Source organism: Paraburkholderia dipogonis (assembly GCF_042680985.1).
GTDB lineage: Bacteria > Pseudomonadota > Gammaproteobacteria > Burkholderiales > Burkholderiaceae > Paraburkholderia > Paraburkholderia phytofirmans.
Genome location: NZ_JBHUFR010000032.1, coordinates 1 through 115343, shown reverse-complemented (window position 1 = coordinate 115343; position 115343 = coordinate 1). Strand labels below are relative to the sequence as shown.

The following is a 115343-nucleotide window of genomic DNA, read 5'->3' as shown; positions in this document are numbered from 1 at the left end:
GCCGGTCTCACCGTGCGCTTGTACGACACCAACCCCGCCGCGATCGGCGCCGCGCGCGACTACCTCGCCGAGACTTTCGCCAAATTGACCGCCAAAGGCAAGCTCGATCAGGCCCGCTCGCTTGCGGCACTTGCGAACGTGAGCGGTGCGCAGAACATCGGCGGGTTGGCTGGTTGTGATCTGGTTGTCGAGGCGATCGTCGAGAAACTCGACGTGAAGCAGGCGCTGTTCCGCGAACTCGAGACCGTCGTCAGTGGCCGTTGCGTGCTGGCGTCCAATACGTCGTCGCTATCCATCACGGCGATTGCCGCCGGCTGCAGTGACCCGTCGCGCGTGGTCGGCTATCACTTCTTCAATCCCGTGCCGTTGATGAAGGTCGTCGAAGTGATCGACGGTCTGCGCAGCGACCCCGCGGCAGGCGACGCGCTGATGAATCTCGCGCGCCGCATGGGACACACGCCGGTGCGCGCGAAAGATATGCCCGGCTTCATCGTGAATCACGCGGGCCGCGGCATGAATACCGAAGGCTTGCGCGTGGCCGGTGAAGGCGTGGCGAGCTTCGCCGACATCGACCGCATCATGCGCGAGCAGGCGGGCTTTCGCCTCGGCCCGTTCGAGCTGCTCGATCTAACGGCGCTGGACGTCTCGCATCCGGTGATGGAATCGATCTACCACCAGTTCTATGAAGAGCCGCGCTTCACGCCGTCGCCCATTACCGGCACGCGGCTCGCGGGCGGACTAATCGGCCGCAAGACGGGCGAAGGCTTTTATCGCTACGAAGACGGCAAGCAGCAAGTGCCCGCCGAGGCGCCCGCGCCGACAGGATTGCCGGCCAGCGTGTGGGTCAGCAAGCGTTATCCGCAGGCTCGTGACGCGGTCGTGCAACTCATCGAGAAAGCCGGCGTGAAGCTCGACGACGGCGCCACACCCGCGGCGAACTCGCTGATCGTCGTCACGCCGTTCGGCCACGACGCGACCACGGCCGCAGTCGATGAAGCGCTGGACGCAACCCGCGTCGTCGCAATCGATGCGCTCTTCCCGCTCGTCGGCGCGCAACGCCGCACGCTGATGACAACGCCTGCCACCACGCGCACCGCGCGTGACGAGGCGCATGCGCTCTTCGCGGCCGACGGCGTGCCCGTCACCGTGATCCGCGACTCGACCGGCTTTGTCGCGCAACGCGTGGTGGCGACCATCGTCAACATCGGCTGCGACATCGCGCAAAAACAGATCGCGACACCCGAAGACATCGATCTCGCCGTGACACTCGGCCTCGGCTACCCGCGCGGCCCGCTAGGTCTCGGCGACGCGCTCGGCTCGGCGACTATTCTCACGATCCTGCGCAACATGTTCAGTGTGCTTGGCGATCCGCGCTATCGTCCTTCGCCTTGGCTCGCGCGGCGAGCGCAACTAGGCATGTCGTTGACCCAACGCGATGCTGCCGACCTCGAAACGAAGACTCAGGAGACACAACAATGAGCGCCGAACTGCTGACCTCGCGCCCCACCGAAAGCGAATCGACGCTGGTCCTCACGCTCTCGAACCCCGGCGCACGCAACGCGCTGCATCCTGACATGTACGCCGCCGGCATAGAGGCGCTCGACTCGGTGGAACGCGACGCGTCGATTCGCGCCGTCGTGATCACCGGCGCGGACAACTTCTTCTGCGCGGGCGGCAATCTGAACCGCCTGCTGGAAAATCGCGCGAAAGATCCATCCGTGCAAGCGGAGAGCATCGATCTGCTCGGCGAATGGATCTCCGCGGTGCGTCTTTCGTCGAAGCCGGTGATCGCCGCAGTCGATGGCGCCGCCGCTGGCGCGGGCTTCTCGCTCGCGCTCGCGTGCGACCTGATCGTGGCCGCGGACGAAGCCAAATTCGTGATGTCGTATGCACGCGTCGGCCTGACGCCCGACGGTGGCGGCTCGTGGTTCCTCGCTCAAGCCCTGCCGCGTCAACTGGCCACCGAAGTGTTGATCGAAGGCAAACCGATCGGAGCCACACGTCTGCATGAGCTCGGTGTCGTCAACAAGCTGGCGAAGACCGGCGCCGTGCGCGACGCCGCAGTCGCCTGGGCCGACGAACTCGGCAAGATTTCGCCCAACTCGGTCGCGCGCATCAAGGGGTTGATCAGCGCCGCCGGCACGCAGCCGCTCGCCGATCATCTCGTGGCGGAGCGCGACAGCTTTGTCGCCTCGCTGCATCATCGCGAAGGGTTGGAAGGGATTTCCGCATTCCTCGAAAAACGCGCGCCGGTCTATAAGTGAACGAAGGGACGATGCCCGACTATCAACTGCCCAAGCGCCGCCGCATCTTTCTGATGCGTCACGGCGACGTGACCTATTTCGACGACTCCGGTCGCGCGATCGATCCCGAAACCGTGCCGCTGAATGCTAACGGCCGTGAGCAGGCCAGCGCGGCAGGCCGCGTGTTCGCCGAACAGCAGGTCCGCTTCGACCGGGTCATTGTGAGCGGCTTGCCGCGTACGATCGAAACCGCGCGGCGTGTGTTGGCCGAGACCGGCCAGCAGATCAAATTCGAAATCGAGCCCGCCTGGGAAGAGATTCGCGGCGGCAAGCTCAGCAATATTCCGCTGCAGGATATCGAGGCCGCGTTTCTCGGCGTGTTCGACGGCATCGTGCCGGAAAGCACACGGTTTCTCGACGGCGAGACTATCGGCGCGCTGTTCGATCGCGTCTTGCCCGCAGTCGCTGCGTTGCGCGAGGACACGTCGTGGGACACCGTGCTGCTCGTTCTGCATGGCGGCGTGAACCGGGCGATCCTGTCGCATGCGCTCACGGCCGGTGGCCGCACGTTCTTCGGCCATCTGGCGCAAGCCACCGGCTGCATCAACGCGCTCGACGTGGGCGCAGCGCCGCGCGACTGGGTCCTGCGCACGATCAACTATTCACCACCGTCGCCGCTGCATCGCGACGTCCGCAACACCACGATGGAAATGCTCTACGCACAATTCACCCAATACAAGCGTAGCTGAACCCCGAACTGGAGGAGACAGATGGTGCAAGCCACACAGACCGGCGAACCAGAACATCAACCGGATTATTCGGATTTCGAAGGCACGCGCCCCGTCAGCGAGCGGCAACGCTTCGACGCCGAGGCGCTCGCCGCCTGGCTGACCCAGCATGTCGATGGATTTTCCGGACCGCTCACGTTTGAACAATTCGCCGGCGGCCAGTCCAATCCGACGTTCAAGCTGCTCACGCCGTCCCGCTCGTATGTGATGCGCGCCAAACCGGGGCCGGCGGCGAAACTACTGCCGTCGGCGCACGCCGTCGAACGTGAATACCGCGTGATGCACGCGCTCGCCGACACCGACGTGCCGGTCGCGAAAATGCTCGCTTTGTGCGAGGACGAAAGCGTGATCGGCCGCGCGTTTTATGTCATGGAGTTCGTCGAGGGCCGCGTGCTGTGGGATCAATCGCTGCCCGGCATGACGCCCGCCGAACGCGCCGCCATCTACGACGAAATGAACCGCGTGATCGCGGCGCTGCACAGCGTCGACGTCGCGGCCGTGGGTCTCGCCGACTACGGCAAGCCAGGCAATTACTTCGCGCGCCAGATCGGCCGGTGGAGCAAGCAGTACATCGCCTCCGAGACCGAACCGATCGACGCAATGCAGCACCTGATCGAATGGCTGCCGCAGCACATGCCGGCCGAAACGGGCGAGCGCGCATCGGTCGTGCATGGCGACTATCGGCTCGACAACCTGATCTTTCATCCCGAGGAACCACGCGTACTTGCCGTGCTCGACTGGGAGTTGTCGACGCTCGGCGATCCGCTCGCCGACTTCGCGTATCACTGCATGGCGTGGCACGTCGACCCGGCGCAATTCCGTGGCATCGCAGGCCTCGATTGGGCGACCCTCGGCATTCCGGATGAGCAACAGTATGTCGCGCGTTATTGCCAACGTACCGGTTTCAAGATTCACGGCGACTGGAATTTCTACCTGGCGTACAACATGTTTCGCATCGCTGCGATCCTGCAGGGGATCATGAAACGCGTCGTCGACGGTACGGCAGCCAGCGCTCAGGCGCTCGACGCCGGCCGCCGCGCGAAGCCGATGGCCGAACTCGCCTGGCGCTATGCGCAGAAAGTGCGCTGACTGGTGTCGCGTGCTGAATCACGCGTCCGCTTGTGCGTCCGCTTGCACGTTCTGCCGCGCTTTGAACAAATGTCGTCCGTTACCCGTTATCCGCGAGGTCTTACATGAATTTCGACTACACCCCGAAGGTTCAAGCGTTGCGCGAGAAATTGCTCGCCTTCTTCGACGAGCACATCTATCCGAACGAGCAGGCGTTCTACGCGGAAATCGCACGCAATCGCCATAGCGGCAACGCGTGGCTGCCGACCGAACTGATCGAACAACTCAAACAGAAAGCGCGCGACGCCGGCTTGTGGAACCTGTTCCTGCCCGACTCCGTGCGCGGCGCCGGCCTGACGAATCTCGAATATGCGCCGTTGTGCGAGATCATGGGCCGCGTGCCTTGGGCGCCTGAAGTATTCAACTGCAATGCGCCCGACACCGGCAACATGGAAACAATCGAGCGCTACGGCAGCGACGACAACAAGCGTGCGTGGCTCGAACCGCTGCTGCAAGGTCAGATCCGTTCGGCGTTTCTGATGACGGAGCCTGAAGTGGCGTCGTCGGATGCGACCAATATCCAGACCAGCATCGTGCGCGACGGCGACTACTACGTGGTCAACGGCCACAAGTGGTGGTCGTCCGGCGCGGGCGATCCGCGCTGCAAGATCTATATCGTCATGGGCAAGACCGATCCGGAAGCACCGCGCCACCAGCAGCAGTCGATGATCCTCATTCCCGCCGACGGCACCGGCATCACCGTGCATCGGCCGCTCACCGTGTTCGGTTACGATGACGCGCCGCACGGGCACATGGAAATCACGCTCGAGAATGTGCGCGTGCCGGCCGGCAACATGCTGCTTGGCGAAGGCCGCGGCTTCGAGATCGCGCAGGGCCGGCTCGGGCCGGGACGCATTCATCACTGCATGCGTCTGATCGGTCTTGCTGAACGCGCGCTCGAACTCATGTCGAAACGTTCGCTGCAACGTGTCGCGTTCGGCAAACCGGTCGCCGCGCAAGGCGTCACGCAGGAACGTATCGCCGAAGCGCGCTGCATGATCGAACAGGCGCGTCTTCTCACGCTGAAAACGGCTTACATGATGGACACCGTCGGCAACAAGGGCGCGCGCGGCGAGATCGCGATGATCAAGGTCGTCGCGCCGAACATGGCGTGCCAGGTGATCGACTGGGCGATTCAGGCACACGGCGGCGGCGGTGTGAGCGACGACTTTCCGCTCGCGTATGCCTACGCGTCGGCGCGAACGCTGCGTTTCGCCGACGGTCCCGACGAGGTGCACCGCAACGCGATCGCCAAGCTCGAACTCGCGCGTTATATGGATGCGGGCGCGGCGGCTCGCGTGGAGACGCCGATCACGCGGGTTTGATGCCGAGCTGAGCAAGCCCAGCCCGGAAATTCAGCACGGCGCCGCGTGGTCGCGACCGACTCGCGACGCCGCAAGCAGCATCGCGCGATCTATGCTCTAATTTTCGTCAACAGCGGCGCCCTTCGAGGCGCCGCTTTCACGAGAGAAAGGAACTACGATGATCGATGTCTATAGCTGGGCAACCCCGAACGGCCACAAGATTCACATCATGCTCGAGGAGACGGGCCTCGCGTACAACGTGCACGGTGTGAATATCGGCGCGGGCGACCAGTTCAACCCCGAGTTTCTCGCCATCAGCCCGAACAACAAGATCCCGGCAATCGTCGATTCCGAAGGCCCCAAGGGCGCGGACGGCCGGCCATTCGCCCTGTTCGAATCCGGCGCGATTCTGATTTATCTCGCCGAGAAAACCGGCAAGTTTCTGCCGACCGATCCGGTTGCGCGCTATTCAACGCTGCAATGGCTGATGTTCCAGATGGGCGGCCTGGGTCCGATGCTCGGTCAAACGCACCACTTTCGCAACTACGCGCCGGAGCAGATCGAATACGCGGTCAACCGTTACACGAACGAGACCAAGCGCCTGTACGGCGTGATGGACACGCAACTCGGCAAGACGCAATATCTCGCGGGCAACGACTATACGATCGCGGACATCGCCGCCTTCCCGTGGACACGCTCGTGGCAAAACCAGGGCTTGGAACTCGACGCGTTTCCGAATGTGAAGCGCTGGCATGAAGAGATCGCCGCGCGTCCTGCGGTCGTGCGCGGTGTGGAAGTGCTGGCGTCCGCGCGTCAACCGCTCATGGACGACAAAGCCAAGGAAGTGTTGTTCGGTGCGACGCAATACGCGAAACATTGAATTCGCACTACGGCTGAATCTAAAACTGCTTCTGTAGAAAAGCGCGGGCCGGCATGAATGCCGCTCGCGCTTTATCTGCTACGCCGCGGCTAGAAATAATGCCGCGTGATGAACTCCGCGACACACACCGGCCGCTCACTGCCCTGCCGCTCCAGCTTCACGTTCCACACCACTTGCACGCCGTTGCTATCGACTTCCGTAACGGACTCGATCGCGAATTTAGCGCGCAACTGTGAGCCGACCGGCACCGGCGACGTAAACCTCACGCGATTCAATCCGTAATTGACGCCCATGCGCTGCTCGGGCGCGACCGTCTTACCGAGTAGCGCCGGGATCAACGATAGCGTCAGGAAACCGTGCGCCACGGGACCGCCGAACGGCGACTCGCGCCGCGCCCGCTCCGGATCGACGTGAATCCATTGATGGTCACCGGTCGCTTCGGCGAAACGATCGACGCTCGCCTGATCCACTATCAACCATTCGCTCACGAGCGGCTCGCCGCCCACCAGCGCGCCCAAAGCCGCAGCGCTGCGGAAAGTTGCGGCGGGCGCCGCGCTGCCCGTCATGACGCGGCGCCTGGATTGCGCAGCCCGAAAAGTCCCTTCGAGCGCACCGTGATCACCGTTTCGCCATGCTGATTGATGCCTTCCCACTGCGTCGACACGATGCCGCGATCCGGCTTGCTTTCCGAGATGCGCTTGTCGAGCACGGCGTTCATCATGGTGATCGTGTCGCCGACGCGCACCGGCTTCAACCAGCGGATATCGTCGATACCGGGTGAGCCCATCGACGTGGAACCCGCGAACGCGTTGCGCACCAGCATGCCCATCATGACCGAACAGGTATGCCAGCCACTCGCGACCAACCCGCGAAACGGCGACTCGGCGGCTGCGGCTTCATCGAGATGAAACGGCTGCGGATCGAACTTCTGTGCAAATTCAACGATCTCTTCGCGCGTGAACGTGTGCTTGCCGATTTCAATGCTTGTGCCGACTATCAAGTCTTCGTAACTCAAACCCATCGCCGCACCTCCTTGTATCCGATTCAAATGTCTGATCACGCTTCGGCAGCCACGAAGCCGGGGAGCGCGGCGAACCGCGCGAGATGGTGATCGACATCGCCCAACGTGGTTTCGATGATCGCAAGCCGCTTGAACAGATGCGCCGCGGCCACTTCGTTCGTGACGCCCATGCCGCCATGCAACTGAACCGCCTGCTGGCCAACGAAACGCGCGGCCTGACCGACCCGTGCCTTCGCGGCGGAAACCGCGCGGCGACGTTCGTCCGCATCCATGCTCGTGTAGCGCATCGCGGCCAGATACGTGACCGAGCGCGCCTGCTCGGCGTGGATCAACATCTCGACCATGCGATGCTGCAAGGCCTGAAACCGCGCGATCGGCTGGCCGAACTGCTGACGCGTCTTGGTGTAATCGACGGTGGCGAGGTTCAAGGCGTCGAGCGCGCCGATTGCCTCGGCACACAAGAGCACCGTGCCGTAATCCGCGATATGTTCGAGCGCGGCCGCACCGGCGTGCTTGCCGACAAGCCGGCGCGCGGGCGTGTTGTTGAATTCGAGTGTGGCGGCACGCTGGCCGTCGATCGTGCGGTAGTCCGTAATCTTGATGCCGGCTGCATTGCGCGCCACGACGAAGAGCGCGATCTCGCCGTCCAGCCGGGCCGGGACGACCCAGTGATCCGCTTGCGCGCCGTGCTGCACCACCGACTTCGTGCCTGTCAGCGTCAGTTGCCCGCCCTGACCGCTCGCGCTTGTTTCGACCGCAAACAGATCGTAACGTGCATGCGGCTCGTGAAATGCGACCGCCAGTTTGATCTCGCCCTGAGCAGCGCGTTCAAGCAGCGAAGCGTCTTCGCTTTGGTTGCTACCCGCGAGGCGCAATGCCTCGATGCCGACCGCAGTCGCCCAATAAGGCTCGACAACCAACGCGCGACCGAGTTCCTGCATGACCACCAGCATGTCAATCGGGCCGCCATTGAACCCGCCTTGCGCTTCCGGCACCGGCAACGCTGTCAGACCCAGTTCGGCAAACGCGGCCCAATGCGCGTCCGACACGCCAGTTTCCGATCGCACAATCGCCTGGCGTGCTTCGAATCCGTAGCTCTTGTCCAGATAGCGGCGCAGCGCGTCGGCGAATTGCTGCTGTTCGTCGTTGAAAGTGAAGTCCATGCGCCGCTCCTCAGAGTCCGAGAATCATCTGCGCGATGATGTTCTTTTGAATTTCGTTCGAGCCGCCGTAAATCGACGTCTTGCGGAAGTTGAAGTAATACGCGGCGAGAGGCGCGGCATCGTCGTCGCCGGCGAGGCTGTACTCTCGTTCACCTTCGAGAAACGGAACGTCGAACGGTGCGGCAAGCGGCCCGACTGCTTCGAACATCAGCTCGGTCAGCGCTTGCTGGACCTCCGTTCCCTTGATCTTCAGCATCGACGCTTCCGGTCCCGGTCCGCGTCCGCCTGTCTCATTGGCGACGACGCGTTGCACGGTGACTTCGAGCGCCATCAACTCGATCTCGAGGCTCGCGACTTTCGCGGCGAACACCGGGTCTTGCAGCAGCGGCTTGCCATTCTTTTTCTGATTCAGCGCAAGGCGTTTCAGGAAAACGAGTTCGCGCTTCGACTGGCCGACCCGCGCGATACCGGTGCGCTCGTGACCCAGCAGATATTTTGCGTAAGTCCAACCGCGATTCTCCTCGCCAACCAGATTGTCGACCGGCACCTTCACGTCTTCGAAAAAGACTTCGTTGACTTCGTGGTCTTCGTCGAGCGTAATGATCGGCCGCACGGTGATGCCCGGCGTTTTCATGTCGATCAGCAGAAACGAGATGCCCTCCTGCTTTTTCGCGCCGCTGTCCGTGCGCACCAGGCAGAACATCATGTCGGCGTATTGGCCGAGCGTTGTCCACGTTTTCTGACCGTTGACCACGTAATGGTCGCCGACGCGTTCGGCGCGTGTGCGCAGCGAGGCCAGATCCGAACCTGAACCCGGCTCGGAATAGCCCTGGCACCACCAGTCCGTACCGTCGAGAATGCGCGGCAAGTAGTGGCGCTTCTGCGCCTCGTTGCCATACTTCATCAGCACGGGCGCCACCATGGAAACGCCGAAAGGCAGCACGGACGGCGCACCGATGCGCGCGCACTCTTCGTCCCAGATATGCCGCTGGGTCGCATCCCAGCCCGGGCCGCCATATTCCTTCGGCCACGCGATTACCGACCAGCCACGCGTGCCGAGCAGCTTATGCCAGCCTGCGTAGTCTTCGCGGGCAAGACGCTTGTGATTGAGTACCTTGTCACTCAGTTCGCGTGGCAGATTCGCTTCGAGCCAGGCGCGGATGTCTGCGCGAAACGCGTTATCAGCGGCGGAATAGTCCAGATCCATATGTCGAGCCTCCTGGCCGCCACCACCCGCCGCCAGTGAGCCACTGCGCTATTGCAGCGGTTCCTTCAAGGCAGCCGGGACCGGCAGCGGCATCACTTCGATGCCTTCTTCAACCAAGGCTTTCGCGTCTTCCGGTGTCGTGACACCGCGAATATTGCGTGCGGGCGCTTCATTGTAGTGAATGCGCCGTGCTTCCTCGGCGAAGCGGTCGCCCACGTTCTCGGTCTTTTCCAGCACCTCGCGCAAGGCGCGCATTACACGCGCCTGCATTTCCCCTGCGCCCGCTGGCGCTTTCGTTTCGGTCGCACCCGACAGGTTCAGGCGCGGGGCCGACGGCAAACGGCTCACGTCGTTCGCACCGCAGATCGGACATTCGACGAGCTTGCGGGACTGCTGCGATTCGAAGTCATCAGCCGAAGCGAACCAGCCTTCGAACCGATGGCCATGCGGACACTGTAAATCGAGGACCTTCATGTGGAATCAGGGCTTGCGTGCCAGTTTAGCGCAAAACACAAATTTGTGAACGGTCGTTCGTAAATTTTTACGGACGAAGGTACCAACGCCGGAAGTCGCTGACAATTCGAACGCGGTGGGCGATTTTAACGCTTTGCGCACACGCTTGCCGGAGCTGCTCCGTGAGGCAACCAGGCCTGCCGATCACATACGCTTGCGCCGCTTCGCACGCTGCATGCCGCACCGTTTCTATGCGACAAGACGCTCCAGTTGACGGCCAAGCCGCGGCTCGAGTTCGCGTGCCTCTTTCGCGAGGTTGATCTGCTTGACCGCTCTCGCAATGTCGAACACGTCTGCCTTGATTTCATAGCCGCCGCGCGCAGCGAGCCAGTCAAGGACGTCCGACAGATGCCATACAGACGCACTGCCCTCGTGGACCGGCGGCGGAAAGTCGATCGCGTGACTCAGCATCAGCTTGCGCATGTTTTGCCGCGACACGCCGGCGACTTCGGCGACGTCGGTCAGGCCGACGAAATCGGGGCCGGCCTCGACAAGACGCGCGGATGGCACCACCTGCTTGATGTCCTGCAGAGCGCTGAGCAGCGCCTTGAATGCGGACGAGCCTTCGCGAGTGAAAAACAGCGCGATGCGGCCCGGTTGCCCGATACCGACGGTGGCGTCGTCGCACCCGGCTTCGCCCAGACGCTCGACGATCGCGTCAAGATCGCAGTCTTCAGCCGCGAGCCGGTACTTCAACGTGAACACATATTCCATAAATTACTCCTGCCTTCATTCAGTCCCACGGCTCTCGCCCAAAGAACGGATTTGCTACCGCCGCGCCGTGCAGTTGTCGACGATGCGCCGCAGATGTCTGGCGTGGTTGCCGGGATTCTTCGGCGTGCTCCAGACGCTCGATATGCAGAATTCGCCGCACCGGCATTCCGCGTCTTTATCAGGACAGTACATTTTTCCCCAAGCGTGACCTTTGCCACCGCCCTGAACACGCCAGCCATTTTTCTCGGCGTACGCCAACGCGGCCTCGACCTCTTTCTTAGAATGGGTTCCTCGAACCATCTAATGCCCTCCAATTTAGCGAGTGGCGAATTGGTTGTCAAGTGACAACTCGCTCGACACTCGAAATCAAATGCGCCAACCACAAGTTCGTCATCCGAAATAAAACGAAAAGTGGCAGTCGCTCTCAAAGGTCGATACTAGATGGACAAAGGCCGCGCGGCGAGACTGTCGAATGGCATAAGGCAAACGACGCACTTTTTGAGACGCCGGCCAACATGCCAGCGACTGCCCGATTTCGCACGCCTCGCAATGAGAAAAGCCCCTGCCGGTCTTAGACCAACAGGGGCTTTTCTCAGACTTTCTAAGCGGCACGCAGCGCATGCACCTTCTTCGTTGCCAGCGTTATTCGGGCTCAGCCAGCGGCCACGCGCCCGACAACACTTTCTCGAGCCAGAACGTGCCGATCACCGTCTTGACATCAGTGACCTTGCCGGTGCGCACCCACTCGGACATCTCCGGCACGGTCGCCGTGAACAGTTCGAGAAATTCGCCTTCGTCGAGTCTGCGCTCGCCGGCGGTCAAACCGCGCGCAAGGTAGATATCGATGAATTCGGTCGAGTAGGAAATAATCGGGTGAATGCGCGTCAAATAAACATACTCGCGCGCGGTATAACCCGTCTCTTCCCGCAACTCACGTATTGCGCAAGCCAGCGCGCCTTCGTTCGGATCGAGCTTGCCGGCCGGATACTCGACCATGACCTTGCCCATCGGATAGCGATACTGGCTTTCGAGCAGCACGCGGCCGTCGTCGAATAATGGAATCACCATCACGGCGCCGGAATGCTGAACATATTCGCGCGTGGCGTGCTTACCATCCGGCAGGCGAACGGTATCGCATTTGAGCGTCAGAAACGGTCCCTTGTGGATCGTTTTGCTCTCGATGCAGGTCTCTTTGAGCGCGGCGTCGTGATCGGGAAGTTCAGCCATATGCGGACCTTGGGGACAGGGTGCGCCGACGGCGAGACGCCGTCAGCGGCGTTTGACAAGATACTGGAAGGTGAAGCCAGGGAACGCGAACACCACGAACAGCGCAAACGTGATCGCGTAGAACTGCCAACCCTGTTCGAAGCGGTTACCCGCGCGCGCTTCCAGCAGAAAACCAAGCGCGCCGACCACGAAGTACAGCACGATCAATTCGGCAATCCGGATCCAGGCGCTTTTCTTCGCCGCTTTCAACGGCACGGCGGCGAAGAGGCGCTGATTCAGGAACGGCAGGTTGGCGCCGACCAGCGCCAACAACACGATAAACCAACCTGCAGCGGACATCAGAGCAGCAGCGTGTGCTGGATCGCCTGCAGGCAGGCCTTCAACAACGGATCCGGCACGATACCGAGCACCAGTACGGCCACACCGTTGAACGCGAGCAAGGCACGCGTGCTGGTGTCGGCGAGAATGGGCGACTTGTCTTGCGGATCGTCGAAATACATCAGCTTGACGATACGCAGGTAGTAAAACGCGCCGAACAGCGAGGTGATCACGGCCAGCACCGTCAGCCACGTCAAACCGGCGTTCATGGTGGCCTGCAGCACCGCGAGCTTCGCGTAGAAGCCGACCGCGGGCGGAATGCCGGCGAGCGAGAACATCATGATCATCATCACGAAGGCGAACACCGGGCTGCGCTGATTCAAGCCCTTAAAGTCTTCGAGCGTGTCCGCTTCGAAATCGCGACGCGCCAGCAGCATGATCACGCCGAATGTGCCCATCGTCGTGATCAGGTAGACGATGCTGTAGTACATCGCCGAGCCGTACGCGTTGGCCGCGCCCGTGGTCTTGCTGTCGACCACGCCGGCCAGCAGACCCAGCAGCACGAAGCCCATATTCGAGATCGCCGAATACGCGAGCATGCGCTTGACGTTGCGTTGCACGATACCGGTAATGTTGCCGACGATCAGCGACAGTGCAGCGAGGATCACCAGCATTTGCTGCCACTCCACCGCCAGCGGCAGCAGGCCCATCACCAGGAAACGCAGGCCCCAGGCGAACGCGGCAACCTTCGGACCGCCGCCGACCATCAGCGTCATCGCCGTCGGCGCGCCTTGATAGACGTCGGGCACCCACATGTGGAACGGCACCGCGCCCATCTTGAACGCCACGCCCGCCACGATGAAGATCACGCCGAACAGCAGCACGCTCGGGTCGTAGTGGCTCGTGCCGATCGCCTTGAACACTTCGTTCAGGTCGAGCGAACCGGTCGCGCCGTACAACATGGAAATGCCGTACAACAGAAAGCCGGAAGCCAGTGCGCCGAGCACGTAGTACTTCATGGCCGCTTCGTTCGACGGCGCTGCGTCACGACGCAGGGCGATCGCGCCATACAGCGACAGCGACATCAGTTCCAGGCCGAGATACAGCGTCAGGAAGTTGTTGCCGGAGATCATGACGAGCTGGCCGAGCAGCGAGAACATGCCCAACAGGAAGAACTCGCCGCGGAACAGGCCGCGATCTTCCAGGTAACGTCGCGAATACACGATCGACACCGCATAGCCAAGCGTCACCACCGCTTTCATCACGTTGGCGAACGAATCCACCACGTACATGTGGCCGAAGTAGTAGTGCACTTGCGGATCGAACGCGTTCATCGCGAACCAGACGCCGGCGACCAGCGTCGAGAAGAACGCGATGAAGTACGTGGTACGGCGACCGGCCTGGCCGACGAACGTATCGTTGAGCCACGCGACGACAACGGCGAGCATCACCAGCGCGTCGGGCAACAGAGCAGTCATAGGGGCGTTTTGCATGGTCTTGAATTCCTCGCTCTGCGTTACTGAGGCAACGGCAGCTTTGACTGCGCAACGTGGGCGAGGAGGTTTTCCACGGATACGTGCATCACATCGGTAAAGGGCTTCGGATACAGGCCCATGAACAGCGTCAGTGCGGCAAGCACTGCCAGCATGAAAAATTCGCGACGGTTGATGTCGAGCAGGCCCTTCACGTGATCGTTGGCGATCGCGCCGAAGTACACGCGCTTGTACATCCACAGCGTGTAGGCCGCGCCGAGAATCAGCGTGACTGCCGCGCCGCCCGCGATCCAGAAGTTGTACTGGACAGCAGCCAGAATCACCATGAATTCGCCGACGAAACCGGAGGTGCCCGGCAGGCCGCAATTGGCCATGGAGAACAGCATGACGAACGCCGCGAACTTCGGCATCACGTTGACGACACCGCCGTAATCGGCGATCTGACGCGAATGCATACGGTCGTACAGCACGCCGATGCTCAGGAACATCGCGCCCGACACGAAACCGTGCGAGATCATCTGCACGATCGCGCCTTCCACGCCCAGCTGGTTGAAGATGAAGAAGCCGAGCGTCACGAAACCCATGTGCGCGATCGACGAATACGCGACCAGTTTCTTCATGTCCGTCTGCACCATCGCGACCAGACCGATGTAGATCACCGCGATCAACGAAAGCGTCACGATGACCGGCGCCAGAAAGTGGCTGGCGTCCGGCGCGATGGGGAGCGAGAAGCGCACGAAACCATAGGCGCCCAGCTTCAGCATGATCGCGGCCAGCACGACCGAGCCGCCGGTCGGCGCTTCCACGTGGGCGTCAGGCAACCACGTGTGAACCGGCCACATCGGCACCTTCACGGCGAAGGCCATGAAGAACGCTATGAATATCAGCACCTGTGGCGTCATGGCGATCTGCGCATGCTGCCATGTAGCGAGGTCGAACGTGCCGGTCTGGATGTACAGGTACAGCAACGCGACCAGCATCAACAGCGAGCCCATCAGCGTGTACAGGAAGAACTTGAACGCCGCGTAGACGCGATTCGCCCCACCCCATACGCCGATGATGATGTACATCGGAATCAGCGTCGCTTCGAAGAACACGTAGAACAGCATGCCGTCGGCGGAACTGAACACGCCGACCATGATGCCCGACAGGATCAGGAACGCGGCCAGGTACTGACCCACTTTCTTGGTGATTACTTCCCACGCGGCGATCACGACGATCACCGTGATCAATGCGGTCAACACGACGAACCACATCGAGATGCCATCGACACCCAGGTGGTACGTGATGTTGAAGCGCTCGATCCAGTTCGCCTTTTCGACGAACTGCAGATCGGCGGTGCTCGAATCAAAACCGGTAATCAGCGGGATCGTCACGAGGAAGCTGACGACCGAACCGATCAGCGCAATCCAGCGCGCGGGAGCCGGGTTCTGGTCTGAACCAATGGCCAGGACCAGGAGGCCGACGAGGATCGGCAACCAGATCGCAATACTGAGAATCGGATAAGCGTGCATTAGTGTCCCTCGCCTTATTTGCCGCCGAGCGTTACAAACAGGGTCAGGAGCCCCAGCATGCCGATAATCATGGCGAACGCGTAGTGATAGATGTAGCCGGATTGGAGGAAGCGGATCACGCCGGCGAACCAGCCGATAAAACGTGCGCTGCCGTTGACGATGCCGTCGATCACCACGACGTCGCCTTCCTTCCAGAGACCACGGCCAATTGCCACGGCGCCCCGCGCGAACACGACTTCGTTGATCTTGTCCATGTAGTACTTGTTATCGAGCAGCGTGTAGATCGGACCGAACGCGCGCTTGATGACAGCCGGCAGATCCGGACGAACCAGGTACAGGAACCACGCGACCACCACGCCCGCGAGCGCCAGCCAGACCGGCAGGCCCGCGACCGAGTGCAGGCCCATCGACGCCCAACCCTGGAACTCTTCGGCCATCTCATGCAGCGCCGGATGGTTTTCGCCGATGAAGATCACCTTGTCGAAGGCCACGCCATGCTGGAAGAAGTCGCCGTACAGCATCGGGCCGATGCCGATCGCGCCGATTACCACCGACGGGATTGCCAGCAGCACCAGCGGCAGCCAGACCACCCACGGCGTTTCATGCGGCTCGTGAGCGTGGTCGTCGTGACCGTGGCCATGTGCGTCCTGGCCATGGCCGTGCGAATCGTGACCGTGCGCGTCATGTGCATGCGCCGCGGCTTCGATGCCCATCGGCGATTCCGGATGCTTCGGACCGCGGAAGCGCTCCTCGCCGTGGAACACCAGGAAGTACATACGGAACGAATACAGCGCGGTCACGAAGACGCTCGCCACCACCGCGAAGTACGCGAAGCCCGAACCCGGCAGATGCGACAGCTTCACCCCGTCGATGATCGAGTCTTTCGAGTAGAAGCCCGAGAAGAACGGTGTGCCGATCAGCGCCAGCGAACCGACCAGCGACGTGATCCACGTGATCGGCATGTACTTGCGCAGGCCGCCCATGTTGCGGATGTCCTGATCGTGGTGCATGCCGATGATGACCGAACCCGCGCCGAGGAACAGCAGCGCCTTGAAGAACGCGTGCGTCATCAGGTGGAACACGGCGACCGAATAGGCCGACGCGCCCAGCGCGACCGTCATGTAACCCAGCTGCGACAGCGTGGAATACGCCACCACGCGCTTGATGTCGTTCTGGATGATCCCGAGGAAGCCCATGAACAGCGCGGTAATCGCACCGATGACCATGACGAACGACAGCGCCGTATCCGACAGTTCGAACAGCGGCGACATGCGCGTGACCATGAAGATACCGGCCGTCACCATGGTTGCCGCGTGAATCAGTGCGGAAATCGGCGTCGGGCCTTCCATCGAATCCGGCAGCCAGACGTGCAGCGGAAACTGCGCCGACTTACCCATTGCGCCAATGAAGAGGCAAATACAGGCGACCGTCAGCAGACCCCAGTCCGTACCCGGAAAGCTCAGTGCCGCGAGTTCGGTGCGCTTCGCGAACACGTCGCCGTAGTTCATCGAACCGGCGAACGCGAACAGCAGGCCGATACCCAGCAAAAAGCCGAAGTCGCCGATGCGGTTTACGATGAACGCCTTCATGTTGGCGTAGATCGCCGTGGGACGGGTGAAGTAGAAGCCGATCAGCAGATACGACACCAGACCTACCGCTTCCCAGCCGAAGAACAGCTGCAGGAAGTTGTTGCTCATCACGAGCATCAACATCGAGAACGTGAACAGCGAGATGTACGAGAAGAAGCGCTGGTAGCCGTCTTCGTCGGCCATGTAGCCGATCGTGTAGATGTGCACCATGAGCGACACGAAGGTCACCACGCACATCATCATGGCCGTCAGCGAGTCGACCAGGAAGCCGATCTCGAACTTCGTCTTGCCGATCGACATCCATTCGTAGATGGTCGCGTTGAAACTCGCGCCGTTCAGTACCTGGAAGAAGACGATGGCCGACAGGATGAACGAGATCGCGACGCCGAGGATCGTGACCGAATGCGCACCGGCTCGCCCTACCGCTTTTCCGGCCAGACCGGCAACAAGACAGCCGGCCAGCGGTGCCAGCGGGATCGCCAGCAGCAGGTTTTCATTGAGTATCGTGGACATAACCGCTTTTCCTGAAATTAACCTTTGAGCTGATCGAGATCCTCGACATTGATCGTGTCGAGACTACGGAACAGGGTCACCAGAATCGCGAGGCCGATTGCCGCCTCCGCTGCTGCAACCGTCAGCACGAAGAAGACGAAGATCTGGCCGTGCACGTCGCCGAGGTAATGCGAGAAGGCGACGAAATTGGTGTTCACCGCGAGCAGCATCAGTTCGATCGCCATCAAAATGATGATGACGTTGCGACGGTTCAGGAAAATGCCGACGATGCTGATCGCAAACAGGATCGCGCCGAGGACAAGGTAATGGGCAAGGGTCAACATGATTTCTATCTCCTGTCCGCTCAGCTGTTCTTAGCCGGTGCCGAGTCGGCTGCTGCTGCCGCCGCTGCGGTTGCTGCCGCTGCGGCTTCTTCGGCCGCGACGGTTGCCGCAGTCTTTTCCGATTTCATCTTCACGACGCGCACACGGTCCTGAGCACGCACCTTGACCTGCTCGCTGACGTTCTGGCGCTTGCTGTCTTTCTTGTGGCTCGTGGTCAGCGCGATAGCCGCGATGATCGCCACCAGCAGCACGAGGCCGGCCACTTCGAACGCGAAGATGTAGTCCGTATAGATGACCTTGCCGATCAGGCGCGTGTTGGACCAGTCGCCCATGCCGTTCGCAGCGGCGGTCGTGTCGCGCAGCGCCGTGGCGGTCGCGCCGTAACCGTGCCAGAGAATCAGCGCGGTTTCGATCACGATGATCGCGCCCACCAAAGTGGCCATCGGCACGAAACGCTTGAAGTCTTTGCGCAGCACGTCGATGTTGATGTCCAGCATCATCACCACAAACAGGAACAGCACCATCACCGCGCCGACGTAGACCAGCACCAGCAGAATCGCGAGGAACTCGGCCTGCAGCAGCATCCAGATCGCGGCTGCGTTGAAGAACGCCAGCACCAGAAACAGTGCGGACGACACCGGGTTGCGCGAGGTGATCACCTTCAGCCCTGAAACCACCAGGAGCAGCGCGAAGATGTAGAACAGTACGGTCGTGAATTCCATGATTACCGGTTCATCGTTAGGCCATCGTCAGGCATTGTTCTTTGGCACTTGTGACTGCCGTAAAACTGGCGTATCGCCAGCACAGCCGCACAGGTGCGCCGTGCCGCGGCGTTCAGGCCGCGGCGCCCGGCCTGACAACAGGCCGTGATTGCTGCTTTTACTGCCGCATTGACTAATTTATTAACTGAAGCTTCAACGATACGGTGCGTCGGCTGCCTTGTTCGCCGCGATCTCCGCTTCATAGCGATCGCCCACGGCCAGCAGCATGTCTTTCGTGAAGTACAGGTCGCCGCGCTTCTCGCCGTGATACTCGAGAATGTGCGTTTCGACGATCGAATCGACCGGGCAGCTCTCTTCGCAGAAACCGCAGAAGATGCACTTGGTCAGGTCGATGTCGTAACGCGTGGTGCGGCGGGTGTTGTCCGCGCGCGTTTCCGATTCGATGGTAATGGCGAGCGCTGGGCACACTGCTTCGCACAGCTTGCAGGCGATGCAGCGCTCTTCGCCGTTTTCATAGCGGCGCAGCGCGTGCAGCCCACGGAAACGCGGCGAGATCGGCGTCTTCTCTTCCGGGAACTGCACGGTCACCTTGCGCTGGAACGTGTAACGTCCGGTCAGCGCGAGGCCTTTGAGCAGTTCCGTGAGGAAGAAGGTCTTGAAAAAGTTTTGGATTGCGGTCATAGGTTCATCCGCCCTTTATTTCCAGATGTTCAACGGCGACATGATCCAGAAGCCGACCACCACCAGCCATACCACGCAGACCGGAATGAAGATTTTCCAGCCCAGACGCATGATCTGGTCATAGCGATAGCGCGGGAATGTGGCACGCGCCCAGATGAACACCGACAACAGGAAGAAAACCTTGGCGACGAGCCATACGATGCCCGGAACGAACGACAGGAAGCCGAACGGTGCACTCCAGCCGCCGAGGAACAGTGTTGCAGCCAATGCCGAGATCACGATCATGTTGATGTACTCGGCGAGGAAGAACAGCGCGAACGCCATACCCGAGTAATCGATCATGTGGCCCGCGACGATTTCCGACTCCCCTTCCACCACGTCGAACGGGTGACGGTTCGTTTCGGCGATGCCCGAGATGAAGTACACGACGAACATCGGCAACAGCGGAAGCCAGTTCCACGACAGGAAGTTCAAGCCGTACGATGCAAAGATGCCGTGTTCCTGCGAAGCAACGATGCCCGACAGGTTCAGCGTGCCGGCGGTCATCAGCACGACGACGAGCGCGAAGCCCATCGAGATTTCGTACGAGACCATCTGCGCCGCGGCGCGCATCGCGCCGAGGAACGCGTACTTCGAGTTCGACGCCCAGCCGGCCAGGATCACGCCGTACACGCCGATCGACGAAATTGCCATCGCATACAGCAGACCGGCGTTGATGTCGCCGAGCACCGCGCCTGCCTGAAACGGAATCACCGCCCAGACCGCGAAGGCCGGCACCACCACCATGATCGGCGCGATCAGGTAAATCCAGCGGCTCGCCTGCGCCGGCTGAATCACTTCTTTCAGCAAAAGCTTCAGCACGTCGGCGATCGGCTGCAGCAGACCTGCGGGGCCGACGCGGTTCGGGCCGAGACGCACGTGCATCCAGCCGATCAGCTTACGCTCCCACAGAATCAGGTAAGCCACGCACAGCAGGATCACGACGGCCACCACCAGGATGCGCACCAGTGCCCACACCGTGGGCCATGCCACACCGAGAAGCTGGGTGCCGCCCGAGTTGATCGTATCGAACAAGCTCATTTACGCCTTCTCCACCACCAGTTCACCGAACAGGCTGCCCAGCGCTGCACCGGCAGGCGTAGCCGCCGATACGCGGACGACCATCTCCGCAAGATTCGCGTCGCGCACGGCCGGCAACTGCACCGATTGCTCGCCCTGGCGCACGCGCACTGCGTCGCCTTCGTTCAAACCCAGTTTGTCAAACAGTCCGGCCGGCAAACCGACCGAGTTTGCCGCACGTGCCGCCGCGGTCAGATGCAATGATTCGGCGCGACGCACCAGCGCGTCGGCGTGATAGATCGGCACGTTCGCGAGACGCTCGAACTTGCCTTCCACCGCCTTCACCGCCTTGCCGCGTGCAACCGCGGCACTCGTCCTGTTCGACAGACGCGAGTTCAGTTCACCGTCGCCAAGAGCGACCGTGCGCACTTCTTCCGAAGTGTCGAATTCGAAGCCGGGCAAGCCCAGCAGGCTGCCCAGCACGCGCAACACCTTCCATGCCGGACGCGTGTCGCCAAGCGGACGCACGACGCCGTTGAACGTCTGCACCGTACCTTCGGCGTTGACGAACGTGCCGGCCGTTTCCGTGTACGGAGCGATCGGCAGCAGCACGTCGGCGTATTCCGCGCCGGTCTGGAACGGCGACATCACGACCACCATCTCAGCCTGCTTCAGCGCGGCCAAAGCCTGCGCCGGATTGGCCGTATCGAACTCCGGTTCGACGTTCAGCAGCACATAACCCTTGCGCGGTTGCTCGAACACTTCGCGAGCGTTCAGACCGCCCTCGCCCGGCAACGCGTTCACGAGATGCGCGCCGACCGTGTTGGCCGCTTCCGTCAGGAAGCCCAGCGTCGCGCCGGTAGCGTCCGCAATCCATTGCGCCGCGGCGTGAATGACGGCGAAGTCCGGATGACGAACCGCGCTGTTGCCGAGCAATACGAGGCGGCGTTCGCCGGTAGCGAGAGACTTCGCGACTTTCTTGTTGGCGTCCGTCGGCTGCGTGCCGGCGAAGGCTTCCGGCAGTGCGACGCCGTTCGCTTCCGACACAGCACCCGCGATACCAGCCAGTGCCTCAAGCCATGCCGACGGCGCAGCAACTACACGCTCCGCTTGCGGGATGAGCGCGTCATCGTTGGTGGACTGTACGAGCGTGAGCTTCGCACCGCCCTTGGCGGCCTGACGCAGACGAGCGGCGAACAGCGGATGATCGCGGCGCAGATCCGAACCGATCACCAAGGCGGCGTCGGCGTTCGACAGATCGGCGATCGCGGTGCCGAGCCACGGCGTACCGTTGACCGGCGCCGAGAAATCCGACTGACGCAGACGGAAGTCGACGTTCGGCGTGCCGACCGCTTGCGCCAATTGCTTCAACAGGAACAGTTCTTCGACCGTGCTGTGGGCGCTGCCGAGTGCGGCCAGCGCGTTCGCGCCGTGGTCGCCCTTGATGCCCTTCAGCCCCTTCACCACGTATTCGAGCGCGGTTTGCCAGTCGGTCTCGACCCACTTGCCGCCTTGCTTAAGCATAGGCTGAGTCAGACGCTCGGGGCTGTTCAGGCCTTCATACGAGAAACGGTCCTTGTCCGAAATCCAGCATTCATTGATGGATTCGTTTTCGAACGGCAGAACGCGCATCACGCGATTGTTCTTCACCTGCACCACGAGGTTCGCGCCGACGGAATCGTGCGGGCTCACCGACTTGCGGCGTGACAGCTCCCACGTACGGGCGCTGTAACGGAACGGCTTGCTGGTCAGCGCGCCGACCGGGCACAGATCGATCATGTTGCCCGACAGTTCCGAATCCACCGTCTTGCCGACGAACGACGTGATTTCCGAATGCTCGCCGCGGCCCAGCATGCCGAGTTCCATCACGCCAGCCACTTCCTGGCCGAAACGGACGCAACGCGTGCAGTGAATGCAACGCGACATTTCTTCCATGGAGATCAGCGGGCCGACGTTCTTGTGGAACACCACGCGCTTTTCTTCGCTATAGCGCGAGCCCGACTTGCCGTAGCCCACGGCCAGATCCTGCAACTGACACTCGCCGCCCTGGTCGCAGATCGGGCAATCCAGCGGGTGGTTGATCAGCAGGAATTCCATCACGGCTTGCTGGCCTTTCACCGCCTTGTCCGACTTGGTGCGCACGATCATGCCGGCCGATACCGGCGTGGCGCATGCAGGCACCGCCTTCGGCATCTTTTCGACATCGACCAGACACATCCGGCAGTTGGCCGCAATCGACAGCTTCTTGTGATAGCAGAAGTGAGGAATGTACGTGTCGACCTTATGCGCAGCCTGGATCACCATGCTGCCTTCAGGCACCTCTACTTTCTTGCCGTCTATTTCAAGTTCAACCATGATGGTCAATCTTCCTTAACCTGTTACCGCTCAATCGTTCGCCCGTTCATCGCCCGTTTCAGGCGATGAATCCCGCGATGACGTGTTCTTTTGCGTGCTTATCTGCTTATCGATTCGCAGACTCAAGCCGCTACGGTTTCCTGCGCCGCCGCTGCGCCGGCATGACCGCCGACGAGGCAATGCTTATGGGCGACGTGATATTCGAATTCGTCCCAGTAGTGCTTGAGCATGCCGCGAACCGGCATGGCCGCTGCATCGCCGAGCGCGCAAATCGTGCGGCCCATGATGTTTTCAGCGACCGAGTTCAGCAGATCCAGATCTTCCGGCCGGCCGAGCCCGTGCTCGATACGATGCACGACGCGGTACAGCCAGCCCGTGCCTTCGCGGCAAGGCGTGCATTGACCACACGATTCTTCGTAATAGAAATACGACAGACGCAACAACGAGCGCACCATGCAACGCGTTTCATCCATGACGATGACCGCGCCCGAACCGAGCATCGAGCCGGCTTTGGCGATCGAATCGTAGTCCATGTCGGTCTGCATCATGATGTCGCCCGGAATCACCGGTGCCGACGAGCCGCCAGGAATCACAGCCTTGATCTTCTTGCCGCCGCGCATGCCGCCGGCGAGTTCCATCAGCGTGGAGAACGGCGTGCCGAGCGGAATTTCATAGTTGCCCGGACGTTCGACGTCGCCCGCGACGGAGAAAATCTTCGTGCCGCCGTTGTTCGGCTTGCCGATTTCGAGGTAATTCTGCGGGCCGATCGCGAGCAGGAACGGCACCGCGGCAAACGTCTCGGTGTTGTTGATCGTAGTCGGCTTGCCGTACACGCCGAAGCTCGCCGGGAACGGCGGCTTGAAGCGCGGCTGGCCTTTCTTGCCTTCCAGCGATTCGAGCAACGCGGTTTCTTCGCCGCAGATATAGGCGCCGTAACCATGGTGCGCATGCAGTTCGAACGAGAAGCCCGAACCCATGATGTTTTCGCCGAGGAACCCGGCTCGGCGAGCTTCGTCCAACGCCTGTTCAAAGCGCTTGTAGACTTCCCAGATTTCGCCGTGGATATAGTTGTAGCCGACCGTAATGCCCATCGCATACGCGCCAATCGCCATGCCTTCGATCAGCGAATGCGGGTTGAAACGCAGGATGTCGCGGTCTTTGAACGTGCCCGGCTCGCCTTCGTCCGAATTGCAGACGAGGTACTTCTGGCCGGGGAATTGACGCGGCATGAAGCTCCACTTCAAACCGGTCGGGAAGCCTGCACCGCCACGGCCACGCAGACCCGACGCCTTGACGTCGGCGATCACCTGCTCGGGCGGAATCTTCTCTTCCAGAATACGGCGCAGCTGGGCGTAACCGCCGCGCGCCACATAGTCTTCGAGATGCCAATTGTCGCCGTTCAGGCCGGCAAGAATCAGCGGTTTGATGTGACGATCGTGTAAAGACGTCATTTCGAAAGTTCCTCGAGCAGCTGGTCGATCTTCGCGCGGCTCATGAAGCTGCACATGCGATGGTTGTTCACCAGCATCACCGGCGCGTCGCCGCACGAACCCATGCACTCACCTTCTTTCAGGGTGAACTTGCCGTCGGCCGTGGTCTCGCCGAAGTCGATGCCGAGCTTCTGCTTCAGATATTCAGCAGCGCTGTCCGAGCCGCCGTCCGGGCCGAGCTGGCACGGCAGGTTGGTGCAGAGCGTGATCTTGTATTTGCCGACCGGCGAGGTCTCGTACATCGTGTAGAAGGTCGCCACCTCCTGCACGGCGACTGCCGGCATGCCGAGATAGTCCGCGACGAACTGCATGAGTTCGGGCGTCAGCCAGCCATGCTCTTCCTGAGCGGTGGCCAACGCCGACATCACGGCGGACTGTTTTTGATCGGCGGGATACTTCGCGATCGCGCGATCGATTTCTTTCAGGCCTTCAGCTGAGATCATTTTCAGACACGACTCTTTCAATTCCTACCGAACGAAAACCTGTCGCGCGCTGCATGATGCGACAGACCCGGCGTTCCTTTGCTTGACGCGCGCTTCGGTGCAATCTGAAGGCGCGCTCTGATGAATACGTCCTAGCGATCCACTTCGCCGAACACGATGTCCTGCGTGCCGATGATCGTCACGGCGTCGGCGATCATGTGACCGCGCGCCATTTCATCGAGCGTGGACAGGTGAGCGTAGCCCGGTGCGCGGATCTTCAGGCGATACGGCTTGTTAGCGCCGTCGGAGATCAGATAGATGCCGAACTCGCCCTTCGGATGCTCGACCGCGGCGTATGCCTCGCCTTCCGGAACATGGAAGCCTTCCGTGAAGAGCTTGAAGTGGTGAATCAGCTCTTCCATGTTCGACTTCATGCCCACGCGCGACGGCGGCGCAACCTTGTGATTGTCGATCATCACGGGGCCGGGATTCTTACGCAGCCACTCAACGCACTGTTTCACAATGCGTGTGGACTGGCGCATTTCTTCGACGCGTACCAAATATCGGTCATAACAGTCGCCGTTGACCCCCACCGGGATGTCAAAATCGAGCTTGTCATAGACCTCGTACGGTTGCTTCTTGCGCAGATCCCATTCGATACCCGAACCACGCAGCATCGCGCCGGTCATGCCGAGATTCAGCGCGCGTTCCGGGCTGACCACGCCGATACCGACCAGACGTTGCTTCCAGATCCGGTTGTCGGTCAGCAGCGTTTCGTATTCGTCGACGCACTTCGGGAACCGCGTGAAGAAATCGTCGATGAAGTCGAGGAGCGAACCCTGACGATTCTCGTTCATCTTCGACAACGCCTTGGCATTGCGAATCTTCGACGCTTTATATTGCGGCATTGCGTCAGGCAGATCGCGATAGACACCGCCCGGACGATAGTAAGCAGCGTGCATCCGTGCGCCGGACACCGCTTCATACACGTCCATCAGGTCTTCGCGCTCACGGAACGCGTACAGGAACACCGCCATTGCGCCGACGTCGAGCGCGTGCGCACCGATCCACATCAGGTGGTTCAGCACGCGCGTGACTTCGTCGAACATCACGCGAATGTATTGCGCGCGCACCGGCACTTCGATGCCGAGCAGCTTTTCGATCGCCATCACGTAGCCGTGCTCGTTGACCATCATCGACACGTAGTCGAGACGGTCCATGTACGGCACCGACTGGATAAATGTTTTGGTTTCGGCGAGCTTTTCAGTCGCGCGATGCAGCAGACCGATGTGCGGATCGGCGCGCTGAATGACTTCGCCGTCGAGTTCGAGCACGAGGCGCAGCACACCGTGCGCTGCCGGGTGCTGAGGGCCGAAGTTGAGCGTGTAGTTCTTGATCTCTGCCATGGCGTTCTCTTAGTGTTTCAGACCGCCATAGCGATCTTCGCGGATCACGCGCGGCGTGATTTCTCGCGGCTCGATCGTCACAGGCTGATAGACGACGCGCTTCTCTTCCGGGTCGTAACGCATTTCGACATAACCGGAGACAGGGAAATCTTTGCGGAACGGGTGACCGATGAAACCGTAGTCGGTGAGGATGCGGCGCAGATCCGGATGGCCTTCGAAGACGATGCCGTACAGGTCGAACGCTTCGCGCTCGTACCAGTTGACCGAATTCCAGATATCGACGACGGACGGCAGGATCGGCACTTCGTCGTCCGGCGCGAACACGCGCAGACGCAGACGCCAGTTGTTCTGCACCGACAGCAAATGCAGCACGGCCGCGAAACGCGGACCGTCGTAAGCGCCTTCAGCGTAAGTCTGATAGTCGACGCCGCACAGATCCACGCATTGCTCGAAGCCGAGCGAGCGGTCGTCGCGCAGACGCGTTGCCACGTTGAGGTAGTCGCCAGCCTTCACGACGATCGTCAACTCACCGATTGCTTCGCTGAGGTTCAGCAGGAGGCCGCCAAAGGCCGCCTCGAGGTTCGCTTTCAGGGTCTCGAGTTTGCTTGCCATATTGTGGGGGAGGCGTTGGCCTTATTGACGGGCGATTGTATTGGTGCGGCGAATCTTGGCCTGGAGCTGGATCACGCCGTACACCAGCGCTTCCGCCGTGGGCGGACAACCCGGCACATAGACGTCGACCGGCACGATCCGGTCACAGCCGCGCACCACCGAATACGAGTAGTGGTAATAGCCGCCGCCGTTCGCGCACGAACCCATCGAGATCACCCAGCGCGGCTCGGCCATCTGGTCGTAGACCTTGCGCAGAGCCGGCGCCATCTTGTTGCACAGCGTGCCGGCGACGATCATCACGTCCGACTGACGCGGACTCGGACGAAACACCACGCCGAAACGGTCGAGGTCATAACGGGCAGCGCCCGCATGCATCATCTCGACCGCACAGCACGCAAGACCGAACGTCATCGGCCACAACGAGCCGGTGCGCGTCCAGTTGATCAGTTTGTCAGCCGTGGTGGTGACAAACCCTTCCTTCAAGACCCCTTCGATACTCATTTGCTTTCCACTCCAGACGGGGCGGCAAGCCTTGGCCACCCACGCAAACCGGCGATTAATCCATCATTCCCAGTCGAGGCCGCCTTTCTTCCAGATATAGGCGAAGCCCAACAGGAATTCGAGCAGGAAAATCATCATTGCCAAGAAGCCAGGCCAGCCGATGTCGCGCAGGGCAACGCCCCACGGAAACAGGAACGCGGTTTCAAGATCGAAAATGATGAAAAGAATGGCGACGAGGTAATAGCGCACGTCGAACTTCATGCGCGCATCTTCGAATGCTTCGAAGCCGCACTCGTACGGTGCGTTTTTCTCGGTATCAGGCTTGTTGGGACCGAGGATCTTGCCGATACTGACCAGTGCTACGCCTAAACCGGTGCCCACAACGAGGAACAACAAGACGGGGAAATAGGCTGCGAGGTTCAAGACTATCCTCAATCGGTTGGTTCTGAGTGCCGTCAGGAGCATAGCACTCCTGACGCGAAATCACTTCCGAAACGCACATGCTGCAAGCCCAACGCAAGCCGCACGCCAGAAGTGAAAATGCCAGCCGAAGCGAAGCAAGCGGCTGGCATTTAGATAACATTTTGGTGCCGACGGCGAGACTCGAACTCGCACAGCTTTCGCCACTACCCCCTCAAGATAGCGTGTCTACCAATTTCACCACGTCGGCACTGCATGCAATCCGGGAAAACAACTTATAAAACCCGCGAATCGCTTCAAGACTTAGATTGTAACTGTTCTAATCAGATTGTTCAACGCACAAAAGCACGTTTGAGCGAAAATTTATTTCGGCACGTCGGTTGCCGGAACGGACGCAGCCGAGGCAGGCAAAACAGCCGAGCCAGCTGCCGGTGCGGACGCAGCCGACGCCGCGACCGGTGCAGTGACAGCCGCGCCCAGCACGCCTGCGGAAGGTTTCGCACGATATGCGCCGAGGTAAGTGAGCGTCAGCGTGGTGACAAAAAACACCGCTGCGAGCACAGCCGTTGTACGCGACAAGAAGTTCGCCGAACCGGTCGCGCCGAACAGGCTGCCCGACGCGCCGCTACCAAAAGCCGCGCCCATATCGGCGCCTTTGCCGTGTTGCAGCAAGACGAGGCCGATCACCCCGAGTGCCGACAACAGCTGAACGACGATAATCAATGTTTTCAAATACAGCATCACACTCACCTGAGTCTTTATTTAACCGCGCGACACACTGCGTGTTGCGCGGGATGGGGTCATCCTCGCCAAGGCGCCCTGCTTAACCGGCGACGCTCGTTGCGGCCGCCGCCTTGCAGATCGCCAGGAAATCCTGGTCTTTCAACGACGCGCCGCCGATCAGGCCACCGTCGATATCCGGCTGGCGGAACAATTCTTCCGCGTTCTCCGGCTTCACACTCCCGCCGTACAACAGCGGGACATCCGCCACCGCCACGCCCTTTGCCGCCAGACGCGCACGCAGGAACGCATGGACCGCCTGCGCCTGCTCCGAGCTCGCGCTCTTGCCGGTACCGATCGCCCACACCGGCTCGTACGCGACGACAAGCCGCGCCGCCTCTTGCACCGACAATTTCGCCAGCACTTCGTCCAGTTGCGTGCCGACCACCTGCTCGGTTGAACCGGCTTCGCGCTCTTCAAGCGTTTCGCCGACGCAGACGATAGGCGTCAAGCCTGCTTCCAGCGCGCGCTGCGTTTTCACCGCAACCAGTTCAGCGCTTTCGCGATGATAGGCACGGCGCTCCGAGTGCCCGACGATCGCGAGCGTGGCGCCGAAATCCACCACCATCGGCGCGGCCACTTCACCCGTATAGGCGCCATGCGTGAATGCCGACACGTCCTGCACGCCCCACACCACCCGGCTGCCTTCCAGCAACGATTGAGACTGCGCGAGATACGGACTCGGGACGCAGACGCCGACGCGCACGTCGGCCGGCAATTCGCCCGCGCCTTGCGCCACCGCTTGCAACAGCGTGGCATTTTCGGCGAGGCGCCCGTGCATCTTCCAGTTACCGACTACCAGCTTGGCTCGTTGTTTCGACATCGTCTCGTCTTGTCTTGGCGGCGGACTTTGTTTGCGCTTACAGTCCGCCTTTCGGTTTCATGCGGCGTGCGCAAAACGCGCAATTTTACTGCGTGGGGTGGATCGGGTCAAACAGACCGTGTCAAACCGACCTTGTCAAGCGTCCTGACCCCAAGACAGTACGATCTTGCCGACATGCGTGCTGCTCTCCATCAGCGCATGCGCGTCGGCAGCCTGCGCCGCCGGAAATACGCGATGCACCACTGGCTTGATGCGGCCATCTTCGAGATGTGGCCACACGCGCTCTTTCAACTGCGCGGCAATCTTCGCCTTGAATTCGATCGGCCGCGGACGCAGCGTCGAACCGGTCACCGTCAAACGGCGGCGCAATACTTCGTTCAGATTCAGCTCGGCTTTCGCGCCGCCCAGCAACGCGATCAACACGATGCGCCCACCATCCGCCAACGCCGTCAGCTCACGCGACACATAACTGCCGGCCACCATGTCGAGGACCACGTCGACACCGCGATCGTTGGTGAGCGACTTGATCACTTCGACGAAATCTTCAGTCTTGTAGTTGATCGCGCGTTCGGCGCCCAACGCTTCACACGCGCGGCACTTCTCGTCCGAGCCCGCGGTCGCGAACACGCGAAAACCGAGCGCATGCGCAATCTGGATCGCCGTCACGCCGATGCCGCTCGATCCGCCCTGCACCAGCAGCGTTTCGTTCGGCGCGCCTTCGCCCTTGCCGAGTTGCGCACGGTCGAACACATTGCTCCACACCGTGAAAAACGTTTCGGGCAGCGAAGCAGCTTCGACATCGGACAAACCGGCCGGCACCGGCAGACATTGCAGCAGCGGCGCGACCGCGTATTCCGCGTAGCCGCCGCCGGCCAGCAACGCGCACACGCGATCGCCAACCTTCAGACCGAACGGGTTGTTCTTCTCGTCGATCGACCCTTCGACGATTTCGCCCGCCACTTCCAGTCCGGGCAGATCCGACGCGCCCGGCGGCGGCGCATAGCCGCCTTTGCGCTGGAACACGTCCGGACGATTGATGCCGGATGCGGCCACCTTGATCAGCACCTCGCCTGCTTTAGGCTGCGGCGTGGGCCGCTCAGCCAGCTTCAGGACGTCCGGCGCTCCGAATTCGGTGATTTCGATCGCTTTCATCTGCGTCAACTCCAAGATTGGATTGCGTTGCATGCCGGGGTGAGCAAATAGAGTAACCGTTTCTGCCCACTTGCAACGCAATCCACCCTGCGCCCTTCATAAAAAACGGCCGGAGCGCGTTCACGCTGCCGGCCGTTGTTCTGCTACCGCATTACTGCGGCGTCGGTTCGCCTTGCGGCGCGCCGTTTGTACCTTCGTTCAGCAACGCCTTGGCCGACAAACGCACGCGGCCCTTTTCGTCCGTCTGGATGACCTTGACCTTCACTTGCTGGCCATCCTTCAGGTAGTCGTTGATGTCCTTGATACGCTCGTTGGCGATTTCGGAAATATGCAGCAGACCGTCCTTGCCCGGCAGGATGTTCACGATCGCGCCGAAATCGAGCAGCTTGAGCACGGTACCTTCGTACACCTGGCCCACTTCGACTTCCAGCGTGATGTTCTCGATACGCTTCTTCGCTTCGGCCATGCCTTCGCTGCTCGTGCTTGCGATGGTGACGACGCCGTCGTCCGAAATGTCGATCGTCGTGCCGGTTTCTTCGGTCAGCGCGCGGATCACCGAACCACCCTTGCCGATCACGTCGCGAATCTTTTCCGGATTGATCTTGATGGTGATCATGCGCGGTGCGTAGTCCGACAGCACCGTGTTCGCGCCCGACACCGCCGAGGTCATCTTGCTCAGGATATGCATACGGCCTTCCTTCGCTTGCGCGAGGGCGACCTGCATGATTTCCTTGGTGATGCCCTGGATCTTGATGTCCATCTGCAGCGCGGTCACGCCTTGTTCCGTACCCGCCACCTTGAAGTCCATGTCGCCGAGGTGATCTTCGTCGCCGAGGATGTCGGTCAGGACGGCAAACTTGTTGCCTTCCAGGATCAGGCCCATGGCGATGCCGGCGACGTGCGCCTTCATCGGCACGCCGGCGTCCATCAGCGCGAGGCAGCCGCCGCACACCGAAGCCATGGACGACGAACCGTTCGATTCCGTGATTTCCGACACGACGCGAATCGAGTAGCCGAATTCGTCGGCGCTCGGCAGGCATGCAGCCAGCGCGCGCTTGGCCAGACGGCCGTGACCGATTTCACGGCGCTTCGGCGAACCGACGCGGCCCGTTTCGCCGGTCGCGAACGGAGGCATGTTGTAGTGGAGCATGAAGCGTTCGCGGTACTCGCCTTCGAGCGCGTCGATGTTCTGCTCGTCGCCCTTCGTGCCCAGCGTTGCGACCACCATGGCCTGCGTTTCACCGCGCGTGAACAGTGCCGAGCCGTGCGTACGCGGCAGCACGCCGGTGCGGATTTCGATCGGGCGCACGGTGCGCGTGTCGCGGCCGTCGATACGCGGTTCGCCGTTCAGGATCTGCGTACGGACGATCTTCGCTTCGATGTCGAACAGCACGTTGCCGACGGTTGCCTTGTCGGCTGCCACGGTGCCGCCTGCTGCAGCGTCTTCTTCCAGCTTCTTCGACGTTGCTGCGTAGACTTCCTTCAGCTTGGTCGAACGGGCTTGCTTGTCGCGCAGTTGATATGCGGCGAGCAGATCGGCTTGCGCCAGTTCCGCCACGCGTGCGATCAGCGGCTCGTTCTTTGCCGCCGGTTGCCAATCCCATTCCGGCTTGCCGCCTTCGCGAACCAGTTCATGGATCGCGTCGATCGCGATCTGCATCTGCTCGTGGCCGAACACCACGCCGCCGAGCATGACTTCTTCGCTCAGTTGCTGCGCTTCCGATTCCACCATCAGCACTGCGCGTTCCGTACCGGCGACGATCAGGTCGAGCGCCGATTCCTTCATTTGCGGACGCGTCGGGTTCAACACGTATTCGTTGTTGATGTAGGCCACGCGTGCTGCGCCGACCGGGCCGTTGAACGGCAGACCGGACACGGCGAGCGCCGCCGACGCGCCGATCAGCGCGGGGATGTCAGCGGGAATTTCGGGGTTCAGCGACAGGACGTGGATCACTACCTGGACTTCGTTGTAGAAGCCTTCCGGGAACAGCGGACGCAGCGGACGGTCGATCAGGCGCGAGATCAGCGTTTCGCCTTCCGACGGACGGCCTTCGCGGCGGAAGAAGCCACCCGGGATCTTGCCGGCGGCGTAGGTCTTTTCGAGGTAGTCGACGGTCAGCGGGAAGAAGTCCTGACCCGGCTTGGCCGTCTTGGCGCCGACCACGGTGGCCAGCACCACGGTATCTTCGACGTCGACGATCACGGCACCGCTCGCCTGACGAGCGACTTCGCCGGTTTCGAGGCGAACCTTATGTTGTCCCCACTGAAATTCTTTGACGATCTTATTGAACATAGTCATTGCTTTTCCTCTTCGTAATGCCGCGCGGACCAGAAGCGGCGCGGCAACGCCAGGACCGGCGCCGCATGGGAAGAGTAGTGTTATGCCATTCCAGAGAACCACGCCTTACGATAAGTACGCGCGCGAACCGCTGGAATGACACAAAGCTCCGCCCCTGAAGCCCGGCCATGAATCTCTTCTTTACTGCTTGCTCTACTGCTTGATTACTGCTGCTTGATTTCTACTACCTGCTCCCGCCGCATGAACCGGCACGCCACTGCGGAGAACAGCCGGCGCGCATCACATGAAGCGCACCGTGCAAAAACAAAATGCCTGTATCAGTGGAACTGACACAGGCATCTTGCTGAACGACTGGCCGATTACTTACGCAGACCCAGCTTTTCGATCAGTGCGCGGTAACGATCCGCGTCCTTACCCTTCAGGTAGTCGAGCAGCTTACGACGGCGGCTCACCATGCGCAGCAGACCGCGGCGGCTGTGGTGATCTTTCGTGTGTGCCTTGAAGTGAACGGTCAGTTCGTTAATGCGGGTCGTGAGCAGCGCGACCTGAACTTCGGGGGAGCCGGTGTCGTTAGCTGCGCGTGCGAATTGCGCAACGACTTCGGACTTCTTGCTTGTTTCAACTGCGGACATGTCGATTTCCTTAAGAACTAGACAGGCGGTCACGGAAGAAAGGCCGTGCCGTGGGTTACCCGTGTGCTTTAAATATTGCCGACGCACCTTTGATACCGGTTCGCCTCACAACGGGACGCGTATTGTAGCACAGCCGATTCCGGCCGCGAAGCCCGCTGCACCGGCCGTGACGCGCGCCGCCCGCATCACGGCCGCTTCATCTTGCAGACGGTCGGCAGGACCGTGCGCTCGGGCGGCAGGGCCAGCACCGTGCGAAAACCGTAACCGGAGCCTTCGTTATCGAAATGCACGCCCGGCGTACCGGCCTTGTCCATCTCCATCACGTAAAGGGGCTGAATCAGTTGATGGTCGTCGGCGCGCATCCGCGAGGCGTGGAAGCCGTTGTCGAACCTGATTCCTTCCAGCGCTTTCGCCACCGCCGTCGGGTCGGCGCTGCCGGCGCGGGTCATCGCCGCGGCCAGGGTTTCGATCATCAGCGGCATGCGCAGCACCGGGTAGTCGTCCTGCGCGGCCGGGAAACGGGTCCGGAAGGCGGCGTACCAGGCGTCGGATTGCGCGCCGCCGGCGTTCGGGTGCCAGTCGGCCACCGCGATCACGTGGCCGACGCCGGCGTCGCCCAACGCGGCGGGCGCGCCGAGGCTGTTGCCGTAGAAGGTGTAGAACTTCGTGTCCAGCCCCTGCTCGCGCGCGGCCTTGACGAGCAGCGTCAGGTCGTTGCCCCAGTTGCCCGTGATCACGGCGTCCGCCCCGCTCGCGCGGATCTTCGCGATGTAGGGCGCGAAGTCCTTCACGCGCCCGATCGGATGAAATTCGTCGCCGACCACCGCGATGTCCGGACGCTTCGTCGCCAGCGTCGAACGCGCGAGGCTACTGACGTCGTGGCCGAAGCTGTAGTCCTGGTTCAGCAGATACACTTTCTTCACCGCCTTGTCGCGCTGGATCACGTCGGCCAGCGCATCCATGCGCATGCCCGCGTGCGCGTCGAAGCGGAAATGCCAGAAGCTGCAGTTGGCGTTGGTCAGCGCGGGGTCGTCGGCGGAATAGTTGAGAAATAGTTCACGGTTGCCCGGTTCGCGACTGTTCTGCTTGTCGATCGCGCCGATCAGCGCGGCGGCGACCGCCGAACTGTTGCCCTGCATGATGTAGCCGATATGGCGGTCGGCGGCCGCGCGCAGTTGTGTGAGCGCCTCTTCGGTGCCGCCCTTGCTGTCGAGCACGACCAGCTCGAACGGATGCGCGCCATCGGCGAGCTTCACGCCGCCATGCGCATTCACCTGCTCGACGCCGAAGCGCAAGTTGCGCTCCACCGCCGCGCCCGCGTTCGCGAACGGGCCGGACATGCCTTCGATCAGCGCCAGCTGGATCGGCGCGCCGGTGGGCTTGCTCGCGGGCTTCGCCGCCGCGCTAGCTACCGGGTTGGGCGCCGAGCTAGCTGCGGGGCCGACTGCCGGGCCAGTTGCCGGGCTAGCTGCCGGGCTAGCTGCGGGTCCGGCCACCCGGTTAGTCGCAATCGCACCAGGCTCGCTCGCCGCATACGCCACCGCGGCCACCGCCGCCATCGACATCGCCGCCAGCGCCACTGCCGCGCTCCGTTGCCACTTCGCCATCGTCATCGCCCCGCCTGATAGATGAAAGCGCGGATCATAGGTCGTTCATGGCGGAATAAGCAAGCCGGCGCAAGCGTTACCGTAGTGCCCGGCCGGCTCTTCATGAAGCGCAAATCTTTTGCCACAGCGCGTGTCAAAATAATGCGTCTCGATGATAAAAACCGCTACTCAAACGCCATCGGAGGAATACATGTTCAACCGCCATCACACCACGGCGGCCTCGATCGGAGCGCCGACCGCAGGGCGCCTGCGCCGCGCGGCGCTCGTCTGCCTGAGCGCGCTGGCGCTCGCCGGCTGCGTGCAGCCATGGCAGCAATACCAGCAAGGCGCGGACGAATCGACCATCGTCGCGCGCCTCGGTCCGCCGCGTGAAAGCTACGACCTGCCGAACGGCGGCAAGCGGCTGATGTGGCCGACCCAGCCGATGGGCGAAACCACCACCGCGGCCGACATCGACGCGGCCGGCAAAATCGTCAACGTGCGCCAGGTGCTGCAGCCCAACGAGTTCTATCGTGCGGAAATCGGCAAATGGACCAAGAGCGACGTGCTGGTGAACTTCGGCCGGCCGGTCGAAACGTCGTACTTCCCGCTGATGAAGCGCGAAGTCTGGACCTATCGCTATCTGGAAGACAACGTCTGGTACATGATGTACAGCTTTTATTTCGACGAGCAGGGCATCGTGCGTCTTACGCAAAAAACGCCCGATCCGTTGCACGATCCGGATCGCCGCAGCCTGTTCTGAGCGCCATTCAAGCCGTTTCGCATATATCTACCAAGCCGCCTTCCCAAGCGGCTTTTTTTTATTTATTGCGCATGACGGCGAATTTTATTTCGCGCACAGCGGATTTATTTTTTGATAGAAAGGCTTTCGTAAGAATTGATTCGGTGCTGGCCTCCCATGGGGCCGCACGAGCGTAGCCGTGATTTCGACGCCGAATCAATTCGCCCCACTTACGGAGCCACTATCCATGAATCGTCCCAAACGCCTGCTGGTCGCCAACGTCGCCTGGGCGCATGAAACCGCCGTGCGCAACCCCGAGTTTTTTCGCGATCTGGTGCGAGGCCAGAATCCCCACGTACTGTGGATCGGCTGCTCGGACAGCCGCGTGCCGGCTGAAACCATCACGCATTGCGAGCCGGGCGACCTGTTCGTCCACCGCAACATTGCCAACCTCTTTCAGCCCGACGACGACAATTCGGCGAGCGTCCTCGAATATGCGGTGAAGGTGCTGAAGGTCGGCCATGTGATTGTCTGCGGCCACTACGGCTGCGGCGGCGTGCGCGCCGCGCTGCTGCCGCCCGAGCCGAGCCTGCCGCACGTGAACCGGCGGATCGCACCGCTTTGCACACTCGCCAAAGCGCATCGCGAAGAACTTCAGGGGCACGAGGAAGAGCGTGAGCGCGTCAACCGTCTCGCCGAACTGAACGTGCTCGAACAGGTGCGCGGCTTGCGCGCGCACCCCATCGTGCGGGACGCCGATGCGGCGCCGCTCGTGCACGGCTGGATCTTCGCGCTCGAAGACGGGCGCATCAAAGTCCTCACGTCCGGCTACGACGCCGACGACGCGATGACCTGCGCAACCGCCGCCCACAGCGCCGCCTAGCACGACACAGCGGCGACACTTCGGCGACACTTCGGCGACACCTCATGCGAATCCGATCCGGTTCAGCTTTCGCCGCATTCCAGGCCCCACTCCTCACGGCACCGACACCATGAACCTTCGAGCTTTCTTCTCCACCTTTCAGCGCGACCTGCTTGCGGGCACGGTCGTTTTTCTGGTGGCCCTGCCGCTCTGTCTAGGCATCGCCAACGCATCGGGCGTCGAGCCATTTGCCGGGCTCGTCTCGGGCATCGTCGGCGGGCTGGTGGTGGCCGTGCTGAGCGGCTCACGCTTGAGCGTGAGCGGGCCGGCGGCGGGCCTCGTCGTGATCGTCGTCGACGGGATCGCGCAGCTCGGCAGCTTCTCCGCGTTCCTGCTGGCCGTGCTGCTGTCCGGCGCGATCCAGTTCGGCTTCGGCATGCTCAAGGCGGGCCGTTTTGCCGCCTATGTGCCGTCGCCGGTGATCAAGGGGATGCTCGCGGCTATCGGTGTGCTACTGATCGTCAAACAGTTCCCGCTCGCGCTCGGGTTATCCGGCGTGAATTCGGCGCCGGGCACACAAGGTGTCGCGCAGGCGGCCGGCTCGGTCGCCACGCCGTTCGGTTCGATCTCGCTGGCGGCCTGCGTGATCACCTTGCTGTCGCTAGCAATTCTGATCGGCTGGGAAACCCGCGCATTTCGACGCTTCGCACTGGTGCGCCGCGTACCGGCGCCGCTCGCCGTCGTTCTGCTAGGGATCGGCGCGACGTTGCTGCTCAGCGTGCTGGCGCCGTCGCTCGCGCCGCCCGCCGAACATAGGGTCGCCCTGCCGCCGCTGGAATCGTTCGCCGCGCTGCAACTCGCACTGGAGTGGGCCGACTTCGGGCCGCACTTCGCACAGCTCGTCAATCCCGATGTCTGGCGCGTCGCCATCACGCTGGCCATCGTCGCGAGCCTGGAGACGTTGCTGAGCCTCGAAGCCGTCGAGCAGATCGATCCCGAACGACGCGCCGCGCCGCCGGATCGTGAACTGAAGGCGCAAGGCGTGGGCAATCTGATTGCCGGCGCAATTGGCGGCTTGCCGATCACCTCGGTGATCGTGCGCAGTTCGGCCAACGTGCACGCGGGCGCGCAAAGCCGGCTCTCGGCGATGATTCACGGCGTGCTGCTGCTCGTCAGCGTGTTTGCGCTCACTAGCGTGATCAACCTGATTCCGCTGGCATGTCTCGCGGCGATCCTGATTTTCACGGGACTGAAGCTCGCCAAGCCGTCGCTGTTCGTCGCCGTCGCGAAACAGGGTTTTGCGCCGTTCGCGCCGTTTATGGTCACCCTCGTCGGCGTGCTCGCGACCGACCTGCTGATCGGCATCGTGCTCGGCATTCTGTGCAGCGTGCTGCTCGCGCTGTACGCGAATCTGCGCAGCCCGATCGTGCTCGCGCAGCACGGCGATCACTATCTGCTGTCGTTTCGCAAAGACGTGTCGTTTCTCGGCAAGGTGCCGCTCAAACACTACTTGCAGCAGATTCCCGACGGCTCCACCTTGATCGTCGATGCAACGCGCGCCGATTTCGTCGACCACGACGTGCGCGAACTGCTCGACACGTTCGTGGCCGATGCACCGCGGCGCGATATCGCCGTCGAAGTGCGGCACCAGGTCCAGGCGCAAGCGCGCGCGTCACGTGGCTGGTCGATGCGACGCACGGCAACGGAATAACGCCGCTCGCAATGAACAAAGCCCCGCGCCAATCGAGGCACGGGGCTTTGTTAACTCCTACGACAACGGTGAACGGTGGCCACGCAGCCGCGCCGTCAGCGCGCTGAAACTGCGCCATTTACTCCGAACGTTGCGGATTCAACTTGTCCGCGTTCGAATACAGCTTGTTGAGCGCCGAGATATACGCCTTGGCCGAAGCGGCGACGATATCCGGATCGGTACCCACGCCATTGACGATACGTCCGCTTTTCGACAGACGCACGGTCACTTCGCCTTGCGCCTGCGTACCGGTCGTGATCGCGTTCACCGAATACAGCAGCAACTCCGAGCCGCTGCCCACTTCCGTTTCGATCGCGTTCAGCGTGGCGTCGACGGGGCCGTTGCCGCGCGCTTCGCCGGTTATTTCCTTGCCTTCCACCGAGAACACGATCTTGGCGTGCGGCTGCTCGCCGGTTTCCGAGTGTTGCGACAGCGACAGGAACTTGTAGTGCTCCCTCTCCTGCGCCTCGGCGGATTCTTCCGTGACGATCGCGATAATGTCTTCGTCGAAGATTTCCGACTTGCGGTCGGCCAGTTCCTTGAAGCGCGCGAACGCCGTGTTCAATTCCGCTTCGCTATCCAGCGCGATGCCCAGTTCCTGCAGACGCTGCTTGAACGCGTTACGGCCCGACAGCTTGCCGAGCACGATCTTGTTCGCGCTCCAGCCCACGTCTTCGGCGCGCATGATTTCATAGGTGTCGCGCGCCTTCAGCACGCCGTCCTGGTGAATGCCCGACGCGTGCGCAAAAGCGTTCGCGCCGACCACCGCCTTGTTCGGTTGCACGACGAAACCGGTGATCTGCGACACCAGCTTGGAAGCCGGCACGATCTGCGTGGTATCCAGACCGATATCGAGCCCGAAGTAATCCTTGCGCGTCTTCACGGCCATCACGATTTCTTCGAGCGACGTGTTGCCCGCGCGCTCGCCGAGCCCGTTGATCGTGCACTCCACTTGACGCGCGCCGCCAATCTGCACGCCGGCCAGCGAGTTCGCCACCGCCATGCCGAGGTCGTTATGGCAATGCACCGAGAACACCGCCTTATCCGAGTTCGGAATGCGCTCGCGCAACGTTTTCACGAGTTGGCCGTACAACTCCGGCACGCCATAGCCGACCGTATCCGCGATGTTGATGGTGGTCGCGCCTTCGGCGATCACCGCTTCCAGCACGCGGCACAGGAAATCCATATCCGAGCGGCTGCCATCTTCCGGCGAGAACTCCACGTCGTTGGTGAATTTGCGGGCAAAACGCACGGCCAGCTTCGCCTGCTCGAACACCTGGTCCGGCGTCATGCGCAGCTTCTTTTCCATATGCAACGGCGAGGTTGCAATGAAGGTGTGGATGCGGAAGTGATCGGCCGGTTTGAGCGCCTCGGCTGCGCGCTGAATGTCTTTGTCGTTCGCGCGGGCGAGCGAGCACATCGTGCTGTCCTTGATCAGGCCTGCGATCGTATGGATCGAATCGAAGTCGCCGTTCGAGCTTGCCGCGAAGCCTGCTTCGATCACGTCCACTTTCATCCGTTCGAGTTGCTTGGCGATACGGATTTTCTCTTCCTTAGTCATCGACGCGCCGGGCGATTGTTCGCCGTCTCGCAACGTGGTGTCGAAAATGATCAGTTTGTCGGACATGTCGGGTCTCCTGCGGAGTCGTTCAATTGTGGGGATGGGATATTGGAATCTGGCTGTCTGCGCCACCGCTGGCGACGCTCGATCACGGACGAGGTGGACCGAGGGCAAAAAAGATCAGCGTGGCCAAAAGCGTGACGGTCGGCGCGACGATCCGCGCGGCAGACGCTCCAGCATTGGCGGGCTCAGCGGCGCGCCGCCTGTCGAGACTTGTTGCGCGGCTCGGCAAGGAACGTGCACGCATTGATCCAACGACTATAGCGACATTCGCGCCGCCGTGCAATTAGCGCCGGACCTGCCTGGGACAAGCCGCGGAGCGCCGCTGGGCGGCCTCGCCCAAAGCAAAACGGCGACCCGGAGGCCGCCGTATTTTCATGCCGTGCCCTGTCGCGCACGCAAAGCGATCGCTACCTGTCTACCGACACCGACCTGGCCGGATTCGCCCTGCCCCTGACCGCCTGATAACCCCAGAAAACGTAGCCGGACAGGCCGTACAGCACGAACAGGCCGAACAGCATCAACGGCGGATCGGAGGACACCAGCACGAACGCGACCACCACCAGCAGAATCACGCCGAATGGCACGCGATGCCGCACGTCGAGTGCCTTGCCGCTGTAGAACGGAGCGTTCGACACCATCGTCACGCCGGCGTAAATCGTCAGCACGAAAGCAACCCACGGCAACCACACCAGCTTGAGCGGCACGCGGTTGTCCGTGGCGAGCCACACGAAACCGGCGATCAGTGCCGCCGCGGCCGGGCTCGGCATGCCCTGGAAGAAGCGCTTGTCGACTACGCCGATGTTCGTGTTGAACCGTGCGAGACGCAATGCCGCGCCCGAACAGTAGACGAACGCCGCGAGCCAGCCCCAGCGGCCGAGGTCCTTCAGAATCCACTCGTACATGACCAGCGCCGGCGCCACGCCGAACGACACCATGTCAGACAGGCTGTCGAACTGCTCGCCGAACGCACTTTGCGTATGCGTCATGCGGGCAACGCGGCCGTCCATGCCGTCGAGCACCATGGCCACGAAGATCGCGATGGCCGCGACCTCGAAACGCACATTCATGGCCTGCACCACGGCGAAGAAGCCGCAGAACAAGGCGGCCGTGGTGAAGGCGTTCGGCAGCAGATAAATGCCGCGCTTTCTCAGGAACTGCTGACGCTGCGCACGCCGGCTGTCGACTGCCGCCTCCGTCACCATCGGCTTGTTGCGGCGGAACGGACGCGGAAGCGGTCCGCTATTACGGGGTCGACGCGGTTTGAATGCGGCCATTCGGAAAACCTCCTTGGTGCCGCTTTATAGTTCAGCGAGGATCGTGGACGACGCCGAAACCTTCTCGCCGATCGACACACGCGGACGGCTGCCCACCGGCAGATACACGTCGACGCGCGAACCGAAGCGGATAAATCCGTAACGTTGACCGCGGGTGAGCGGCTCACCTGCCCGTACGTAGCAAAGAATGCGCCGCGCGATCAGACCGGCGATCTGCACCGAAGTCACCGTCTGGCCGCCGGCCATTTCGATCACCACCGCATTGCGCTCGTTTTCGGTGGAAGCCTTGTCCACCGCGGCATTCAGGTACGCACCCGGAAAATACTCGACCTTGGAGATTGCGCCATCCACCGGCGAACGTTGCGAGTGGACGTTGAACACGTTCATGAACACGCTGATTTTCAGCGCTTCACGATTGGCGTACGGATCATGCGCGGTTTCGACCGCGACGATGCGGCCGTCGGCCGGGCACAGCACGGCATTCGCCTGCGTGGGGATCGGGCGCGCGGGATCGCGGAAGAACTGCACGACGAAGATCAGGAGGAGCCAGAACAGCCATGAAAAGCCGAAACCCGCGATGAAGTGAACCAGGAGTGCAACGACGGCCGCGATGGCGATGAACGGCCAGCCTTCTCGCGCGATGATCGGATGAGGGTAATTCATGAATGGCTTCTGTGTTTTTGTAAAACCGTAGGATAGCAAAAGCCGCCCAGGGTTCAGCACCCTTGGGCGGCTTTTTGATCTGTCCGGCTATTACGGCATGACGCCGCACCGGACATCAGCTACAAGCAGCTTAGTTCTTCGACTGGTCGACCAGCTTGTTCGCGGCGATCCACGGCATCATCGAACGCAGCTTTGCACCGACCGTTTCGATCTGGTGTTCAGCCGTCAGACGGCGGCGCGATTGCAGCGTCGGCGCGCCGGCCTTGTTTTCGATGATGAAGCTCTTTGCGTACTCGCCCGTTTGAATGTCGGTCAGCACGGCCTTCATCGCCTTCTTCGTTTCAGCCGTCACGATACGCGGACCCGTCACGTACTCGCCGTATTCGGCGTTGTTCGAGATCGAGTAGTTCATGTTCGCGATGCCGCCTTCGTAGATCAGGTCGACGATCAGCTTCAGTTCGTGCAGGCATTCGAAATACGCCATTTCCGGCGCGTAGCCCGCTTCCACCAGCGTTTCGAAGCCGGCCTTGATCAGGTCGACCGTACCGCCGCACAGCACGGCTTGTTCGCCGAACAGGTCGGTTTCCGTTTCTTCGCGGAAGTTGGTTTCGATAATGCCGGCACGGCCGCCGCCGTTCGCTGCTGCGTACGACAAAGCGATGTCACGTGCCGCGCCCGACTTGTCTTGCGCGACCGCGATCAGGTGCGGCACGCCGCCGCCTTGCGAGTAGGTGCCGCGAACCGTGTGGCCCGGCGCCTTCGGCGCGATCATGATCACGTCGAGGTCGGCACGCGGAATCACTTGACCGTAGTGAACGTTGAAGCCGTGCGCGAAGGCCAGCGCCGCGCCTTGCTTGGCGTTGGCGTGCACTTCTTTCGCATAGACTTCGGCGATCTGCTCGTCCGGCAGCAGCATCATGACCACGTCCGCGCCCTTGACGGCTTCCGCCACTTCCTTGACTTGCAGGCCGGCATTCTCAGCCTTGCTCCACGATGCGCCGCCCTTGCGCAGACCGACCGTGATGTTCACGCCGCTTTCCTTCAGGTTCAGCGCGTGCGCATGGCCTTGCGAGCCATAGCCGATGATCGTGACTTGCTTGCCCTTGATGAGGGAGAGGTCAGCGTCCTTGTCGTAGAAAACTTTCATGTCGGTTCCTTGGCTAAATTCGATGATTCAATGAAATTCAAATACTGCAAATAGTGTGTTGCTTGGCCGGGTTGGTGCAGGCACGGCCCGGCCTGGATCGAGACGGTTGAACGCTCGCGCGTTACACCTTCAGAATGCGCTCGCCGCGACCGATCCCCGAGCCGCCCGTGCGGACCGTTTCGAGAATCGCCGTAGCGTCGAGCCCTTCGATAAAGGCATCGAGCTTGTCGCTCGCGCCCGTCAGTTCGATCGTGTAGGTCTTTTCGGTGACGTCGATGATGCGGCCGCGGAAAATATCCGACATCCGTTTCATCTCCTCACGCTCCTTGCCGACCGCCCTCACCTTGATCAACATCAGCTCGCGCTCGATGTGGGCGCCCTCGGTAAGGTCGACCACTTTCACCACCTCGATCAGGCGGTTCAGATGCTTCGTGATCTGTTCGATCACGTCGTCCGAGCCAATGGAGACGATGGTCATGCGCGACAGCGAACGGTCTTCGGTCGGAGCCACCGTCAAGGTTTCAATGTTGTAGCCGCGTGCCGAGAAGAGACCCACCACGCGTGATAACGCGCCAGGCTCGTTTTCCAGCAGGACGGAAATAATGTGTCTCATGATTCGCTTCTTCCAGATGTTTTGTCGATGTCCGCGAACGGCTTGGCGCCGCTTCGTGTGCTTTCGCCTTTCATGAAGGCGCGCACAACGAAGCCGACGCGGATGCCGTCGTTATAGATCTTCCGAACCCATGAGCATCTCGGTGATGCCCTTGCCGGCCTGAACCATCGGCCAGACGTTTTCGGTCGGATCGGTCTGGAAATCGAGAAACACCGTGCGATCTTTCAGACGCAGCGCTTCCTTGAGCGCCGGCTCGACATCGGCCGTGCGTTCGATACGCATGCCGACGTGGCCGTACGCTTCGGCGAGCTTCACGAAATCCGGCAGCGCATCCATGTACGAATGCGAATAGCGCTTGCTGTATTCGATCTGCTGCCACTGGCGCACCATGCCCAGATAGCGGTTGTTCAGCGAAATGATCTTCACCGGCGTCTCGTACTGCTTGCAGGTGGAGAGCTCCTGAATACACATCTGGATCGAGCCTTCGCCCGTGATGCAGAGCACGTCGTCGTCCGGGTGCGCCATCTTCACGCCCATCGCCGCCGGCAGGCCGAAGCCCATCGTGCCGAGACCACCGGAATTGATCCAGCGGCGCGGCTTGTTGAAGCGATAGAACTGCGCCGCCCACATCTGGTGCTGGCCGACGTCGGAACACACGAAGGCATTGCCGTCGGTCAGTTCCCACGCCTTTTCCACCACGTACTGCGGCTTGATGATGTCGCTCTTGCGGTCGAACTTGAGGCAGTCTTTAGCGCGCCAGGCTTCGATGTCCTTCCACCAGTCGGCGAGCGCCGCGGTGTCCGGGCCATGCTCGGCCGTTTGCAACTGCTCGATCAATTCCTTCAGCACTTCCTTCACGTCGCCGACGATCGGAATGTCGACCTTGACGCGCTTGGAGATGGAGGAAGGATCGATGTCGATATGGATGATCTTGCGCGGACGCGACGAGAAGTGAGCCGGGTCGCCGATCACACGGTCGTCAAAGCGCGCGCCGATCGCGATCAGCACGTCGCAGTGCTGCATCGCCATGTTGGCTTCGTACGTGCCGTGCATGCCGAGCATGCCGAGGAATTTCTTGTCGCTCGCCCGGTAACCGCCCAGACCCATCAACGTGTTGGTGACGGGATAGCCGAGCAGATCGGCGAACTGGTTCAGCTCGCGCGAGGCGTCCGCGAGAATGATGCCGCCGCCGGTGTAGATGTACGGGCGCTTGGCCGACAGCAACAGCGAGACCGCCTTGCGGATCTGGCCGGAGTGGCCCTTCGTGACCGGGTTGTACGAGCGCAGCGAAACGGTCTTGAGCGGTTCGTACTGGCAGGGCGCCTTCGACACGTCTTTCGGAATGTCGATCAGCACCGGGCCGGGACGGCCGGTACGGGCAATGAAGAACGCTTTCTTGACGGTAGCGGCGAGGTCGCGCACGTCCTTCACGAGGAAGTTGTGCTTCACGCAGGGACGCGTGATACCGACGGTGTCGCATTCCTGGAACGCATCCTGGCCGATCGCGGCAGTCGGCACCTGGCCGCTGATCACCACCATGGGAATCGAATCCATGTAGGCGGTGGCGATGCCGGTCACCGCATTGGTGACGCCGGGGCCGGAGGTCACGAGGCACACACCGACCTTGCCGGTGGAACGCGAATAAGCGTCGGCGGCGTGGACCGCGGCCTGCTCGTGGCGCACGAGGATATGCTGGAACTTGTCCTGCTTGTACAGCTCGTCGTAAATGTAGAGTACCGAGCCGCCGGGATAGCCCCACACAAACTCGACGTCTTCGTCGGCCAGTGCCTTCATGAGCACGGTGGCGCCGATAGAGTCAGCTTCGGGATGGGGTGTCGTATCCGACGTGGAGAATTCCGCGCTGGGCATATTCATTAATTCACCTTTCGAAATTTCGGCAAAAATTTGATCGGGTGCTCTCTGCCGGGCTTGTGGCTCGGGTTCAAGCGGCGCGTCCAGTTGACAGGTGAGCTTCTTGGGCCACACCTCAATTGAGACAAGTCACTTATGTTGCGAACCAGCGACGATATCTGCAGACGCCCGCGCGGTCAAGCAAATATTGCCGTGGCGCCATCAGCCGAATCTCAACAATTAGCCAAAAGCGACCGAAACCTTGTTATAGAGATGCAAGGTGCATCACGTTTCGCCCCAGCGGCGCAAAAGTTTGTTAGCATCCGCGAGTTTTACGACATTTTTCGACCGATTACGCGCACGCTCGCTGCGCCGACCCCCAACGGATGGCATCAGACAAGGAACTCGCCGATTTTCTGGCGGGCGTCGAAAGGCGCGCATTCAAGCAGACGGTCTACGCCGTGCGGGACGACGACGCCTCGCTGGATATCGTGCAGGACGCGATGATCAAGCTCGCCGAAAAATACGGCGACCGTCCAGCGGCCGAACTTCCGCTGCTGTTTCAGCGTATTCTGCAGAATGCGATGCACGACTATTTCCGTCGTGCCAAAGTACGCAATACTTGGGTCAGCCTCTTCTCGTCGCTCGGCAACGCCGACGACGAAGATTTCGACCCGCTCGAAACCTTCGAGGCCCAGCAGGGCTCGGCGGGCTCCGAGAGCAACGAACAGAAGCTCGAACGCGAACAGGTCCTGCAGTTAATCGACGACGAGATCCAAAAGTTACCGGCACGTCAACGGGAGGCGTTTCTCATGCGTTATTGGGAAGATATGGATGTCGCCGAGACTGCCGCCGCTATGGGCTGCTCCGAAGGCAGTGTGAAAACGCACTGTTCGCGGGCCACCCACACGCTGGCGCAAGCGCTCAAGGCCAAAGGAATCACGCTATGAGCTCCCTAGAAACTAAAGAACTCGAGTTCGCCCGCCAAGTGCGCCGCGCACTCGACGAAAACGCTGCCAGCATTCCGTCCGCCACCGTCGATCGACTCGCCGCGGCGCGCCGTGCCGCGCTTGCCCGCAAGAAGCCCGAAACCGTGAGCGCGCCGGTGTTCGTGCCGGCCTTCGCCGGCGCGGGCATGGCAGCCGGCATGCCGCCGGTCGAATTGCCGCAGCGCCGCCGTTCGCCGCTGCGCCGTTTCGCGCTTGCGTGGCCGCTGGCCGCGCTGGTCATCAGCCTCGTGGGCATTGCCTACTGGGAAGACCAGCAACGTACCGCTGAACTCGCCGATATCGATGCCGCCATGCTAAGCGACGACCTGCCGCTCAATGCCTATCTCGACCACGGTTTCAACGCGTACCTTTCACGCGCCCACTGAGCGGGAGATTCTTCGGGTGAGTTACAAGCGCGGCCTGGCCGTTGTTTTCGGATGCACGATCGCGGCTCTTGTGTCGTTTGCCGCGACTTATCCGCGCTTTCATCCGAGTCCGTCGCCCGTCAGCGCGCCTGCCGCGGGCGGCAACGTGACCGCCAAGGCGCCCGCGCCGACGCTTGCCGTCGAATTGCCCAGCCTGCCCGGCAGCAACAGCCCGATGGCGTGGTCGCGGCTGACCTCGGCCGAGCATATCGCGCTCGCGCCGTTCGAAGCTCAATGGGATTCCTTCAGCGAGGAACGCAAGCGAAAATGGATCAAGATCGCATCGCGTTACCCGAAGATGTCGGCCGATGCGCAGAAACGCCTGCATGACCGCATGACTGAATGGACCCGCATGACGCCCGACCAGCGGCGCGTCGCGCGTGAAAACTATCAGGTGTCGAAGGAATTGCCGCGCGAAGCCCGTCAGAACGCGTGGAAGGCCTATCAGCAGTTGCCCGAAGAGCAGAAGGAACGGCTCGCCGCCAGCGAACGCAAGCGCCGGCCCAGCGTGGTCAGCGCGCCGCCTTCGGGCCGCAGCGAGATCAAGGGGCTAGATCGTCTCGTCAACGCGCGTGAGCACGGCGCAAGCGGCGCGGCAGCGGCCAGCGCCGCAGCCGCGGCTTCGTTGCCGAGTCCCGCCGTCGCGCCGCCGATTCCCGCCGCCGGCAGCTTCGTGCCCGCTACGCCGCTGCCGGTTTCGCCGGCCGAAGCGCCGTCGATCTTCAATGGCTCCTGAGCCTGACGCCGCCGCCGTGTCCCAACCGCTCGCGTCCCAGGCCATCGCTGCCGATAGCAATAACGGCGACACACCCACCGTCCGGCGGCGCCTTGCGGCGCTGCTCTACGAAGCGCTGATCCTGTTTGGCGTGGTGTTCATCGCCGGCTATCTGTTCAGCACCCTGACGCAGCAGCGCAACGGCCTGACCCATCACAACCTGCTGGCGACATGGATCGGCCTCGTGGTCGGCGTGTACTTTGTCTGGTTCTGGACCCACAGCGGCCAGACCTTGCCGATGAAAACCTGGCGCCTGCGCGTGGTTGCCGCCGACGGCGCGCCGCTCTCCGCCAGCCGCGCAATCGCCCGCTACGTACTCGCGTGGCTATGGTTTTTGCCGCCGCTGGCGCTGCATCCGTTACTCGGACTCAAGCTGCCGCAGACGCTGACAATCGCCGGCATCTGGTTCGTGCTGTGGGCGGCTACCGGCCGCTTCGATCCGCAGCGCCGATTCCTCCACGACCGCCTCGCGGGCACTCGAGTCGTCAGCGTTTCGCGCTGATCTGTCGCGGGCCAGCCGGTCGTTTATTTCGCCCTCCTGCCGAGTAGCCATCGCTTTCCGCAAGCCTCGCCAGACGCTGCCGCACTAACCGCCTGATTATTTCGCGTTGCTGCTGTCGGGCCGCTACCACACGACGCGCCTCACGCGATCCGCGGCCTAGCTGAGCTCTCGGTTACTTCACCCTACCGCCAGTCCGCGAGAGCCATGTCTGTCGCGGGCCAGCTGCGTTTCGAGCTGCGCCTTTCACGCCGACCCGATCCTCTCCCGCCCCCGCAGTAATAAGAACTTCTCATGACTGTCACGGCACAGTCACGCACACTTGGCCCAATACGGGCACCGCAACTCGACGCGTGAGCCATGGACCCCAAAACGTCCGCGACTTCCCTGTTCCGCCAGACCGGCCCGAGCGTCGACCCCGTCGCGTTCCGCCCGGAACCCAACCACAGTCACGGCTTGCCGTTGCCCGTGGCGCCACTGCCACTCGACGCCCAAGCCAGTCATCACGACGACGATCACGCCGAGCCGCACCGCTACCGCACCATCTGGCTGTCCGACATCCATCTCGGCTCGAGCGGCTGCCAGGCGCCCTATCTGCTCGACTTCCTGCGTCACAACGAGTCGGAGTATCTGTACCTCGTGGGCGACATCATCGACGGCTGGCAGTTGAAGAAAGGCTGGTACTGGCCGCAGGCCCACAACGACGTCGTGCAGAAGGTACTGCGCAAGGCGCGCAAAGGCACACAAGTGATCTACGTGCCCGGCAATCACGACGAAGCCGCGCGCCAGTTCTGCGACCTCGCGTTCGGCGACATCCACGTGCGCGGCGAGGCGTTTCACACCACGCTCGCCGGCAAGCGTCTGTGGATCGTGCACGGCGATCTGTTCGACGGCGTGATCCAGCACGCCAAGTGGCTCGCCTATCTCGGCGACACGCTCTACACGATGATCCTGATCCTGAACCGCTGGTTCAACCGGATCCGCAGCCGGCTCGGTTTTCCGTACTGGTCGCTGTCGCAGTACCTGAAGCATCAGGTGAAGAACGCGGTCAATTTCATCTCCTCGTTCGAACGCGTGATGACCGACGAAGCGCGCCGCCGCGGCTGCGACGGCGTGGTCTGCGGGCACATCCATAAAGCCGAGATACGCGATATCGACGGCGTTCTGTATTGCAACGACGGCGACTGGGTCGAAAGCCTGTCGGCCCTCGTCGAGACGTATGAAGGCGAACTCAAGGTGATCTACTGGACCGTGATGTGCTCTCCGGAAGTGGGCGTGCAAAAGGCCCGGGCGACCGCATAGTCCCTGCTTGTCAACTCCTCTATTGGGCCGAAACCGATGAAGATCATGATCGTCACCGACGCGTGGGAACCGCAGGTCAATGGCGTCGTGCGCACGCTGAAAAACACCACGCGCGAACTCAGCGCGCTCGGCCATCACGTCGATCTGCTGACGCCGCTCGAATTCAAGACGATTCCTTGCCCGACTTATCCGGAGATCCGCCTCTCGCTGCTGCCGCGCCGCAAACTGCGCGAGCGTATCGACGCGTTCTCGCCCGACGCATTGCACATCGCCACCGAAGGTCCGCTCGGCATGGCCGCGCGCGCCTATGCGATCCAGCACAAGCTGCCGTTCACCACCGCTTATCACACGCGTTTTCCGGAGTACGTGCAAGCGCGTTTCGGCATTCCGCTCGCCGCGACCTACAAGTTCCTGCACTGGTTTCACAAGCCGTCGCTGGCTGTGATGGCGCCCACGCCGGTCGTCAAGGCCGACCTCGAAAAATTCGGCTTTACCAACGTCGTGCTGTGGACGCGCGGTGTCGACCTGGACATCTTCCATCAGATGGACTCGAAGGTGCTCAATAGCGCGCGGCCGATCTTTCTGTACGTGGGACGTGTGGCGGTCGAGAAAAACGTCGAGGCGTTTCTGAAGCTCGATCTGCCCGGTTCGAAGTGGGTCGCAGGTGAAGGTCCGGCACTCGCCGAACTGAAGTCGCGCTATCCGCAAGCGAATTATTTGGGCGTGCTGACGCAGGCCGAATTGGCGAAGGTCTATGCGGCGGCGGACGTCTTCGTGTTCCCGAGCCGCACCGACACGTTCGGGCTCGTGCTGCTCGAAGCACTCGCCTGCGGCACGCCGGTCGCGGCGTATCCGGTCACCGGCCCGATCGATGTGCTCGGCGACGGCGGCGCGGGCGCGATGCATGAAGATCTGCGCGAAGCCTGCCTCGAAGCGTTGAAGATCGATCGCAACCATGCGCGCGCGTGGGCCGAACGCTTCTCGTGGGCAGCGGCCTCCGAGCAATTCGCCGCGCATCTGAAACCGCTGCCGCGCGCCTCGTATCGTGAGGAAAGCGCCGCCGCGTGATGCGGCGCGCCGAGCCGTCCATGCGAACCAGACCATCCACCGTGGGGCGCGCGCCGAACGGCGCGCTGCGTGCCGTCGATACCAACAACGACAACCACACCGCAAGCATCGAACCGTTCGACGACGTGCATGAGCCAGGCACGCCGAATCATGATCGCGCGCATGGTTTGAACGGCGCAAATGGCGCAAATGGCGCAAACGGAGCGAACATTGCGACCGGCACGCAACAAAACGGCACGCAACACGACACGCAGCACGAACCCCTCAGTCCCGACGACCCGCTCGCGCCGCTGCCTTTCAATCCCTACAAAGGCAATCGCGGCCTCACGCGCGCCTGGCACGCGATGAAAAATTCGCTTGCGGGCTTTCGCGTCGCGATTCGCGAGGAAAGCGCGTTTCGCCAGGAACTCACGCTTGCCGCGATCCTGATTCCCTGCGGCGCGCTGGTGCCGGTCGAGCCGGTGTCGCGCGTGTTGCTGCTCGGTTCGGTGCTGCTCGTGCTGATCGTGGAGTTGCTGAATTCGAGCGTGGAAGCGGCTATCGACCGGATTTCACTCGAACGCCACGAACTCTCGCGCCGCGCGAAGGATCTCGGCAGCGCGGCCGTGATGGTCGCGCTCGGCATGTGCCTGATGACGTGGCTGCTGATCGTCGGGCCGCTCGTCGCGCATTGGGTCGAGGCATGGCTGTGAAGCCGCGCGGCAGGCTGTTTTAGCGCCGTACAAGCGCGTTCGATCGACGCGCGAAAGCGTCGCGAGGAATGAAAACCCTGACTATCGCTTGGTATTAGAACGCTCGGTTTATAATCGTCCGATACACCAACCGCGTCCGGGCGGATCACGCAAAGAGCGGCTCGCCGCCGTGTGCCCCAGCCCGGCGTAACCAGGGCCGGACGACATGGAAGCCAAACCTCCCCGCCGCACGCGCGAACGGATTCTCGAGCTGTCGTTGAAGCTGTTCAACGAAATCGGCGAGCCGAACGTCACGACGACGACGATCGCCGAGGAAATGGAAATCAGTCCAGGCAACCTGTACTACCACTTCCGCAACAAAGACGACATCATCAACAGCATCTTCAGCCAGTTCGAGCAGGAGATCGAAAAGCGTCTGCGTTTCCCCGACGACCATCGCGCAACCATCGACGAAATGTGGTCGTATCTGCAGTACATGGTCGATTTCACGTGGCGTTATCGTTTCCTGTATCGTGATCTGAACGATCTGCTGGCACGCAACCGCACGCTCGAAACGCACTTCAAACAGATCATCAGCCACAAGGTGCGTTTTGCGAGCCAGTTCTGCGAACAACTCGTCGCCGACGGCGAAATGGTCGCCACGCCGGAAGAACTGCACGTGATCGCCACCAACGTCGGCGTGATCGGCACGTACTGGCTCTCCTATCAGTTCGTGATGAACCCGCGCAAATACAACGAGCAGGAAGCGATCCGCGCGGAGCTGCATCAGGTGAGCGTGCAGATCATCTCGCTGATGGCGCCTTATCTGCGCGGCCGCTCACGGCAGATTTTCGACGACCTCGTGTCGGGCAAACTGCCCAAGCGTGAGTTTTACGACTACCTGCCGCCCAAGGAAGGCGCCGCGCCCCGCAACGAACCGAAGGACGTTTGAGCATGAAGTCGGTGTGTGTGTATTGCGGCTCTTCCAACGGAGCCAAACCGTTGTATGCGGAAGCGGCGCGCACCTTCGGCCGCGCGCTGGTGCAAGCCGATCTCGCACTGGTGTACGGCGGCGGCAAGGTCGGCTTGATGGGCGTGATCGCCGACACGGTGATGGCCGAAGGCGGCCGCGCGATCGGCGTGATTCCCGAACTGCTGGTCAACAAGGAAGTCGGCCATAACGGCCTGACCGAATTGCACGTGGTACCCGACATGCATCATCGCAAGAAGATGATGGCCGACCTGTCCGACGCGTTCGTCGCCATGCCGGGCGGCGCGGGCACGCTCGAAGAGCTGTTCGAGGTCTACACGTGGGCGCAACTCGGCTATCACCAGAAAGCAGTGGCACTGCTGAATATCGACGGCTTCTACGATCCGCTGATCAACATGCTTCAGCACACGGTCGACGAAGGTTTCATGCGCCAAACCTATTTCGACATCCTGCAGATCGACGCCGATCCCGCCGGGTTGATCGGCAAGCTGCAACGCTACCAGCCGCCCGTCAGCGACAAGTGGGCGATCAAGCGCGATGCGGTCTGACATTTCCGAACCTGCAGATTGCTGAGGTTGCGATGACGAAAACCGTTCTGATCACCGGTGGCAGCCGCGGCATTGGCCGCGCGACGGCGCGTTTGCTGGGTGCGCGCGGCTGGTTCGTCGGCGTGAATTACGCGCGCAATCTCGCTGCCGCGCAGGATACCGCCGCTGAAGTGGAGCGCGCCGGCGGCCGCGCGTTGACCATCGCCGGCGACGTCGCGAATGAAGCCGACGTGCTCGCCATGTTCGACGCGCTTCAGCAGAAGTTTGGCCGGATAGACGCGCTCGTCAATAACGCCGGGATCGTCGCGCCGTCCAGCCAGCTTGCCGACATGGACCTCGCGCGCCTGAAGCGCATGTTCGACGTCAACGTGCTGGGCGTCTATCTGTGTGCGCGCGAAGCCGCGCGGCGCATGTCGACCGATCGCGGCGGCGCGGGCGGCGTGATCGTCAACGTGTCATCAGCGGCGTCGCGTCTTGGTTCACCGAACGAATACGTCGACTACGCCGGCTCGAAAGGCGCTGTCGATACGATGACGCTCGGCCTCGCCAAGGAGCTCGGCCCGCGAGGCGTGCGCGTGAACGCGGTGCGGCCCGGCTTGATCGATACCGAGATTCACGCGAGCGGCGGCAAGCCCGAGCGCGCCGCGCAACTCGGCGCGACCACGCCGCTGGGCCGCCCCGGCACGGCCGACGAAGTGGCCGAGACCATTGTATGGTTGTTGAGTGATGCCGCCTCGTATGTGACGGGCGCGCTGCTCGACGTGTCCGGCGGACGCTAAGGCGCCGGCTCGCTTCCCACTTTTCCCCTTATAACCGGCTGCATGCATGCACGAGCGGCCGCCTTGCCTTGCGTGGGTGAAGCGAACGAACTGGCGTGATTTGCGTGCTTACGCCACGGGCCGCGAGAGCGGCGATCGACGAAAAGCACGGGCGCCGCGCATCTAAAACGATGAACCGGGTGTACGCAAAAAGGCGATTTCTTCAGCCGTCGAGGTACGCCCGAGCGTCGCATTGCGATGCGGAAAGCGCCCGAAACGCTCGATGATTTCCGCGTGCCGCACCGCGGAGCGGTAATACGATTTGCCGCCTGGCTCCGCTTTTAACTGTTCGAATAGACGCAGCGACTCACGCTGGCTCTCAGGTGTTTCGTCGTGCTCGAACGGCAGATAAGCGAACGCACGATGATGCGCGGTAGGCAACAAGCGGTCCGCCCCGCTCGCAATCATCTGCCGCGCGATATGCAAGGCTTTCTGGTCAGCTGCGAATGCGCGCGCTGTATTGCGATGACAATTGCGCGAGAACTGATCCAGCACGATGACAAGCGCCAGCGCGCCTAGCGGTGTCTGCGTCCAGTTATCGAGCATCGATTCGCGTGCCAGTTCGATCAACGCACCGAAGCGTTCCCGCAACATCGCGTCGAAGGCCGCATTGCGTGAAAACCAGATTTTGCGCTCGGTGTCGTACTCCGGCGTGCCGGGTACACCGAACCAGCAGTCGAGAACCTCGCGCGCTTCCTGCGGCAAATTAGCGTCGTCAGCGGAAAACTGGTCCGAGTCCAACCCGTTAGCCATTCCGGTTGCGCATCCAGTCAGCCGTTTCGAAGAACGAGCCGAGCAGGCGCTCTCTCAGCGGCTCGTCGAGACCGACATCTTCCATTGCCCAAGCCATGCACCTGAGCCACTGATCGCGCTCGCTGGAGGCGATCGCGAACGGCAGATGCCGCGCGCGCAAACGCGGATGACCGAAGCGGCTGATGTAATGATCGGGACCGCCCATCCAGCCGCACAGAAACCAGAAAAACTTGTCGCGCGAACCGTCGAGCGATTCGGGATGCAACGCGCGGATTCCGGCGAAGTCCGCTTCGAGATCCATCAGATCGTAAAAGCGGTCGACCAGTTCGCGCACACGCGCTTCGCCGCCCACCAGTTCGAAGGCCGTCGGCTGCGCCGCGGACACCTCGTCGTTCAAATCACTCATACCTGCTCACCAACCGATAAGAAAATTCACGCGTCCCGCAACGATTGCAACGCGGGCCGCGCCAGCACATGCCGCAGGCTCAGCCAGCCGCCCACACCGGCGCACGCGATGCCGGCGGCAATGCCCGCCGGCAACAACCAGGGATTGAAACTCAGATAGAACTCGAACACACGCGTCGCCAGCACATAGCCGATGGCCTGCGCACCGGCCGCCGCCATCGCGCCCGCCAATGCGCCCACCGCGACGAACTCGGCGACCTGCACCGCCCGCACCTGGCGATGCGATGCGCCCAGCGCGCGCAGCAGCGCGGATTCTCGCATACGCTCATCGCGCGTGCCGGCGAGCGCCGCGTACAGCACGAGCACGCCCGCTGCGAGCGTGAACGCGAACAGGAATTGCACCGCGCCGATCACCTGCTGCAGCACGCGCTGCACCTGCGCGAGAATCGGGCCGGTGTCGATGGCCGTGAGGTTCGGATAGGCGGCGATCAGGCCGTCGATGGTCGACTGTTTTTCCTGCGGCAAATGAAAACTCGTGATGAACGTCGCCGGGAAATCCTGCAGCGCGGCGGGCGGCATCAGCACGAAAAAGTTGACCTTGAACGAACCCCAGTCGAGCTTGCGCACACTCGTGACCGGCGCGTCGATCTGCAAGCCGGTCACGTCGAAACGCAACATGTCGCCGGGCTTCACGTTGATCAGCTTGGCGAGGCCCTGCTCGATCGAAATCTGCGGCGTTTTCGTGTCGCCGTACCAGGTGCCGGCTGCGAGGCGGTTGTCGTCGGGCAGCTCGGTCGTGTACGAGAGATTGAATTCGCGATCCACCAGACGCCTGGCGTCGTCGCCCTTGAAGGAATCGGGGTTGACCGGCTTGCCGTTGATCGCCGTCAGCCGGCCGCGCACCATCGGCGCGAGCACCGTGCCGGGCACGCCGTGCGTACTCAGATACTGCGTGACGGCGTCGCGCTGGTCGGGCTGGATATCGATGATGAATTCGTTCGGCGCATCGGGCGGCGTCGATTTGCGCCAGCCGGCCACGAGGTCGTTGCGCGTCATCGCGATGAGCAACAGGCACATCAGGCCGATGCCGAGCGCGGTGATCTGCAACGCGCTCGCGCTGCTGCGCCGTTCGAGCGACGCCAGCGCATAACGCCAGCCGATGCTCGCATTCACGCGCTCGCTGCGCACGACGCGCGCCGCGCCCCACAGCGCCAGCCGCGCGATGCACGCGAACACCAGCATCCCGCCCGCGAAGCCACCGGCCACGATTCCACCGAGCTTCAACTCGCCCGCCGCGATGATCAGCAGCGCGGCGAACAGCGCGATGCCGAGCGCGTAGGCCGCCCACGCCGTGCGCCCCGCTTCGCCCCATTCGCGGCGCAGCACGCGTACCGGCGGCACGCGCGTGAGCGGCAACAGCGGCGGCAAGGCGAAGCCCAGCAGCAGCACGAGACCGGCCGCGATGCCTTCGAGCGCCGGCCACGCTGTCGGATACGGGAGCACGACATCGATCAGACTGCCGAGCCACGTGAGCAACGCGAGATGCCCCAGAAAACCGAGCGCCACGCCCAGCGCGCCGCCGATCAAACCGAGCCCGACGAATTCGAGCGTGAAGAGCGCACGCAAAGTCGACTGGCTGACGCCGAGGCAACGCATCGCCGCGCAGCCGTCCAGATGCCGGCGCATATACCGATGCGCGGCCATCGCAATCGCCACGGCCGCCAGCAACGCGGTGAGCAGCGAGACGAGCGTGAGGAAGTGGCTCGCGCGATCGAGCGTCTGACGCACTTGCGGCTGGCCGTCCTGCAACGATTCGAGCGCGACGCCGCGCATCTTGCCGCCGTCCACACGCTCATGCGCGAACTGCGCGAAGCGCGCCACCGACTCGTCCGTGCCCGCGACCAGCAAGCGATAGGTCACGCGGCTGCCATAGGTGACGAGGCCGGTGGACGGCACGTCGTCGGCGCGCAGCATCAGGCGCGGCGAGAAGTTGACGAACGAGAAGCCGCGGTCGAGTTCGCGCGTGATCACCGCGCCGATCGTGAAGTCACGACCGCCGACTTTCACGCGATCGCCGACGTGCACCTTCAACGCATCGAGCAGCGCCTGATCGACCCACACGACGCCCGGCGGCGGAATCGACTGCGCCGGGTGGTCCGCCGCGCCCGGTGCCGAAGCAATGCGCAACGCGCCGCGCAACGGATAACCGGGCGACACCGCCTTGATGGCGGCGAGCCGCGAGACCGGCTGCGCGCCGGTCGAATTGATCATGCTGGGAAAGATCGCCGTGCTGGCGGTATTCAGGCCGAGCGCCTTAGCTTGCGCGGCGAATTGCGGATCGACCGGATGATCGGCCCGCACGATGAAGTCGGCGGCGATCATGCGCCGCGCGTCGCGCTCGAGCCCCTGATGCAGACGGTCAGCCAGAAAGCCGACGCTCGACAAAGCCGCCACGGCCAGCACCAGCGCCAGCAGCAGCATCGTCAGCTCGCCCGCGCGCCAGTCGCGTGACGTCATGCGAATGGACTGGCGCAACAGATCCATGCCGCCGAACCGGCGCGTCGTCACCGGTAAAGCTCTGCGCGCCGTGGAACTCCGTACCGTATCGCTCAATCGTGCCTGCTCCTGGCGAAGCGCGACACCATGTGCGTCGCCATGCCGCGAAAACCGCCCTGCACCCCACGCCAAAGCCGTGGCAACGCCCAGCCGGCCAGCATCAGGAAACCGATCATCAACACCAGAAAAACGAGCGGCACGAACAGCGCGAGCAGCATGCCGCCGAACACGAGTCCGTCTTCAGCGGTCGAGGTCACCACATTCGACACCGGTTCCGGCGACAGATTGATCAGCGCGCGGGTGCCCGCTTTCGCGAGGTGCGCCGTGCCCGCCAACGTGCCGCCCGCGAGCGCGGCCACCGTCAGCAGCGCAGGGTCGGCATGGCCTAGCGCGCCGGCGGCCAGCACGGCGCCGGCCGGAATACGGATGAAGGTATGAACCGCGTCCCACAGCGAATCGAACGCGGGAATCTTGTCGGCGAGAAATTCGGTGACAGTCAGCACGCCGGCCACGCCGATGACCCACGGCGAGGACAACGCGGACAGCGTATCGGGAAGATGGACGAGGCCGAGCCGGGCGAACACGCCGGCCAGCAGGACCGTCAGGTAGAGGCGCAGGCCGCTGCCCCATGAGAGGCCCGCCGCGAGCGAAAGTGATTCAAGCATGGCCGCCTCCAGGCGCGCTGTGCGTGCCGGGCGCTACGACGGGCCACGAATGGGGCCGCGCATCGAAGTCGTCAGACCCGCGCCAAGCCGGTCGCGCCAAATGGGCCGCGGACAATTTCAGGTTGGATTCGATCTCATTATAGCCACCTTAATTCGCAGAACGCAGAGCGGCGAATAAATGGGCGGCTTGAATGGAGGCGAGGGCCGGGCGCACGCGGATTGGGTAAAGACGCCCGGCAGCGGGTTGAAATGCGGGGCTCAATGCCCGGAAGACAGCTTCAGGCCGATCAACCCGATCACGATCAGCGCCGCGCTGGCGACTCGCGCGACGGTCAACGCCTCGCCCATCACCACGATTCCGAAGATGAACGCGCCGACCGCGCCGATTCCCGTCCATACCGCGTACGCCGTGCCGAGCGGCAACTGACGCATGGCCATGGCGAGCAGCACGAAGCTGCCGAGCGCCGTCACGATCGTGAACACGGACGGCCACAGGCGAGTAAAACCATCGGAGGTTTTGAGACCGGCGGCCCACGCGATTTCGAGCAAACCGGCAATCAACAGAAGAATCCAGGACATGAGACAGCTCCATGGTCAGATGGGGCCGTCCCCGTTTGTGAAAACCGCAAGGTCGTCCTTACGAAATGTAATCATACCAAAATAGCCCAAGGCCGCCGGTCGGCGCTCGCCGCCGGAACGCGCGTCGCGCGGTGGCAAATTGCCGCCGCATGCTCAAACCGCGCCCACCAGCCGGTATCCGACACCCGTTTCCGTGACGATGTGCTCCGGTTGCGCCGGGTCGCGCTCCAGCTTGCCACGCAGATGCGCCATATAGATGCGCAAATAGTGATGGCTCTCGACATGTGACGGCCCCCACACCTCGCGCAGCAACTGGCGGTGCGTCAGCACGCGGCCGGCGTGGCGCACCAGCGTCGCGAGCAGCCGGTATTCGATCGGCGTCAGATGGACGACCGCGCCCTCGCGGCTCACCTGCCGCAGTGCGAGATCGACGGTCACCGTGCCGAAGCGCACCTGCGGCGTTTCGTTGGCGCCGCCCTGATTGCGCCGCCGCATATGCGCGCGAATCCGCGCCAGCAACTCGGACACGCCGAACGGCTTGGTGAGGTAATCGTCCGCGCCGGCATCGAGCGCGGCGACTTTTTCGCTCTCCTGAGTGCGCGCCGACAGCACGATCACCGGCAGCTCACTCCAGCCGCGCAGTTCGCGGATCACGTCGAGACCGTCGGTATCAGGCAGACCGAGATCGACGATCACCAGATCGGGCTTGCGCGTCGCGGCTTCGACGAGACCCTGCTTGCCGGTCTCGGCGTCGTGCACGACGATGCCCTCGCCTTCCAGCGCCGTTCGCACAAAGCGGCGAATCTGCTTTTCATCTTCGATCAGGACGACGGTGATGCTCGGGTCACTCATGGCTAGGCTTGGAAAGCGGGTTGAGAGTTGAATCGCCGCCGGTATCGGCGTGGGTCAAGGAATCGGCGCCTTCGTTTTCCAGTGCATCCGGCGCGTCGGGCGGCGTCTCCACCGGCAGCGTGAACCAGAAGCGCGCGCCTTCGACACGGCCGTCCGCGGACATGCGATTGAGCGCGCCGATTGTACCGCCGTGCGCTTCCACGATCGCGCGGCAGATCGCCAGTCCCAGGCCAATGCCCGGCTTGGCCGACTCCTTCTCGCCGCGCGTGAATTTCTCGAACACGCGTGCTTCCATGCCGGCGGGCAGACCCGGGCCGCTATCGTCGACGGTCACGCGCACGAACGACTTGCCGTCCGCGTCGAGACGCTGCGCGCCGATGGTCAGCGGCGTGGCCGGCGCGGTGTATTTCGCGGCATTCTCGAACAGGTTGGAGAAGAGGCGCTCCGTCAGCACGGCGTCGAGATGCAGGAGCGGCAGATCGGCGGGCAGTTTTACTTGCACGGGATGATTCGCCAGCACGCGTTTGCAAGCCCGCAGCGCGGCGCCCACCGTCTCTTCGAGCAGCGTCCATTGCTGGTTCAGTTGCAGACTGCCCGCCTGCAGACGCGCCATGTCGAGCAGATTCGTGACGATGCCGGTCATGCGCAGCGCTTCCTCGTGAATCGCTTCGACCAGCTCGCTGTTGGGCTGCGCCTCGGGCGCTTGCGCGAGCATCGACGAGAAGCCGACGATGGTCGTCAACGGCGTGCGCAGATCGTGCGAGATCGCCGACAACAACGAGTTGCGCAGGCGCTCCGACTCCATGTTGACGAGCGCATCGCGCGCGATGTCGACGTAATGCACCCGCTCCAGCGCGAGCGCGATCTGCGCGGCGAACGCGTCGAGCATGCGCTGCTGCTCGGGCACGTCGAGTTCGCCCTCGTCGCGCATCACCACGGCGAGCACGCCGCGCGTGCGCATCGGCGCCTTGAGCGGCAGGTAGAGCGCGGCGGCCGCCGGCAGCGTGTCGGTGCCGTGGCCGGCCGGCTTCTGCTGGTCGTAGACCCATTGGCCGACGTCGCTATCGAGCAATTCGCCTTCGAGCGTGATCGTCGCGTCGGGATCCTCGATCTTCTGCTTCACCTGATCGGCGCTGTCCGGCAACAGAATCGCGACACGCGCGCCGAACACCTCGCTCACATGCCGGCTGCCGATACCGACGATCTGTTCCGTGGTCAGCGCCGCGGCCAGTTCGCGCGCCATGGCGTACATCGCGCCAGTGCGCTGTTCGCGACGGCGCGCCACGCTCGCCTCGCGGCGCAGGCTCGAAGTGAGATGGCTGATCACCAGCGAGGTCAGCAGCATGCCCAGAAAAGTCAGCAGATATTGCGTATCGGAGACCGACAGCGACATGCGCGGCGGTACGAAGAAGAAATCGAACGCGGCCACGCTCATGAACGACAGCACCACGCCGGGTCCGCGCCCCAGCTTCACCGCGGCGAAGATCACGCCGAGCAGATACAGCATGACGAGATTGGTCAGATCGATATGGTCGATCAACTGGCTCGCCAGCAGCGTGATGGCCGCGCAGATCAACAGCGCGAAGCCGTAGGCGCGCGGCGGCGAGCGGCGTTCGCGCGCCGCGCTGAGCGCCTCGCGCCATGCGTTCGCGGTGGTGTTCAACAGGTGCCGATGCTCGCCGCCGTCGCGCTCGGACGACGCGCGAATCAGCGTGAGATCGAGATCGGCCGCCTTCTCGGCGATCCGTTCGCCGAGCGGACGACGCAGCCAGCGCCTCACGCCCGTGCGTGCCGACGCGCCGGCCACCAGCTTCGATACGTTGCGCGCCTGCGCATAGCCGATCAAGGCGACGGCCGCGTCGGCGGCCGCCAGCGTGGCGGTTTCGGCGCCGAGTTCCGCGGCGAGTTTCAGCGCGTTCAACGTGCGTTCGCGGCGCGCGTCGGGCAGACGCTGCAATGCCGGCGTTTCCACATAGACAGCGATCCAGTCGGCCTTCAGGCTGGCGGCGAGGCGCGCCGCCGCGCGCACCAGCATCGGTGCTTCCGGGCCGGGGCCGACGCACACCAGCAAACGCTCGCGCGCCTGCCAGATGCGCTGGATCGAACGGTCCGCCCGGTACTCGTGCATTTGCGCATCGACGCGATCCGCGGTACGGCGCAACGCCAGTTCGCGCAGCGCAATCAGATTGCCTTTGCGAAAGAAGTTGCGCACCGCACGCTCGGCCTGCTGCGGCATGTACACCTTGCCGTCGCGCATGCGGTCGAGCAGTTCCTCGGCGGGCAGGTCGACTAGCGTGACTTCGTCGGCGCGGTCGAACACTCGGTCCGGCACCGTCTCCCAGACGCGAATGCCGGTGATCTGGCCGACCACGTCGTTCAGGCTTTCGAGGTGCTGGACGTTGACCGTCGTATAGACGTCGATGCCCGCGTCGAGCAGTTCATACACGTCCTGCCAGCGCTTCAGATGCCGCGCGCCCTGCACGTTCGAATGCGCGAGTTCGTCGACGAGAATCAGCGTCGGCTTGCGCGCGAGCGCGGCGTCGAGATCGAACTCGCCGAGCTTGCGGCCGCGATACTCGATCTGCGCGAGCGGCAGCACGTCGAGCCCTTCGAGCAGCGCCGCAGTTTCGGTGCGGCCATGCGTTTCGGCGATGCCGACCACCACGTCCGCGCCTTCGTCGTGACGGCGGCGCGCGGCCTGCAACATCGCATAGGTTTTGCCGACGCCCGCCGACGCGCCGAAAAAAATCTTCAGCCTGCCTCGCTGACGTTTTTCTTCGTCGCGTTGCAGCTTGTCGAGCAACTCATCGGGATCGGGGCGGTTCATGCTCAGTGGTTTTCATCGTTGGGCGAGCGTCGGTGTCTGCATGGTGGCACGGCGGCGGGCCGGCCGCAAATGACGGCACTCTTACCTAAATTGCGTCGCGCCGTCAAAAGGCAAAGGCGGAGTCGCGCGGACACCGCCTTTGCGAAGCAAAGCGCTACAGCGTTTCGTCGATCAGCCGTGCTTCATCTCGTCGAGCGCCAGGTTCAGTTGCAGCACGTTCACGCGCGGCTCGCCGAGAATGCCAAACTGACGGCCGCTCGTATAGCGATCCACCAGCGCCTGCACGTCGTTCGCCGCAAGCTTGCGTGCCTTGGCGACGCGCTCGATCTGATAAGCCGCCGCGGCCGGGCTGATCTCCGGATCGAGACCGCTGCCCGACGACGTCACCAGATCCACCGGCACCGGCTTCGACATATCCGTGCCGGCCGTTTTCAATGCATCGATACGGCCTTTGATTTCGTCGAGCAACGCGGGATTAGTCGGGCCGAGATTCGAACCGCCCGAACCCTGCGCGTTGTACGGCATCGGGCTGGTGGCCGACAGGCGGCCCCAGAAGTATTGCGGCGCATCGAACTGCTGGCCGATCAGCTTCGAGCCGACCACCTTGCCGTCCTGTTCGAGCATGCTGCCGTTGGCCTGATCGCTGAAAGCCGCCTGACCGACGGCGGTCATTACTGCGGGATAGGCAAGTCCGGTCACGGCGGTAAGCACCGCGAAAATCACGATCAACGGACGGAACAAATTTTTCATGATGAATATTTCCTCTTGAACCAGCGCTCAAACCCAGCCGAATGCGGCCAGCACCATATCGATCAGCTTGATGCCGATGAACGGCACGATGATCCCGCCCAAACCGTAGACCAGCAGATTGCGACGAAGCAGGATCGCCGCGCCCAGCGCGCGATAACGCACGCCTTTGAGCGCCAGCGGAATCAGCAGCACGATGATCAGCGCGTTGAAGATCACCGCCGACATGATCGCCGAGGCGGGCGTGGCCAGATGCATCACGTTCAGCGCGTTCAGCGCCGGATAGGTCGTGGCGAACGCGGCCGGAATGATCGCGAAGTATTTGGCGACGTCGTTGGCAATCGAGAACGTAGTGAGCGAACCGCGCGTCATCAGCATCTGCTTGCCGATCTCGACGATCTCAATCAGCTTGGTCGGATTCGAATCGAGGTCGACCATGTTGCCCGCTTCTTTCGCGGCCTGCGTGCCGGTGTTCATCGCCACCGCGACGTCGGCCTGCGCGAGCGCCGGGGCGTCGTTGGTGCCGTCGCCGGTCATCGCGACGAGGCGGCCTTCGGCCTGGTGCGCGCGGATCGTGGCGAGCTTCGCTTCCGGTGTGGCTTCGGCGAGGAAGTCGTCGACGCCGGCTTCCGCGGCAATCGCCGCCGCCGTCAGACGGTTGTCGCCCGTCACCATGACGGTCTTGATGCCCATCTTGCGCAGTTCGGCGAAACGTTCCTTGATGCCGCCCTTCACCACGTCCTTCAACTCGATCACGCCAAGCACGCGCGCGCCCTGCTCGCCTTTTTCGGCGACCACTAGCGGCGTGCTGCCGCGCCGGGCGACTTCGGCCACGGCGTTGCTCACTTCATTCGGGAAACGGCCACCGTTGGCCTCGACGTAGTTCTTCACCGCATCGGCCGCACCCTTGCGAATTTCGCGGCCCGGCAGATCGACACCGCTCATGCGCGTTTGCGCGGTGAACGCAAGGAACGTGGCATGCAGCGAGGCCATGTCGCGTTGACGAATGTTGAAGCGCTGCTTCGCCAATACGACGATGCTGCGGCCTTCCGGCGTTTCGTCGGCGAGCGACGAGAGTTGCGCGGCATCCGCAAGTGCTTCTTCCGTCAAACCCGGCGCCGGCACGAATTGCGAAGCCTGGCGATTGCCGAGTGTGATGGTGCCGGTCTTGTCGAGCAACAGCACGTCGACGTCGCCGGCCGCTTCCACCGCGCGGCCCGAGGTGGCGATCACGTTCGCCTGCATCATCCGGCTCATGCCGGCCACGCCGATCGCCGACAACAAGCCGCCGATGGTCGTCGGAATCAGACATACCAGCAGCGCGACCAGCGCGGTAATCGTCACTACGTGGCCCGCCGAATTGGCCAGATGCGCGGCTTCGACCGAGAACATCGAGAACGGCAGCAGCGTGGCGGTGGCGAGCAGCATCACGATCGTCAACGCGACCAGCAAAATGGTCAGCGCGATTTCATTCGGCGTTTTCTGACGCTTCGCGCCTTCCACCATCGCGATCATGCGGTCGAGGAACGCCTCGCCCGGATTTGCCGTAACGCGCACCACGATCCAGTCCGACAGCACGCGCGTACCGCCCGTCACAGACGAAAAGTCGCCGCCCGACTCGCGGATCACCGGCGCGGATTCGCCCGTAATCGCCGATTCGTCGACCGACGCGACACCGTCGACCACTTCACCGTCGGCGGGAATCACGTCGCCGGTTTCGACTAGCACGACGTCGCCCTTGCGCAGATCGGAAGCCGTCAGAATGCGGATCGGCGACTTCGGATGCGGCTCGTTCAACTTCTTGGCCATCACGTCTTTCTTCGCGCTGCGCAGCGACGCGGCCTGGGCCTTCGAACGGCCTTCGGCGAGCGCTTCCGCGAAGTTGGCGAACAGCACCGTGAACCACAGCCACAAGGTGACCGCGAGAATGAAGCCCGCGGGCGCCTCGGCCTGGCCGCCGAGCGCGGCGATCCAGAGAATGGTCGTGAGAATGCTTCCCATATACACGCAGAACATCACCGGATTGCGGAACTGCGTGCGCGGCGTCAGCTTCTTGAAGGAGTCCACAATCGCCGGGCGCAGCAGCGCTGGGTCGAACATGGACCGGGTTGCATTATGTTCAGTCATTGAATCCTCGAATTTCCCGTTTGCGCCTGGTCAGTCATGGGCCGCTTGCGTCATCTCATTGGGCCGCCTCAATGGGCGCCCATCATGATCAGATGTTCGACACCAGGACCGAGCGCGAGCGCGGGCACATAAGTCAGCGCGCCGACCAGCAGCACCGTGCCGAGCAACAGCACGACGAACAGCGGTCCATGCGTGGGCAACGTGCCGCCCGTCACGCCGATGCGCTTTTTCGCGGCGAGCGAACCGGCAATCGCGAGCACCGGAATGATCGTGCCGAAGCGGCCGAACCACATCGCGATCGCGGTGAGCCAGTTGTAGAACGGCGTGCTCACGGTGAGGCCCGCGAACGCGCTGCCGTTGTTATTGGCCGCAGAACTGAACGCGTAGAGGATTTCGGAGAAACCGTGCGCGCCGGGGTTGGCGATGCCCGCCTTGCCAGCGTCGGTGAGCACCGCGATCGACGTGCCGACCAGCACCAGCAGCGGCGTCAGCAAAACCACAATCGACACCATCTTCATCTCGTACGCTTCAATCTTCTTGCCGACGTATTCCGGCGTGCGGCCGATCATCAGCCCCGCCACGAACACGGCCAGCATCGCGAACACGAGCATGCCGTACATGCCGGAACCCACGCCGCCGAAGATCACTTCGCCGAGTTGCATCAGCAGCATCGGATAGAGGCCACCGATCGGCGTCAGCGAGTCGTGCGTGTTCGCAACCGCGCCGCACGAAGCCGCGGTGGTCGCGACCGTGAAGATGCCCGACTGCGCGATGCCGAAGCGCGTTTCCTTGCCTTCCGCGTTGCCGCCCGATTGCAGCGCGTTAGCCGACTGATCGACATGCAAGGCGGCGATGGCCGGATTGCCGCCCTGCTCCGCGCTGATCTCGCCGAACACGCAGACGGCGAACGCGATCGTCATGGCGGCGAGCACGGCCACGCCCTGCCTGCGGTCCGCGATCATGCGGCCGAACACCAGCGCCAGCGCCGCGGGAATGATCAGGATCGAGAAGATCTGCAGGAAGTTGGAGAACGGCGTCGGGTTTTCATACGGATGCGCCGAGTTGCCGTTAAAGAAGCCGCCGCCGTTGGTGCCGAGCATCTTGATCGCTTCCTGCGAGGCGACCGGGCCCATGGCGAGGGTTTGCGTCTTCACGGGCGTATCGACCGTCACCGGATTGCCCTTGGCGTCCTTCACCGGGTTGCCTTGCGCGTCGAGCTTCGGCGCGGCGTACGTGGTGGTTTGCAGCGTCGGCACGTCCTGATAGGCCTTGAAGTTCTGCACCACGCCCTGGCTCATCAACAGCGCCGCGACGATCGCCGCCATCGGCAGCAACACGTACAGCGTGACGCGCGTGAGATCGACCCAGAAGTTGCCGATGGTTTGCGCGGTGTGACGCGCAAAGCCGCGAATCAGCGCGATCACCACCACGATGCCGGTGGCCGCCGAGAAGAAGTTCTGCACCGTGAAGCCGAGCATCTGCGTCAGATAGCCGACCGTCTGCTCAGGCGTGTAATCCTGCCAGTTCGTGTTGGTCACGAAACTGATCGCGGTATTGAACGCGCCATCCACGGTCATTGGGCCGAACTGCTGCGGGTTGCCCGGCAGCCAGCCTTGCACGCGCAACAGCACGTACAGGAACGCCACGCCGAGCACGTTGAACGCGATCGTGGCGATCGCGTAGTGCTTCCAGCTCATTTCCTTCGACGCATCGACACCCGCGATGCGATACAGCAGACGTTCGACGGGACCGCCGAAGCGGACCACGCGCGAACTGCCGTCCATCACGGCGCTAAGATAGCGGGCCATCGGCACCGCGGCTGCCAGCAGCACGACGATGAAAAGGCCCGCTTGCAGGACATTGTTCGAGTTCATTCAATGTCCTCCGCGCGCAACAGCGCATAGACCAGATAGACGAACAGCAGCGCGGTGGCCGCGCCCGATAACCACAGAATCCAGTTCATCAGCGCGCTCCCTGCCCACGACGGAACTGCATCAACTTCTCGCAGCCGGCAATCAAAGCGAAGGTCAGCGCGGCAAACAGCACGAGCCCCCCGACATACAGCACATCCATTTTTGTTCTCCATTACACGGACTTTGGATAGCCGCAACGTTATGCCGAACCGTGTAAAGGCCTGGTCAAAGATGGAGTGGCGAGTATAAAAATCGCGTAAACGGACGAGGCCGTTCCATCCTGCGATGGAACGGCCTCGGGTTGACTGGGCCTCGTTTTGCGGCGTGCGGCGCCGGTTTGACCACGGCTTTGGCGCGTCCTTCGATGAGCTTCGTTTTTATACGGCCTTCGCTCTCGCGCTCAGGTCGTCGCCGTGCGTTACGGCAGGAGCACCGTCGAGCCCGTCGTGCGGCGCCCTTCGAGATCCGCATGCGCACGGCCGACGTCCGACAAAGCGTAGCGCTGATTGATGCTCGTCTTGACCTTGCCCGACACCAGCACGTCGAACAACTCAGTGGACGCCGCCTCGTAGTCGCTGCGTTTGGCGATGTAGGTAAAGAGCGTAGGCCGTGTGAAGAACAGCGACCCACGTCCCGCGAATTCCGACGAATCGATCGGCGGCAGCGGCCCCGACGCGTTGCCGAAGCTCACGAACAGGCCGAGCGGCGCAAGGCAATCGAGCGAGCCCGTAAACGTGTCTTTACCGATCGAGTCGTACACCACCGGTACGCCCGCGCCGTTGGTGATCTCGCGCACGCGTTTGGTGAAGTTCTCGCGCGTGTAGACGATCGCGTGATCGCAACCGTGCGCCGTGGCGATCTCCGCTTTCTCATCCGAGCCGACCGTGCCGATCACCGTCGCGCCGAGCGCCTTCGCCCACTGGCACACCAGCAGACCGACGCCGCCCGCCGCGGCCTGGATCAGGATCGTGTCGCCGGCTTTCACGGGATACGTGCGGCGCAGCAGATAGTGCGCGGTCAGGCCTTGCAGCATCACCGAGGCGGCCTGCTCGTCGCTCAGCGCGTCGGGCACCTTCACGACCTGCGCGGCGGGCAGCACACGTTCCTGCGCATACGCGCCGGGCGGACGTCCCACGTACGCGATCCGATCGCCCACCTTCAGACCGCTCACGCCCGCGCCGAGCGCCGTCACTTCGCCGGCCGCTTCCATGCCGAGGCCGCCGGGCAGCGGCAACGGATAGAGACCGGTGCGGAAGTACACGTCGATATAGTTCAGCCCGACCGCCGTCTGCCTGACGCGGATCTCGCCCGTGCCCGGCTCACCGACTTCGACGTCGACCCACTTCATCACTTCGGGACCGCCGGTTTTATCGAATCGGATTGCTTTGGTCATCACGTCTCCTTGAGGTTGGTTTTGATTCAGGCGTGCCGGGAGCGAAAGCTCAAACCTGTTGCGTGAGCCGCAAGGTCAGCGAGTCGAGCACCATGCGCGCCGTCGAAATATTGGTCGCGCACGGAATGTTGTGCACGTCGCACGCGCGTACCAGCGCGTTGATGTCCGGCTCGTGCGGCTGCGGCGTCATCGGGTCGCGCAGGAAGATCACCATGTCCACGCGCCCTTCCGCGAGTTGCGCGCCGATCTGCAGATCGCCGCCGTGCGGGCCGGACAACATCCGCTCGACCGTGAGGCCGTGAGTGGCGGCAATGCGCCCGCCGGTCGTGCCGGTCGCCACGATGTCGCAGCGCCTGAGCGTGTCGACGTATTCGCCGGCCAGTTTGACGATATCGTCCTTTTTGTGATCGTGCGCGATCAGCGCGATGCGGGTGGTCATGACGTAAGACTCCTGAAACCGTGGTGATTGTCGTTGTTGTGGCGATGCTCGATGATGGGCCGCTCAGAACGTGCCGGGATAGGCGCCGCCGTCGATCAGCCAGTTCTGTCCGGTGATGTAGCCGGCATGCACGCTGCACAGAAACGCGCAGGCGGCGCCGAATTCCTCGCGCGTGCCGAAACGGCCGGCGGGGATCGTCTTCGTGCGCTGCTTGCGCGCCTCGTCGACGGAAATGTTTTGCGCCTTGGCTTGCGCCTGAAAAGTAACGCCGATGCGGTCGGTGTCGAACAGTCCCGGCAGCAGGTTGTTGATGGTCACACCGGTGGGCGCGACCTTGCGCGCGAGTCCCGCGACGAAGCCTGTCAGCCCCGAGCGCGCGCCGTTGGACAAGCCGAGCACGTCGATCGGCGCCTTCACCGCCGAACTCGTGATATTGACGATGCGGCCGTAACCGTTCGCGCTCATTGAGTCGATGGTCGCGCGTATCAGTTCGATCGGCGTGAGCATGTTGCTCTCGAGCGCGCGGATCCAGTCTTCATGCGTGAAGTCGCGGAAGTCGCCCGGCGGCGGGCCGCCCGCGTTGTTGACCAGAATGTCCGGCTGCGGACAAACGGCGAGCGCCGCCGCGCGGCCTTCCGGCGTGGTGATGTCGCAGGCCACCGTCTTCACTTCCACGCCGCTTTGCTTGCGGATCTCCGCGGCGGTCGCTTCCAGCGTCTCGGCGGTGCGCGCGACGATCGTCAGGTTGACGCCTTCGGCGGCGAGCGCTTCCGCGCAGCCGCGCCCCAGGCCCTTGCTGGCCGCGCAGACCAGCGCCGTGCGTCCTGCGATTCCCATGTCCATCAATGTTCTCCTCGTGAAGTTGTGCCGCGTGAAAAACGCCGGGCCGCGGCAAGTTTTCCACGTTCCTCAGAGCTTGGCGCAATACGACAGGTCTGAGGCCGCGTTCTCGGGAAACCGCGGACCGCCTCGAGCGCTCGCCCCTCGGCCTCGACCCCGGCGACAGATCCAGGGCCCTCTCGCGGCAAAAGTTTCCCCGATTCTAGAAGAATCGGTGCCGGACTGTGCCGGGCCTGTGCAATCTCCGGTATCTTCGGGCGGCACTCTTTCGGTAAACTTGCGCCGTGGCGCGTCCGCCAGCCAGCCGGTTCTCCGGCCGCGCGGCGCGCCGAACCGATCCCTCTAGCCGCCCCGTGCGCACCCGCCATGACCCAGGACAGCCGTTTTCCCAATCTCTTCATCCTCGATCACCCGCTGATCCAGCACAAGCTGTCGCATATGCGCGACCGGGATACCTCGACTCGCACGTTCCGCGAACTGCTGCGCGAAATCACGCTGCTGATGGGCTATGAAATCACCCGCAACCTGCCCATGACCACGCGCCGCCTGACCACGCCGCTCGTCGAGATCGACGCGCCGGTGATCGCCGGCAAGAAGCTGGCGATCGTGCCGGTGCTGCGGGCCGGCATCGGCATGTCGGACGGCCTGCTGGAACTCGTGCCGTCGGCGCGGGTGGGCCACATCGGCGTGTATCGCGCCGAGGACCATCGCCCGGTGGAATATCTGGTGCGCCTGCCCGATCTCGAAGACCGCGTGTTCATCCTGTGCGATCCGATGGTCGCGACCGGCTATTCCGCCGTGCACGCGGTCGACGTGCTCAAGCGCCGCAACGTGGCCGGCGAGAACATCATGTTCCTCGCGCTGGTCGCCGCGCCTGAAGGCGTGCAGGTGTTCCAGGACGCCCATCCGGACGTCAAGCTGTATGTCGCCTCGCTCGATTCGCATCTGAACGAGCACGCGTACATCGTGCCGGGTCTCGGCGACGCCGGCGACCGTCTGTTCGGCACGAAAAACTGAACGCGCCCCGAAAAGCGCGCGACGGCGTGCGTCAGCCGCCGTCGCCACGCACTTTTCGCGGCGTTGAGCGCTATCTCGTCCTCTGCCGCCCCCGTGCGGCGTGATAAAATTCGAATCCGCTCAAAGAGCGGCTCAACTCGCATCACCGTTTACCACACCGCCTGGCGCATCGCGCCTTTCGCGGGGCTTGGCAGGCCGGCGCGGCGTTTGCCGCGTGCCAGCCGCACCGCCCCGTCCCAATCGCGCCGCGAACTCGCGGTCCTGCTAGAGCCGGGCCGGCTGGCCGTGATCAGGCGCGAGACGCTCAGCCACGGGCGGTTGGCCACGAACAGTTGAGCTGGGCCGTCAGGCAGCGGGCGGTTTGACAGCGAGGCGCACAACACCGCGAACGCGCGCACGGCGCGCGAACACGAGCAAGCGCCCGACATCGCAACGACAATTGCACAATGCGTGCGCCCCACCGGCGCGCGCGATGGAGAACAGGTATGGCGGGTCATTCGAAATGGGCCAACATCAAGCATAAGAAAGCAGCGGCCGACGCCAAGCGCGGCAAGGTCTGGACGCGGCTCATCAAGGAAATCCAGGTCGCGGCGCGCATGGGCGGCGGCGACATCGACTCGAACCCGCGTCTGCGGCTCGCCGTCGAAAAGGCGTACGACGCCAACATGCCGAAAGATAACGTCAACCGCGCGATCCAGCGTGGCGTGGGCGGCGTGGACGGCGCAAGCTACGAAGAAATCCGCTACGAAGGCTACGGCATCGGCGGCGCGGCGGTGATTGTCGACACCATGACCGACAACCGCACGCGCACGGTGGCGGAAGTGCGTCACGCGTTTTCGAAGAACGGCGGCAACATGGGCACGGACGGCTCAGTGTCGTTCATGTTCGATCATGTCGGCCAGTTCCTGTTCGCGCCCGGCACGGCGGAAGACAAGCTGATGGAAGCCGCGCTCGAAGCCGGCGCCGACGACGTCGTCACGAATGACGACGGCAGCATCGAAGTGCTGTGCCCGCCGAACGATTTCCCGAAGGTGAAGTCGGCGCTGGAAGCCGCCGGATTCAAGGCCGAACTGGCCGAGGTGACGATGAAACCTCAGACGGAAGTCGAGTTCACCGGCGAAGACGCCGTGAAAATGCAGAAGCTGCTCGACGCGCTGGAGAATCTGGACGACGTGCAGGAAGTCTATACAAACGCCGCGATTGCCGACGAATGAGCGCGCCCCGGCGGCGCGTGCTGCGTGGCGCATGCACTTGCATCGCACCGCGCCCGCGCCGCCGGCCCTCGCGTCGTTGCTGATTGGGCGTGCGTGTTGCCTCACGCCGCGCGACCACCCGGGTTCGCACTGTGCCCTGCGCGCCGCCACCGGCTGCTGCGGGCCTCATGCGAACCTTGCTGTCTTTCCACGGCTGAGCGTGCTGCGTCAGCCGTTTATGGTTTCTAAGTCTCGGGGATTCACATGAAGTTACTCGTCGTCGGTTCCGGCGGTCGCGAACATGCACTCGCATGGAAGCTCGCGCAATCGCCGCGGGTTCAGCTCGTCTACGTTGCTCCGGGCAACGGCGGCACCGCCCAGGACGAGCGTCTGCGCAACCTCAACATCACGGATCCGGCTGCGCTCGCCGATTTCGTCGAACAGGAACAGATCGCCTTCACGCTGGTCGGGCCGGAGGCGCCGCTGGCGGCTGGCATCGTCAATCTGTTCCGCTCGCGCGGTCTGAAGATTTTCGGGCCGACCAAAGAAGCCGCTCAGCTGGAAAGCTCGAAAGACTTCGCCAAGGCGTTCATGAAGCGCCACGCGATCCCCACGGCCGAATACGAAACCTTCGCCGACGTCGCCGCCGCGCACGCCTATCTCGACGCCAAGGGCGCGCCGATCGTCATCAAGGCCGACGGCCTCGCCGCCGGCAAGGGCGTGGTGGTTGCGCAAACGCTGGAAGAAGCGCACGCCGCGGTCGACATGATGCTGTCGGACAACAAGCTCGGCGACGCTGGCGCGCGTGTCGTGATCGAGGAATTCCTCGCCGGCGAGGAAGCCAGCTTCATCGTGATGGTCGACGGCAAACATGTGCTGGCGCTCGCGTCGAGCCAGGATCACAAGCGTCTGCTCGACGGCGATCAGGGCCCGAACACGGGCGGCATGGGCGCCTACTCGCCCGCGCCGATCGTCACGCCGCAACTGCACGCCCGCGTGATGCGCGAAATCATCCTGCCCACGGTGCGCGGCATGGAGAAGGAAGGCATCCGCTACACCGGTTTCCTGTACGCCGGTCTGATGATCGACGCGCAAGGCAACCCGAAAACGCTCGAATTCAACTGCCGCATGGGCGACCCCGAAACGCAGCCGATCATGGCGCGTCTGAAGGGCGACTATTCGAAAGTGGTCGAGCAGGCTATCGCCGGCACGCTCGATACGGTGGAACTGGAGTGGGATCGCCGCACCGCGCTCGGCGTCGTGCTCGCCGCGTACAACTATCCGGACACGCCGCGCAAGGGCGACCGCATCAACGACATTCCCGCTGAAACCGCGGATTCGGTCACGTTCCACGCCGGCACTACGCTGGCGGACGGCAAGCTGACCACCTCGGGCGGCCGCGTGCTGTGCGTGGTGGGTCTGGCGGATTCGGTGCGCAGCGCGCAGTCGGTCGCGTATGAAACGATCAACCAGATCTCGTTCGACGGCATGCAGTATCGCCGCGACATCGGCTACCGTGCGTTGAACCGCAAGCACGACGTCAAGACGGACGGCAAGCACTGAGGCACGACCCCGCACGCACGCCCGCAGCGCCAACGGCGCTACACTGCGGGTTTTCGCGAGGGGTTTTGCGTCGCGCTTTGCACCGGTGGCCGCGCCCGCCGCAGAAGACGGCGCGATACAAACCGGCGCGGGCCCAACGTGGCCTGACCAAAGCCCGCCGCGGCGGCAGTTTTTCCGCCCGAAGCGAAAACCGTATGGCCACGCCTTCGCAGGTTTCACCCTGACGCGGGCCCGGCCGTCGCCCTTCACGAAGAACCTGCGGCACGACAAGCGTGCCGCCCTCAGCATCTGCATTCATGACCGATTCGAGCTACGACGCACAGGCCGTGCGCAGCTGGCTGCAAGGCCTGCAAACGCATATCGCGGACACGCTCGGCGCGTTCGACGGCACGCCGTTCGCCACTGACGCATGGCAGCGCGCGCCCGGCGAAAAGCTGCGCGGCGGCGGCTACACGCGGATTCTGGAAGGCGGCAAGTTCTTCGAGCGGGCCGGCATCGGTTTCTCGGACGTCGCGGGCGACGCCTTGCCGGGCTCGGCGAGCGCGGCCCGTCCGCAACTGGCCGGTCGCGGCTTCGAGGCGATGGGCGTGTCGCTCGTGCTGCATCCGCACAATCCGCACTGCCCGACCGTGCATATGAACGTGCGTCTGCTGATCGCGACCAAGGCGGGCGAAGAGCCGGTGTTCTGGTTCGGCGGCGGTATGGATCTGACGCCGTACTACGGCTACGAGGAAGACGCGCAGCATTTCCATCGCACCTGCCGCGACGCGCTGCAGCCTTATGGCGCGGACCTCTACCCGAGTTTCAAGCGCTGGTGCGACGAGTATTTCTTCCTCAAACATCGCAACGAAGCGCGCGGCATCGGCGGAATTTTCTTCGACGATTTTTCGGCGCCAGGCTTCGATCAATCGTTCGCGATGCTCAGAAGCGTCGGCGACGCGTTCCTCAAAGCGTACCTGCCGATCGTCGAAAAGCGCCGCAACATTCCGTACGGTCAAGCCGAGCGCGATTTCCAGGCCTACCGGCGCGGGCGCTACGTCGAGTTCAATCTGGTCTTCGACCGTGGCACACTGTTCGGGCTGCAGAGCGGCGGGCGCACGGAATCGATCCTGATGTCCATGCCGCCTGTGGTGAACTGGCGTTACAACTGGCACCCCGAACCGGGCACGCCGGAAGCGCGTCTTTATAGCGATTTTCTCGTGCCGCGCGAGTGGGTGTGAGGCGCAGGCCCGCACCGCGCATCGTCACGACAAAGGATCTTCACCTGAAGCCGAACGCTCATCCTGTTGCCCTGCCTCGCCGGATCGGACTGCTCGGCGGCACTTTCGATCCGATCCACGACGGCCACCTCGCGCTCGCGCGGCGTTTCGCGCACGTGCTGAAATTGACCGAACTCGTGCTGTTGCCGGCCGGCCAGCCGTGGCAGAAAGCGGACGTCTCGCCGGCCGTGCATCGGCTTGCCATGACGCGCGCGGCGGCTAGCGAACTCGTGTTGCCGGGCGCAACCGTGCATGTCGCGACCGACGAAATCGAGCACGACGGCCCGACTTACACGGTCGACACGCTGCAACGCTGGCGTGAACGCGAAGGCGAGGAGGCCTCGCTTGCGCTCCTGATCGGCGCGGATCAACTGGTGCATCTCGACACATGGCGCGACTGGCGGCGCCTGTTCGACTATGCGCATATTTGCGCGGCCACGCGGCCCGGCTTCGACCTCGCGTCGATTCCGCCCGTGGTCGCAAAAGAAATCGACGCGCGCCGTGCCCGCGCCGACGTTCTGCAAGCCACGCCCTGCGGCCACTTGCTGATCGATACGACGCTTGCGTTCAACGTTTCGGCCACCGACATTCGCGCGCATCTGCGCGAACAGGTGAGCCAGCGGCTCGCCCTCGCAGGCGACGAACAGCAAGACCAGGCGGCGAGCCATGTCCCCACTGCGGTGTGGGACTATATTCTTCAACATCATCTGTACCACCGGTAACCTCAATGGATATTCGCAAACTGCAACGCGTGATCGTCGACGCTCTCGAAGACGTCAAGGCGCAAGACATCAAGGTGTTCAACACCAGCCACCTGACCGCGCTGTTCGATCGCGTGATCGTCGCGAGCGGCACCTCCAATCGCCAGACCAAGGCACTCGCTTCGAGCGTGCGCGAGAGCGTCAAGGAAAACGGCGGCGACATCGTCAGTACCGAGGGCGAGGACGTCGGCGAATGGGTGCTGGTGGATTGCGGCGACGCGATCGTGCACATCCTGCAACCGGCGCTGCGCCAATACTACAACCTCGAAGAAATCTGGGGCGACAAGCCGGTGCGCATCAAGCTGTCCACGCCGGATCCGTTCGGCGGCGCGCGCTCGAGCGAACCCGATGAAGACGAGGACGAAGACGAAGACCAAGCAGCGCCGGCCGTGAAGAAGCCCGCGCGCAAGACGGCCGCACGCCGCAAGTAAGTCAGTCGCCGGCGGGCCGCGGGCGCTTCACAACGCTCTGGTCCGTGATGACATTCGCGTTTTTCGATCCGTCATGAAACTGCATATCCTCGCCGTCGGCCACAAGATGCCGGACTGGATCGCCACCGGCTTCGACGAATACGCGAAGCGCATGCCGCCCGAGTTGCGCATCGAGTTGCGCGAAATCAAACCCGAGCAGCGCTCGTCGGGACGGCAGGCGGACAGCGTGATGGCCGCCGAGCGGCTGAAAATCGAAGCCGCGTTGCCGAAGAACGCGCGCATTGTCGCGCTCGACGAACGCGGCAAGGACTGGACCACCATGCAGCTCGCCGGCGCCCTGCCCGGCTGGCAGCAGGACGGCCGCGACGTGGCGTTCCTGATCGGCGGCGCCGACGGGCTCGATCCTCAGTTGAAAGCGCGCGCCGATATGCTGCTGCGCGTCTCCAGCCTGACCTTGCCGCACGCGATGGTCCGCGTGCTGCTGGCCGAACAGCTTTACCGCGCGTGGACCATCACGCAAAATCACCCCTATCATCGCGTGTGAGCGAACGAGGCGGCGCGGAGAATGCGCGGCGCGCGTGTCGTCCTGGCGTGTCGTAGTAGCGTCTTCTAGTCGCACGCCCTGGTCGCGCTTTGTAGCGCACGTTTGAATCGCGCTTTGTCGCCGCGTTTTTCGGGTTGCATCTGCGACGCCGAGTGACGCGCATGCTGGCATGCACAACGGCGTGCGCGCAGTACGCGTCGTCATGCTCGCACCGATGATTTTCCCACCGCACCGATCGACGCCCGACACCCGTCGCGCCCTCACGCAATCCGCTTCATCGAGACCTGTTCATGTCCACGTCCGCCGCTTCGCTGCATCCATTCGTCTACCTCGCTTCGCAGAGTCCACGCCGCCAGGAGCTGTTGCAACAGCTCGGCGTGCGTTTCGAACTGCTGCTGCCGCGTCCCGATGAAGACGCCGAAGCGCTCGAAGCCGAACTGCCCGGCGAACGCGCGCACGACTATGTGCAGCGGGTGTGCGTCGCCAAGGCGCATGCGGCGCACGCGCGCCTCGTGGCCGGCGGCCATGCCGCGCGGCCGATTCTGGTTGCGGATACAACCGTCACGATCGACGACGCGATTCTCGGCAAGCCCGTCGATGCCGACGACGCCGTCGCAATGCTCAAACGCCTCGCCGGCCGCGACCACGAAGTGCTGACTGCCGTGGCCGTCGTCGATGCCGAGGGCGCGTTGCTGCCCGCCGCGCTATCCGTGTCGAAGGTGCGTTTTGCTGCACTGCACGCAGATGCGATCCGCCGCTATGCGGCGAGCGGCGAGCCGCTCGGCAAGGCGGGCGCATACGGTGTGCAGGGGCGCGCCGCGGAGTTTATCGAACATATCGACGGGTCCTATTCAGGTATCATGGGTTTGCCGCTTTTTGAATGCGCTGCCCTCCTGCGTGCAGCGCGCATCGACTTCTAAAATAACACCATGAATGAAGAAATCCTGATCAATGTCACGCCGCAGGAAACGCGCGTCGCGCTGGTCCAGCAAGGCGCCGTCCAGGAACTTCACGTCGAACGAACGCTGTCGCGTGGCCGCGTCGGCAACGTCTATCTCGGCAAGGTCGTACGCGTGTTGCCGGGCATGCAATCCGCCTTCATCGACATCGGTCTCGAACGCGCCGCGTTCCTTCACGTTGCCGACATCTGGCACCCGCGCATTGCCGGCGAACCGCAGCATCAAACACCGCATCAGCCGATCGAGAAAATCGTCTTCGAAGGCCAGACGCTGATGGTGCAGGTCGTGAAGGATCCGATCGGCACCAAGGGCGCACGGCTATCCACGCAAGTAAGCATTGCCGGGCGCACGCTCGTGTATCTGCCGCAGGAGCCGCATATCGGCATCTCGCAGAAGATCGAGAGCGAAGCTGAGCGCGAAGCCGTGCGTGCGCGTCTGACCGCCGTGCTGCCCGCCGATGAGAAAGGCGGCTACATCGTGCGCACCATCGCGGAAGATGCGACCAGCGAAGAGCTGGCCGGCGACGTCGCGTATCTGCGCAAGACGTGGGCGACGATTCTGTCGCAAGGTCAGCGCATGCCGCCTACCAGTCTGCTGTATCAGGATCTGAATCTCGCGCAACGCGTGCTGCGCGATTTCGTCAACGACGAGTCGTCGCGCATTCAGGTCGACTCGCGCGAGACATATCAGATGCTGGCGGATTTCGCGGCCGAGTTCACGCCGGCGGTGTCGTCCAAGCTGCACCACTACACCGGCGAGCGGCCGCTCTTCGATCTATACAACATCGAGGCGGAAATTCAGCGCGCGTTGTCGCGCCGCGTGGATTTGAAGTCGGGCGGTTATCTCGTGATCGACCAGACCGAGGCGATGACGACCATCGACGTGAATACCGGCGGCTATGTTGGCGCGCGCAACTTCGACGATACGATCTTCAAGACCAACCTCGAAGCCGCGCACACCATTGCGCGGCAATTACGTCTGCGCAATCTGGGCGGCGTGATCATTATCGACTTCATCGATATGGAGAATGTCGAGCATCGCGATCAGGTGTTAGGCGAATTGAAGAAGGCGCTGTCGCGCGATCGCACGCGTGTGACGGTGAATGGGTTCTCGCAGCTCGGGCTCGTGGAAATGACGCGCAAACGTACGCGAGAGTCTCTCGCGCATGTGCTTTGCGAACCTTGTCCGGTTTGCCAGGGCAAGGGGCAGGTCAAGACGCCGCGAACGGTGTGTTACGACGTGCTGCGCGAGATTCTGCGCGAGTCGCGGCAGTTCAATCCGCGCGAGTTTCGCGTGGTGGCTTCGCAGCAGGTGATCGACCTGTTTCTCGAGGAAGAGTCGCAGCATCTGGCGATGCTGATTGATTTTATTGGCAAGCCGGTGTCGCTGCAGGTGGAGTCGAATTTGAGTCAGGAGCAGTACGACATCGTGCTGATGTAGGGCTTACCCGATATCAATCCGTATCACACCACATCGCCAAGAGCCGTATCCATAAAGGCTTTGCCGTTTTCACTACTTCCAACGCCCGCACGCCGGCATTCACGATTCGGATGGACGGGTACGAATATCAGTTCCCGCCGGCGATCCTGGAGTCGTGGAACTCCAACGAGCGATCCACAAGGTCAAGGCTGTGGCGAGTCCACAGATGAAAAAACTCCTCGACCAAGTGCGCTGCACACGAACCAGCCATGTCGAATGTGCCGGTGGACGCTTCTGGTCCATCATCGTGTATGACGCAGCCGGCGACCTGCATCCGAACCCGGACAACACGTACTCCATCAACAGCCTCACCGCAAAAAAACGCCGGACAGTTCGACGACCATTCGCTTCGGCGATTGCACGGCTAGCGCAACCAATTGCATCGCCATCATGCCGGGCTGGAACTATATGGTCCGCTTCTATCGTCCTCGAATTGAAATTCTCGATGGGACGTGGAGGCTGCCGGAGGCAAAGCCCATCTCGTAGGTGGCGAGGTTTCCTGCAGATCTGTCTGTCGAACCGGCTTAACCTCAGTACACTGTTCCACAAAGGATGATCAAACGTCCAGGCGGAGACACAGGATGACACGAGTTCGCGTTAACGGCTTCACCATCTCGCTCGACGGATACGGAGCAGGTCCAAATCAGAGCATCGACAATCCGCTCGGCATCGGCGGGACGGATCTGCACCAGTGGTTGATTCCAACGCGCACGTTCCAGCATTCCTTGTTCGGCAAGGACGGCGGCACGACCGGGATCGACGACGACTTCGCCGCCCGTGGCTTTGAGAATGTCGGGGCGTGGATTCTCGGGAGGAACATGTTCAGCCCCGATCGCGGGCCTTGGCCGGACATGAACTGGAAAGGCTGGTGGGGCGACAATCCGCCGTATCACGTGCCGGTTTTCATCATGACGCATCATGCGCGTCCCCCCATCGAGATGGAAGGCGGCACGACGTTTCATTTCATCACCGGCGGCATGCGCGAAGCGCTTGAAAGAGCACGCGAGGCGGCCGGCGGAATGGACGTGCGCATCGGCGGTGGAACGAATACCATCCAGCAGTATCTTCGCGAGAGCCTTATCGACGAACTGCACATTGCTATCGCACCGGTCCTGCTCGGCCGAGGAGAACGGCTGTTCGAAGGCGTTGACTTGCGGGCTCTGGGATACGAATGCGTCGAGTTCGTAGCATCGGAAAAAGCCACGCACGTCGTCCTACGGCGCGAGGGGCGCGCGGACGCCTGACAACGGGTTGCAGCGGCCGGCGTCATGCGCTGCTTCTCGCACAGAGCCTCGTCTCTGTCGCCTAGCCGAGCGCCCGCTCCGAAAACCGTTCGATCCAGAGCGCCAGGCGGTCGGCCGCAAAACTGGCGGCGCGTGTGCCGGCGCGGCAGACGATGGTGTCGCCTTCACGCGCGAACCGCAGGGCGCCGCCGGCTTCTTCCAGCCACAGCAGGCCAGCCAGCCAGCCGGCGTGCTCGGCCGATACAGCCTGAGCCACGGGCCGGGTGAGGAACTCACTCAACGTGGCCGGCGAAGTCCAGATTAGCGCGTCGCCATCGCCGCGCACCGCGGCGCCGAGAACTTCGGTGAATACCTGCACCGCCTCGCCAGCGCTACGTCCCGCATTCTGCGTACGCAACTGCGCGAGACGCGTGCTGACCGCATGGCCGAAACTGCCGCTGCCTTCGCTCTCGACACGCACCAGGTCGGCGTAGTCCATACGCTGCCAGTCCGGCTCCACATTGCGCGTACCAGCCAGGTCGGCACCGGCCAGGTAAGTCTCCACCGGCTGGAAGCGGCCCGGGCCGATCAGGCTGGCGCACAGCGTCTGCACGATGCCGATGCGGGTGGCCACGGTCTGCGTCTGCAGCACGCTCAGCTTCTCGCGCACGAGCTGGTCGCGTTCCTTGCGCAGCCCCGACAGCTCCAGCGCCTGCTTCATCTCCATGCGCAGCGCGCTGATGTCCCACGGCTTCTTGATATAGCGATGTATCTGGCCCTGGTTGACGGCCTCGACAGTCTGGTCCAGCTCCGAATACGCCGTGGTCAGAATCCGGACGATGTGCGGATAGCGCTCGCGCGCGTAGCGCAGAAGTTCGTTGCCATATTCGCCCGGCATGCGCTGGTCGGATACGAGCACGGCCAGGCTGGCGGCGTGGGCATCGAGCATTGCCTTGCCGTCCTCCACGGAGGCGCCCGTCACCACCGGCGCGATGGCGCCGATGGCGCGCTCGAAGTATTTGACCGCGGTGGCTTCGTCATCAACGAACAGAATCGCCGGGGGCGGTGTCTGGTTGGCAATCGTATCGCTCATGGGTAACTCCTGATTCGATCTTTCAAATTTGGGCATTCCAGCGTCACAGTCGTGCCGGCGTTCGTGGCAACCGGGCCAACCCGCAAACGCTGCATCATTTCGGGCGCGATGCCGTGGCCGTTGCCGCAGACGCCAGCACCTCGCGCACTGTGGCCACGCCTAGCGGCTTCTCCAGGATTCGAAACACCTCGCCAGAATTGACCGCTCCCAGGAGCGCGTGGTTATCCGCATAGGCTGTCACCAGGATCCGCACGATATGCGGATACTCCTCCGAGACCTGCCGCAGCAGGTCGTCGCCGAGCCGGCCCGGCATGCGGAAGTCGGTCACCAGAATCGTCACGCGCGCACCTTCGCGGCGCAGGATCGACATGGCCTCGTCCGCGTCGCCGGCGAGCAGCACCTCATACTCATGGCCAGCCGAGCGCGCAAAGTACTTGCGAGCCAACTCCTCGTCGTCGACATACAGGACAGTGGCCCGCGCTTGTTGGGTCTCTTTCATCTCGACATCACTCCAGACGCGGCAGGTCGAAGTTGAACGCCGTCCACTCGCCCAACTGGCTTTCCGCAAACAGTGTGCCGCCGTGCCGCTCCACCACCGCATAACTGATCGACAGGCCAAGGCCGAGGCCTTGGCCGACTTCGCGGGTCGTGAAGAACGGTTCGAACACCCGCGCCAGATTCTCCGCGGCGATGCCCGGGCCGTTGTCGCGCACATTCACATGCAGCCGGTCGTCCCGCCATTGCGCCGCGACATGGACCTTCGGCGATACGGTGCCGGCCTTGTGCATGGCCAGAGCGGCATTCGAGAACAGGTTGATGAGCACGCCGATGATGGCGGCTTCGTCGCCCAGCACCAGCGTGTCGCCGGGCAGCTCGCGCGTGACGCTCACGCCGCGCAGTTCATGCGCGCTCAGCCGGATCGACGAGTCAAGGGCCTTCTCGAACAGGAACGGCACGTCGTCCGCCGCCGCGCCGGGCTTGCGGTAGGCAAAGGTCTTCAGGTCCGACACGATATGCTGGATGCGGTGCATGCCCTGCTTGACGTCCGTCAGGCACTCCTGCAGCGACGCGCTGTCCTTGACCTGCGGTTCCTCCATGGCTATTTCGATGGCCATCAGGCAGAAGTTCACCGGGTTGTTGACCTCGTGGAGCAGCCCCGCGGACAGCGTGCCGATCGCAGCCATCTTCTCCTGCTGCAGCAGTTGGCCCTTGATCTGCGCGAGGTTTTCATTGGTCAGGGCGAGCTGGTCGTTTTTGTGCGCCACCTCATCCTTCAGCCGGAAAAGCTGGAAACGGCCCTTCTCGTTGAAGTAGGTGTAAATGGAACTGGCCAACGCACAGAAGAAGATCAGGATGAGCTGGAACTGAAACTTGCTTGGGTTCTGGATGCCGCCCGGATGTGCCGCGCAGGCGACGTAGTAGAGCGCGACGGTGGCCAGGCCGAATGCCAGCGTCTGCCAGTAGCCGGAGGGGAACAGGATCCCGACGGCGAAGATCGTCAGCATGAGCCCGGCATAGAATAGCGACTCCCCACCCTGGGTGACATAAATCATCCACGAGATCATTGCCTGCGGCAGCAGCAGCCAGAAGAAGGTGATGACCTGCACGTGGCGTTTGCCCGTTTGCGTGTAAAGCGAGAGCAATGCGAGGCCGATGGCCGCGCTGGTCAGTATCCGAACGATGGCAAAGCGCTTCTGCTCGGCCGGATACACGACATAGTCCAGCGCCACGCCCATCAGCACAAGCACGATCACGGTCAGGCCGCCAGCCTTGCTGCACAGCAACCGGTAGTCGCGCAATTCTTCACGATAGTTCGAACGTAGCCCAGCCAGCGATGTCGTCATCTCAGGCTGCTTGCTGTTGGCCGATCACCACCTCGGCGAACACATTCACACCGGTCGCGTCCGTGTACAGGCGCGGCTCGCCGCAGTTCTCCGGCATGATTTCGGCCATCTGTGCCTCGTTGCGATAGATCAGGTACCACTCCAGCACATGCTCCATGCTGAAACGCTCCGGGTTGTCGGCGTGGACATTGGTGACCAGCAGGCGGCCGCCCGGTCTGGTGCGGCTGGCGAAATGCTGGTTCAGCCGGGCGCAGACCTTGTCCGAGAGGTAGTCGAACAGGCCGGCGCAATAGACTGCGTCGAACTCGCGAACGTCGGGTGCGTCCGGATCCATGCGGCGCTTGAGCAGGTGATGGACCGAATCATGGGTGTAGCTGACGGTCATGCGCCTGGACGTTTTCTGCGCAATGGCGCTCAAGCGGTCGCGCGTCCAGTCCAGTGTTTCCTGACTGAAGTCGAGCAGCTCGAACGTGAGCCACTCCGGTTCGTCGTATTCATGCATGAAGCGCTGGATTTCCTGAGCGGGGCCGCAACCCACGTTCAGGACCCGGAAGGGCCGCCGCGCGGCGCGCGCTTCATTGGCGAGCCGGGTCAGGTAGTCCACCAGCAGTTCGACGCGATTGCGGTGCGCGCGTGCCACGGCCGTTTGCAGGAAGGCCGCGTTGACGATCTGGAAATACGTGCTCGGGCCCTGGCGCGGATCGTCGAGCATCTGGTTGACCATTTGATAGTCGCCGGCATAACCCAGCGGCTTGGTGAACGTGCGGAACACAAAGGGCGAACGCAGCAGCAGCGGATGTAGCGCGGCCTGGGCAAAGGCACGGTGTGCCGGCGCCAGTTCTTCGTCGACGAGGCGTGCCTCGCCTTCGAATTCGTCGAAGTAGACCTTGGTCCTTTCCATCAGCGGCGACGCCAGTTCGAGGAAGAAATCCTCGCGCAGGCTTTTACCTTCCTTCGGCATGGTGTCGGCCAGGTCCGCCTGCTCGACCCAGCGCGACATGTCCGAGAGAAACGCCCGGATCTGGTTGACCGCGATCTGGTAGTCGCGGCGGATCTTGAAACGCTCGGCCCAGTCCTGCGAGAAGCGGCGCGCTTCTTCGCCGACCGCGCGCGCTTCCAGCGTGCCGCCGCTCAGTTCCCGCCACTCGGCGATCAACGTCACCGAGACAATGGCTGTCAGGCCGGTGTTGACCATACTGATCACGACCGCCTTGCCCGAATAGGCGTGCTCCACGCCCATCTTGACCGACAGGTCGCTCAGCACCTCGCTGACCTGGACAATCGAGTACGGGTTATAGACCTCCATCACCAGGGACTTTCGCTGAAGATTGATGATCGTGCCCCGCACCTGCTCGCCCTGCGAGTTGAGGAAGCTCACTACCGGATCGATTTGCGTTTTGGAATACACAGTATGGCGGCCAGGAAAGTACCACGAGAAGTTGGTTTGAAATCTGGTGCTATACCAGACCGGCAGGCGGCCGGTTCAGCGTCGATGGTGTCCTCAGGTCCAGGTGACGAGGCGTCGCCATCGGTATTTCAGTTGTCGCCGCGGCAACCCGTTCTTTCCGGGCGGCGTACCCCTTCCTTCCGAATTGCATCGGCCGGACAAGTTATGCGTTTGACTTGTCCGCATCGTCTCGCGACAGCACGTGTGCTAATGGGCACCACGGTTTTGACGAGACTCGTTAGCCTGGTGGGCTTTGAAGGCCGGTTTCAGAGCAATTCGGCCCTTTGCGATTGCAGCATTCTACTGATAAAAAAGAATGCTGTGGTCCCATGCGGATTGCGGCGCATGGGGCCAGAGGAACCTCAGCTCGAAAACGAAGGACCGGCACCCGCCAGGCGCTTCACGGCCACCCGCTGCCCACAAAAAACCCCGAACGAACCCTCAATTTCCTTCTTGACCGCGCTTCGCCGCGAGGCGTATAACCATCTCACTGGATGTTATACGGATGGCACACAGATGGCTCTCGGAGTGCAGATGTCAAAACTCAAACTCATCGACACCTCGCGCCCCAGAGGCGGCGAGACCGAAAAAATCACCATCAACCTGGGCCCGATCGACCTCGGCCAGATCGATTTACTGGTCGAAGAAGGCTTTTACTCGAACCGCACCGACCTGATCCGCACGGCGATCCGCAACCAGATCGCGGTGCATGCTCAGGCGGTCGCGGAGACGGTGACGCGGCGCGCCATGGTGCTGGGCATGCAGCACTTCTCGCGGCAGGACCTCGAAGCGGCTCAGGCCGCGCATGAACAACTGGACATTCACGTGCTAGGCCTCGCCAGCATCGCAGCCGATGTGCCGCCCGAACTCGCGGCGGCCACGATTGCATCGGTGGTGGTGCTCGGCGCGTTTCATGCGTCGCCCGCGGTCAAGGCGGCGCTCGCCGGCCGCATCAGCTAGGCGCGACGCTCGACTCATTACCGTGGCTGAAGCGGCGACGCATCAATCGACTCGCTCACCCACGCCCCACACAGGTCTACGCAACCACCATGAAGATGAACGAAGATTTCCTGAAATCGATGACAGACGCCTTCGAGCTATTGCGCACGAAGGGGCCGCAGGAAGCCACCGCGGCGGTTCAGCGCGCGCTCGCGGGCGGCAAAGCGAACGAGGCCCGCGCGGACTACGTCCCAGCATCGAACACGCCGTCGAATGCCGGCGAATGGGCGCAAGCGTGGACGCAGATGCGAACCCAAACGCAAGCGCAGGCGCGCCCCGCTCCGCACGCCCCTGGCGCGCCGGCTTTCGATGCCGATTCGCCAGGCGCCTTCAGCACGCACACGTTCAGCAACTCAGCGGGTCAACGCCAGTACAAGCTCTACGTGCCGGCCGTCTACAACAGCGAACCATTGCCGCTGATCGTCATGCTGCACGGCTGCACGCAGAACGCCGACGACTTCGCCGCCGGCACGCGCATGAACGAAATGGCCGAGCGTCATGGCTTTATCGTCGTGTATCCGAATCAGGCGCAAGCGGCCAATCATTCGAAATGCTGGAACTGGTTCAAGCCTGCCGATCAACTGCGCGACGAGGGCGAGCCGTCGTTGATCGCCGGCATCACGCGAGAAGTGATGGGCCGCTATCGAGTAGATTCGGCGCGGGTGTATGTCGCGGGGCTGTCGGCGGGCGGTGCGATGGCGGACATCATGCTGAAGACGTCGCCCGATCTCTATGCCGCGGCCGGCGTGCATTCGGGCCTCGCCTACGGCTGCGCGAAGGACTTGCCTTCGGCGCTCGGCGCGATGAAGGGCGGCAAGACGCAACGCAAACGCGCGCATGGCACGCCGCAACGTCCGCTGATCGTGTTTCATGGCGACGCTGACACGACGGTCCATCCGTCGAACGCGGCCGAGATCGTCGCGGCCTTCGACGCCGGCACCACTACCGTCAGCCAGCAATCAGGCGCCGCAAACGGCCAGCGTGCCTATACGCGGCAACGGCATGTCGCGGCGAACGGCGTGGAAGCGGAGTCGTGGTCGATTCACGGCGCAGGTCACGCGTGGGCCGGCGGCAGTCAGCGCGGTTCGTACACGGACCCGTCCGGCCCCGACGCCGCCGCGGAAATGGTGAGGTTTTTCCTGGCCCACCCACGCGAGCATTGAACAATCGGCGCGTCGCCGTCGGCCCACTCAAGCGAGCGCGCGCGCCTGCTATGCGAAAATGAAGCGTACCGTTCGTGGAGCACGCATGGCAGACCTCAACTCTTCCGCGTCTTCGACAGTCGAAGCCGACTGCGCGAGAGAACCTATCCATATTCCGGGCGGCATCCAGCCGCACGGTTTTCTGTTCAGCATTTCAGCCAACGGCACGCTGCTGCAAGTCAGCGCCAACACGTCAACGTTGACCGGCGCGAGCGCGGAGCACGCGCTGGGCCAGCCGATCGCGCAAATCGTCGGCGACGAATGGGCAGAACGCATTGTCCGCGCGCTGGCCACGCACCAGGAAGAAGGCATTCCGCTTTACGTCGGGTCGATGAGCGATCCGCGCGCGAACGTCGCCGGTTCACCCGCCGCGCCGTTCGCCGTCATCGTGCATCGGTATCAGGGCGTCGTAATCGTCGAACTGGAACCGGCTCGCGGCACGCTCGACGTGTTCTCGTCCATGTACCCGCTGGTGCGCACGTTCATCAACCGTCTCGAAGACGTGCAGACGGTCGCCGGACTCGCGCAACTCGCCGCCGACGAAGTGCAGCGCATCACCGGCTACGGCCGCACGCTGGTCTACAACTTCGACGGCACCGGCAGCGGCCACGTGATCGCGGAACATGTCGAGCCGGGTTATGCGTCCTATGCGGACCAACACTTCCCGGGCTCCGACATCCCCGCGCAAGCGCGCGCGCTCTATGTGCGCAACCGCATCCGTCTGATCGCGGACGCCGACTACCGGCCCGCGCCGCTCGTCCCGCCGCTGCATCCGTCCACCGGCCGGCCGACGGATCTCACCTACGCGTCGCTGCGCAGCGTCTCGCCGGTGCACGTGCAATATATGAAGAACATGGGCACGCTGTCGTCCATGTCGATGTCGATCGTGGTGCGCGGCAAGCTGTGGGGCCTGATCTCCTGCCATCACGACACCGCGCGCGTCCCGCCCTTCGAGGTGCGCACCGCGTGCGAACACATCGCGCAAGTGCTGTCGCTGCAGATCGAAGCGAAGGAGGATCACGCGGAAGCCGAGTACCGGCTCGAACTGCGCCGCACGCTCGCGCGCCTGCTCGCGGCCATGGCCAACACGGACAGTTTCACGGACGCGCTTGCCGGCGATCCGCAAGATCTGCTCGGACTGACCGCGTCGGACGGCGCGGCGATCGTATTCGATGGGCGTGTGCTGCTGGTCGGCACCACGCCTTCCGAGGCGGAGGTCTCGAAGCTCGTCGAATGGCTCGACACGCAGGTAGACGACACCTTCGCCACCGACACGCTCGTCACCGCCTACCCGGCGTTGCCGGCTAATCCAGACTTTGCGGGCGTGCTCGCGGTATCGATTTCCAAACTGTTTCGCAACTACGTGCTGTGGTTTCGCAAGGAAGTGGTTCAGACGATCAAATGGGCGGGCGATCCGCGCGCGAAACTGGCCAGCCTGTCCGCTTCCCTTTCGCCGCGCGAGAGCTTCGCTGTCTGGACCGATACCGTACGCGGCCGCTCGCCGGCCTGGCGTCCCGCCGAACTCGAAATCGCGGTCGAATTCCGTACCGCGCTGCTGGGCATCGTGCTGCGCCGCGCCGAGGAACTCGCCCAACTGGCGCTCGAACTCGGGCGTGCCAACAAGGAACTCGAAGGCTTCTCCTACACGGTATCGCACGATCTGCGCGCGCCGTTGCGGCACATCGTCGGTTTCGGCGACCTGCTGCGCCAGATGGAAAGCGAGCGCCTGTCGGCGCGCGGCATTCATTTCGTCGAGCGAATCATTTCCTCGGCGCGCTTCGGCGGCAAACTCGTCGACGATCTGCTCGCCTTTTCGCAGATGGGACGCGCGGCCTTGCGTCCGCAATCGATCGATGTGAACGCCATGACCGAAGCGCTCATCGCGGACGAAGCCAAAGACACGCCCTCGCGCGACATTGCATGGCGCGTCGGCCCGCTCGGCCACGTGACCGCCGACGCCGTGCTGCTGCATGTCGTGCTCCGGAATCTGATCGAGAACGCGGTAAAATTCACCTCGACCCGCGAGCGCGCGGAAATCGAAATCGGCCGCTATACGGGTGACGGCGAACTGGCCGGCCAGGATGTCTTTTTTGTCAAAGACAACGGCGTCGGCTTCGACATGCGCTACGTCGACAAACTCTTCGGCGTGTTCCAGCGGCTGCATCGGGTCGAGGAATTCGCCGGCACGGGAATCGGGCTTGCTGGCGTCAAAAGAATTGTGGAGCGGCACGGCGGTAAAGCCTGGGCGGCGGGCGAAATCGACAAGGGCGCGGCGATCTATTTTTCGCTTCCCCACGTATTCGCCGCCGCCCCGGCTGCGGGAGAAAAATCTCCGGCGGCGGCCATGGCGCGACTAACCGCGTTGGCGCCGGGCAAGCGCTTTCGCCCCGTGCCGAAGGAGTCGAAAGATGAATCAAAATGAAGGACACAGCGTGCTAAGACCTTTCCTGCTGGTTGAAGACAATCCCAACGACGTGGAGCTCACGCTGATCGCGCTCGAGAAAACGCGCCTCGCCAATCCCGTCGTGTCCTTGCGCGACGGCGAGGAAGCGTTGCAATATCTGCGCCGCGAAGGCCAGTGGGCCAACCGCTCAGAAGACAATCCAGCGGTGATTCTGCTCGACAAGAAGCTGCCCAAGATCGATGGTCACGAGGTGCTCAAAGCCCTGCGCGCCGACGAAAAACTCAAGCGCATTCCGGTGGTGATGCTAACGTCGTCGCGTGAAGAAAGCGATCTGTTGCGCAGTTACGATCTCGGCGTCAATGCCTACGTGGTGAAACCTGTCGCGTTCGACGACTTCATGGCGGCGATCAACGACCTCGGCGTGTTCTGGGGCGTGCTGAACGAGCCGCCGCCCTATCCACGCTGATGCACGCTGATGCACGCTGACGCACACTGATCCACGCCGATTTGCCGCATCGATTCACCGCGCTAGTGCGCTTCATCACCGCGCACTAGCGGTACGCCGGCAGCCTCACCCGAAACGTCGCGCCCTGCCCCGGGCCTGGGCTTTCCGCGATGACCGTGCCGCCGTGCAAATCCACCAGGTTCTTCACGAGCCACAATCCCAAACCGAGACCGGCCACGCGGCCAGAGCCTTCAGCGCCGAACTGCTGGAAGCGCTCGAAAATCCGCTCCATCGACTCCCGGTCCAGACCGAGCCCGGTATCGCGCACCGCGACTTCGACGCACTCGGCGTCGGCCCGCACCGACAGTTCGACCGTGCCTTGCGGGCTGAATTTCACCGCGTTCGACACGAGATTCCAGACCACCTGCTTCATGCGGCCGTCGTCGGCGAGCACCGTGGCAGACGCCAGATCGTCCGCAATCAGCCGCAGGCCTTTGGCTTCGGCATGCATGCGCATATCTTCAGCGATGATTCCGGCCAGCGCGCCGAGATCGACGGGCTGCAAATTGACCGACAATTTGCCGGTCACGATCGCGCCGCTGTCGAGCAGATCGTCCACCATATGCGACAGTTGCCGCGCGTTGCGGCTGATCACGCTGGTGGCGCGCGCCAGATGCGAAGGATCGGCCGCGCGTTGCAACAGATCGGTCCACGACATGATGGCCGAGAGCGGCGAGCGCAGTTCGTGGCTGACGGTGGTGACGAAATGATCCATTGCCATGGCGAGACGTTCGCTATGCTCGCGCATGCGTTTCTCGGACGCCGCGATTTCCCGCTGCTCCAGTTCGGCTTCTTTACGCGACGTGATGTCGAGCGTGAAGCCGATGACGGAACTCAAGGTGCCGTCCGGCAGGAAACGGCCGACGCCGCGCACGAGGATCCAGCGCACGCTGCCGCTCGCCCAGCCGACCCGGTAATCGACCTCGAAATGGTCGTGGGCCGCCAGCGCCTGATTCATCGCATCACGCAAACGGGCGCGGTCTTCGGGATGCACGATTTCGTCGAACAGGCGCGCTTCGGTCAACACCGAGTTCGACCCCAGACCGAGGTTCAACTTGCATTGATCGGTGCATTCGATCGCACCGGTCACCGGATCCAGTTCCCACGCGCCCAGTTGCGAAAACGTCATGGCAATCTGGAAGCGCTCCTGCTGCTCGCGCAATTGCGCCTTGGCTTCATCGGCGAGGAGCCGCCGCAGTTGTGCCTGCGAGCGCAGCTTCGCGCGCTCACGCTGGTCGCGTTCGTGGTCGGAAACGCGCTCGGTGACTTCGCTCACACGCAGCGCGATCGCGCTGGCTTGTCCGTCGCGCGCGGGCAACAGGCTCGCCTTGATCGTCCAGTAGCGTGGCAGCCGGGGTTCGCTCTCGCCGCCTGCCTCCGCGTGGCCGGGCATTTCGTAGCGAAGCAGCGGTGACCATTTCGACTCACCGGTGGACAGCTCGCGCAAGGCAGTGGTCAGCCACGCACGCCGCGCTTCCCGTTGCTCGGACGAGCCGAACTGATTGACGTCGAGGATCGATTTGCCCAGCAGATCGCTCGCCGACTGCCCCATCATGTCCAGATAGCGCGCGTTGGCGAGCAGGATCTCGTAGCGGTGGTTAAGGATCAGGTAGGCCTCGGGCAACGCATCGAATGCGGCGGCTGCGTCGAACTGGCGAGTCGGCGAGGAAGGTTCCTGGTGGCGGCTGTCCATAGGTGTGTTCCGGTCGCGCTTCAATCGGCGTTCGCGCGGACGGCCGTGACGGGGCGCCGCGCGAGTTCGATCAGACGGTCGAAGGCATCGGCCGCGCCGCGGCACGCTTCGCCGATCAGGGTGGAATGGGCAACCTCCGCGGCCATGGCGCACTGGAAGGCCTGCCAGCGCGCGGCGAGCGATTCGCGGCCGGCTTGCAGAAAGCCGAGCGGATGCGGCGCGAGGCGGTCTTTCAGGCGCGCATACAGCACCGCGCCGCCGAGTTGCGAACCTTCGATCACATAGCAGACGCCCCAACGATAGGCCGCGCTCGCGCCGCCTTGCCAGCGGCGCGCATTCGACGCCGCCGAAGCAGCGCGCTCTTGCGGCAGCGCCGATTCATGCGCGAGATCGGCGTCGATCAGCGCCAGGCGGTTTATGCGCGCTGGAGGCAGCGGCGACTGCGGACCATCGCTGAAAGTGCCCAGCCAGGCTTCGAGCGGTTCGAGCCAGTCACGCAGAATCCGCAGGTGCGCGAGGTAGTCGCGCAATGCAACGCTGTCGACCGACAGCGGCATGATTTCGTGCAGCAGTTCGTGGCGTTCAGCAGTCGCGGCGCGCAGCGCGACAAGCGCAGCGGGTATTGCGCCGGCCGCCCCCTCGTTTCCACCCGAAGACGAGCGGACAGTGGTTTCAGATGTGTCGATCAAACGTCAAACGAGTCCGGTTCATTGTGAATGAGCAGTGACCGATTATAGAGGCGGTCGCCAGACGGCACGAGGCGCGATTTGCACGGAGTGCCTCGCGCGCCAACGGGACGTCGGCGCGGGCTCGGCGCCGTCGCGTTGTGGCGAGGTGCAACGCCCGAGGTGAACTACGCCGCTACCGGGCAGCCGGCCTGTTCGAGCGCGGCCTGTGCGTGCTCGTGCAGGTCGCCGCTGGTCAGCGAGGCGTCCGGCGTGCGCACCCACGCCGCGATGCGCAGCGTCGCGCCGCCATCGTCCGGATAGTCCGCGACCGTCACGACCGGCGCGAGCGTGGTGCCGCTCAGCACGCGCGGTTCGTCGGCGACGAGTTTCTTCAATTCGCCGATCGCGGCATCGACGTCCTTGCGCTGCGCGAGGCCCACTTCGACCTCGATGCGCTGCGTGCCGCCGTTGCTGTAGTTGATCACCGGATTGCTCCAGATCTGGCTGTTCGGCATGAACACGGCATTGCCGTCGCCGCGTTCGATGCGGGTGGTGAAGAGCCCCACTTCGCGCACGATGCCCGCTGCCGCGCCGCTGCCCTCGATCACATCGCCGACGCGAAACGGCCGCAGCATCAACAGCATCATGCCGGCCGCGATATTTTGCAGCGTGCCTTGCAGCGCGAGTCCGATCGCAAGACCGGCCGCGCCCAGCACCGCGAGCACGCTCGCGGTCGCGATGCCGACTTCGCTGAGCGCCGCGATGAACACGAGCACCCGCACGGCCCAGGTGCCCATGGCCGCCAGCATCGGCGCGAGGGTCGGGTCAGCATGTGTGCGCGCGAGCGCGCGGGCGAACATCGAGCCGACGCGGTTCGACACCCACCAGCCGAGCGCGAGGATCAGCACGGCCAGCACGATATGAAGGGCGTCGTGCGTCAGCGTGACAAGCAACGACGGCTGGAAGTGAAAGAGTCGGGTGAGGAGATCGTTCATCTTGAGTCTTCGTTCCGTGACGATATAAGTATCCTGACGCAACGAAGCAGGATACGTTCCCGCCCTTTACATTTCATGTGTGAAGGCACGCGGCTTGCTCCCGTATGCGAATACGCGAATATGCGGATTGCCACAGTGGAGCGTCACATGTCCCAACATCTGAAATCTGGCGACCGTGTCAGTTGGAACACGCCGCAAGGCGTTACGCATGGCAAGGTCGTGCGTGTCATTTCTACCCACACGACCGTGGATGGCAGAACCGTCGATGCCTCCAGATCCGACCCACATTACGAGGTGCAAAGCGAGAAAAGCGGCAAGCATGCCGTTCATCGCGGCGACGCGCTGCATCGGTTGAAGAATTGATCGGGATGGCTAAGTACACGCAAGCGCACGACAATCCCTGCCGCCGGCCCTCCGGTTTCAGAGAGTGCCCAAAGGCCTCAGCAGATTACGCAGTGCCGCAACGGTAATCGGTCGCGAAAACCAGAAGCCTTGCGCTTCATCGCAACCGAGCGCTTCGAGTTGCGCGGCCTGCTCGGCCGTTTCGACGCCTTCGGCGGTCACGCGCAGTTTGAGCGCGTGCGCCATCGCGATGATGGCGCCCACCAGTGCCGCGCACTGCGGATCGGTGCTCATGCGCATCACAAACGAGCGGTCGATTTTCAGGCGATTCAACGGAAAGCGCGTCAGATAAGCGAGGCTCGAGTAGCCGGTGCCGAAGTCGTCTACCGCCACCTCCACGCCCAGATCGCGCAATGCAAAGAGCGTCTGCAAAGCCTGATCGGTATCGCCGAGCAGAACGCCCTCGGTGATCTCCACTTCGAGATACGACGGGTCGAGCGCGGCATCTTCCAACGCCTCGCGGATGGTTTCGAACAGATTGTGCCGCTGGAACTGCTGCGGCGAGACGTTCACCGCGAAGCGCGGCAAGTTGCCCGTCAGCCGCAGCAACTTGCCGGCATCGCGGCACGCAGTCCGGATCACCCACTCGCCGATCTGCTCGATCAAACCCGCTTCCTCCGCGACCGGCACGAATTCGACGGGACTGATCAGGCCACGTTGCGGATGGTCCCAGCGCAGCAGCGCCTCCACCTGCGCGATGTGGCCGTTGGAAAGCGTGACCTGCGGTTGATACACGAGATGCAGTTGCTGACGATCGATCGCGTCGCGCAACATGGTCTGCAGTTCGAAGCGGCGCGCGGCCTGGCCTTCGAGCGCGGTGGAAAACCGCCGCACCGCATTGCCGTTCACCGCCGAAGCCGCCGACAACGCCACGCCCGCGCGACGCATCAGCGTGGGCGCATCGCCGCCGTCGGCCGGATACGCCACGATGCCGATGCTCGCGGTAATGTTCAACGCGGTGCCGGCGTAATCGATTGCCTCGGCGATGCGGCCTAGCGCATCGGCGGCGAATGCATCGGCCGCCGGACCGGTTTCGTTGACCAGCAACGCGAACTGCGTGCCGCCGATCGAGGCGATCGTGCCGTCATTCGGAAAGAGACCGCGCAACCGTTCACCGACGATCTGCAGCACGAGTTCAGCCGCATGCAAGCCGAGCGCGTCGCGCAGTTTGCGCAGATGATCGAGCTCGGCGATCAGCACGGTAAAACCGCTGCCGCTACGCTCGCAACGCGCGATCGTGAGTTCCAGCCGTTCGGTGAAAAGCGTTTGATTCGGCAGGCGGGTCACGCCGTCGTGGTGCGCGACGTACCAGAGACGCGCTTCCGATTGCGCGTAACGCGTCATGTCGATGGCGATGCCCACGTATAGCGCGGGACAAGCGGTCCGCGCGGGCTCGGTGACGAGCGGCGCCAACGCCAGCACCACGCGAACCGGCGTGCCGTTGCGCCGCAAGAAGCTCCACTCGCCTTCGTAGCGCGAACTCACCATGGCAAGCGGCGGCAGTTCGGCGCGGCGCTTGGCCAGTTCGGCCGGATCGAACAAAGACTCGAAGGTGCGCCGGCCGATCAGTTCTTCAGCCGCCAGTCCCGTCAGCTTTTCGAAAGCGGCATTGATGCAGTCGAACGTGCCGTCCGCGGCGCAGGTAAACATGCCGTAAGGCGCCGACGCAAGCACGGCATCGCGCGTACGCTTTTCGGCGTAGAGGGGGACTTGCATCGCGCCGGCCTTTTGATTTTCCTGAGTAGTGAAAGCGATCGAGCGTGTTCTTGACGCGTGGGCGCAACCCGTAGAGCCTCGACATTCCGGTCCGATGTTTCGGGCAACCGTGCGTATGATAACGGCTTTCGCGCCCCCGCCGAATTGGCCGCCCCGCAATCTTCACGGCAATCGTTTCCCTTGGTGTAATCCCCAATCTTCGCGAGCGGCACGCTTGCGCGATGCGTTGCGCGCGCTCACCGGTTTGCCGTGCGTGTGGAACGCCACGAGCGGCTCGTCGAGCAGCGTCACGCTGATGAGTTTGTCGGTGACTTCGGCCGCGAACGCCTCCGGATGCCAGTAGCGGCTGAGAAACTCCCAGTCGTGGCTAGCGAAAGTGCAGTTGCGGGGGTAATGCGGGGGACGTTGGAATGTCAGCGTGCTGGCGTGGCGGTCGCAGTTGCAGTCGCAGTGGCGGAACCCATGCATGTCTCCGAAACCCAGTGGGGTTCGTCATGTTCATGAGCTGTCTCGAGCGCGTTGGAGAGAACGATAGCGGGATGAGGTCCGCCGACCCATCCCCTGAACTGCATTGACTCTATGTACGGAGAAGCATACGGCGCCGCTCCACCGCTGCTGTGTTTTTTACGCGGCGCGCGGCAGCGCCGCTTCGATAAACACCGCGCACAGTGCCTCCATACCCTTCGCGTCTTCTTCGTCGAAGCGCGCGACGCTCGGACTGTCCACGTCCCACACGCCGATCAGCGTGCCGTCCGGCGCGACGAGCGGCACGACGATTTCCGATTGCGAAGCCGAATCGCAGGCGATATGGCCTGGAAACTCGTGCACGTCGCGCACCACCTGCGTTTGCCGCGTCTGTGCAGCCGTGCCGCAGACGCCCTTGCCGAGCGGAATTCGCACGCACGCCGGCTTGCCCTGGAACGGTCCGACGACCAGTTCCTTACCGTCGTGGAAATAGAAGCCGGACCAGTTCAGATCGCTGAGCGAATGAAACACGAAGGCGGAAAAATTCGCGGCGTTGGCGATCCAGTCGGTTTCGCCGGCGAGCAGCGAGCGCGCCTGCGCGACCAGTTCTTCATAGTGCGCGGCTTTGGGCAGATGCGAGGCGGAGGAGACTTCGAACATGACGGCGTCCGTGATGAAAGCGGAAAGAGAGGCAGCGAGTCGTGCAGTTTAAAGCAAGCCACCGATTCCTTCACGGCACGCGCCCGCGTCGCGCGACGACGGGCGCACAGTCAAACCCTCTTTCGTTCCGGTTCCGTCAGGGCCGCCGGCCTCGGAACCGCACGACGATACGCGACGATTACTGATCGACGCCGATGATCACGCTCGACGCCTTGAAAATCGCCGTCGCCGCTTTGCCGCTCGCGAGGCCGAGGCGATCGACGCTCTCATTGGTGATGATCGCCGCGATCTGCGCGCCGCCGGCGCTGATCGACACTTCGGAATTCACCGCGCCCTTCGTGAGCGCCGACACCGTACCAGCGATGCAATTGCGCGCCGACACCTGATTTTTCGCGACATCGACCATCACGATCACCGACGAAGCCTTGACCAGCGCAAAGGCTTTCTTGCCCACCGCGAGGCCGAGCGACGTCGTGCTGCCATGGGTGATGATCGAGACGATTTCCAGGCCGTCCTGGGTGCGCAGCGTGACTTCGTCGTTCACGGCGCCGTGTTTGAGTTCGGTGACTTCACCGGCGAATTGATTGCGTGCGCTCGTTTGCATGTGGCTCTCCTTGATTGGGCGGCCTCGTGCGAACGTTGCTTCGAGGCCATGCGTTGGGTTGAGCATTGAGTGTAGTGAAACACTCGCCGGCTGCGGCAGCCTGCGCGTGAAGCGCGGTATCGCGCAGCCGCTATGGACGATGCGAACCTCCAATGCATCCGCGTAAGCATTATGCATCGGTGTGCACAACGCGGTGCCGCTACAACGTGCTGCACAATGCGCCGACACCGTATCATCGTGCCCTGGACCTTCTTCGCCAAACCTCATGCCCGTTGCCGTTCTATCCCGCGTTGCCGCCGCCTGGCCGAACGCCTGCCGTGCCGCCGCGCTGTGCGCCGCCGTCGCGGCGCTCGCCGCTTGCAGCAACCCGTCGCCGACGCACGACACCCACGCGCCGCTCGACACCGTCACGCTGTTCCCCATCGCACACTACGACCAGAACGTCGATCACTGGCTCGAACCGGACAGCCCGGGCTACGACCAGCCGTTCCTGAGTCCGGCGGATCAGCAGGCGCACTTCAAAGCGCTCTACGCGCGCTATTTCGGCACCGGCACTGCGGCGCCCTCGCCGTGGAATGCGAACTACGTCACGATGCGCGTCTACCGGCAGCAAGGCGCGGATATTGCTGCACTGCAGCAGCGGCGTATCGGCCGGTTCGACAACACCGGCAAGATCGGCGCGGACATCGGCTACGGCGAAAATTTCCGGCCGCATGACAAGGCGTGGATCGACGCCATCAAGCAAAACATGAATGTCGTGCAGTTCACGCAGACCGCCGTTTATCAGCCGCGGCGCCGCGCGGTCGCCACCGGCAACCTGATGGTGCGCGAACTGCCGACCACCGATCCGTCGTTCTACGACCACCATCTGGCCGGCGAAGGCTATCCGTTCGACAACCTGCAGATCTCGGCCGTGCGTCCCGGCACGCCGCTGTATGTGCTCGGCAGCAGCGTCGACGGCGCGTGGCATTACGTGCAGACGCCCGACGTGCAAGGCTGGGTGCGCAGCGACGGCGTCGGCATGGCCGACGATCGCTTCGTCGATACATGGCGCGCAGCAGCGGGCAAATCGCTCGGCGCGGTGATCGTGGCGTCCGCGCCGGTGCGCGACAGCCGCGGCGTGTTCCGCTTCGACGCGCCGGCCGGCACGCTGCTGCCGATCGTGCCCGCCAACGCCGCGCGGCCGGCGCAAGCCAAGCCTGCCACGAGTGACATCGGCGCCGCAGCCGGGCCGGCAGCCGCACGTCAAATACTTGTCCCGGCCCGCGACGCCGACGGCCAGGCGCTGATCCGCAGCGCCGCCCTGAGCGACGCGCAAATCGCGCCGGCGCCGCTCGCCGCCACGCCGCGCAACCTGGCGATGCTGATGAAAACGCTGATCGGCCGCCCCTACGGCTGGGGCAATAGCGGGCTCTACAACGACTGCTCGTCGGAACTGCAAAGCATCTTCGCCGCGTTCGGCGTCTGGCTGCCGCGCCATTCGTCCACGCAGATGAGCGCCGGGCGCATGATCGACCTGTCGTCGTCCACGCCCGCGCAGCGGCTCGACTATCTGGCGCAGCACGGCGAACCGTTGCGCACGCTGATCTACATCGGCGGCCATGTGATGCTGTATATCGGCAACACCACCCGCAACGGCAGCGCGGTGCCGGTCGTCTATCAGGATGTATGGGGCTTGCGGCCCGCTGACAACAGCCGGCGCGCGGTGATCGGCGGCTCGGTGATTCTGCCGCTGTTCGAACACATTCCCGAAGACGCCACGCTGCAATCGCTCGCGGCGACGCCGACGTTCCAGATCAGCATCCTCGGCGCGCCGGCGCCGTCCGCCGCGCCGCCGGACGAGGACAATGCGGCCGGTTAAGACGCGCGCCAAAAAATATTTTTTCCGGAGTGTCGATTCAACGGTCATGTACTCGTCGTAACGTTGAAGACCTGACTCGACGAGTCGGTCTTTCAACTCACGAACCTGTTACTTCAAGGAGTCGCCGTCATGTCCAGCAATGCTGTCAAGCCGATCCCCGAGGGAATGCATTCGCTCACCCCGTATCTGATCTGCGCCAACGCCGCCGAAGCCATCGCGTTCTACACGAAAGCCTTCAACGCCGTCGAACAGGTCCGCCTGCCGGGCCCGAACGGCAAGGTCATGCACGCCACGCTGAAGATCGGCGATTCCATGCTGATGCTGACCGACGAATGGCCCGAGCACCAGTCGTTCGGCCCGAATACGCTGAAAGGCACGCCCGTCACGATTCACTACTATGTGGAAGACGTCGACGCCAGCTTCAAGCAGGCCGTCGAGGCCGGCGCGACCGCCGTGATGCCCGTCACCGACATGTTCTGGGGCGACCGTTACGGCCAGGTGAAAGACCCGTTCGGCCATAGCTGGTCGTTGGCCACGCACAAGCGCGACCTGAGCCCGGAAGAAATCCAGAAAGGCATGATGGACTGCATGAAGTAAGGCGCGGTCCGCCCGGTGAGAAGGAGGAAAAACGTCATGCAAAAAATTGCGCCGTGTCTGTGGTTCGACGGCAATGCCGAAGAAGCGGCACGCTTCTACACGTCCGTGTTTTCCGATTCCCGCATCGCCACCACGATGCACTACACGGATGCCGGACCCGGGCCGGAGGGCGACGTGCTGGCCATCACGTTCGAGATCGAGGGCCAGGAGTTCATGGCCCTGAACGGCGGCCCGCAGTTCCCCTTCACGCCGGCGATTTCGCTGTTCATGCACTGCAAGTCGCAGGAGGAAATCGACCGTTACTGGACGAAACTCCTCGACGGCGGGAAGGAGTGGCAATGCGGCTGGCTTCAGGACCGCTTCGGCGTCTCGTGGCAGATCGCGCCCGACGTACTCGGCGAGATGCTGCGCGACCCGGACACCGTCAAGGCGAGCCGCGTGATGAAGCAGATGATGAGCATGGTCAAGCTCGATATCGCGCCGCTCGAAGCGGCCTATCGCGGCGCCTGAAGTACGCTCCTGACCGCGCGCCGGCGTCGGCGCGCGGTCAGCTTGCAGTGCGCCGAGCACTCACGGCGCAGCGCAGCCAGCCTGCCTAAGACGCGGCGGCGCCATCTTTGATAGGATCGGTCTCGACTCATTAACGGCGAGACATGAACGGTGCGCGTCAACCATCAGGCTTTCTTCTGCTCGCTGTTCGTCGCGCGTCTCGCCGATCAGGTCCTGCTGTTTCTCGTGCCGCTCGTCGTCTTCCAGACCACGCATCAAGTCTCGTGGTCGGGCCTCGCGTTCTTTATCGAAACGCTGCCGCGCTATCTGGTGTTTCCTTTCTTCGGCGCGTTGTGCGATCGCATCTCGCCGCTCAGGTTGATGCGCGTCAGCCAGACGGTGCGGGCGCTGGCATGTTTCGGCGGCATACTCGCTTATGCGCTGTTCGGCGGCATCGGCTGGTTGATCGCGCTCTCGGCGGTGTGCGGCGTGTTGACGAGCCAGGGCCTCGTCGCACGTGAAGTCATGCTGCCGCAAATCTTCAGCACGCAGCAGTTTCAGCGCGTGCTCGCCTACTCGCAGTTAGCCGATCAGTTGGGGTTCGTGCTCGGCCCGATGCTCGCCGCACTGCTGCTCGGCTTGTGGCGTTGGGAATGGGTCGTCGGCGCAACCGGCATGCTGTTTCTCCTCGCCGATGCCGCACTGCTGCTGTGGCACCGCACCAGCGGTTTTCGCGCCGCCGAGCCGCTGCCCCCGGCGCTGGGCCACTGGACGTTGCCGTTGCGCATCGCGCTGCGTCATGTGCTGGTGCTGCCGGGCCTGAAGAAAGTCGTGCTGCTCGCCGCCGCCGAAAATCTGGTGATCGGCGTGACGCTCGCCACGTCCGCCGCCATGGTGACCGGCCTTCACGCGCAATCGAATCGCTACTATGCCGGACTGCAAACAGCCGGCGCCGTGGCCACGGTGCTGATTCTGTTGACGATCGCACGCGCCGCATGGCCAGCGCGCACCCTGGGACTGGTCGCCTTCGTCTCGATCTGCGCGGGCGGCGCGATCGCTGGCGCGAGCGCGGCGCCGTGGGGCTATGCGCTCGGCTTCCTGCTGATCGTCGGCTTCGACAAGATGTTCAACGTCTACATCCGCAGCGCGCGGCAACAAATCATTCCACCGCAAGACTACGGCAAGACGACCGGCGTGGTGATCCTACTGAACAACATGACGCAGCCGCTCGCCGGCTTGCTGGTCAGCGTATTCTCGGCGCGCACGCAAACCGGGCCGCTGATCGTGATTCTTTCACTGACGATGGGCGGCATCGGCGCCGCGGTGTCGATCGGCGCGGCGCTGGTGCGAAGAAGGAAGCGCGCACTGGCGCTTGGGGAATGAAGCCGCGTTGGTCGCCCGGATGCCGTGGTTCATATCGGACGCGGGCGCGCCATTACATCGACTTTCTCGCATACGCACGTTTCTAATAGCCCAATCAGAATTTTTTAAATAATTCGATTTGCATACCCATGCATTCGCAATTTCCCCACTCGATATTCACGCACAATTACCAATTAGAAAAAAATACCGCATTTAGGTAATTGCCCCAACTTCCATTCAGAAACAATTTCTCACGCCCTCCTCAAGAGCCAACCACAGCGCGCCTCTTACGCAGCATTCAATATCAATTCATTACGCAATAATTTGTACGATCCAGAAAGTCTGTGTAGACTAATTTTGATCAATCGCATTGACTACTCACATAACGCGATTATCCAGCACGGCATTTCCAGGTAATTGATTCCGTTATCGGGCGGGTCCGATTCTAACGACCGCGCAATGACAACCGGTGTTTCGTAGGCCTGAGAGAGAGGTAGCGTGATGAAACAAAAATTGCTGTCATCCAGCCTGATCGTCGCCTTGATGTTTGGCTTGCCTTTGCAGCTCGCGCGCGCCGCCGTTTATTCGAACGGCACCGCGGTCACCACTTTTACCGTCACGCTCACGCTCAACGCCAACTGCTCGATCAGCGCCAACCCGCTGAACTTCGGCACGAACGGCGTGCTCGCCACCGCCATCAACCAGCAGACCACGGTCGCCGTGACCTGCACCAACACCACGCCGTACAACGTCGGGCTCGACGCCGGCACCGTCACCGGCTCAACGGTGACCAACCGCCTGATGGCCGGCACCGCCACCGGCAACACGTCCACTACCGTCGGCTTCCAGCTGTATCAGGACGCCGGCCACACCACGGCGTGGGGCAACACCCAAGGTACGAATACCGTCAGCGGCACCGGCACCGGGTCGGCGCAATCGATCGTGGTGTACGGCCAAGTGCCCGCGCAGACCACGCCGAAACCTGACACCTACCAGACCACCATCACCGCCACGGTCTACTTTTGACGCCTCGTGCGAGCGCCATGAGCGCGCCTCGCCGGCTGCTCGCGGCATGCGCCTGCGCGTGGTGTCTGAGTCCGACATTCGCACACGCGGCCACGCTGCAGATTTCGCCCGTCATGGTCGATATGGCGGCCGAGGCCAACGCCGCCGGCATCACGCTGAAGAACCCCGGCGAGAAGCCGCTGTTCGGTCAGGTGCGCGTGTTCCGCTGGGATCAGGCTAATGGCGACGACACCCTCACGCCGACGCAGGATCTCGTCGCCAGCCCGCCGCTGATCCAGATCCCCGGCCATGCCGACCAGCTGGTGCGGCTGGTGCGCACCGCGCCGGCGCCGTCCGCATCCGAGCAGGGTTATCGCGTGCTGATCGACGAGTTGCCGGAAGCCGACGCCGCGCCCACCAGCGGCGTGACGATCCGCCTGCGCTACTCGGTGCCGGTATTCGCCGAACCGGCGGTCGACGTCGGCCAGCCCAGGCTGTCGTGGCATCTATCGCGCGGCACCGGCGCGCAAGGCTGGATGCTGCGCGTCGACAACACGGGCCGTAAGCGCGCGCAAATCGCCGCCGTGCAATTGATCGACAACGCCGGCAACGCCTACCCGATCAACAAGGGACTGCTCGGCTATGCGCTTGCCGGGCGTCAACGGCGCTGGCCGGTCACGCTGCCCGACAACGTCGCGCAGAACGGTCCGCTGAAGGTGCGCGCCGCCGTCAACTCTTTGCCGGCCGAAGCCAGCGTGAATGTCGAGTAGACATGCGAGGGCATAGGAAAGGCGGCGAGCACGCGCCGCCGGCCACGAGCGCGCCCCGGTCATGGGCAACGGATACGATCGACCGCCATTCAACCAATGAGAATGACACGACGGCGAATACGTCATGGATGGAAGCCGCATGCCATCGCGCTCGCAGCCACGCTGTACATGCTGGGCACGGACCGGACCGAAGCGCAGCCTTCACTGCAGTTCGCGGATACGGGCGTCGATGCGCGCACCGACACGGGCGTGGACATGGGCGGCCGTCACGCCGATGCGCGCGCGCCCATGCCGGCCGCCAACGTGGACAGCGCGAGGTCTGTCACAACGAAGCCCGCGCAAACTTCCGCTGCGGGCCGTGATCTGTATCTGGAAGTCATGCTGAACGGCCAACGCACTTCTTTGATCGCCCACTTTCGCGAAAGCGACGGCCGGCTCAGCGCGACGGCCCGGGATCTGAGCGACATCGGCGTCGCCACGGAGAAGCTCGGCGCCGCCGACACCGCCACGCTCGAACTCGACCAGATCCCTGGCCTGCGCTATCACTACGACGCCGGGCGTCAGAGCATCGACCTGCAGGTGCCCGACGCGATCCGCAAGCCATACACGTTCGACACGCGCGAGCTGGCGCAGACGCCGAACGCCACTGCGTCGCGCGGCTTTCTGATCAACTACGATGCGTTCGCGCAAACCGACACCAACGCGCAGTTCGCACTGTGGAGCGAGCAACGCTACTTCGACCCGGCCGGTGTGCTGAGCAACACCGGCATTGCGTATCTATATCGCGATCTGCATCGCTACGTGCGATACGACACGTCGTGGAGCACGTCGAATCCCGCGGCGCTCAGCACGACCCAGTTCGGCGACACCATTTCGTCATCGCTCGACTGGAGCCGCTCGATTCGCATCGGCGGATTTCAGTGGCGCAGCAACTTCGCGCTGCGCCCCGACCTCGTGACCTTTCCCGTGCAGGCGCTATCGGGCACGGCCGTGGTGCCGTCGGCGGTGGACCTGTATATCAACAACGTGCGACAGTTCAGCGGCAACGTGCCGAGCGGACCGTTTATCGTCAACAACGTGCCGGGCATCACCGGCGCGGGCGAAGCCACCGTGATCACGCACGACGCGCTCGGCCGCACCATTTCGACTTCGCTGCCGCTCTACGTCGATACGCGCATGCTGGCCGCGGGCCTGTCGAGCTATTCGTTCGAAGCCGGCTTCCTGCGCCGCGGCTACGGCATCGATTCGTTTTCCTACGATCCGCGTCCCGCCGTCAGCGCCACCGCGCGCCGCGGCATGAGCGACACGCTGACGCTGGAAGGCCACGCGGAAGCGACCGGCGGACTCGTCAATGCGGGCGCCGGCGCGCTGGTGCGCATGGGCATGGCGGGGGTGATCAATGGCTCGGTGTCGGGCAGCGCGGGCAAGCTGAACGGCACCCAACTCGGTCTCGGCTATCAACTGATCGAGCCTCACTTCTCGATCGATGCACAGACCTTGCGCGCTTACGGCAACTACGGCGACCTCGCCGCGCGCGACGGCACACCCGTGCCCACCGCCACCGACCGCGTCACGCTCGCGCTGCCCTTCTTCAGCCGCCAGACGCTGTCACTCAGCTACATCGGCTACCGTTATCCCGGCGTGCCGGCGTCGCGCATCGGCTCGTTGTCGTACACGCTCAACTTCGGCAATCTCGCCTCGCTCACGCTCAGCACGTACAAGGACTTTCTGCAGCACAACGCGCAAGGCGTGTTTCTGACCGCGAGTTTCGGGCTCGGCAACAACACCGCGATCAACGCGAGCGTGGGCCGCCAGAACGGCCAGTCCACCTACAACGTCAATGCGCAGCGTCCACCCGATTACGCCGGCGGCTGGGGTTGGGGCGTGCAGGCGGGCGGCTCCGGCGCGGTGCCGTACCGTCAGGCGCAAGCGCAGTATCTCGGCAGATATGGCGAGGTGACGGCGCTTGCGCAGGATATCGACCGGCATGCGGGCGCCTCGCTCGACGTTGCCGGCGCGATCGTGCTGATGGACCGCACCGTGCAACCGGCGCGCCGGATCGACGACGGCTTCGCGCTGGTTGCCACCGGCGGCGTGGCGAGGGTGCCGGTGCTGCACGAAAACCGCGTGATCGGTACGACCGACCGCGGTGGGCATCTGCTGATTCCCGATCTGAACGCGTACCAGCACAACCAGGTCGGGATCGACAGCATGAATCTGCCCGCCGACGCACGGATCGCCACGACCGCGATGGACCTCGTGCCGAAGTCGCGTGCCGGCGTGCTGGCGAGCTTCCGCGTGTCGCGCTATAGCGCGGCCTCGGTGATTCTGCGCAGCGCCGACGGCCACCTGATGCCGCCGGGCACGCGCGTGCACCACGTGGAAAGCGGGGTGGACACGATCGTCGGCTACGACGGCCTGACTTTCATCGAGAAGCTGCAGCACGACAATCATCTGGAAGTCGAGAACGACGCTGTGACGTGTAGCGTCGAATTCATCTACGAGCGCCCTGCTAACGGCTCGTTGCCGACCATCGGACCGCTGACCTGCGGCGCGCGTGGCTCCAACGCGGCAGCGGATGCAATGTCGGCCGCCGCGACAAATGCAGCAGCTAATGCAGCGGCAACCGCAGCGGCGAACGCAGCGGCGGACGCAGTCACGAATGCCGCGACAAACGTGAAGGCAGCGCAATGAGGCGGCCTCATTTGCCCTTCCTGCAACGCACCCTGCTCGACAGCCTGCTGCCGCACACAAGAATAGCGCTATGAAACGGCTCCTCCTGCTCCTCGCACTATGCGCCCTGCTCGGCATCATGCCGCGCCACGTTAGCGCGCAGACCTGCACGGCGAGTCCGTCGGCGCTGAACTTTGGCAACGTGAGCCCCATCAGCCTCAGCGCCGTGGCCGCGACGGGCAGCGTCACGGTGCAATGCACGTGGCCCGCGGTCACGCTGACGCCGAGTGTGCAGGTGTGCCTGAACATGGGCGGCACGACGCCGCGCCATCTGAGCGCCGGCAGCAACCAGTTGCAATACGATCTGTACCAGGACGCGGCGCATTCGCTCGCGTGGGGCTCGAGTACGCTCGGCACGACGCCGATATCGCTGACGCTGGAGAAACCGGTGAGCGGCACGACCGCCTCGGCGACGGTCAATTTCTACGGCCAGATCGCCGCCAATCAGCCGACCGTGCCGACCACAGGTAACAGCAGCACCAGTTATTCGCAGACGTTGAGTCAAACCTCCCTGACCTACGCCTTCTTTCTGCTGCTCGGGCCGACATGCGCCTCGCTGACGACGAGCGCCGGCAGCTTCGGTTTCACCGTCAACGCAACGGTCGTCAACAACTGCCTGATCAGCGCGACGAACATCGCGTTCACGTCGACCGGCGTGCTGAGCTCCGCGCTCAACGCGACCGGCGCGATCACGGCGCGCTGCACCAACGGCGACGCGTACCGGATCGCGCTCAGCAGCGGCTCGAGCGGCAACGTCGCGGCCCGGCAGATGCAGCGCTCAGGTGGCGGCGGCACGGTGAATTACCAGCTCTACACGGATTCAGGCCACACGAGCGCCTGGGGTGACGGCACGGCCGGCACCACGATGGCCACCGGCACGGGTAGCGGCAACGCCGTATCGATCAACGTGTATGGCCGCGTGCCGGCACAGAGCACGCCCATGCCCGGCAGCTACAGCGACACGATCACCGCGACGATCACTTTCTGAGGAAAGCCCGACGCGAGGAAGCCACTAGAAGTTGACCGTCCAGACGGTGTGTTGCGTGTCGTGGGTGGCGACGAATTCGACTGGCTGCGTCGCGTTGCGTGCCGTGTCGGCTGGCGTGCCGGGATCGAACCCGGCCTGCGTGATCTGGAACGGCGCCCCGTGGATACAGGACACCACCGGCTGATTCGCCCTACTGATCAGCGCGTCGCCGGACTGCACGAGGCAGGCTTCCTGCACGGTCAAACTTACCGGGATCGAAGCGAGCTCCAACGGCGCAGCCTGCAATGCATGCACCGACGGCATGGCAAGCAGAATGACTGCGGACGTAGCGGCTAAAGTACGGAGCATCATGCTGTTGACAGATCAGTTTCGTGAAGCGGGTGTGGATGCAGAACATGTCGGCACTTCACGTCTGAAACTTTAGGTCTTTATCCGCCACGCAGCTAGACAGCCTCGCACACCACCGCGAATTTCAACAGCTGCGTGGGCCCAAACGCATTGCTGAGCGCCACGTCGGCCGCGTCGCGTCCTCGCGCCATCAGCACACGCCCCGTGCGCGGCGCGTTATTGCGCGGGTCGAACGTTTGCCAGCATCCGCCGACATAGGCCTCGAACCAGGCGGCGAAATCCATCGCGGCGTACGGCGGCGGCAGGCCGACGTCGCTGATATAGCCCGTGCAATAGCGCGCCGGAATGTTCATGGCCCGGCATAGCGTCACGGCCAGATGCGCAAAGTCACGGCACACGCCTTTGCGCTCCTGCCAGGCCTGCCATGCGGTCTTGGTCGAACGCGCAAAGTCGTAGCCGAAGACGATGTGGTTGTGCACGTAGTTGCAGATCGCATCCACGCGCTCGCGGCCGAGCGGCAGCTTGCCGAAGGTCTGCCACGCGAATTCGGAGAGCAGATCGGTTTCGCAATAGCGGCTGCCGAGCAGAAAGACCAGCGTATCGTCGGGCAGCATTTCCACCGGATGCTGTTCGGTGTACGGCGGCCGCGTCTCCGGCTCGGACGATACTTCAAGCACCGCGCTCGTCGAAAACGAAATCTTTCCCGGCGGCGCCACCAGCCGGCTGCACAGATTGCCGAACGAGTCGCGATACTGGCTGATCGGCACCGGCGGATCGACCGCCAGCAAATCGGGATTCAGTACTTCTTTCGCATGCGAATAGTGGGTGTTCAACATCAGCATCATCGGCGTCGGTTGCACGCACTCATAGACCAGCTCGTAGCCAACGCGCAATTTCATCGCGGCGCCCTTTTCCAGTTGAAACATTCAATTGACGCGTACGGCGAGCAGCCCGAAGCGGCACTCCCCGCAAACACGTTTCGATTCGACACGCCGTGACTTGCGGCGCGTGTTCATTCGCTCTTGATCGCCCTTATTCACCCTTGCTCGCCCGTATGCGCCGTGCCTGGCTGTCATTCGCCTTCGGTCACGCTCACGTCCACCTGCAAACCGCGAAACGAATGCGGCGCGCCATGCCATGTGCCCCACAAGGGCAGCGCCTGATAGGCGTTCCACGCCACCGCCACGCGAATCAGATGGCGGTTGCCGACGATGCTATTGGTCGGATCGAAATCGACCCAGCCAGCGCCCGGCAAATAGATCTGCAACCACGCGTGCGTGGCGCCGCCGCCTTGCGTGGCGTCGTGCTCGGGAACGAATATGTAGCCGCTCACGAAGCGCGCCGCGAGGCCGAGCGAGCGCACCGCGTCCATCATCAGCACGGCAAAATCGCGGCAACTGCCGCTGCGGCTGCGCAAGGTGTCGCCGGGACGGTTCACGCCTTTTTCCGTGCGGCGCACATAGAAAAACGTGCTCTTGATTTCGAGCGTCATGGCACGCAGGAGCGCCATGGTGCCACTGGCTGCGGCGCCGCTTTTGCTGCCCGCGGCGCTCTTTGCGGCAACACCCGCAGTCGGCACGAAACGGCGCGCCCATTCGTCCACGTCGCTGTCCGGATACTGACGGCTGCGCGCGTTCACGAGATCGGACGCTTCCTCGTTGGTGTAGGCGAACGGCCAGTTCACCGCGTACGGTTCGAGCGCGTAATCGGGCATCGGCGCTTCGAAGTGTTCGAGTGTCACTTCGCTGTCGAAGCGCAATTCGCTCGCCTTGTCCGCGAAACTCGCAACCGCCACCGAGTTGTCGAACACGTCGTGCAGCCAATGCAGCCGCGACGGCACGGGCGTGATCACCAGCTTGTTGGTGACAAGACGCAAATCGTGGCTCGCGCGCGGCCGGAACATCATGCGATGTTCGCCAAAGCGCACGGGTTCCGAATAACGGTAGACGCTGACGTGGCGCACCGTGAAACGCTGCGGCTCATTCATCCGGCCGCCCGATGGATGCTGCCGGGTTCATCCTGTCCATCGCGTTCACGCTTGTAAAAAGCCGCGGCCACAGCTGGCAAAAAGCGCGCAGCGCGGTGTTGATCTTCAATGAGCCACGGCCGGATTGCGGTGTGGTCGAGTGCTCTCAAACAGAAACTAGCGGGTTGAGCATACACCCGCCATATTGGTTGAAAACATTCATTTGGCTGCGGCGTCACGCGCGAAGTTATCAACAGAATCTGTTCGCAAATCTGTGGAGAAATCACACGCCGTGATAAACAGCCCCGCTGCGTGAGGCCTGCCGGGCGGCGTATGGGGGAAATTTCTTTCCCCTCACGCCCTCAAACATCCATTCCGCCACGTTTCCCCACACGCTGCGGTGCGGGAAAACCTTTGTCCCCGACGCAGGGACTGTCCTACGTATTAGACATGTGTCGGGTTTGAGTTTCAAGCTAACGCCAGCCCTTAACGTCCTCTCACAAGGCAAGTGACTTGTCTAAAGTCTGAACAGATGAGTTGTCGATGCTGCGATGCATGCCGCATGGGGAACGTACGGGCGGTTCCCACGGAATCAGTGATAGGGCTAATGCAGAACGCGTGCTCCAGCGCTACCTCAGTCCAGGCCTTCCACGGTCGTCAGCGCAGGGACGATGACTGACGGCGTCATGACGGCCAGCAGGTCGTCGAACTGTGCAACGCCCCCAGCGGCTTCCCATCCATTGAAAACGAGTTCCGTCATGCCGGGCGGCAAAGCAGCGCGGCCGGTCTGCAGCCATGAAGTATTTCGAAGCGCGGAATCGCCGCCGCGATCCACCCGCGCAACAGCCTGATGGTGTCCGGGTTCGTCATGGAGCACGTCCTGTCGTTCTTGCGTCGCGTATCCTCAGGCGGCATCCGGCACCGCCAGATATCTGCGCCGCTTGCGGTCTTTCGTGCTCAGGTCAAGCCATACACATTCGCGGCACCAGTGCCCCTTGATAATCACCCCCGGTCTGGTGGACCACTCATGCCCACGATCACAGCGCCAGCGCAGTTTCGTCTGGCTGTTGACGTACTCGTCAGAAAGACATTCGCCACCGCGCAAGCGCGCGAGCGCCTGCATGTCGGCAATCGTGTATGAATTGCGCACGCAGCGCGCACACCATGATCCGCCTTTGATCTTTGACGGCGTCTGCATCCATTCGTGGCCGTGGGCGCACCGCCAGCGCAGCTTCTGACCATCGTTGCCATAGTGGACTGAGAGACACATGCCGCCGCGCGCCTGCGCCACCGCCTGCAGTTGCGCCATCGTCAGCAGGCGCCACTGCCGACCGCACCTCGGGCACCACTGTCCGAGCCGGATATGCATGGGCTTCGCGTCCCACTCGTGACCCTGTGCGCAACGCCAGCGCAGCCTGGTCAGATTATCGAAGTAGCTGGCGGAAAGACATTCGCCGCCGTGCTCGCGGGCAGCCACATGCATGTCTGCGATTGTCAGCCGCTGTTTCTCGACCGAGCATACCGGACACCATGAGCCCGAGGTCTTGATACCGCCAGGCGTCGCGTCCCACTGATGCCCCTGGTCGCACTCCCAGCGAAGCTTTTCCTGGAAGCGGGTGTACCGGATGGACAGACATTTTCCACCCCGCGCCTGCGCAAGCGCCTGCATTTCCGCAAGCCACTGCGCCTCACGTCGCGCCTTGCCGCAGACCTGGCACCAGCTTCCCGCCTTCACGTTGCTCGGTGTCGACTCCCATGTATGACCCTGGTCGCACTGCCAGAGCAGCTTCGTATTCGTGTCGCGATAGGTGGACGACAGGCAGCGCCCGTTATGTCGGCGGGCGAGCGTCTGCATGTCCTCGATGGTGCCGGGTGCCTGCCCCTGTTGTCCTTTTACTGCAGCCATCGCAATGTGCTCCCATCTTTTTTACAGTTAGTGCTGTCCACGCCGTTTCTGCGGCGTGGACATGCTACCCACACAATGCTGGAAATGAGACTGCATCCGCAGGTGGCATGGTGGCCCTGTCGGGCAACCGGTACGCCGTGGTCAGTGATCTTGTCGTCGCCCTCGATGATGACATTCGGCTGCACGTCGGGGTGCTCCGGACATGTCACACGGTCGCCCTTGCGGGCAACGCGCCGCCCGCCGTAGCGCATCGTGTCGGAGGCGGAGATGACTTCGCCGCCGTGGTCGGTGGTGTCATTGAGCCGGATGAAGTCAATCATTGGAATTATTCCGCTCCCAATTGGTTTGCACGAGCCGAACAGGCATGCACGATCGCGCCGCAGCGCTCGCTTGCAATCCGTGCGCATCGGATGAACGACCGGACTTTGGGTCACCTTTTTCTTCATCTGGGTTGTGCAACAACGCGCGTCGTAATTACTCGGCTGCGCGGGACCACACAGCGGCATTACCACTTGCAGTCGCCCTCGGCCATTGCGCTAGTGTTGAGCACGAATCCAGTCTTTTTATTTTTCTTCTTACTGGTATAAACCATGGAGGACACCTGCGTTCCTTGAGTAATCATTTCGTATTCGCCAGTCGCCTGGCCGTTGAACACCTCTATCCACGTAGTGGTTTCCTGGTCCGACGCATCCTCGCTCGGCGTCTCGCTCGTGGAGTTGTCGAGCACTAGTGGAATGGGCCGCTTCGCATTCTGGTATTTGACAAATGCAGACGAAAATTTGATGGTCGAATCGTAATAAGTACGCATCTCAAAATTGATCGGATGCTCACTTCCAGAACTGAAGCAAAATGTTTCGCTCGTGACTTCCGCACGGGCGACCATTGGTAGAAGGAACAGCGCAATGGTTAGGAGGGATTTCATAGCACCAAGTTATGGTTTCTGCAGTTCAAGAGACGACGTGATCGTGTGCTGCGTCGCGTAATACTTCTTTTTGGGATGGGGCGGGCTGCCGACCATCACAGGATGTCCCTGAGCGTCCAATACAGGCTCCTGCTGGCTATTTCGGCGCCACTCGAACGTGAGTGAAACAGTTTGCCCATCGAAAATGTCGTCGAGTAGTGTGTTGCGCAGATAAAGAACTGACTGCAACCGCACTTCCAACCCATTCAAATTTTCGATGGCGACATAACCGTTCACGTCCTTGCTCACAGTAATTGCATGGTTCTGACTGACGCCGGCATCCATGTGACTCAGCATGTTGGCGCGGTTTGCGACATAAAAACAGGCGCTATCCACACAGTTGTCGGCGTTGTGGTGACCGGCGTTGTCGCGCGCAATCAAGCCGTTCGGATCCCAGCCGAGCCCGGAAAATTCTGGTGGTGCGCCACCGGTCGGGAATTTCCTGAAATGCCCATATGCCAAATAGTTGTCAAGGTGAGTCAGCTGGATGAGGCCGCGCCCGTAGTACGGGTTATACGATTTCGTTTCACCTTGGATTTCACGGACGTAATGCAGATTGCCGGTTTCCGGCACTACGTGAGAAAAAAAGTGCAACAGTCGCTGTCGCGATGCAGACACTCCATACTTTCTTGTGGCTTGGTTGAACGGCAGCACCCATGTACGCGCGCGCGCGTGTGCGTCGTTCCAAGTCGTTGTCGATGCGTGAAATTGCGTTAGGCTTAGATGGAGAAGGCTGCGCGGGAAGGCCCGTGCCATTTCGTCCACATTCAACCAACTGCACTTCCTGAAATGCCGAATGAACGCCAACGGATGAAAAAACCAGAATTTTTTTTCGCCAGCCAGAGCGGATACTTGGTCCATGAACTGGATTTTTTTAAGGAAGCCTTGGAATTTCTCGTAGCCATCCGGGTCGCTGTCGTTGGACTTACCGAAATAACCATCCGGCTTATTCAGATCCTGATATCGCTCGTCATTGTTGGTTGAATCCCACTCACTCTTCGTATGGCACACGAAGCCGGAGAGACCGCTACGCACATCACTACTGCCCTGCACATAGCTGGAGAGTTGGGTGTCGAGGCTGAACTGCGGATCAGTTTGCGGCACATCATATGCAGTCGCCGTAGCATCGCCTACAAGCTGGCGTAACTTCCGATAACTGAAAAGACCACTGGCATCGAGCGGCGCTGTTTCACCGTCGATTTTTTGCCAGCCGGTAAAAAACGGAAAATCAGCATCGGAGAGTTTGACGATGGTTGTTTTGTTGATATCCACGTAGCCCTGCGTACCATTTGCATCAAGCGGCACCGCAACCCACGTTGCTTTCTCCTGTGCGGAAACTAGCGTTGGAGGTTGCGACAGGATGCGCCCGAAGCGCAGCAGCTCGTAGCCATCACTCGGGCATGTTGAATATAGGGCTTTCGCACGCTCACAAAGCTTGTATTCGTAATCGTCGTATCGGTCTCTTATCGGTTGCGGTGTCATCAGCACAGGAGTGCCATCGCCATTCTCGTCCAGCCATGCGCGCGTATAACGCTGCCCCTTGTGAAAATAAGCCTCGACGTAGAGCTTGCTGGTGTCCTTCGGCAATTTCCCGCGACCCAGCGTCGGAAAGTGCAGTGCGTCGTGCACGCCGTCAGGCACGTCCAGAAATTGAACCGAACCAGGAATCACGTAGTAGGCATGTCCCCACCAGTCGTTCGATGTCGGCTGCACTGGATTCTTTGCGCCAAGCTGGACTGTATGGCCAGATTGATCGAACCACGCCGTAAAGTCCGCCTCGGTCATGAAGATTTCGAAATGCAGGTGTCGCATGCCCTGCGATTGGCCCCAGTGGCCGAGGATATCCTTGCGATAAACCTTTTTGCCATTGCCCTGCTTTACGCTGTCGCCAGCTTCGAGCAGCCATGCTGCTAGCGCTGTGGGCGAACTGTTCTGCGATGGGTTCGCTTGCGGCGCAGCAAGTGACTGTTGGGCCGTCAGGTCCAGCAGATGCATATACAGCGAATAGAAGGTGAGGCTCCGCCCGTCTCCCGTATCGGTTACATGGCGCAGCAGCAAGAAGCCCGTGTTCGTATTCAGTGCCTCCTTGCCTGTTGCTTCATCAATGTGGCCATCGGAAATGGGTTGCTGACTGATACGGTAGGCGACCACCTCGCCATCGGCGACGGCCCGCACGGGTTCGTCCAAGGTCTCTGGCACGAGATGGATACCACCGTGCCAACGACGATCAAAGGTGATAGGAAAGACGCCGTGGCAGCCCGGCTCATACGTCTCGATTGCCGTCATCAGCGGATCGGGGTCAGTATTGTTGACGTTGCCAGAATTGAGTCCGGACTGGGGCAGGAAGGGTGGACTAATAATCATGGTTAGCGCGATTGAGGATAGAGACTGGTTGTTTTTAGGTCGCCTTGAGGCAGCGTCGGTGAGGGCATTCGCTTCGAATCGGGGCCAGGGACATCCCACAACGCGCCTTTCTCCAGGATCGCCCCCGGTGAACCGTTAATGATCCCGGTACCCTTGATATGGATGTACGAACCACCCGCGCCGATCCAGATTTCCTTTGAAGCGCTAATAATGATCTTGCCGTCTGTGCTGGTAATCGTGAGGTCTTTTAGCGAAGCGAGCGCCATCTGGTCACTCTGGGCCTGGATGTCCACCTTGCCCTTCGCCGCGATCAGTTTCAGCCCAAGCTGGTAGGCAAACAGGCTGATCGCACCGCGCACCGACGCGAACAGCGAGCGCCCCGACGACACACTCACGTCCCGTCCCGCCGTAATCGCGTGATCGTTCACGCTCGCCATGTGCACGCTGTCCGCCGTTGTCGTCGCAATTCCCGCCGCACTTGCCAGCACCACGTCCGGCCGGGTCATTTCGGGCGATGGATTCTCCGCCGTCTTCTGCCCGCCCCGGATCGCATCGTTCTGCGCCTTGATCGTACTGGTGGCATTGCCCTGGCTTGCGTCCGGTGTCTGCGCATTGTGCTGCGTCGCAAGCTTCGACAGGTCCTCGTGCTGCTGTCGTGCCTGTGTGAGCCGTGCCACTGTCTCACCCATGTCCTTGACCGGCGCAGTCGCACCTGCGCGCGTTTCGGTCGTCACCAGCATGCCCTTGTTAGCGCGCATCACCGCATGTGCATCGGTGGCGATCTCGATCCCTTCGCCCCGCGCCTCGGTACGCCCCTTCGTGCCATCGATGCGCGTATTGAAGCCCGCCACAAACCGCGAATTCGCCTGGTCGCTTGCGAGCTGCGCCTGCATCTTGCCGGGCGTATCGTCCAACGCGAGATGATTGGAGCGCAGACCATACCCGAGACTCTTACTGCGCATGCCGCTCAGCGCAGCATTGGCCGGCAGTTCCCACGGCGGCATGTTGAACTTGTCCACCACAAATCCCGCGACGACCGGCCGGTCCGGGTCGCCGTGCACATGCGCGACCAGCACCATCTGACCCGCACGACCGGGTGCGACCACGCCTAGCTCGCCACCCTGCCATTGCGTCATGACGCGCACCCAGATCGAGGTCGCGCCATCGAGATTCGCCTGCCGGTCCCAGCCGAACTGGATACGTAACCGGTTACGGTGGTCGATAAACATTTCCTTGTCCTGCGGCGCCACCACCACGGCATATTCATAGCCGTCGATGCGC

At 62.8% G+C, this 115343-nt stretch carries 111 protein-coding genes, 1 tRNA gene and 1 pseudogene (1 of these 113 running past the window's edge); 42 read left to right on the top strand and 71 right to left on the bottom strand.

Translation table 11 applies throughout. The annotated features are described in order from the left end of the window. The 6 genes from ACFSNN_RS34590 to ACFSNN_RS34565 all read left to right on the top strand — a co-directional run. Positions 1–1479, top strand: partial view of a 3-hydroxyacyl-CoA dehydrogenase gene (locus ACFSNN_RS34590; protein ID WP_134456648.1) — the 3' portion only. The gene continues 87 nt to the left of window position 1, outside the view; only the last 1479 of its 1566 coding nucleotides appear in the window; its start codon lies beyond the left edge, outside the window; it ends in the stop codon at positions 1477–1479. Then, a complete protein-coding gene (locus ACFSNN_RS34585; RefSeq protein ID WP_134456649.1) occupies positions 1476–2264 on the top strand; it encodes an oxepin-CoA hydrolase, alternative type in 789 nt (262 codons plus the stop codon). The genes ACFSNN_RS34590 and ACFSNN_RS34585 overlap by 4 nt, the downstream gene beginning before the upstream one ends. An 11-nt stretch (positions 2265–2275) precedes the next feature. Continuing rightward, complete coding sequence (locus tag ACFSNN_RS34580) at positions 2276–2992, top strand: histidine phosphatase family protein (protein ID WP_134456650.1); 717 nt, start codon at positions 2276–2278, stop codon at positions 2990–2992. Positions 2993–3013: 21 nt separating this feature from the next. Continuing rightward, a complete protein-coding gene (locus tag ACFSNN_RS34575; RefSeq protein ID WP_134456651.1) occupies positions 3014–4120 on the top strand; it encodes a phosphotransferase in 1107 nt (368 codons plus the stop codon). A 104-nt stretch (positions 4121–4224) separates the two neighbouring features. Beyond that, positions 4225–5484, top strand: a complete 1260-nt coding sequence (locus ACFSNN_RS34570; protein WP_134456652.1) for an acyl-CoA dehydrogenase family protein — start codon at positions 4225–4227, stop codon at positions 5482–5484. A 157-nt stretch (positions 5485–5641) separates the two neighbouring features. Continuing rightward, positions 5642–6343, top strand: a complete 702-nt coding sequence (locus tag ACFSNN_RS34565) for a glutathione binding-like protein (protein WP_134456653.1) — start codon at positions 5642–5644, stop codon at positions 6341–6343. Between the two features lie 89 nt (positions 6344–6432). Here ACFSNN_RS34565 and ACFSNN_RS34560 read toward each other — a convergent pair whose 3' ends face one another. From ACFSNN_RS34560 to ACFSNN_RS34415, 30 genes are all read right to left on the bottom strand, one after another. Next, complete coding sequence (locus tag ACFSNN_RS34560) at positions 6433–6909, bottom strand: MaoC family dehydratase (RefSeq protein ID WP_134456654.1); 477 nt, start codon at positions 6907–6909, stop codon at positions 6433–6435. Then, positions 6906–7364 (bottom strand): MaoC family dehydratase, encoded by a 459-nt coding sequence (locus ACFSNN_RS34555; RefSeq protein WP_134456655.1) that lies wholly within the window; start codon positions 7362–7364, stop codon positions 6906–6908. The genes ACFSNN_RS34560 and ACFSNN_RS34555 overlap by 4 nt, the downstream gene beginning before the upstream one ends. A gap of 35 nt (positions 7365–7399) precedes the next feature. After that, on the bottom strand, positions 7400–8527 hold the full coding sequence (locus tag ACFSNN_RS34550) for an acyl-CoA dehydrogenase family protein (RefSeq protein WP_134456656.1): 1128 nt from the start codon (positions 8525–8527) through the stop codon (positions 7400–7402). Positions 8528–8537: 10 nt separating this feature from the next. Next, positions 8538–9734 (bottom strand): acyl-CoA dehydrogenase family protein, encoded by a 1197-nt coding sequence (locus ACFSNN_RS34545; protein ID WP_134456657.1) that lies wholly within the window; start codon positions 9732–9734, stop codon positions 8538–8540. A gap of 48 nt (positions 9735–9782) precedes the next feature. Then, the gene (locus ACFSNN_RS34540) at positions 9783–10208 is read right to left on the bottom strand and encodes a DUF1178 family protein (protein ID WP_134456658.1); all 426 of its coding nucleotides are present in this window, start codon (positions 10206–10208) and stop codon (positions 9783–9785) included. Positions 10209–10436: 228 nt separating this feature from the next. After that, positions 10437–10961, bottom strand: a complete 525-nt coding sequence (locus ACFSNN_RS34535; RefSeq protein WP_134456659.1) for a helix-turn-helix transcriptional regulator — start codon at positions 10959–10961, stop codon at positions 10437–10439. A 54-nt stretch (positions 10962–11015) separates the two neighbouring features. After that, a complete protein-coding gene (locus ACFSNN_RS34530) occupies positions 11016–11261 on the bottom strand; it encodes a hypothetical protein (protein ID WP_106306779.1) in 246 nt (81 codons plus the stop codon). Between the two features lie 342 nt (positions 11262–11603). Next, complete coding sequence (locus tag ACFSNN_RS34525) at positions 11604–12188, bottom strand: NUDIX domain-containing protein (RefSeq protein ID WP_134456660.1); 585 nt, start codon at positions 12186–12188, stop codon at positions 11604–11606. A gap of 42 nt (positions 12189–12230) precedes the next feature. Beyond that, positions 12231–12527 carry a DUF2818 family protein gene (locus tag ACFSNN_RS34520; protein ID WP_007175603.1) on the bottom strand — a complete coding sequence of 99 codons (297 nt, stop codon included), beginning with the start codon at positions 12525–12527 and terminating at the stop codon, positions 12231–12233. After that, a complete protein-coding gene (gene nuoN / locus ACFSNN_RS34515) occupies positions 12527–13999 on the bottom strand; it encodes an NADH-quinone oxidoreductase subunit NuoN (protein ID WP_012432387.1) in 1473 nt (490 codons plus the stop codon). Before nuoN ends, ACFSNN_RS34520 begins: the two co-directional genes overlap by 1 nt. 23 nt (positions 14000–14022) lie before the next feature. Then, entirely contained in the window at positions 14023–15513 is a 1491-nt protein-coding gene (locus ACFSNN_RS34510) for an NADH-quinone oxidoreductase subunit M (protein ID WP_134456661.1), read from the bottom strand. Positions 15514–15527: 14 nt separating this feature from the next. Continuing rightward, on the bottom strand, positions 15528–17615 hold the full coding sequence (gene nuoL / locus ACFSNN_RS34505) for an NADH-quinone oxidoreductase subunit L (protein WP_134456662.1): 2088 nt from the start codon (positions 17613–17615) through the stop codon (positions 15528–15530). Between the two features lie 17 nt (positions 17616–17632). After that, positions 17633–17938, bottom strand: a complete 306-nt coding sequence (nuoK, locus tag ACFSNN_RS34500) for an NADH-quinone oxidoreductase subunit NuoK (RefSeq protein ID WP_006052894.1) — start codon at positions 17936–17938, stop codon at positions 17633–17635. A 20-nt stretch (positions 17939–17958) separates the two neighbouring features. Further along, positions 17959–18660, bottom strand: a complete 702-nt coding sequence (locus ACFSNN_RS34495; RefSeq protein ID WP_134456663.1) for an NADH-quinone oxidoreductase subunit J — start codon at positions 18658–18660, stop codon at positions 17959–17961. Between the two features lie 192 nt (positions 18661–18852). Continuing rightward, complete coding sequence (gene nuoI / locus ACFSNN_RS34490) at positions 18853–19341, bottom strand: NADH-quinone oxidoreductase subunit NuoI (RefSeq protein ID WP_012432383.1); 489 nt, start codon at positions 19339–19341, stop codon at positions 18853–18855. A 15-nt stretch (positions 19342–19356) separates the two neighbouring features. After that, a complete protein-coding gene (nuoH, locus tag ACFSNN_RS34485) occupies positions 19357–20421 on the bottom strand; it encodes an NADH-quinone oxidoreductase subunit NuoH (protein ID WP_106280370.1) in 1065 nt (354 codons plus the stop codon). Further along, positions 20422–22755: an NADH-quinone oxidoreductase subunit NuoG gene (gene nuoG, locus ACFSNN_RS34480; protein WP_134456664.1), complete on the bottom strand. Its 2334-nt coding sequence runs from the start codon at positions 22753–22755 to the stop codon at positions 20422–20424. It abuts the gene before it with no gap. A 122-nt stretch (positions 22756–22877) separates the two neighbouring features. Then, positions 22878–24206 (bottom strand): NADH-quinone oxidoreductase subunit NuoF, encoded by a 1329-nt coding sequence (nuoF, locus tag ACFSNN_RS34475; protein WP_134456665.1) that lies wholly within the window; start codon positions 24204–24206, stop codon positions 22878–22880. Beyond that, positions 24203–24688, bottom strand: a complete 486-nt coding sequence (gene nuoE, locus ACFSNN_RS34470; RefSeq protein ID WP_012432379.1) for an NADH-quinone oxidoreductase subunit NuoE — start codon at positions 24686–24688, stop codon at positions 24203–24205. Before nuoE ends, nuoF begins: the two co-directional genes overlap by 4 nt. A gap of 131 nt (positions 24689–24819) precedes the next feature. Further along, entirely contained in the window at positions 24820–26073 is a 1254-nt protein-coding gene (locus ACFSNN_RS34465) for an NADH-quinone oxidoreductase subunit D (RefSeq protein ID WP_134456666.1), read from the bottom strand. A 9-nt stretch (positions 26074–26082) separates the two neighbouring features. Then, positions 26083–26685: an NADH-quinone oxidoreductase subunit C gene (locus ACFSNN_RS34460; RefSeq protein ID WP_134456667.1), complete on the bottom strand. Its 603-nt coding sequence runs from the start codon at positions 26683–26685 to the stop codon at positions 26083–26085. A 21-nt stretch (positions 26686–26706) separates the two neighbouring features. After that, complete coding sequence (locus tag ACFSNN_RS34455) at positions 26707–27186, bottom strand: NuoB/complex I 20 kDa subunit family protein (protein ID WP_006052903.1); 480 nt, start codon at positions 27184–27186, stop codon at positions 26707–26709. A 63-nt stretch (positions 27187–27249) separates the two neighbouring features. After that, positions 27250–27609: an NADH-quinone oxidoreductase subunit A gene (locus ACFSNN_RS34450; RefSeq protein WP_012432376.1), complete on the bottom strand. Its 360-nt coding sequence runs from the start codon at positions 27607–27609 to the stop codon at positions 27250–27252. 162 nt (positions 27610–27771) lie between these two features. Continuing rightward, positions 27772–27856 (bottom strand) — tRNA-Leu (locus ACFSNN_RS34445). A gap of 113 nt (positions 27857–27969) precedes the next feature. Continuing rightward, positions 27970–28347, bottom strand: coding sequence for a preprotein translocase subunit SecG (gene secG / locus ACFSNN_RS34440; RefSeq protein WP_012432375.1), 378 nt, complete (start codon positions 28345–28347; stop codon positions 27970–27972). 82 nt (positions 28348–28429) lie between these two features. Next, complete coding sequence (gene tpiA / locus ACFSNN_RS34435; protein WP_134456668.1) at positions 28430–29209, bottom strand: triose-phosphate isomerase; 780 nt, start codon at positions 29207–29209, stop codon at positions 28430–28432. Between the two features lie 135 nt (positions 29210–29344). Then, complete coding sequence (locus tag ACFSNN_RS34430) at positions 29345–30361, bottom strand: NAD(P)H-quinone oxidoreductase (protein ID WP_134456669.1); 1017 nt, start codon at positions 30359–30361, stop codon at positions 29345–29347. A 151-nt stretch (positions 30362–30512) separates the two neighbouring features. Next, a complete protein-coding gene (gene pnp / locus ACFSNN_RS34425) occupies positions 30513–32660 on the bottom strand; it encodes a polyribonucleotide nucleotidyltransferase (protein ID WP_208949476.1) in 2148 nt (715 codons plus the stop codon). 359 nt (positions 32661–33019) lie between these two features. Continuing rightward, a complete protein-coding gene (rpsO, locus tag ACFSNN_RS34420) occupies positions 33020–33292 on the bottom strand; it encodes a 30S ribosomal protein S15 (RefSeq protein WP_011487489.1) in 273 nt (90 codons plus the stop codon). Between the two features lie 185 nt (positions 33293–33477). Further along, positions 33478–34905, bottom strand: coding sequence for a branched-chain amino acid ABC transporter substrate-binding protein (locus tag ACFSNN_RS34415; protein WP_134456670.1), 1428 nt, complete (start codon positions 34903–34905; stop codon positions 33478–33480). Between the two features lie 184 nt (positions 34906–35089). Here ACFSNN_RS34415 and ACFSNN_RS34410 point away from each other — a divergent pair, with 184 nt between their 5' ends. The 3 genes from ACFSNN_RS34410 to ACFSNN_RS34400 all read left to right on the top strand — a co-directional run bounded on the left by ACFSNN_RS34410 (position 35090) and on the right by ACFSNN_RS34400 (position 38193). Further along, complete coding sequence (locus tag ACFSNN_RS34410; protein WP_134456671.1) at positions 35090–35641, top strand: hypothetical protein; 552 nt, start codon at positions 35090–35092, stop codon at positions 35639–35641. A gap of 226 nt (positions 35642–35867) precedes the next feature. Beyond that, positions 35868–36503: a carbonic anhydrase gene (locus ACFSNN_RS34405; RefSeq protein WP_012432369.1), complete on the top strand. Its 636-nt coding sequence runs from the start codon at positions 35868–35870 to the stop codon at positions 36501–36503. Positions 36504–36612: 109 nt separating this feature from the next. After that, complete coding sequence (locus ACFSNN_RS34400; protein WP_134456672.1) at positions 36613–38193, top strand: SulP family inorganic anion transporter; 1581 nt, start codon at positions 36613–36615, stop codon at positions 38191–38193. Positions 38194–38311: 118 nt separating this feature from the next. Here the strand turns inward: ACFSNN_RS34400 and ACFSNN_RS34395 are convergent, their stop codons facing one another. From ACFSNN_RS34395 to ACFSNN_RS34370, 6 genes are all read right to left on the bottom strand, one after another. Then, the gene (locus ACFSNN_RS34395; protein ID WP_134456673.1) at positions 38312–39859 is read right to left on the bottom strand and encodes a 2-isopropylmalate synthase; all 1548 of its coding nucleotides are present in this window, start codon (positions 39857–39859) and stop codon (positions 38312–38314) included. Between the two features lie 404 nt (positions 39860–40263). Then, on the bottom strand, positions 40264–41130 hold the full coding sequence (gene pssA, locus ACFSNN_RS34390) for a CDP-diacylglycerol--serine O-phosphatidyltransferase (protein WP_012432366.1): 867 nt from the start codon (positions 41128–41130) through the stop codon (positions 40264–40266). Between the two features lie 24 nt (positions 41131–41154). Then, positions 41155–41793 (bottom strand): phosphatidylserine decarboxylase, encoded by a 639-nt coding sequence (locus tag ACFSNN_RS34385; protein ID WP_012432365.1) that lies wholly within the window; start codon positions 41791–41793, stop codon positions 41155–41157. 130 nt (positions 41794–41923) lie between these two features. Continuing rightward, positions 41924–42940, bottom strand: coding sequence for a ketol-acid reductoisomerase (gene ilvC / locus ACFSNN_RS34380; RefSeq protein ID WP_074763518.1), 1017 nt, complete (start codon positions 42938–42940; stop codon positions 41924–41926). Positions 42941–43061: 121 nt separating this feature from the next. After that, on the bottom strand, positions 43062–43553 hold the full coding sequence (gene ilvN / locus ACFSNN_RS34375; protein WP_012432363.1) for an acetolactate synthase small subunit: 492 nt from the start codon (positions 43551–43553) through the stop codon (positions 43062–43064). A 111-nt stretch (positions 43554–43664) separates the two neighbouring features. Beyond that, on the bottom strand, positions 43665–45428 hold the full coding sequence (locus ACFSNN_RS34370) for an acetolactate synthase 3 catalytic subunit (protein WP_012432362.1): 1764 nt from the start codon (positions 45426–45428) through the stop codon (positions 43665–43667). A gap of 362 nt (positions 45429–45790) precedes the next feature. On the opposite strand from ACFSNN_RS34370, the gene ACFSNN_RS34365 reads away from it, so the two are divergent. The 10 genes from ACFSNN_RS34365 to ACFSNN_RS34320 all read left to right on the top strand — a co-directional run bounded on the left by ACFSNN_RS34365 (position 45791) and on the right by ACFSNN_RS34320 (position 53451). Further along, a complete protein-coding gene (locus tag ACFSNN_RS34365; RefSeq protein WP_012432361.1) occupies positions 45791–46354 on the top strand; it encodes an RNA polymerase sigma factor in 564 nt (187 codons plus the stop codon). After that, entirely contained in the window at positions 46351–46779 is a 429-nt protein-coding gene (locus tag ACFSNN_RS34360; RefSeq protein ID WP_012432360.1) for a DUF3619 family protein, read from the top strand. The genes ACFSNN_RS34365 and ACFSNN_RS34360 overlap by 4 nt, the downstream gene beginning before the upstream one ends. Positions 46780–46795: 16 nt before the next feature. After that, positions 46796–47554, top strand: a complete 759-nt coding sequence (locus ACFSNN_RS34355) for a DUF3106 domain-containing protein (protein WP_134456674.1) — start codon at positions 46796–46798, stop codon at positions 47552–47554. Next, positions 47544–48095 carry an RDD family protein gene (locus tag ACFSNN_RS34350; protein WP_377689127.1) on the top strand — a complete coding sequence of 184 codons (552 nt, stop codon included), beginning with the start codon at positions 47544–47546 and terminating at the stop codon, positions 48093–48095. The genes ACFSNN_RS34355 and ACFSNN_RS34350 overlap by 11 nt, the downstream gene beginning before the upstream one ends. A 357-nt stretch (positions 48096–48452) precedes the next feature. After that, positions 48453–49394 (top strand): UDP-2,3-diacylglucosamine diphosphatase, encoded by a 942-nt coding sequence (locus ACFSNN_RS34345; RefSeq protein ID WP_134456675.1) that lies wholly within the window; start codon positions 48453–48455, stop codon positions 49392–49394. A gap of 36 nt (positions 49395–49430) precedes the next feature. Beyond that, positions 49431–50462, top strand: coding sequence for a glycosyltransferase family 4 protein (locus ACFSNN_RS34340; RefSeq protein ID WP_012432356.1), 1032 nt, complete (start codon positions 49431–49433; stop codon positions 50460–50462). A gap of 20 nt (positions 50463–50482) precedes the next feature. Beyond that, on the top strand, positions 50483–51154 hold the full coding sequence (locus ACFSNN_RS34335) for a diacylglycerol kinase (protein WP_134456676.1): 672 nt from the start codon (positions 50483–50485) through the stop codon (positions 51152–51154). Positions 51155–51359: 205 nt separating this feature from the next. Beyond that, on the top strand, positions 51360–52085 hold the full coding sequence (locus ACFSNN_RS34330) for a TetR/AcrR family transcriptional regulator (RefSeq protein ID WP_134456677.1): 726 nt from the start codon (positions 51360–51362) through the stop codon (positions 52083–52085). Positions 52086–52087: 2 nt separating this feature from the next. Further along, a complete protein-coding gene (locus ACFSNN_RS34325) occupies positions 52088–52672 on the top strand; it encodes an LOG family protein (RefSeq protein WP_012432353.1) in 585 nt (194 codons plus the stop codon). Between the two features lie 32 nt (positions 52673–52704). Continuing rightward, on the top strand, positions 52705–53451 hold the full coding sequence (locus tag ACFSNN_RS34320) for an SDR family oxidoreductase (RefSeq protein ID WP_134456678.1): 747 nt from the start codon (positions 52705–52707) through the stop codon (positions 53449–53451). A 162-nt stretch (positions 53452–53613) separates the two neighbouring features. On the opposite strand, the gene ACFSNN_RS34315 is transcribed toward ACFSNN_RS34320, so the two are convergent. The 15 genes from ACFSNN_RS34315 to ACFSNN_RS34245 all read right to left on the bottom strand — a co-directional run bounded on the left by ACFSNN_RS34315 (position 53614) and on the right by ACFSNN_RS34245 (position 69589). Continuing rightward, the gene (locus ACFSNN_RS34315) at positions 53614–54243 is read right to left on the bottom strand and encodes a DUF924 family protein (RefSeq protein ID WP_134456679.1); all 630 of its coding nucleotides are present in this window, start codon (positions 54241–54243) and stop codon (positions 53614–53616) included. Continuing rightward, positions 54236–54649, bottom strand: a complete 414-nt coding sequence (locus tag ACFSNN_RS34310; protein WP_012432350.1) for a group II truncated hemoglobin — start codon at positions 54647–54649, stop codon at positions 54236–54238. Before ACFSNN_RS34310 ends, ACFSNN_RS34315 begins: the two co-directional genes overlap by 8 nt. A 26-nt stretch (positions 54650–54675) precedes the next feature. After that, positions 54676–57261, bottom strand: coding sequence for an ABC transporter permease (locus ACFSNN_RS34305; RefSeq protein ID WP_134456680.1), 2586 nt, complete (start codon positions 57259–57261; stop codon positions 54676–54678). Continuing rightward, on the bottom strand, positions 57258–57869 hold the full coding sequence (locus ACFSNN_RS34300; protein WP_012432348.1) for a DUF4126 domain-containing protein: 612 nt from the start codon (positions 57867–57869) through the stop codon (positions 57258–57260). Before ACFSNN_RS34300 ends, ACFSNN_RS34305 begins: the two co-directional genes overlap by 4 nt. Positions 57870–58127: 258 nt before the next feature. Then, a complete protein-coding gene (sugE, locus tag ACFSNN_RS34295; RefSeq protein WP_012432347.1) occupies positions 58128–58448 on the bottom strand; it encodes a quaternary ammonium compound efflux SMR transporter SugE in 321 nt (106 codons plus the stop codon). A gap of 153 nt (positions 58449–58601) precedes the next feature. Then, positions 58602–59300, bottom strand: a complete 699-nt coding sequence (kdpE, locus tag ACFSNN_RS34290) for a two-component system response regulator KdpE (protein WP_134456681.1) — start codon at positions 59298–59300, stop codon at positions 58602–58604. Continuing rightward, positions 59293–62127, bottom strand: coding sequence for a DUF4118 domain-containing protein (locus ACFSNN_RS34285; protein WP_134456682.1), 2835 nt, complete (start codon positions 62125–62127; stop codon positions 59293–59295). The genes kdpE and ACFSNN_RS34285 overlap by 8 nt, the downstream gene beginning before the upstream one ends. 171 nt (positions 62128–62298) lie before the next feature. Beyond that, positions 62299–62877 carry a potassium-transporting ATPase subunit KdpC gene (gene kdpC / locus ACFSNN_RS34280; RefSeq protein WP_012432344.1) on the bottom strand — a complete coding sequence of 193 codons (579 nt, stop codon included), beginning with the start codon at positions 62875–62877 and terminating at the stop codon, positions 62299–62301. A 27-nt stretch (positions 62878–62904) separates the two neighbouring features. Next, a complete protein-coding gene (gene kdpB / locus ACFSNN_RS34275) occupies positions 62905–65001 on the bottom strand; it encodes a potassium-transporting ATPase subunit KdpB (RefSeq protein ID WP_134456683.1) in 2097 nt (698 codons plus the stop codon). A gap of 68 nt (positions 65002–65069) precedes the next feature. Further along, positions 65070–66875 (bottom strand): potassium-transporting ATPase subunit KdpA, encoded by a 1806-nt coding sequence (gene kdpA, locus ACFSNN_RS34270; RefSeq protein WP_134456684.1) that lies wholly within the window; start codon positions 66873–66875, stop codon positions 65070–65072. Further along, entirely contained in the window at positions 66872–66964 is a 93-nt protein-coding gene (gene kdpF / locus ACFSNN_RS34265) for a K(+)-transporting ATPase subunit F (RefSeq protein ID WP_011487462.1), read from the bottom strand. Before kdpF ends, kdpA begins: the two co-directional genes overlap by 4 nt. Further along, positions 66964–67074, bottom strand: a complete 111-nt coding sequence (locus ACFSNN_RS34260) for a hypothetical protein (protein ID WP_012432341.1) — start codon at positions 67072–67074, stop codon at positions 66964–66966. Before ACFSNN_RS34260 ends, kdpF begins: the two co-directional genes overlap by 1 nt. Positions 67075–67332: 258 nt before the next feature. Next, complete coding sequence (locus ACFSNN_RS34255; protein WP_134456685.1) at positions 67333–68307, bottom strand: quinone oxidoreductase family protein; 975 nt, start codon at positions 68305–68307, stop codon at positions 67333–67335. A 49-nt stretch (positions 68308–68356) separates the two neighbouring features. Then, a complete protein-coding gene (locus ACFSNN_RS34250; protein ID WP_134456686.1) occupies positions 68357–68746 on the bottom strand; it encodes a methylglyoxal synthase in 390 nt (129 codons plus the stop codon). 63 nt (positions 68747–68809) lie between these two features. After that, positions 68810–69589: an SDR family oxidoreductase gene (locus tag ACFSNN_RS34245; protein WP_134456687.1), complete on the bottom strand. Its 780-nt coding sequence runs from the start codon at positions 69587–69589 to the stop codon at positions 68810–68812. 363 nt (positions 69590–69952) lie between these two features. On the opposite strand from ACFSNN_RS34245, the gene upp reads away from it, so the two are divergent. From upp to ACFSNN_RS34195, 10 genes are all read left to right on the top strand, one after another. Continuing rightward, positions 69953–70603, top strand: a complete 651-nt coding sequence (upp, locus tag ACFSNN_RS34240; RefSeq protein ID WP_012432337.1) for a uracil phosphoribosyltransferase — start codon at positions 69953–69955, stop codon at positions 70601–70603. 485 nt (positions 70604–71088) lie between these two features. Beyond that, positions 71089–71817, top strand: coding sequence for a YebC/PmpR family DNA-binding transcriptional regulator (locus tag ACFSNN_RS34235; RefSeq protein WP_012432336.1), 729 nt, complete (start codon positions 71089–71091; stop codon positions 71815–71817). Positions 71818–72060: 243 nt separating this feature from the next. Further along, positions 72061–73359, top strand: a complete 1299-nt coding sequence (gene purD / locus ACFSNN_RS34230) for a phosphoribosylamine--glycine ligase (RefSeq protein WP_012432335.1) — start codon at positions 72061–72063, stop codon at positions 73357–73359. 296 nt (positions 73360–73655) lie between these two features. Further along, entirely contained in the window at positions 73656–74579 is a 924-nt protein-coding gene (gene hemF / locus ACFSNN_RS34225) for an oxygen-dependent coproporphyrinogen oxidase (protein WP_134456688.1), read from the top strand. A 20-nt stretch (positions 74580–74599) separates the two neighbouring features. Then, positions 74600–75340, top strand: a complete 741-nt coding sequence (locus ACFSNN_RS34220; protein ID WP_134458938.1) for a nicotinate-nucleotide adenylyltransferase — start codon at positions 74600–74602, stop codon at positions 75338–75340. Positions 75341–75345: 5 nt separating this feature from the next. Then, entirely contained in the window at positions 75346–75810 is a 465-nt protein-coding gene (rsfS, locus tag ACFSNN_RS34215; protein WP_134456689.1) for a ribosome silencing factor, read from the top strand. Between the two features lie 73 nt (positions 75811–75883). Then, a complete protein-coding gene (rlmH, locus tag ACFSNN_RS34210; protein WP_106306677.1) occupies positions 75884–76354 on the top strand; it encodes a 23S rRNA (pseudouridine(1915)-N(3))-methyltransferase RlmH in 471 nt (156 codons plus the stop codon). Positions 76355–76644: 290 nt separating this feature from the next. Then, complete coding sequence (locus ACFSNN_RS34205; protein ID WP_134456690.1) at positions 76645–77274, top strand: Maf family protein; 630 nt, start codon at positions 76645–76647, stop codon at positions 77272–77274. Between the two features lie 9 nt (positions 77275–77283). Next, positions 77284–78753 carry a ribonuclease G gene (gene rng / locus ACFSNN_RS34200; RefSeq protein WP_012432329.1) on the top strand — a complete coding sequence of 490 codons (1470 nt, stop codon included), beginning with the start codon at positions 77284–77286 and terminating at the stop codon, positions 78751–78753. 620 nt (positions 78754–79373) lie between these two features. After that, the gene (locus ACFSNN_RS34195; protein ID WP_377688825.1) at positions 79374–80036 is read left to right on the top strand and encodes a dihydrofolate reductase family protein; all 663 of its coding nucleotides are present in this window, start codon (positions 79374–79376) and stop codon (positions 80034–80036) included. Between the two features lie 61 nt (positions 80037–80097). On the opposite strand, the gene ACFSNN_RS34190 is transcribed toward ACFSNN_RS34195, so the two are convergent. The 4 genes from ACFSNN_RS34190 to ACFSNN_RS34175 all read right to left on the bottom strand — a co-directional run bounded on the left by ACFSNN_RS34190 (position 80098) and on the right by ACFSNN_RS34175 (position 84360). Continuing rightward, the gene (locus ACFSNN_RS34190; RefSeq protein WP_377688826.1) at positions 80098–81108 is read right to left on the bottom strand and encodes a response regulator; all 1011 of its coding nucleotides are present in this window, start codon (positions 81106–81108) and stop codon (positions 80098–80100) included. A 94-nt stretch (positions 81109–81202) separates the two neighbouring features. Next, positions 81203–81607, bottom strand: coding sequence for a response regulator (locus tag ACFSNN_RS34185; RefSeq protein ID WP_134456692.1), 405 nt, complete (start codon positions 81605–81607; stop codon positions 81203–81205). A gap of 7 nt (positions 81608–81614) precedes the next feature. Next, the gene (locus tag ACFSNN_RS34180; RefSeq protein ID WP_134456693.1) at positions 81615–82952 is read right to left on the bottom strand and encodes a sensor histidine kinase; all 1338 of its coding nucleotides are present in this window, start codon (positions 82950–82952) and stop codon (positions 81615–81617) included. Position 82953: 1 nt separating this feature from the next. Beyond that, entirely contained in the window at positions 82954–84360 is a 1407-nt protein-coding gene (locus ACFSNN_RS34175; RefSeq protein WP_134456694.1) for a class I SAM-dependent methyltransferase, read from the bottom strand. 573 nt (positions 84361–84933) lie between these two features. Here ACFSNN_RS34175 and ACFSNN_RS34170 point away from each other — a divergent pair. The 4 genes from ACFSNN_RS34170 to ACFSNN_RS34155 all read left to right on the top strand — a co-directional run bounded on the left by ACFSNN_RS34170 (position 84934) and on the right by ACFSNN_RS34155 (position 89470). Beyond that, positions 84934–85359: a CopG family transcriptional regulator gene (locus tag ACFSNN_RS34170; protein ID WP_134456695.1), complete on the top strand. Its 426-nt coding sequence runs from the start codon at positions 84934–84936 to the stop codon at positions 85357–85359. 89 nt (positions 85360–85448) lie between these two features. Further along, complete coding sequence (locus tag ACFSNN_RS34165; RefSeq protein WP_134456696.1) at positions 85449–86561, top strand: extracellular catalytic domain type 1 short-chain-length polyhydroxyalkanoate depolymerase; 1113 nt, start codon at positions 85449–85451, stop codon at positions 86559–86561. An 85-nt stretch (positions 86562–86646) separates the two neighbouring features. Beyond that, positions 86647–89022 (top strand): ATP-binding protein, encoded by a 2376-nt coding sequence (locus tag ACFSNN_RS34160; protein WP_134456697.1) that lies wholly within the window; start codon positions 86647–86649, stop codon positions 89020–89022. Positions 89023–89032: 10 nt separating this feature from the next. Continuing rightward, on the top strand, positions 89033–89470 hold the full coding sequence (locus tag ACFSNN_RS34155; protein WP_134458940.1) for a response regulator: 438 nt from the start codon (positions 89033–89035) through the stop codon (positions 89468–89470). 85 nt (positions 89471–89555) lie between these two features. On the opposite strand, the gene ACFSNN_RS34150 is transcribed toward ACFSNN_RS34155, so the two are convergent. The 3 genes from ACFSNN_RS34150 to ACFSNN_RS34140 form a co-directional block, all read right to left on the bottom strand. Next, positions 89556–91202 carry a sensor histidine kinase gene (locus tag ACFSNN_RS34150; RefSeq protein WP_134456698.1) on the bottom strand — a complete coding sequence of 549 codons (1647 nt, stop codon included), beginning with the start codon at positions 91200–91202 and terminating at the stop codon, positions 89556–89558. A gap of 20 nt (positions 91203–91222) precedes the next feature. Next, positions 91223–91891 carry a biliverdin-producing heme oxygenase gene (locus ACFSNN_RS34145; RefSeq protein ID WP_134456699.1) on the bottom strand — a complete coding sequence of 223 codons (669 nt, stop codon included), beginning with the start codon at positions 91889–91891 and terminating at the stop codon, positions 91223–91225. Between the two features lie 164 nt (positions 91892–92055). Beyond that, positions 92056–92865, bottom strand: coding sequence for a mechanosensitive ion channel family protein (locus ACFSNN_RS34140; RefSeq protein WP_134456700.1), 810 nt, complete (start codon positions 92863–92865; stop codon positions 92056–92058). A 147-nt stretch (positions 92866–93012) separates the two neighbouring features. On the opposite strand from ACFSNN_RS34140, the gene ACFSNN_RS34135 reads away from it, so the two are divergent. Further along, positions 93013–93228 carry a hypervirulence associated TUDOR domain-containing protein gene (locus ACFSNN_RS34135; protein WP_134456701.1) on the top strand — a complete coding sequence of 72 codons (216 nt, stop codon included), beginning with the start codon at positions 93013–93015 and terminating at the stop codon, positions 93226–93228. A gap of 57 nt (positions 93229–93285) precedes the next feature. Here ACFSNN_RS34135 and ACFSNN_RS34130 read toward each other — a convergent pair whose 3' ends face one another. The 4 genes from ACFSNN_RS34130 to ACFSNN_RS34115 form a co-directional block, all read right to left on the bottom strand. Further along, positions 93286–94983: a putative bifunctional diguanylate cyclase/phosphodiesterase gene (locus tag ACFSNN_RS34130; RefSeq protein WP_134456702.1), complete on the bottom strand. Its 1698-nt coding sequence runs from the start codon at positions 94981–94983 to the stop codon at positions 93286–93288. 162 nt (positions 94984–95145) lie between these two features. Continuing rightward, a complete protein-coding gene (locus ACFSNN_RS34125) occupies positions 95146–95451 on the bottom strand; it encodes a Rieske (2Fe-2S) protein (protein ID WP_134456703.1) in 306 nt (101 codons plus the stop codon). Positions 95452–95607: 156 nt separating this feature from the next. Then, positions 95608–96108, bottom strand: a complete 501-nt coding sequence (locus ACFSNN_RS34120) for a GAF domain-containing protein (protein WP_134456704.1) — start codon at positions 96106–96108, stop codon at positions 95608–95610. Between the two features lie 178 nt (positions 96109–96286). Further along, on the bottom strand, positions 96287–96712 hold the full coding sequence (locus tag ACFSNN_RS34115; RefSeq protein ID WP_134456705.1) for a TOBE domain-containing protein: 426 nt from the start codon (positions 96710–96712) through the stop codon (positions 96287–96289). Positions 96713–96977: 265 nt separating this feature from the next. Here ACFSNN_RS34115 and ACFSNN_RS34110 point away from each other — a divergent pair, with 265 nt between their 5' ends. From ACFSNN_RS34110 to ACFSNN_RS34075, 8 genes are all read left to right on the top strand, one after another. After that, a complete protein-coding gene (locus ACFSNN_RS34110; protein WP_134456706.1) occupies positions 96978–98573 on the top strand; it encodes an SH3 domain-containing C40 family peptidase in 1596 nt (531 codons plus the stop codon). A gap of 129 nt (positions 98574–98702) precedes the next feature. Then, complete coding sequence (locus ACFSNN_RS34105; protein ID WP_134456707.1) at positions 98703–99170, top strand: VOC family protein; 468 nt, start codon at positions 98703–98705, stop codon at positions 99168–99170. Between the two features lie 36 nt (positions 99171–99206). Continuing rightward, positions 99207–99680, top strand: a complete 474-nt coding sequence (locus ACFSNN_RS34100; RefSeq protein WP_134456708.1) for a VOC family protein — start codon at positions 99207–99209, stop codon at positions 99678–99680. A 150-nt stretch (positions 99681–99830) separates the two neighbouring features. Further along, the gene (locus tag ACFSNN_RS34095; RefSeq protein ID WP_377747261.1) at positions 99831–101042 is read left to right on the top strand and encodes an MFS transporter; all 1212 of its coding nucleotides are present in this window, start codon (positions 99831–99833) and stop codon (positions 101040–101042) included. 522 nt (positions 101043–101564) lie between these two features. Then, entirely contained in the window at positions 101565–102047 is a 483-nt protein-coding gene (locus ACFSNN_RS34090; protein ID WP_377747387.1) for a Csu type fimbrial protein, read from the top strand. Between the two features lie 17 nt (positions 102048–102064). Next, a complete protein-coding gene (locus tag ACFSNN_RS34085; RefSeq protein WP_134456710.1) occupies positions 102065–102796 on the top strand; it encodes a fimbrial biogenesis chaperone in 732 nt (243 codons plus the stop codon). A 255-nt stretch (positions 102797–103051) separates the two neighbouring features. Beyond that, positions 103052–105490, top strand: coding sequence for a fimbria/pilus outer membrane usher protein (locus ACFSNN_RS34080; protein WP_377747388.1), 2439 nt, complete (start codon positions 103052–103054; stop codon positions 105488–105490). Positions 105491–105560: 70 nt separating this feature from the next. Then, positions 105561–106517 (top strand): Csu type fimbrial protein, encoded by a 957-nt coding sequence (locus ACFSNN_RS34075; protein ID WP_134456711.1) that lies wholly within the window; start codon positions 105561–105563, stop codon positions 106515–106517. A gap of 24 nt (positions 106518–106541) precedes the next feature. On the opposite strand, the gene ACFSNN_RS34070 is transcribed toward ACFSNN_RS34075, so the two are convergent. From ACFSNN_RS34070 to ACFSNN_RS34030, 9 genes and pseudogenes are all read right to left on the bottom strand, one after another. Further along, on the bottom strand, positions 106542–106868 hold the full coding sequence (locus ACFSNN_RS34070; RefSeq protein ID WP_134456712.1) for a hypothetical protein: 327 nt from the start codon (positions 106866–106868) through the stop codon (positions 106542–106544). A 92-nt stretch (positions 106869–106960) separates the two neighbouring features. Continuing rightward, positions 106961–107764, bottom strand: a complete 804-nt coding sequence (locus tag ACFSNN_RS34065) for a transglutaminase-like domain-containing protein (RefSeq protein ID WP_134458944.1) — start codon at positions 107762–107764, stop codon at positions 106961–106963. Between the two features lie 173 nt (positions 107765–107937). After that, the gene (locus ACFSNN_RS34060) at positions 107938–108852 is read right to left on the bottom strand and encodes a transglutaminase family protein (protein WP_134456713.1); all 915 of its coding nucleotides are present in this window, start codon (positions 108850–108852) and stop codon (positions 107938–107940) included. 613 nt (positions 108853–109465) lie between these two features. Continuing rightward, positions 109466–109708: a hypothetical protein gene (locus ACFSNN_RS34055; protein ID WP_134456714.1), complete on the bottom strand. Its 243-nt coding sequence runs from the start codon at positions 109706–109708 to the stop codon at positions 109466–109468. A gap of 27 nt (positions 109709–109735) precedes the next feature. After that, positions 109736–110737, bottom strand: coding sequence for a hypothetical protein (locus tag ACFSNN_RS34050; RefSeq protein WP_134456715.1), 1002 nt, complete (start codon positions 110735–110737; stop codon positions 109736–109738). Positions 110738–110808: 71 nt separating this feature from the next. After that, positions 110809–111057, bottom strand: a pseudogene (locus ACFSNN_RS34045) (PAAR domain-containing protein); the annotation flags it as partial. A 185-nt stretch (positions 111058–111242) separates the two neighbouring features. Further along, positions 111243–111659: a hypothetical protein gene (locus tag ACFSNN_RS34040; RefSeq protein WP_134456717.1), complete on the bottom strand. Its 417-nt coding sequence runs from the start codon at positions 111657–111659 to the stop codon at positions 111243–111245. A 9-nt stretch (positions 111660–111668) separates the two neighbouring features. Then, complete coding sequence (locus ACFSNN_RS34035) at positions 111669–114062, bottom strand: M23 family metallopeptidase (RefSeq protein WP_134456718.1); 2394 nt, start codon at positions 114060–114062, stop codon at positions 111669–111671. A 2-nt stretch (positions 114063–114064) separates the two neighbouring features. Beyond that, on the bottom strand, positions 114065–115343 hold a 1279-nt coding region (locus tag ACFSNN_RS34030), incomplete at its 5' end, for a DUF2345 domain-containing protein (RefSeq protein WP_377779211.1).

Excerpts from the sequence above, each read along its gene's own strand:
- ACFSNN_RS34585 (WP_134456649.1), top strand. The coding sequence starts at position 1,476 with ATGAGCGCCGAACTGCTGACCTCGCGCCCCACCGAAAGCGAATCGACG.
- ACFSNN_RS34580 (WP_134456650.1), top strand. The coding sequence starts at position 2,276 with ATGCCCGACTATCAACTGCCCAAGCGCCGCCGCATCTTTCTGATGCGT.
- ACFSNN_RS34575 (WP_134456651.1), top strand. The coding sequence starts at position 3,014 with ATGGTGCAAGCCACACAGACCGGCGAACCAGAACATCAACCGGATTAT.
- ACFSNN_RS34570 (WP_134456652.1), top strand. The coding sequence starts at position 4,225 with ATGAATTTCGACTACACCCCGAAGGTTCAAGCGTTGCGCGAGAAATTG.
- ACFSNN_RS34565 (WP_134456653.1), top strand. The coding sequence starts at position 5,642 with ATGATCGATGTCTATAGCTGGGCAACCCCGAACGGCCACAAGATTCAC.
- ACFSNN_RS34560 (WP_134456654.1), bottom strand. The coding sequence starts at position 6,909 with ATGACGGGCAGCGCGGCGCCCGCCGCAACTTTCCGCAGCGCTGCGGCT.
- ACFSNN_RS34555 (WP_134456655.1), bottom strand. The coding sequence starts at position 7,364 with ATGGGTTTGAGTTACGAAGACTTGATAGTCGGCACAAGCATTGAAATC.
- ACFSNN_RS34550 (WP_134456656.1), bottom strand. The coding sequence starts at position 8,527 with ATGGACTTCACTTTCAACGACGAACAGCAGCAATTCGCCGACGCGCTG.
- ACFSNN_RS34545 (WP_134456657.1), bottom strand. The coding sequence starts at position 9,734 with ATGGATCTGGACTATTCCGCCGCTGATAACGCGTTTCGCGCAGACATC.
- ACFSNN_RS34540 (WP_134456658.1), bottom strand. The coding sequence starts at position 10,208 with ATGAAGGTCCTCGATTTACAGTGTCCGCATGGCCATCGGTTCGAAGGC.
- ACFSNN_RS34535 (WP_134456659.1), bottom strand. The coding sequence starts at position 10,961 with ATGGAATATGTGTTCACGTTGAAGTACCGGCTCGCGGCTGAAGACTGC.
- ACFSNN_RS34530 (WP_106306779.1), bottom strand. The coding sequence starts at position 11,261 with ATGGTTCGAGGAACCCATTCTAAGAAAGAGGTCGAGGCCGCGTTGGCG.
- ACFSNN_RS34525 (WP_134456660.1), bottom strand. The coding sequence starts at position 12,188 with ATGGCTGAACTTCCCGATCACGACGCCGCGCTCAAAGAGACCTGCATC.
- ACFSNN_RS34520 (WP_007175603.1), bottom strand. The coding sequence starts at position 12,527 with ATGTCCGCTGCAGGTTGGTTTATCGTGTTGTTGGCGCTGGTCGGCGCC.
- nuoN (WP_012432387.1), bottom strand. The coding sequence starts at position 13,999 with ATGCAAAACGCCCCTATGACTGCTCTGTTGCCCGACGCGCTGGTGATG.
- ACFSNN_RS34510 (WP_134456661.1), bottom strand. The coding sequence starts at position 15,513 with ATGCACGCTTATCCGATTCTCAGTATTGCGATCTGGTTGCCGATCCTC.
- nuoL (WP_134456662.1), bottom strand. The coding sequence starts at position 17,615 with ATGTCCACGATACTCAATGAAAACCTGCTGCTGGCGATCCCGCTGGCA.
- nuoK (WP_006052894.1), bottom strand. The coding sequence starts at position 17,938 with ATGTTGACCCTTGCCCATTACCTTGTCCTCGGCGCGATCCTGTTTGCG.
- ACFSNN_RS34495 (WP_134456663.1), bottom strand. The coding sequence starts at position 18,660 with ATGGAATTCACGACCGTACTGTTCTACATCTTCGCGCTGCTCCTGGTG.
- nuoI (WP_012432383.1), bottom strand. The coding sequence starts at position 19,341 with ATGACCGCAATCCAAAACTTTTTCAAGACCTTCTTCCTCACGGAACTG.
- nuoH (WP_106280370.1), bottom strand. The coding sequence starts at position 20,421 with ATGAGCTTGTTCGATACGATCAACTCGGGCGGCACCCAGCTTCTCGGT.
- nuoG (WP_134456664.1), bottom strand. The coding sequence starts at position 22,755 with ATGGTTGAACTTGAAATAGACGGCAAGAAAGTAGAGGTGCCTGAAGGC.
- nuoF (WP_134456665.1), bottom strand. The coding sequence starts at position 24,206 with ATGACGTCTTTACACGATCGTCACATCAAACCGCTGATTCTTGCCGGC.
- nuoE (WP_012432379.1), bottom strand. The coding sequence starts at position 24,688 with ATGATCTCAGCTGAAGGCCTGAAAGAAATCGATCGCGCGATCGCGAAG.
- ACFSNN_RS34465 (WP_134456666.1), bottom strand. The coding sequence starts at position 26,073 with ATGGCAGAGATCAAGAACTACACGCTCAACTTCGGCCCTCAGCACCCG.
- ACFSNN_RS34460 (WP_134456667.1), bottom strand. The coding sequence starts at position 26,685 with ATGGCAAGCAAACTCGAGACCCTGAAAGCGAACCTCGAGGCGGCCTTT.
- ACFSNN_RS34455 (WP_006052903.1), bottom strand. The coding sequence starts at position 27,186 with ATGAGTATCGAAGGGGTCTTGAAGGAAGGGTTTGTCACCACCACGGCT.
- secG (WP_012432375.1), bottom strand. The coding sequence starts at position 28,347 with ATGCTGTATTTGAAAACATTGATTATCGTCGTTCAGCTGTTGTCGGCA.
- tpiA (WP_134456668.1), bottom strand. The coding sequence starts at position 29,209 with ATGTCGAAACAACGAGCCAAGCTGGTAGTCGGTAACTGGAAGATGCAC.
- ACFSNN_RS34430 (WP_134456669.1), bottom strand. The coding sequence starts at position 30,361 with ATGAAAGCGATCGAAATCACCGAATTCGGAGCGCCGGACGTCCTGAAG.
- pnp (WP_208949476.1), bottom strand. The coding sequence starts at position 32,660 with ATGACTATGTTCAATAAGATCGTCAAAGAATTTCAGTGGGGACAACAT.
- rpsO (WP_011487489.1), bottom strand. The coding sequence starts at position 33,292 with ATGTCCGCAGTTGAAACAAGCAAGAAGTCCGAAGTCGTTGCGCAATTC.
- ACFSNN_RS34415 (WP_134456670.1), bottom strand. The coding sequence starts at position 34,905 with ATGACGATGGCGAAGTGGCAACGGAGCGCGGCAGTGGCGCTGGCGGCG.
- ACFSNN_RS34410 (WP_134456671.1), top strand. The coding sequence starts at position 35,090 with ATGTTCAACCGCCATCACACCACGGCGGCCTCGATCGGAGCGCCGACC.
- ACFSNN_RS34405 (WP_012432369.1), top strand. The coding sequence starts at position 35,868 with ATGAATCGTCCCAAACGCCTGCTGGTCGCCAACGTCGCCTGGGCGCAT.
- ACFSNN_RS34400 (WP_134456672.1), top strand. The coding sequence starts at position 36,613 with ATGAACCTTCGAGCTTTCTTCTCCACCTTTCAGCGCGACCTGCTTGCG.
- ACFSNN_RS34395 (WP_134456673.1), bottom strand. The coding sequence starts at position 39,859 with ATGTCCGACAAACTGATCATTTTCGACACCACGTTGCGAGACGGCGAA.
- pssA (WP_012432366.1), bottom strand. The coding sequence starts at position 41,130 with ATGGCCGCATTCAAACCGCGTCGACCCCGTAATAGCGGACCGCTTCCG.
- ACFSNN_RS34385 (WP_012432365.1), bottom strand. The coding sequence starts at position 41,793 with ATGAATTACCCTCATCCGATCATCGCGCGAGAAGGCTGGCCGTTCATC.
- ilvC (WP_074763518.1), bottom strand. The coding sequence starts at position 42,940 with ATGAAAGTTTTCTACGACAAGGACGCTGACCTCTCCCTCATCAAGGGC.
- ilvN (WP_012432363.1), bottom strand. The coding sequence starts at position 43,553 with ATGAGACACATTATTTCCGTCCTGCTGGAAAACGAGCCTGGCGCGTTA.
- ACFSNN_RS34370 (WP_012432362.1), bottom strand. The coding sequence starts at position 45,428 with ATGAATATGCCCAGCGCGGAATTCTCCACGTCGGATACGACACCCCAT.
- ACFSNN_RS34365 (WP_012432361.1), top strand. The coding sequence starts at position 45,791 with ATGGCATCAGACAAGGAACTCGCCGATTTTCTGGCGGGCGTCGAAAGG.
- ACFSNN_RS34360 (WP_012432360.1), top strand. The coding sequence starts at position 46,351 with ATGAGCTCCCTAGAAACTAAAGAACTCGAGTTCGCCCGCCAAGTGCGC.
- ACFSNN_RS34350 (WP_377689127.1), top strand. The coding sequence starts at position 47,544 with ATGGCTCCTGAGCCTGACGCCGCCGCCGTGTCCCAACCGCTCGCGTCC.
- ACFSNN_RS34345 (WP_134456675.1), top strand. The coding sequence starts at position 48,453 with ATGGACCCCAAAACGTCCGCGACTTCCCTGTTCCGCCAGACCGGCCCG.
- ACFSNN_RS34340 (WP_012432356.1), top strand. The coding sequence starts at position 49,431 with ATGAAGATCATGATCGTCACCGACGCGTGGGAACCGCAGGTCAATGGC.
- ACFSNN_RS34335 (WP_134456676.1), top strand. The coding sequence starts at position 50,483 with ATGCGAACCAGACCATCCACCGTGGGGCGCGCGCCGAACGGCGCGCTG.
- ACFSNN_RS34330 (WP_134456677.1), top strand. The coding sequence starts at position 51,360 with ATGGAAGCCAAACCTCCCCGCCGCACGCGCGAACGGATTCTCGAGCTG.
- ACFSNN_RS34325 (WP_012432353.1), top strand. The coding sequence starts at position 52,088 with ATGAAGTCGGTGTGTGTGTATTGCGGCTCTTCCAACGGAGCCAAACCG.
- ACFSNN_RS34320 (WP_134456678.1), top strand. The coding sequence starts at position 52,705 with ATGACGAAAACCGTTCTGATCACCGGTGGCAGCCGCGGCATTGGCCGC.
- ACFSNN_RS34315 (WP_134456679.1), bottom strand. The coding sequence starts at position 54,243 with ATGGCTAACGGGTTGGACTCGGACCAGTTTTCCGCTGACGACGCTAAT.
- ACFSNN_RS34310 (WP_012432350.1), bottom strand. The coding sequence starts at position 54,649 with ATGAGTGATTTGAACGACGAGGTGTCCGCGGCGCAGCCGACGGCCTTC.
- ACFSNN_RS34300 (WP_012432348.1), bottom strand. The coding sequence starts at position 57,869 with ATGCTTGAATCACTTTCGCTCGCGGCGGGCCTCTCATGGGGCAGCGGC.
- sugE (WP_012432347.1), bottom strand. The coding sequence starts at position 58,448 with ATGTCCTGGATTCTTCTGTTGATTGCCGGTTTGCTCGAAATCGCGTGG.
- kdpE (WP_134456681.1), bottom strand. The coding sequence starts at position 59,300 with ATGAGTGACCCGAGCATCACCGTCGTCCTGATCGAAGATGAAAAGCAG.
- ACFSNN_RS34285 (WP_134456682.1), bottom strand. The coding sequence starts at position 62,127 with ATGAACCGCCCCGATCCCGATGAGTTGCTCGACAAGCTGCAACGCGAC.
- kdpC (WP_012432344.1), bottom strand. The coding sequence starts at position 62,877 with ATGAAAAATTTGTTCCGTCCGTTGATCGTGATTTTCGCGGTGCTTACC.
- kdpB (WP_134456683.1), bottom strand. The coding sequence starts at position 65,001 with ATGACTGAACATAATGCAACCCGGTCCATGTTCGACCCAGCGCTGCTG.
- kdpA (WP_134456684.1), bottom strand. The coding sequence starts at position 66,875 with ATGAACTCGAACAATGTCCTGCAAGCGGGCCTTTTCATCGTCGTGCTG.
- kdpF (WP_011487462.1), bottom strand. The coding sequence starts at position 66,964 with ATGAACTGGATTCTGTGGTTATCGGGCGCGGCCACCGCGCTGCTGTTC.
- ACFSNN_RS34260 (WP_012432341.1), bottom strand. The coding sequence starts at position 67,074 with ATGGATGTGCTGTATGTCGGGGGGCTCGTGCTGTTTGCCGCGCTGACC.
- ACFSNN_RS34255 (WP_134456685.1), bottom strand. The coding sequence starts at position 68,307 with ATGACCAAAGCAATCCGATTCGATAAAACCGGCGGTCCCGAAGTGATG.
- ACFSNN_RS34250 (WP_134456686.1), bottom strand. The coding sequence starts at position 68,746 with ATGACCACCCGCATCGCGCTGATCGCGCACGATCACAAAAAGGACGAT.
- ACFSNN_RS34245 (WP_134456687.1), bottom strand. The coding sequence starts at position 69,589 with ATGGACATGGGAATCGCAGGACGCACGGCGCTGGTCTGCGCGGCCAGC.
- upp (WP_012432337.1), top strand. The coding sequence starts at position 69,953 with ATGACCCAGGACAGCCGTTTTCCCAATCTCTTCATCCTCGATCACCCG.
- ACFSNN_RS34235 (WP_012432336.1), top strand. The coding sequence starts at position 71,089 with ATGGCGGGTCATTCGAAATGGGCCAACATCAAGCATAAGAAAGCAGCG.
- purD (WP_012432335.1), top strand. The coding sequence starts at position 72,061 with ATGAAGTTACTCGTCGTCGGTTCCGGCGGTCGCGAACATGCACTCGCA.
- hemF (WP_134456688.1), top strand. The coding sequence starts at position 73,656 with ATGACCGATTCGAGCTACGACGCACAGGCCGTGCGCAGCTGGCTGCAA.
- rsfS (WP_134456689.1), top strand. The coding sequence starts at position 75,346 with ATGGATATTCGCAAACTGCAACGCGTGATCGTCGACGCTCTCGAAGAC.
- rlmH (WP_106306677.1), top strand. The coding sequence starts at position 75,884 with ATGAAACTGCATATCCTCGCCGTCGGCCACAAGATGCCGGACTGGATC.
- ACFSNN_RS34205 (WP_134456690.1), top strand. The coding sequence starts at position 76,645 with ATGTCCACGTCCGCCGCTTCGCTGCATCCATTCGTCTACCTCGCTTCG.
- rng (WP_012432329.1), top strand. The coding sequence starts at position 77,284 with ATGAATGAAGAAATCCTGATCAATGTCACGCCGCAGGAAACGCGCGTC.
- ACFSNN_RS34195 (WP_377688825.1), top strand. The coding sequence starts at position 79,374 with ATGACACGAGTTCGCGTTAACGGCTTCACCATCTCGCTCGACGGATAC.
- ACFSNN_RS34190 (WP_377688826.1), bottom strand. The coding sequence starts at position 81,108 with ATGAGCGATACGATTGCCAACCAGACACCGCCCCCGGCGATTCTGTTC.
- ACFSNN_RS34185 (WP_134456692.1), bottom strand. The coding sequence starts at position 81,607 with ATGAAAGAGACCCAACAAGCGCGGGCCACTGTCCTGTATGTCGACGAC.
- ACFSNN_RS34180 (WP_134456693.1), bottom strand. The coding sequence starts at position 82,952 with ATGACGACATCGCTGGCTGGGCTACGTTCGAACTATCGTGAAGAATTG.
- ACFSNN_RS34170 (WP_134456695.1), top strand. The coding sequence starts at position 84,934 with ATGTCAAAACTCAAACTCATCGACACCTCGCGCCCCAGAGGCGGCGAG.
- ACFSNN_RS34165 (WP_134456696.1), top strand. The coding sequence starts at position 85,449 with ATGAAGATGAACGAAGATTTCCTGAAATCGATGACAGACGCCTTCGAG.
- ACFSNN_RS34160 (WP_134456697.1), top strand. The coding sequence starts at position 86,647 with ATGGCAGACCTCAACTCTTCCGCGTCTTCGACAGTCGAAGCCGACTGC.
- ACFSNN_RS34150 (WP_134456698.1), bottom strand. The coding sequence starts at position 91,202 with ATGGACAGCCGCCACCAGGAACCTTCCTCGCCGACTCGCCAGTTCGAC.
- ACFSNN_RS34140 (WP_134456700.1), bottom strand. The coding sequence starts at position 92,865 with ATGAACGATCTCCTCACCCGACTCTTTCACTTCCAGCCGTCGTTGCTT.
- ACFSNN_RS34135 (WP_134456701.1), top strand. The coding sequence starts at position 93,013 with ATGTCCCAACATCTGAAATCTGGCGACCGTGTCAGTTGGAACACGCCG.
- ACFSNN_RS34130 (WP_134456702.1), bottom strand. The coding sequence starts at position 94,983 with ATGCAAGTCCCCCTCTACGCCGAAAAGCGTACGCGCGATGCCGTGCTT.
- ACFSNN_RS34125 (WP_134456703.1), bottom strand. The coding sequence starts at position 95,451 with ATGCATGGGTTCCGCCACTGCGACTGCAACTGCGACCGCCACGCCAGC.
- ACFSNN_RS34120 (WP_134456704.1), bottom strand. The coding sequence starts at position 96,108 with ATGTTCGAAGTCTCCTCCGCCTCGCATCTGCCCAAAGCCGCGCACTAT.
- ACFSNN_RS34115 (WP_134456705.1), bottom strand. The coding sequence starts at position 96,712 with ATGCAAACGAGCGCACGCAATCAATTCGCCGGTGAAGTCACCGAACTC.
- ACFSNN_RS34110 (WP_134456706.1), top strand. The coding sequence starts at position 96,978 with ATGCCCGTTGCCGTTCTATCCCGCGTTGCCGCCGCCTGGCCGAACGCC.
- ACFSNN_RS34105 (WP_134456707.1), top strand. The coding sequence starts at position 98,703 with ATGTCCAGCAATGCTGTCAAGCCGATCCCCGAGGGAATGCATTCGCTC.
- ACFSNN_RS34100 (WP_134456708.1), top strand. The coding sequence starts at position 99,207 with ATGCAAAAAATTGCGCCGTGTCTGTGGTTCGACGGCAATGCCGAAGAA.
- ACFSNN_RS34090 (WP_377747387.1), top strand. The coding sequence starts at position 101,565 with ATGTTTGGCTTGCCTTTGCAGCTCGCGCGCGCCGCCGTTTATTCGAAC.
- ACFSNN_RS34085 (WP_134456710.1), top strand. The coding sequence starts at position 102,065 with ATGAGCGCGCCTCGCCGGCTGCTCGCGGCATGCGCCTGCGCGTGGTGT.
- ACFSNN_RS34080 (WP_377747388.1), top strand. The coding sequence starts at position 103,052 with ATGGGCGGCCGTCACGCCGATGCGCGCGCGCCCATGCCGGCCGCCAAC.
- ACFSNN_RS34075 (WP_134456711.1), top strand. The coding sequence starts at position 105,561 with ATGAAACGGCTCCTCCTGCTCCTCGCACTATGCGCCCTGCTCGGCATC.
- ACFSNN_RS34070 (WP_134456712.1), bottom strand. The coding sequence starts at position 106,868 with ATGATGCTCCGTACTTTAGCCGCTACGTCCGCAGTCATTCTGCTTGCC.
- ACFSNN_RS34065 (WP_134458944.1), bottom strand. The coding sequence starts at position 107,764 with ATGAAATTGCGCGTTGGCTACGAGCTGGTCTATGAGTGCGTGCAACCG.
- ACFSNN_RS34060 (WP_134456713.1), bottom strand. The coding sequence starts at position 108,852 with ATGAATGAGCCGCAGCGTTTCACGGTGCGCCACGTCAGCGTCTACCGT.
- ACFSNN_RS34050 (WP_134456715.1), bottom strand. The coding sequence starts at position 110,737 with ATGGCTGCAGTAAAAGGACAACAGGGGCAGGCACCCGGCACCATCGAG.
- ACFSNN_RS34040 (WP_134456717.1), bottom strand. The coding sequence starts at position 111,659 with ATGAAATCCCTCCTAACCATTGCGCTGTTCCTTCTACCAATGGTCGCC.
- ACFSNN_RS34035 (WP_134456718.1), bottom strand. The coding sequence starts at position 114,062 with ATGATTATTAGTCCACCCTTCCTGCCCCAGTCCGGACTCAATTCTGGC.